79 protein-coding genes, 4 pseudogenes and 1 riboswitch (2 of these 84 only partly in view) are annotated in these 115,343 nt (G+C 71.4%); of the genes and pseudogenes, 33 read left to right on the forward strand and 50 right to left on the reverse strand.

Features of this window, described 5'->3' with window-relative positions; all coding sequences use genetic code 11:
* Nucleotides 1–89: the 5' portion of an alpha/beta fold hydrolase gene (locus WMF34_RS00900; RefSeq protein WP_012232809.1), read on the reverse strand. The gene continues 604 nt to the left of window position 1, outside the view; the window shows 89 of its 693 coding nt (coding positions 1–89); the start codon lies at nt 87–89; its stop codon lies beyond the left edge, outside the window.
* Between the two features lie 248 nt (nt 90–337).
* Here WMF34_RS00900 and WMF34_RS00905 point away from each other — a divergent pair, with 248 nt between their 5' ends.
* On the forward strand, nt 338–1,051 hold the full coding sequence (locus WMF34_RS00905; RefSeq protein WP_012232810.1) for an IclR family transcriptional regulator: 714 nt from the start codon (nt 338–340) through the stop codon (nt 1,049–1,051).
* Between the two features lie 5 nt (nt 1,052–1,056).
* Nucleotides 1,057–1,947 (forward strand): branched-chain-amino-acid transaminase, encoded by an 891-nt coding sequence (ilvE, locus tag WMF34_RS00910; protein ID WP_012232811.1) that lies wholly within the window; start codon nt 1,057–1,059, stop codon nt 1,945–1,947.
* A gap of 95 nt (nt 1,948–2,042) precedes the next feature.
* Here ilvE and WMF34_RS00915 read toward each other — a convergent pair whose 3' ends face one another.
* Entirely contained in the window at nt 2,043–2,954 is a 912-nt protein-coding gene (locus tag WMF34_RS00915) for a LysR family transcriptional regulator (protein ID WP_197539364.1), read from the reverse strand.
* A gap of 701 nt (nt 2,955–3,655) precedes the next feature.
* On the opposite strand from WMF34_RS00915, the gene WMF34_RS00920 reads away from it, so the two are divergent.
* The 3 genes from WMF34_RS00920 (at nt 3,656) to WMF34_RS00930 (ending at nt 9,217) form a co-directional block, all read left to right on the forward strand.
* Entirely contained in the window at nt 3,656–5,206 is a 1,551-nt protein-coding gene (locus WMF34_RS00920; RefSeq protein ID WP_437992109.1) for a hypothetical protein, read from the forward strand.
* A gap of 154 nt (nt 5,207–5,360) precedes the next feature.
* On the forward strand, nt 5,361–7,298 hold the full coding sequence (locus WMF34_RS00925) for an ABC transporter ATP-binding protein (RefSeq protein ID WP_437992110.1): 1,938 nt from the start codon (nt 5,361–5,363) through the stop codon (nt 7,296–7,298).
* The gene (locus WMF34_RS00930; protein ID WP_437992111.1) at nt 7,295–9,217 is read left to right on the forward strand and encodes an ABC transporter ATP-binding protein; all 1,923 of its coding nucleotides are present in this window, start codon (nt 7,295–7,297) and stop codon (nt 9,215–9,217) included. Before WMF34_RS00925 ends, WMF34_RS00930 begins: the two co-directional genes overlap by 4 nt.
* Here the strand turns inward: WMF34_RS00930 and WMF34_RS00935 are convergent.
* The 4 genes from WMF34_RS00935 to WMF34_RS00950 all read right to left on the reverse strand — a co-directional run bounded on the left by WMF34_RS00935 (nt 9,203) and on the right by WMF34_RS00950 (nt 15,551).
* Entirely contained in the window at nt 9,203–9,628 is a 426-nt protein-coding gene (locus WMF34_RS00935) for an organic hydroperoxide resistance protein (RefSeq protein WP_012232816.1), read from the reverse strand. The two genes, WMF34_RS00930 and WMF34_RS00935, sit on opposite strands and share 15 nt — an antisense overlap.
* Before the next feature lie 272 nt (nt 9,629–9,900).
* A complete protein-coding gene (locus WMF34_RS00940) occupies nt 9,901–11,160 on the reverse strand; it encodes a PAS domain S-box protein (RefSeq protein ID WP_437992112.1) in 1,260 nt (419 codons plus the stop codon).
* 232 nt (nt 11,161–11,392) lie between these two features.
* Nucleotides 11,393–12,148, reverse strand: a complete 756-nt coding sequence (locus WMF34_RS00945) for a glutathione S-transferase (RefSeq protein ID WP_012232818.1) — start codon at nt 12,146–12,148, stop codon at nt 11,393–11,395.
* Nucleotides 12,149–12,248: 100 nt separating this feature from the next.
* Nucleotides 12,249–15,551 (reverse strand): protein kinase domain-containing protein, encoded by a 3,303-nt coding sequence (locus WMF34_RS00950; RefSeq protein ID WP_437992113.1) that lies wholly within the window; start codon nt 15,549–15,551, stop codon nt 12,249–12,251.
* A 279-nt stretch (nt 15,552–15,830) separates the two neighbouring features.
* Here WMF34_RS00950 and WMF34_RS00955 point away from each other — a divergent pair, with 279 nt between their 5' ends.
* The gene (locus WMF34_RS00955) at nt 15,831–16,739 is read left to right on the forward strand and encodes an MBL fold metallo-hydrolase (protein WP_437992114.1); all 909 of its coding nucleotides are present in this window, start codon (nt 15,831–15,833) and stop codon (nt 16,737–16,739) included.
* Between the two features lie 60 nt (nt 16,740–16,799).
* Here WMF34_RS00955 and WMF34_RS00960 read toward each other — a convergent pair whose 3' ends face one another.
* Nucleotides 16,800–19,238 carry a PAS domain-containing protein gene (locus WMF34_RS00960; RefSeq protein ID WP_437992115.1) on the reverse strand — a complete coding sequence of 813 codons (2,439 nt, stop codon included), beginning with the start codon at nt 19,236–19,238 and terminating at the stop codon, nt 16,800–16,802.
* 680 nt (nt 19,239–19,918) lie between these two features.
* Between WMF34_RS00960 and WMF34_RS00965 the strand changes: the two genes are divergently transcribed.
* From WMF34_RS00965 to WMF34_RS00985, 5 genes and pseudogenes are all read left to right on the forward strand, one after another.
* The gene (locus tag WMF34_RS00965; RefSeq protein ID WP_044963635.1) at nt 19,919–20,839 is read left to right on the forward strand and encodes a transposase; all 921 of its coding nucleotides are present in this window, start codon (nt 19,919–19,921) and stop codon (nt 20,837–20,839) included.
* Between the two features lie 629 nt (nt 20,840–21,468).
* Nucleotides 21,469–21,534, forward strand: a pseudogene (locus tag WMF34_RS00970) (hypothetical protein); the annotation flags it as partial.
* Between the two features lie 9 nt (nt 21,535–21,543).
* Nucleotides 21,544–21,804 carry a hypothetical protein gene (locus WMF34_RS00975; RefSeq protein WP_231864642.1) on the forward strand — a complete coding sequence of 87 codons (261 nt, stop codon included), beginning with the start codon at nt 21,544–21,546 and terminating at the stop codon, nt 21,802–21,804.
* Nucleotides 21,801–22,400, forward strand: coding sequence for an RCC1 domain-containing protein (locus WMF34_RS00980; RefSeq protein WP_437992116.1), 600 nt, complete (start codon nt 21,801–21,803; stop codon nt 22,398–22,400). Before WMF34_RS00975 ends, WMF34_RS00980 begins: the two co-directional genes overlap by 4 nt.
* 271 nt (nt 22,401–22,671) lie before the next feature.
* The gene (locus tag WMF34_RS00985) at nt 22,672–23,037 is read left to right on the forward strand and encodes a hypothetical protein (protein WP_012232824.1); all 366 of its coding nucleotides are present in this window, start codon (nt 22,672–22,674) and stop codon (nt 23,035–23,037) included.
* 24 nt (nt 23,038–23,061) lie between these two features.
* Here the strand turns inward: WMF34_RS00985 and WMF34_RS00990 are convergent, their stop codons facing one another.
* Nucleotides 23,062–24,402: a sigma-70 family RNA polymerase sigma factor gene (locus tag WMF34_RS00990; protein WP_437992117.1), complete on the reverse strand. Its 1,341-nt coding sequence runs from the start codon at nt 24,400–24,402 to the stop codon at nt 23,062–23,064.
* A gap of 665 nt (nt 24,403–25,067) precedes the next feature.
* Between WMF34_RS00990 and WMF34_RS00995 the strand changes: the two genes are divergently transcribed.
* A complete protein-coding gene (locus tag WMF34_RS00995; RefSeq protein ID WP_437992118.1) occupies nt 25,068–25,427 on the forward strand; it encodes an arsenate reductase family protein in 360 nt (119 codons plus the stop codon).
* A gap of 145 nt (nt 25,428–25,572) precedes the next feature.
* Here the strand turns inward: WMF34_RS00995 and WMF34_RS01000 are convergent, their stop codons facing one another.
* Nucleotides 25,573–26,238, reverse strand: a complete 666-nt coding sequence (locus tag WMF34_RS01000) for a hypothetical protein (RefSeq protein WP_437992119.1) — start codon at nt 26,236–26,238, stop codon at nt 25,573–25,575.
* A 161-nt stretch (nt 26,239–26,399) separates the two neighbouring features.
* Between WMF34_RS01000 and WMF34_RS01005 the strand changes: the two genes are divergently transcribed.
* Nucleotides 26,400–26,825: a hypothetical protein gene (locus tag WMF34_RS01005; protein ID WP_012232828.1), complete on the forward strand. Its 426-nt coding sequence runs from the start codon at nt 26,400–26,402 to the stop codon at nt 26,823–26,825.
* 152 nt (nt 26,826–26,977) lie between these two features.
* On the opposite strand, the gene WMF34_RS01010 is transcribed toward WMF34_RS01005, so the two are convergent.
* The gene (locus tag WMF34_RS01010; protein ID WP_012232829.1) at nt 26,978–28,324 is read right to left on the reverse strand and encodes a DUF4142 domain-containing protein; all 1,347 of its coding nucleotides are present in this window, start codon (nt 28,322–28,324) and stop codon (nt 26,978–26,980) included.
* Between the two features lie 489 nt (nt 28,325–28,813).
* On the opposite strand from WMF34_RS01010, the gene WMF34_RS01015 reads away from it, so the two are divergent.
* On the forward strand, nt 28,814–31,171 hold the full coding sequence (locus WMF34_RS01015; protein ID WP_437992120.1) for a GAF domain-containing protein: 2,358 nt from the start codon (nt 28,814–28,816) through the stop codon (nt 31,169–31,171).
* Nucleotides 31,172–31,233: 62 nt separating this feature from the next.
* Here WMF34_RS01015 and WMF34_RS01020 read toward each other — a convergent pair whose 3' ends face one another.
* The 5 genes from WMF34_RS01020 to WMF34_RS01040 form a co-directional block, all read right to left on the reverse strand.
* Entirely contained in the window at nt 31,234–32,439 is a 1,206-nt protein-coding gene (locus WMF34_RS01020; RefSeq protein ID WP_437992121.1) for an ABC transporter permease, read from the reverse strand.
* 83 nt (nt 32,440–32,522) lie between these two features.
* Nucleotides 32,523–36,143: a PD-(D/E)XK nuclease family protein gene (locus WMF34_RS01025; RefSeq protein WP_437992122.1), complete on the reverse strand. Its 3,621-nt coding sequence runs from the start codon at nt 36,141–36,143 to the stop codon at nt 32,523–32,525.
* A 104-nt stretch (nt 36,144–36,247) separates the two neighbouring features.
* Nucleotides 36,248–37,078, reverse strand: coding sequence for a hypothetical protein (locus WMF34_RS01030; RefSeq protein ID WP_437992123.1), 831 nt, complete (start codon nt 37,076–37,078; stop codon nt 36,248–36,250).
* Nucleotides 37,079–37,406: 328 nt separating this feature from the next.
* Complete coding sequence (locus tag WMF34_RS01035; RefSeq protein WP_437992124.1) at nt 37,407–37,664, reverse strand: hypothetical protein; 258 nt, start codon at nt 37,662–37,664, stop codon at nt 37,407–37,409.
* A gap of 242 nt (nt 37,665–37,906) precedes the next feature.
* On the reverse strand, nt 37,907–39,355 hold the full coding sequence (locus WMF34_RS01040; RefSeq protein WP_437992125.1) for a cytochrome P450: 1,449 nt from the start codon (nt 39,353–39,355) through the stop codon (nt 37,907–37,909).
* A gap of 564 nt (nt 39,356–39,919) precedes the next feature.
* Here WMF34_RS01040 and WMF34_RS01045 point away from each other — a divergent pair.
* Nucleotides 39,920–40,873, forward strand: coding sequence for a S1 family peptidase (locus tag WMF34_RS01045; protein WP_437992126.1), 954 nt, complete (start codon nt 39,920–39,922; stop codon nt 40,871–40,873).
* A 55-nt stretch (nt 40,874–40,928) separates the two neighbouring features.
* On the opposite strand, the gene WMF34_RS01050 is transcribed toward WMF34_RS01045, so the two are convergent.
* The 7 genes from WMF34_RS01050 to WMF34_RS01080 form a co-directional block, all read right to left on the reverse strand.
* Nucleotides 40,929–43,766: a hypothetical protein gene (locus WMF34_RS01050; protein ID WP_437992127.1), complete on the reverse strand. Its 2,838-nt coding sequence runs from the start codon at nt 43,764–43,766 to the stop codon at nt 40,929–40,931.
* A 296-nt stretch (nt 43,767–44,062) separates the two neighbouring features.
* Entirely contained in the window at nt 44,063–44,689 is a 627-nt protein-coding gene (locus WMF34_RS01055) for an L-2-amino-thiazoline-4-carboxylic acid hydrolase (protein ID WP_012232838.1), read from the reverse strand.
* Between the two features lie 352 nt (nt 44,690–45,041).
* Nucleotides 45,042–46,271, reverse strand: coding sequence for a radical SAM protein (locus WMF34_RS01060; protein ID WP_437992128.1), 1,230 nt, complete (start codon nt 46,269–46,271; stop codon nt 45,042–45,044).
* A 143-nt stretch (nt 46,272–46,414) separates the two neighbouring features.
* Complete coding sequence (locus WMF34_RS01065) at nt 46,415–46,831, reverse strand: GAF domain-containing protein (protein WP_437992129.1); 417 nt, start codon at nt 46,829–46,831, stop codon at nt 46,415–46,417.
* Nucleotides 46,832–46,900: 69 nt separating this feature from the next.
* The gene (locus tag WMF34_RS01070; protein ID WP_437992130.1) at nt 46,901–50,356 is read right to left on the reverse strand and encodes an ATP-binding protein; all 3,456 of its coding nucleotides are present in this window, start codon (nt 50,354–50,356) and stop codon (nt 46,901–46,903) included.
* Nucleotides 50,357–50,465: 109 nt separating this feature from the next.
* Nucleotides 50,466–51,104, reverse strand: a complete 639-nt coding sequence (locus WMF34_RS01075; RefSeq protein WP_012232842.1) for a regulatory protein RecX — start codon at nt 51,102–51,104, stop codon at nt 50,466–50,468.
* A 91-nt stretch (nt 51,105–51,195) separates the two neighbouring features.
* Complete coding sequence (locus WMF34_RS01080) at nt 51,196–53,376, reverse strand: DUF362 domain-containing protein (protein ID WP_437992131.1); 2,181 nt, start codon at nt 53,374–53,376, stop codon at nt 51,196–51,198.
* Between the two features lie 155 nt (nt 53,377–53,531).
* Between WMF34_RS01080 and WMF34_RS01085 the strand changes: the two genes are divergently transcribed.
* Nucleotides 53,532–54,203 (forward strand): hypothetical protein, encoded by a 672-nt coding sequence (locus WMF34_RS01085; protein ID WP_437992132.1) that lies wholly within the window; start codon nt 53,532–53,534, stop codon nt 54,201–54,203.
* 31 nt (nt 54,204–54,234) lie between these two features.
* On the opposite strand, the gene WMF34_RS01090 is transcribed toward WMF34_RS01085, so the two are convergent.
* From WMF34_RS01090 to cobM, 6 genes are read right to left on the reverse strand one after another with little or no spacing between them, the layout of a single operon-like run.
* Nucleotides 54,235–55,797: a cobyric acid synthase gene (locus tag WMF34_RS01090; protein WP_437992133.1), complete on the reverse strand. Its 1,563-nt coding sequence runs from the start codon at nt 55,795–55,797 to the stop codon at nt 54,235–54,237.
* A complete protein-coding gene (cbiB, locus tag WMF34_RS01095; RefSeq protein WP_437992134.1) occupies nt 55,794–56,738 on the reverse strand; it encodes an adenosylcobinamide-phosphate synthase CbiB in 945 nt (314 codons plus the stop codon). Before cbiB ends, WMF34_RS01090 begins: the two co-directional genes overlap by 4 nt.
* Complete coding sequence (gene cobU / locus WMF34_RS01100) at nt 56,735–57,325, reverse strand: bifunctional adenosylcobinamide kinase/adenosylcobinamide-phosphate guanylyltransferase (protein ID WP_012232847.1); 591 nt, start codon at nt 57,323–57,325, stop codon at nt 56,735–56,737. Before cobU ends, cbiB begins: the two co-directional genes overlap by 4 nt.
* Nucleotides 57,322–58,821, reverse strand: coding sequence for a cobyrinate a,c-diamide synthase (locus WMF34_RS01105; RefSeq protein ID WP_437992135.1), 1,500 nt, complete (start codon nt 58,819–58,821; stop codon nt 57,322–57,324). The genes cobU and WMF34_RS01105 overlap by 4 nt, the downstream gene beginning before the upstream one ends.
* Nucleotides 58,821–59,372, reverse strand: a complete 552-nt coding sequence (gene cobO / locus WMF34_RS01110; RefSeq protein WP_437992136.1) for a cob(I)yrinic acid a,c-diamide adenosyltransferase — start codon at nt 59,370–59,372, stop codon at nt 58,821–58,823. The genes WMF34_RS01105 and cobO overlap by 1 nt, the downstream gene beginning before the upstream one ends.
* Nucleotides 59,369–60,163, reverse strand: a complete 795-nt coding sequence (gene cobM, locus WMF34_RS01115; protein ID WP_437992137.1) for a precorrin-4 C(11)-methyltransferase — start codon at nt 60,161–60,163, stop codon at nt 59,369–59,371. The genes cobO and cobM overlap by 4 nt, the downstream gene beginning before the upstream one ends.
* Before the next feature lie 556 nt (nt 60,164–60,719).
* Here cobM and WMF34_RS01120 point away from each other — a divergent pair.
* The 5 genes from WMF34_RS01120 (at nt 60,720) to WMF34_RS01140 (ending at nt 67,358) form a co-directional block, all read left to right on the forward strand.
* The gene (locus WMF34_RS01120) at nt 60,720–61,358 is read left to right on the forward strand and encodes an HNH endonuclease family protein (protein WP_437994719.1); all 639 of its coding nucleotides are present in this window, start codon (nt 60,720–60,722) and stop codon (nt 61,356–61,358) included.
* Between the two features lie 224 nt (nt 61,359–61,582).
* Complete coding sequence (locus WMF34_RS01125) at nt 61,583–61,849, forward strand: hypothetical protein (protein ID WP_044963642.1); 267 nt, start codon at nt 61,583–61,585, stop codon at nt 61,847–61,849.
* Entirely contained in the window at nt 61,837–62,238 is a 402-nt protein-coding gene (locus WMF34_RS01130; RefSeq protein WP_437992138.1) for a type II toxin-antitoxin system VapC family toxin, read from the forward strand. Before WMF34_RS01125 ends, WMF34_RS01130 begins: the two co-directional genes overlap by 13 nt.
* Nucleotides 62,239–62,563: 325 nt before the next feature.
* A complete protein-coding gene (locus WMF34_RS01135; RefSeq protein ID WP_437992139.1) occupies nt 62,564–64,414 on the forward strand; it encodes a hypothetical protein in 1,851 nt (616 codons plus the stop codon).
* Between the two features lie 34 nt (nt 64,415–64,448).
* Nucleotides 64,449–67,358 carry a protein kinase domain-containing protein gene (locus tag WMF34_RS01140; protein ID WP_437992140.1) on the forward strand — a complete coding sequence of 970 codons (2,910 nt, stop codon included), beginning with the start codon at nt 64,449–64,451 and terminating at the stop codon, nt 67,356–67,358.
* Here WMF34_RS01140 and WMF34_RS01145 read toward each other — a convergent pair.
* Nucleotides 67,355–67,546: pseudogene (locus WMF34_RS01145) on the reverse strand (hypothetical protein); the annotation flags it as partial. The gene WMF34_RS01140 and the pseudogene WMF34_RS01145 overlap by 4 nt on opposite strands.
* 394 nt (nt 67,547–67,940) lie before the next feature.
* On the opposite strand from WMF34_RS01145, the gene WMF34_RS01150 reads away from it, so the two are divergent.
* Nucleotides 67,941–69,065: a type I restriction enzyme HsdR N-terminal domain-containing protein gene (locus WMF34_RS01150; protein ID WP_012232856.1), complete on the forward strand. Its 1,125-nt coding sequence runs from the start codon at nt 67,941–67,943 to the stop codon at nt 69,063–69,065.
* 323 nt (nt 69,066–69,388) lie between these two features.
* On the opposite strand, the gene WMF34_RS01155 is transcribed toward WMF34_RS01150, so the two are convergent.
* Nucleotides 69,389–70,477, reverse strand: a complete 1,089-nt coding sequence (locus tag WMF34_RS01155; RefSeq protein ID WP_157906364.1) for a BPSS1187 family protein — start codon at nt 70,475–70,477, stop codon at nt 69,389–69,391.
* Between the two features lie 185 nt (nt 70,478–70,662).
* Nucleotides 70,663–70,941 (reverse strand): annotated as a pseudogene (locus WMF34_RS01160) (helix-turn-helix transcriptional regulator); the annotation flags it as partial.
* Between the two features lie 195 nt (nt 70,942–71,136).
* Between WMF34_RS01160 and WMF34_RS01165 the strand changes: the two are divergent.
* The 9 genes from WMF34_RS01165 (at nt 71,137) to WMF34_RS01205 (ending at nt 88,247) form a co-directional block, all read left to right on the forward strand.
* Entirely contained in the window at nt 71,137–72,894 is a 1,758-nt protein-coding gene (locus WMF34_RS01165) for a sigma 54-interacting transcriptional regulator (RefSeq protein ID WP_012232858.1), read from the forward strand.
* 51 nt (nt 72,895–72,945) lie between these two features.
* Nucleotides 72,946–77,106 carry a TOMM system kinase/cyclase fusion protein gene (locus WMF34_RS01170; protein WP_437992141.1) on the forward strand — a complete coding sequence of 1,387 codons (4,161 nt, stop codon included), beginning with the start codon at nt 72,946–72,948 and terminating at the stop codon, nt 77,104–77,106.
* Nucleotides 77,030–78,037, forward strand: a complete 1,008-nt coding sequence (locus tag WMF34_RS01175; RefSeq protein ID WP_437992142.1) for a hypothetical protein — start codon at nt 77,030–77,032, stop codon at nt 78,035–78,037. Before WMF34_RS01170 ends, WMF34_RS01175 begins: the two co-directional genes overlap by 77 nt.
* Nucleotides 78,038–78,055: 18 nt before the next feature.
* Nucleotides 78,056–79,351, forward strand: a complete 1,296-nt coding sequence (locus WMF34_RS01180; RefSeq protein ID WP_437992143.1) for an amidohydrolase family protein — start codon at nt 78,056–78,058, stop codon at nt 79,349–79,351.
* A 140-nt stretch (nt 79,352–79,491) separates the two neighbouring features.
* Nucleotides 79,492–81,717: a TOMM precursor leader peptide-binding protein gene (locus WMF34_RS01185; RefSeq protein ID WP_437992144.1), complete on the forward strand. Its 2,226-nt coding sequence runs from the start codon at nt 79,492–79,494 to the stop codon at nt 81,715–81,717.
* Nucleotides 81,718–82,206: 489 nt separating this feature from the next.
* Nucleotides 82,207–82,698: a hypothetical protein gene (locus WMF34_RS01190; protein ID WP_012232863.1), complete on the forward strand. Its 492-nt coding sequence runs from the start codon at nt 82,207–82,209 to the stop codon at nt 82,696–82,698.
* Between the two features lie 128 nt (nt 82,699–82,826).
* Nucleotides 82,827–83,015, forward strand: coding sequence for a type II toxin-antitoxin system VapC family toxin (locus tag WMF34_RS01195; protein ID WP_420877289.1), 189 nt, complete (start codon nt 82,827–82,829; stop codon nt 83,013–83,015).
* A 334-nt stretch (nt 83,016–83,349) separates the two neighbouring features.
* A complete protein-coding gene (locus WMF34_RS01200) occupies nt 83,350–85,560 on the forward strand; it encodes an AAA-like domain-containing protein (protein WP_012232864.1) in 2,211 nt (736 codons plus the stop codon).
* On the forward strand, nt 85,557–88,247 hold the full coding sequence (locus tag WMF34_RS01205; protein ID WP_437992145.1) for an AAA-like domain-containing protein: 2,691 nt from the start codon (nt 85,557–85,559) through the stop codon (nt 88,245–88,247). The genes WMF34_RS01200 and WMF34_RS01205 overlap by 4 nt, the downstream gene beginning before the upstream one ends.
* A 4-nt stretch (nt 88,248–88,251) precedes the next feature.
* On the opposite strand, the gene WMF34_RS01210 is transcribed toward WMF34_RS01205, so the two are convergent.
* Nucleotides 88,252–90,108 (reverse strand): hypothetical protein, encoded by a 1,857-nt coding sequence (locus WMF34_RS01210; protein WP_437992146.1) that lies wholly within the window; start codon nt 90,106–90,108, stop codon nt 88,252–88,254.
* Between the two features lie 101 nt (nt 90,109–90,209).
* On the opposite strand from WMF34_RS01210, the gene WMF34_RS01215 reads away from it, so the two are divergent.
* Nucleotides 90,210–91,064 (forward strand): hypothetical protein, encoded by an 855-nt coding sequence (locus WMF34_RS01215; protein ID WP_437992147.1) that lies wholly within the window; start codon nt 90,210–90,212, stop codon nt 91,062–91,064.
* A gap of 177 nt (nt 91,065–91,241) precedes the next feature.
* Here WMF34_RS01215 and WMF34_RS01220 read toward each other — a convergent pair whose 3' ends face one another.
* From WMF34_RS01220 to WMF34_RS01275, 12 genes and pseudogenes are all read right to left on the reverse strand, one after another.
* Nucleotides 91,242–91,667, reverse strand: coding sequence for a precorrin-3B C(17)-methyltransferase (locus tag WMF34_RS01220; protein ID WP_437992148.1), 426 nt, complete (start codon nt 91,665–91,667; stop codon nt 91,242–91,244).
* 39 nt (nt 91,668–91,706) lie between these two features.
* Nucleotides 91,707–92,513: pseudogene (cobJ, locus tag WMF34_RS01225) on the reverse strand (precorrin-3B C(17)-methyltransferase); the annotation flags it as partial.
* Entirely contained in the window at nt 92,506–93,645 is a 1,140-nt protein-coding gene (locus WMF34_RS01230; RefSeq protein WP_012232870.1) for a cobalt-precorrin 5A hydrolase, read from the reverse strand. The pseudogene cobJ and the gene WMF34_RS01230, both read right to left, overlap by 8 nt.
* Complete coding sequence (gene cobI, locus WMF34_RS01235) at nt 93,642–94,442, reverse strand: precorrin-2 C(20)-methyltransferase (RefSeq protein WP_437992149.1); 801 nt, start codon at nt 94,440–94,442, stop codon at nt 93,642–93,644. The genes WMF34_RS01230 and cobI overlap by 4 nt, the downstream gene beginning before the upstream one ends.
* A complete protein-coding gene (gene cbiE / locus WMF34_RS01240; RefSeq protein ID WP_437992150.1) occupies nt 94,439–95,767 on the reverse strand; it encodes a precorrin-6y C5,15-methyltransferase (decarboxylating) subunit CbiE in 1,329 nt (442 codons plus the stop codon). Before cbiE ends, cobI begins: the two co-directional genes overlap by 4 nt.
* Nucleotides 95,764–96,474 (reverse strand): precorrin-8X methylmutase, encoded by a 711-nt coding sequence (locus tag WMF34_RS01245; RefSeq protein ID WP_437992151.1) that lies wholly within the window; start codon nt 96,472–96,474, stop codon nt 95,764–95,766. The genes cbiE and WMF34_RS01245 overlap by 4 nt, the downstream gene beginning before the upstream one ends.
* An 8-nt stretch (nt 96,475–96,482) precedes the next feature.
* Entirely contained in the window at nt 96,483–97,628 is a 1,146-nt protein-coding gene (locus WMF34_RS01250) for a cobalt-precorrin-5B (C(1))-methyltransferase (RefSeq protein ID WP_437992152.1), read from the reverse strand.
* Nucleotides 97,629–97,762: 134 nt separating this feature from the next.
* Nucleotides 97,763–101,692 (reverse strand): phosphoribosylformylglycinamidine synthase, encoded by a 3,930-nt coding sequence (gene purL / locus WMF34_RS01255; protein WP_437992153.1) that lies wholly within the window; start codon nt 101,690–101,692, stop codon nt 97,763–97,765.
* A gap of 496 nt (nt 101,693–102,188) precedes the next feature.
* Nucleotides 102,189–105,161: a hypothetical protein gene (locus WMF34_RS01260; protein ID WP_437992154.1), complete on the reverse strand. Its 2,973-nt coding sequence runs from the start codon at nt 105,159–105,161 to the stop codon at nt 102,189–102,191.
* 642 nt (nt 105,162–105,803) lie between these two features.
* Nucleotides 105,804–106,541 carry an FAD-dependent oxidoreductase gene (locus WMF34_RS01265; RefSeq protein WP_437992155.1) on the reverse strand — a complete coding sequence of 246 codons (738 nt, stop codon included), beginning with the start codon at nt 106,539–106,541 and terminating at the stop codon, nt 105,804–105,806.
* A gap of 70 nt (nt 106,542–106,611) precedes the next feature.
* Complete coding sequence (locus WMF34_RS01270) at nt 106,612–106,986, reverse strand: DUF3209 family protein (protein ID WP_012232878.1); 375 nt, start codon at nt 106,984–106,986, stop codon at nt 106,612–106,614.
* Between the two features lie 264 nt (nt 106,987–107,250).
* On the reverse strand, nt 107,251–107,598 hold the full coding sequence (locus WMF34_RS01275; protein ID WP_437992156.1) for a hypothetical protein: 348 nt from the start codon (nt 107,596–107,598) through the stop codon (nt 107,251–107,253).
* 166 nt (nt 107,599–107,764) lie between these two features.
* Here WMF34_RS01275 and WMF34_RS01280 point away from each other — a divergent pair, with 166 nt between their 5' ends.
* Complete coding sequence (locus WMF34_RS01280; RefSeq protein WP_437992157.1) at nt 107,765–109,669, forward strand: CASTOR/POLLUX-related putative ion channel; 1,905 nt, start codon at nt 107,765–107,767, stop codon at nt 109,667–109,669.
* A gap of 220 nt (nt 109,670–109,889) precedes the next feature.
* On the opposite strand, the gene WMF34_RS01285 is transcribed toward WMF34_RS01280, so the two are convergent.
* The 6 genes from WMF34_RS01285 to WMF34_RS01310 all read right to left on the reverse strand — a co-directional run.
* Nucleotides 109,890–111,077, reverse strand: a complete 1,188-nt coding sequence (locus WMF34_RS01285; protein WP_012232880.1) for a CbiX/SirB N-terminal domain-containing protein — start codon at nt 111,075–111,077, stop codon at nt 109,890–109,892.
* Nucleotides 111,053–111,874: an energy-coupling factor ABC transporter ATP-binding protein gene (locus WMF34_RS01290; protein WP_437992158.1), complete on the reverse strand. Its 822-nt coding sequence runs from the start codon at nt 111,872–111,874 to the stop codon at nt 111,053–111,055. Before WMF34_RS01290 ends, WMF34_RS01285 begins: the two co-directional genes overlap by 25 nt.
* Nucleotides 111,871–112,620, reverse strand: a complete 750-nt coding sequence (locus WMF34_RS01295; RefSeq protein WP_012232882.1) for a CbiQ family ECF transporter T component — start codon at nt 112,618–112,620, stop codon at nt 111,871–111,873. Before WMF34_RS01295 ends, WMF34_RS01290 begins: the two co-directional genes overlap by 4 nt.
* Complete coding sequence (locus tag WMF34_RS01300; protein WP_437992159.1) at nt 112,610–112,951, reverse strand: hypothetical protein; 342 nt, start codon at nt 112,949–112,951, stop codon at nt 112,610–112,612. The genes WMF34_RS01295 and WMF34_RS01300 overlap by 11 nt, the downstream gene beginning before the upstream one ends.
* Nucleotides 112,948–113,661: an energy-coupling factor ABC transporter permease gene (locus tag WMF34_RS01305; RefSeq protein WP_012232884.1), complete on the reverse strand. Its 714-nt coding sequence runs from the start codon at nt 113,659–113,661 to the stop codon at nt 112,948–112,950. The genes WMF34_RS01300 and WMF34_RS01305 overlap by 4 nt, the downstream gene beginning before the upstream one ends.
* Before the next feature lie 98 nt (nt 113,662–113,759).
* Nucleotides 113,760–113,967, reverse strand: a riboswitch (cobalamin riboswitch).
* A 949-nt stretch (nt 113,968–114,916) separates the two neighbouring features.
* On the reverse strand, nt 114,917–115,343 hold the 3' portion of the coding sequence (locus WMF34_RS01310; RefSeq protein WP_437992160.1) for an enoyl-CoA hydratase/isomerase family protein. It continues 401 nt past the right edge of the window; 427 of the gene's 828 nt are visible here — the last part of the coding sequence; its start codon lies beyond the right edge, outside the window; the stop codon is at nt 114,917–114,919.

Consider the following 115,343-nt stretch of genomic DNA (forward strand, 5'->3'; position numbering starts at 1 on the left):
CTGGCGAGCAGCCGACACGCGACCTGGGACCAGCAGGACGGGCTGTGCCAGGCGCCGTGGACGAGTACGACCGATGAGATCTTGCGCATGTGCTCCTCTCCTCCGCAGCTCACGGCGGGACCGAAGGACGCTATCCGACCCCCTCGAGCGACACCAGCGCGCGTCGCCCGCAGCGCCGAGCCCGCTCTCCCCGCGCCTCCGCCGGCCCCGCGCGCCTCCGCCCGCCCTCCCGCGAGGATCCCGCGGCGCCGCGCCGCGCCCGGGGCGCGCCCTCGACCGCGGCCCTGGATGGAGGTATACCAATAATCGGAACGTCATTCCGAATAGTGGAACGAGCATGGAGCGATCCGGGACGGTCGACAAGGCGGTGCGCGCCCTCGAGGCGCTGGGCGAGGGCGGCGGCAGCGCTTCGCTCTCGGAGCTCGCGGAGCGGCTCCGCATGCCGAAGGCGACGCTGCACCGGCTGCTCGCGTCGCTCGCCGCGCACGCGCTGGTGGAGCAGGACGGGGAGGGGCGCTACCGGCTCGGCGTCGGCCTCATCCGGCTCGGGCTCGGGGCGCAGGGGCTCGACGCGGTCGCGCGCGTCGCGAGGCCCGAGCTGGAGCGGGCGGCGCGCGCCTTCGGCGAGACGTTCTTCCTCGTCGCCGCGCGCGCCGGCAGGCTCGTCGTGCTCGACAAGGCCGAGGGCACGGGCCTCCTGCGCGCGGCGCCCACCGTCGGGGCCGAGGTGCCGGTCGACGTCACCGCGAGCGGCCGGCTCTACCTCGCGCACGCGCCGGAGCTCGTGGGCGCCTCGGGCGCGGACCCGGCCATGCTCCGCGCCGCGCGGCGCGCCGCGAAGCGCGGCTACGACGTCAACGAGGGCGCGTGGATCGACGGGCTCACCGTCATCGCGGCCCCGGTGCTCGCGCGCGGCGGCCTGCACGGCTGCGTCGCCTGCGCCGCGGCCGCCCAGAGCCTGCGCGGCGATCGTCGTGACGCCGCGGTGAATCACACGCGCGACGCCGCCGAGCGGGTCGCGCGCGCCCTCCAGGGCGAGGGCAGGAGGTGAACGGCATGAAGACATGGATCGATGGGCGGATCGTCGACGCTGCGGACGCGACCGTGAACGTGACCGATCACGGGTTGCTCTACGGCGACGGCGTGTTCGAGGGCATGCGCGTCGCGGCGGGGCGCGTCTTCCGGATCGAGCGCCACCTCGCGCGGCTCGAGATCGGCGCGAGGGCGCTCGGCATCGCGCTCCCGCGCTCGCTCGACGGGCTCCGCGCCGTCGTCGAGGAGACGGCGCGCGCGCACGGCCAGCCCGAGGCCTACGTGCGCCTCGTGGTGACGCGCGGCGTGGGCCCGCTCGGCGTCGACCCGACGACCTGCGAGCGGCCGGGGCTGTTCTGCATCGTGGGGGCCATCCGCCTCTTCGACGACGAGCAGCGGCGGCGCGGCCTCGAGCTCATCACGTCGAGCCACAGGAGGCCCAACGCGGACGCGCTCGACATGCGGATCAAGAGCCTGAACTACCTCGGCTCCGCGCTCGCGAAGCTCGAGGCGAGGCAGCGCGGCGCCGACGACGCGCTGCTCCTGAACGCGCGGGGCCACGTGGCCGAGGCCACCGTGGCCAACGTGTTCGCGCTCCGCGGCGACGTGCTCGCGACGCCGCCGGCCACCGACGGGTGCCTCGAGGGCATCAACCGCGCGGCCGTCATGGAGCTCGCGCGCGGCATCGGGCTCACGGTCGTGGAGCGCTCGATCGGGCGGCTCGACCTCTTCGCCGCCGACGAGGCGTTCCTGACGGGCACCGGCGCCGGCGTGATCGCCGTCAGGAGCCTCGACGGGCGCACCATCGGCCGCGGCGAGCGCGGCCCCGTCACGGCCCGCCTGACCTCGCTCCACCGGCAGCTCGCCGAGACCGAGGGCGCCCCGTTCATCACCGCGCCCGGCGGCCCGGGTTGAGCGGAAGTCCGAGTTAACCGGTTCATTTCTGCGTTACTCGGCACGTCGGCTCGCCCGTGCTCCCGCGAGGCCTGGCCGCCGCGCGGGAGAGCGCGTCAGCTGTCGCGGGCGATCTCCGCGAAGACGCCGCGCAGCCAGGTGTGCGCCGGGTCCTTCGCGTGCCGCTCGTGCCACACCTGATCCACCGAGAACCCGCCGAGCTCCACGGGCGGCTTCATGACGTGCAGCTCCTCCATCTCCGCGAACACGCGCGCGATGCGCGCCGGCACGGTCAGCACGAGATCGGTCTGGGCCACGATGTGGGCTGCCACGAGAAAGTGCGGGATCTGCAGCGCCACGCGGCGCGAGAGCCCTCGTTCGGCGAGGACCTCGTCCACCCGGCCTCCGCCCTCGCCGCGCGGGCTGATGAGCGCGTGCGGCAAGCTCGTGTACGTCTTGAGCGTGAGCTTGCCCCGCACCGCGGGGTGGCTCCTCCGCACGACGCACATGTAGCGCTCCTCGATGAGCCTTTGCCGGTAAAACCCCGCGGGCAAGGCGGGGAGCAGGCCGATCGCGAGATCGACCTTGCCTGTCTCCATGGCGCTCCACATCTCGCTGTCGTAGGGGCGCGCGACGAGGTCGATGAAGGGCGCCTCGGAGACGAGCTTCTGCACGAGCCGCGGCAGCAGGATGAGCTCCACGTAATCGACCGTGGCGACGGTGAACGAGCGGCGCGCCGTCGCGGGCTCGAAGCGAGGGCTGCGCGCGACCGTCGCCTCGATCTTGGCGAGGGCCTCGCGGATGGGGCCGATGAGCTCCTGCGCGCGCGGCGTCGGGATCATCCCCCGCGGCGTGCGCACGAGGACGGGATCGTCGATCAACACGCGGAGGCGCCCGAGGGCGTGGCTCATCGCCGACTGGCTCAGCCCGACGCGCGCCGCCGCGCGCGTGACGCTCCCCTCCGCCAGCAGGGCGTCGAGGACGACGAGCAGGTTCAGGTCGATGGAAGCGAGATGCACGGGATGCATGGGGCCCATGCTACTAATGAGTTGGAAGGGCGCCATCGGCCGACCTAAAGGTTGGCCATTGAGCCGGCACGGTCACTGACCTCACCGAGAGCGGTGGGGGGAATGCCGCCGGCCTCCCCGCCCATGTCCCGCTTCGATCTCCCGAGCTCGCCCGCGGAGCCGGGCTCACGGCTCCTCCTCGCGCCCGCTCCGCCCGCCGTCATGGCGATACCCGGCGATGCCGCAGGCCGATCCGCCGGGGAATGTCGTCTCGTGGTCTTGTTTGTAAAGGTTCGTTAAGAAGTCAGATTTGTGCTGCGAACGTCTGTGAACGTTGCCATGTCTGGTCCGGTCCGCTAAGTAATCGCCGCCTGAGATCGCCTGTGGCGCGATCCCCGCAAGGGGTCGTATCGAGGCGGAGCGGCCCGAGCGCGCTTGTCGCATGGAGCGCGCGAGGACCGGGCCTCGAGCCTCCGGCGTGCCTCCAAAGCCGCGTGGATGGCCTGGATCGGCCATCTCGCCCCGGCTCTCGCCCGCCGCGCCGGCGCCGCGCCGGCGCCACGTCGGCCGCCGTCGTCGTAACGCCAGGTCGGTTTCACCTGTGTTTCCCCGGCGCTGCCGCCGGACGGCGCGCCGCATCCATGAACGCCGTGATTCGAGATCGGTGTCGAACAACCGTAACAGGAAGAGAGAGCGTCATGCCAAGTCCGAGATTGAGTTCCTTGATCCTCGCTCCCATCGTCTCTGTTTCTCTCCTCGCCTCGTGCGCCCCCGCCGCGCCGGAGGGCGAGGGCGAGGTAGAAACCCTCGGCGCGGCGTCGAGCGCGCTCACGGCTCAGCAGCGGCTCGCGGCGTGCGACCAGGATCCTCGCGTGATCGCCGGGCTCGTCACGCGGGAGATCTGCGCGGGCGCCGACATCTTCTTTCGCGAGACCTTCGAGGGCAACGGCCGCTCCTGCGGGACGTGCCATCCTGTCGGAAACAACTTCACGATTGACATCCCCTTCATCGACGCTCTGCTCGTGGATAACCCGCTCGATCCGCTGTTCGTCTTCGAGCAGGACCCGGGGCTGACCGATCTCGAGACGCCCGAGCTGAAGACGCTCGGCCTGATCCGCGAGAACATCGACGGCTTCGACGATCTCGACAACAAGTTCTCGATGCGCGCGGTCCCCCACACGCTCTCGCTGGCGACGAGCATCACGCCGGATCCGGTGGACGGGATAACGAGCCCGCCGGTCCATCGCACGGGCTGGTCGGGCGACGGCGCCCCGGGCACCGGCTCGCTGCGCGAGTTCCTCACCGGGGCGATCACGCAGCACTACCCGACGGATCTCGGCCGCGAGCCGGGGGTGGCCTTCCGGCTCCCGACGGAGCAGGAGCTCGATCTGACGCTCGCCTACCAGATGAGCCTGGGCCGGACGAACGAGCTCAACCTCGCGCAGGTGAACCTCGCCGATCCCGAGGCGAACGACGGGCGGCAGGCGTTCCTCGACCCGGCGCGGGGCCGCTGCAACGTGTGCCACTCCAACGCGGGCGCGAACCACCTGGACACGGGGCGCAACCGCAACCTGGACACGGGCACACGGAAGGCCCCCGCGACCGGCACCATCGGCGCGTTCGACGGCGGCTTCGGCGGCTCCGGGCTGGCCTCGCCCAACATCGATGTCCTGGACATCGGCTTTCTCAACGGGTTCGGCGACGGCACGTTCAGCACCCCGCCCCTCATCGAGGCCGTGGACACGCCGCCGTTCTTCCACACGAACGCCTTCGGGAACGACATCGAGGGCGCGGTGGCGTTCTATGTGTCGAACTTCTTCAGGGATTCGCCGGCCGGTCTGGAGCTCGAGGCGCGGTTCGGCAGCCCCGTCCAGTTCCCCGACACCGACATCATCAAGATCGGGCGGTTCCTTCGCGTGCTGAACGCCGCGTTCAACCTCGACCTCGCAAAGCAGCGCCTGAACGCCGCCCAGGTGCTCGTCCAGCAGTTCCACGACACGCGCGCCGACGTCCAGAGGCGCCTGATGGAGCTGGCCGAGGCCGAGATCGACGACGCGCTGCAGGTCCTCGCCGTCGGCGGCACGCCGCTGCACCCCGTCTCCACGGATCGCCTCCAGCTGGCGAAGACCGAGATCGCGGCGGGCCTCTCGGCGGCGACCTGGTCGCAGCGCCAGGGCCGGATCTCGAACGCGATCTCGCGCGTCCAGAACGCGCGTGATCAGTTCGGAGCGAACATCAACTTCCAGCTCGGCAAGGGCAACCTGATGTACTAGCGGAGCGCCAGGAGCCCTGTCAGGGCGCTGGCCCGGCGGTCCGAGCGACTGGCGGGCCCCGCCCCGGGGTTCGTGTCCCCGCCGCTGGCGAACGCCGCACAAATCGGTAGCTTACGGGCCCCGGCATGGCCGGTATGCCAGGTGCCCTGCGCTGATGTTGTCCGGTTCACGTCCTGATGTCGTTTCCCTCGCTTCGCCTGAAACAGGGCGCTCCCGCGAGGGGGGCTCGCTCCTGCTGCGGCTCCTCGGGCTGAGCTGGGCGTACCGGGGGCGCGTCCTTCGTGTCCTCGGCTACCAGATCGTCCTGCTCTCGCTGGGGCTCGCTGGGCTCGGCCTGACCGGGCTCGCCATCGACATCCTCCGCCATCGGCTCGATCCCTCGAACCGCCTGCCCGATCTGCCGGCCGACCTCGGACGGCTGGTCGACGCCGAGCGTGAGCCCATGCGCGCGGTCCTCTCGATCGGCGCCGCCATCCTCGCCATGGCGGCCGCGCGCGCGGTGATCAACTACGGTTACGCGCTCTCGGTGGGCTACCTCGTCCACATGGAGATCGTCCCGGATCTCCGGGCGCGGGTGTACGACAAGCTCCAGCGGCTGAGCTTCCGGTTCTTCGACGCCAACAAGAGCGGCTCGCTCATCAACCGCGTCACCGGCGACGTGCAGCTCGTGCGCTCCTTCGTGGACGGGGTGCTGCTCCCGAGCGTCATCATGGTCCTGTCGCTCGGCGTGTACGTCGCGTACATGCTGCGCGCGCACGTCCTGCTGACGCTCGCGTGCCTCGCCCCGACGCCGCTCCTCTGGATCGCGAGCACGCTCTTCGCCCGGTGGGCGCAGCCCGCCTACCTGCGCAACCGGGAGCTCGTGGACCGCATGGTCCTGAGCTTCACGGAGGGGCTGCAGGGCATCCAGGTCATCAAGGGGCTCGGGCGAGAGCGCGAGGCCCATCGCCGCTTCGACGAGCGCAGCCGCGAGGTGCGCGAGCAGCAGCAGGAGACGTTCCGGACCGTCAGCGTGCTCAGCCCGACCATCGATCTGCTCGGGCAGGTGAGCCTCGTCATCCTGCTCGGCATGGGCGGGCTGCTCGTCACGCGCGACCGGATGACGCTCGGCCAGCTCGTCGTGTTCGCCGGCATCCTGCAGCAATTCTCGGGGCAGATCGCGAGCATGGCGACGATCGTCAACACCGCGCAGCAGAGCTTCATCGGGGCGAAGCGCGTCTTCGAGGTGCTCGACACCCCCGTCGAGATCACGAGCCCCGAGGCGCCGGCGCGCCCCGCGCGGGTGGAGGGGCGCCTCGTGTTCGAGCGCGTCACGTTCGGGTACGATCCGGAGAGGCCCGTCCTCCACGACGTCCACCTCGACGTCGCGCCCGGGCAGTTCGTCGCCGTGATCGGCCCGACCGGCGCGGGCAAGAGCACGCTGCTCAGCCTGATCCCGCGCTTCTACGATCCGACGTCGGGGCGCGTCCTCCTCGACGGCATCGACCTCCGGCGCCACGACCTCGACCAGATCCGGCGGCGCATGGGGGTCGTCTTTCAGGACAACTTCCTCTTCAGCAACACCGTGGCGGCGAACATCGCGTTCGGCGCCCCGCACGCGACGCGCGAGCAGATCGAGCGCGCCGCGGTCATCGCCTGCGCCCACGAGTTCATCCGGGAGCTGCCCGAGGGCTATGACACCGAGCTCGGCGAGGCGGCGGCCAACCTCTCGGGCGGCCAGCGGCAGCGGCTCGCCATCGCGCGCGCCGTGCTGCTCGACCCGCCGCTGCTCCTGCTCGACGACCCGACCGCGGCGGTGGACGCGAGCACCGAGCGCGAGATCCTCGACGCGATCCTCAGCGCGACGCGGGGGCGGACGACGATCATGGCGACGCACAGGGCGCACCTGCTCCGCCGCGCGCACCAGGTGATCGTGCTCGACCGGGGCCGCATCGCCGAGCGGGGGACCCACGAGGAGCTGCTCCGGCGGCGCGGCCACTACGCGAGCGCCCTCGCGCTGCACGACGCCCACGCCGTCGGGGCGCGGGCGGACGACGACACCCCCTCGCGCCGCGCCGCCGCGGGCGCGCGCGCTGCCGAGGACCCGGCGTGAGCCGCGGGGTCGACGCGCCGAGCCGCCCCGCGACGGCGTCGAGGGCGGCCCGCTCCGCGGCCGAGGCGGCGCCGATCGACGCGCGCCTCGGCCTCGCGCGCGTGGCGCTCGAGGACGAGCCGGACCAGCACCACCGCACGCTCGATCTCGGGCTCGCACGGCGGGTGTTCGCCTTCACCCGCCCGTACGCGCGCAAGCGGAACGCGCTCTTCGCCCTCGTGGTGGTCAGGTCGATCCAGCTCCCGATCCTGACCTGGGCGGTCGGCGCCATCATCAGCGGCCCGGTGGCCCGGCGCGACGCGCGCGCCACGCTGCTCGCCGTCCTCGGCTTCGCCGCGCTCGTCCTCTTCACCGAGATCGTCTTCCACTACCGCGCGCGGCTCGCGCTCGAGCTCGGCGAGGCGGTGGTGTTCGACATGCGCGATCGGCTGGAGAGCCACCTCCTGCGCATGCCGATGCGCTTCTTCGTGAAGACGAAGGTGGGGCGCCTCATCGGCCGCATGACGTCCGACATCGACGCGATCCGGGTGGCGGTGCAGGACGTCGTGTTCGTGAGCACGGTGAACCTCGGCACCATGGCGGTCGCGATGGCGCTGATGGCCCACGCGCACTGGCAGCTCTTCCTCGTGGTGGTCGCGATGGTCCCCGTGTTCTGGGGGCTGATCGTCTATTTCCACAAGCGCCTCGGGGCCGCCCACCAGCGCGCGCAGGAGAGCTTCACCCGCGTGACCGCGACGCTCGCCGAGTCGGTCACGGGGGTGCGCGTGACGCAGGGCTTCGTGCGGCAGGACATCAACGGCGGGCTGTTCCGCGCGCTGATCTTCGACCACTCGCGCTACAACATGGATGCGGCGCGCCACTCGGCGACGTTCCTCCCGCTCCTCGAGTTCAACGGGCAGCTGTTCCTGGCCGTCCTCGTGGTCGTCGGCGGCTATCAGGCGCTCCACGGCGCGATCGAGCTGCGCGTGCTCGTGGAGTTCTTCTTCCTCGCGAACCTCCTGTTCAACCCGATCCCCGTCCTGGGCAATCAATACAACCAGGCCCTCACGGCGATGGCGGGCGCCGAACGGCTCTTCCGCGTGCTCGACACGGCGCCCGACTGGCCCGACGAGCGCGGCCTCCCGGCGCTGCCGCCCGCGCGCGGCCGGGTCGTGTTCGAGGGGGTCCACTTCGCCTACGATCCGGGCAAGCCGGTGCTCCACGGCGTCGATCTCGTCGCCGAGCCGGGGCAGATGATCGCGCTGGTCGGGCACACGGGCAGCGGCAAGACGTCGATCCTGAACCTGCTCGCGAAGCTCTACCTGCCGACGGCGGGGTCGATCACCGTCGACGGGCACGATCTCGCGGCGACCTCGTCCGCCTCGCTGCGCGCGCAGCTCGGGCTGGTGCTGCAGAGCAACTTCCTCTTCAGCGGGACGGTGCTCGACAACGTGCGCCTGGGCAACCCCGCCGCGACCGACGCGGAGATCCGCGACGCGGCGCGGGGCCTCGACGTGCTCGACATGCTCGACGCGCTGCCGGACGGCCTCGGCACCGAGGTCGGCGAGCGCGGGACGGCGCTGTCGCTCGGGCAGCGGCAGATCGTGTGCTTCCTGCGCGCCATGGTCGCCAATCCGCGCATCGTGCTGCTCGACGAGGCGACGAGCGCCGTGGACGCGCTCACCGAGGCCCGGCTGCAGGCGGCGCTCGGGAGGCTCTTGCGAGGGCGGACGAGCTTCGTCGTGGCTCACCGGCTGAGCACGATCCGGCACGCCGATCGCGTCGTCGTGCTCGACCACGGTCGGGTCGTCGAGCAGGGGACGCACGCGGAGCTGCTCGCGCGGGGGGGAGCGTTCGCGGCGCTCCACCGGGAGCTCATGAAGGAGGGGCCGGCCCCCGTGGAGGGAGCGCGCGGCGTCAGGAGGTCAGGCGACCTCTAGGCGGACGGGGACGTTGTTGCGGGTGGCGTTCGAGTAGGGGCAAACCTGGTGCGCCTTCTCGACCAGCTGCTCGGCTTGCGACCGCTCCAGGCCCGGCAGCGCGATCCGCAGGCCGATGTCGAGGCCAAACCCGCCCTCGGAGCGCGGGCCGATGCCGACGGTCGCCGTCACGGTGGCGTCGGCCGGGATCCGGGCCTTCTCCTGCGCGGCCACGAACTTGAGGGCGCCCAGGAAGCAGGCCGCGTAACCCGCCGCGAACAGCTGCTCCGGGTTGTTCCCCTCGCCGCCAGCGCCGCCGAGCTCCTTCGGTGTCGAGAGCTTGACCTTGAGAGCACCGTCGGCAGTGGCAGCGTGGCCATCGCGGCCGCCATTGGCCGTGGCTTGCGTCGTGTACTTCACGTCAACAGGCATTGGAGCGTTCCTTTCGTGGCGATGAGCCCGGTCACGGGCAGCGCGTCCCCGCCGGGCACGGCCCGACCGGACAGCGCCGTTCGGGGATGCTCCCATAGTGCCCGCGCTCCTCCCGGGCAACCGCGGGAGAAGACGCCACCCGGAAATCACGCCCGGCGTCGACCGCGCGGCGTCATCCGCCTGTCATCCGCTTGCAGTCATTGCAGTCAGCGAGGCGCTCCCCGCCACCTCACGTCAGCTCGAGCGCGCGTCGACGCCCGCGCCCGGGCGGCTCACCGCGCGCCCTCGGCGCCGCAGCGGGAGAGCGCGTAACGCAAGGCGCTCTGGAGCACGCCGAAGGTCTTGAACCCGCCATCCGCCGCGCCGAGCTCCGTCATCGTCCGCGCGATCTCGGGCGAGATCCCGGAGACGAGGCAGCTGCTGCCGAGGAGGTTCGCCGCGCGCACCACGGCGAGGAGGTGCGCCACGGTCGCGGCGTCCACCGCGCTCACGCCGGTCAGGTCGAGGATGGCGAAGCGCGCGCTCGTCCGCACGATCTCGGTGAGCAGCCGCTCCATGATGTCATTCGCCCGCCCGGTCTCCACGGTCCCGATGATCGGCAGCACGAGGACCCCCTCCCACGCCTGGATGATGGGCGTGGACATGGCGCGCATCGTCTCCTGCTGCTGCCGCATCAGCGCCTCGGCGCGCTCGCGCTCGGCGTTCTCCGCCGCGAGCAGGCGGTTCTTCTCCTCGAGCTCCTCCGCGTGGATCGCCCGGCGATGGAGCGCCTCCCTGAGCTCGGCCTCCAGCTGCTTGAAGGGCGTGATGTCCCTGATCGTGATCGCGACACCGTCGCTCAGCGGGATGACCTGATGCTGGAACCACACATCCTTGTGCACTGGACCCTCGCTCTGCTCCTCCTCGAGGAGCCGCTCGCCGGTCCGAGCGACGCGGGCGTACTTGTCCAGCTGCTGGCGCGCGGCGGGCGAGAGATCGCTGAGCCGCTTGCCGACGATCTCCTCGCGGGGCATCGATATCCCCGTGAGGGCCCTCTGGTTGGCGTCGGTGAGCACGAAATCCACGAGTGTCCCGGCCTCGTCGAACACGCTCCGGAGCACGAAGAAGGCGTCCAGGCTCCCTTCGACCGCCGCCCGGAACCGGGACTCGGCCTCGAGCAGCGACTCCTCCGCGCGCTTGCGATCCGTGATGTCACGAGCGACGAAATAGACGAGCTCCTCCTCCGGGTGAACCGACGAGTTCCACTCGATCCACCGGTAAGAGCCGTCGCGACACCGGTAGCGGTTCGTGAACGTCACGCTGCCGCTGCCGCCGAACACCTGCGCCGACTCGTCCAGCGTGCGCTCTCGATCGTCCGGGTGCACGAAGTCGATGAATGGAGTCGACAAGAGCTCTTCGCGCGAGAACCCGAGCGTGCGCTCCCAAGCCTGGCCAACCCGCTTGAAATGCCCGTCAAAACCGGCGGTGCCGATCAGATCCACGGACATCTCGAAGAAGCGGCCCAGCTCGTCCGTTTGCCACGCTTGTTTCATGGTATATTCCACCGCTATCAGATCCGGCGTCCACGATCGAGCCTCTGGCGCGACGCGAGGCCCAGCGCAGCGGCCGCGCCTGCCAGCGGTCGGGGGGCGCGCTGGACGACCGCGCTCCCGGTCAGTCTCACTCGACGCCTGAAGGAGAGAGCCTCTCGATGAAGCCCATTGCCATGCTGGTTTCCCTGGGCTTCACGGCGCTCGAGATACCGCGCTCGCCCGACGCGGCCGGTCAGCTCGTGCGGAAGGCGCGGTAGAGCTCGTCGCGCCACGCGATCAGGTCGTCGTAGCGATCGCGCAGGTCGGGGTCGGAGAAGCACCGGCGGCTGGCGGCGCCGAGCTTCAGCTGGGCGGGCGGCGCGACGTTCACGAGGACCTGGCTCATCGCGATATCGGCGAACGTGAAGCGTCCGAGGAGCGTCCGCGGCGCGTCTCCGGGCGGCGCCGCACGCGCGAGGGTCTCGCGGATCTCCTCCAGCACGGCGACCTGCGTTTGCCGGTGCGCCTCGCCGTCGGCCTTGTCGCCTTCGTACTTGCGGAGGGTGCGGGCGACCCCCAGCGCTCCTAGCCGCGAGGCGAGGGGCGCGAGCGCGCGGCGGATCGGCCTCGGCGCCATCTCGGCGAGCGCCTCGTCGTCGGCCAGCATGCGCCTCAGCGCGCGGGCGCGCCCGGCGGCGAGGCCGCGCTCCGATAGATCGATGAGCCGCGCGATGTCGGCCTCGTGCTCGACAGGGAACAGGGTCGGTCCCGCGCCGCGCCCGTCTGCCCAGCGCGCGATGTCGGCCGAGTCCCCGAGCACGCGCCCGTCGTCGGTGGTGAGCACAGGCACCGAGACACGGCCTGTGAGCCGGCGGAGCTTCACCCGGAGCGCCGGCTCACCGACGAGCGGCTGGTAGTGCCGGAAGGTGTAGGGGACGCGCCGGACGTCGAGGGCCCAGCGGGCCTTCTCGGTCCACGGCGAGAAAACGAGGCCAAGGAGCTCGGTCATGTCGCCGGCAGACTACCACACTGGGGCGCGCCTCCGGCCGAGCGCTCGCGGGCGGAGGGCGCGGCGCGCCGGTGGGCCCTCGGGCTCACCGCGGGCGATCTCACGGGCGGGCGTCGATCTCGTCGACCTTGTCGACCTCGTCGATTTCCACCCAGATCGACTCGGGATCGTCGAACCCCTTGAGCCGGAACGCGCCCGCTCGGCGGAAGTCCGCGCGCGACGGGTCGGGGAGCGCGGCGGCCGCGGAGCGCGAGAGCGTCACGCGGCCGGGGCGCGGCAGGCCGACCCCGGAGCTCGGCTCGTCCGCGCGATCCTCCTCGGTGACCGCCTCGATGCGGAAGAGCCGGTGGACCTCCGTGCCGATGACGTCGTGATCGCTCATGCGCACCCAGCCCCAGTGGACGACGAGGCGCAGCTGGGCGGGATCGTCGACGGCGCGGCGGAGCACGCGGGCCGCGTCGACGGCGCGGGCCACCGTGGGATAGACCGCGAGGTACCCATCGCCGGTCCCCTTCAGCAGGCGCGGGTTCGTCGCCCCTCGGAGGGAGCCGCGGAGCCGGTGAAGGTGGTCGACGAAGCCGGTGTCGCCGATGCTGCGGATCATGTGGGTCGACCGGACGATGTCGATGAGCAGCATCGCCACCTCCACCCGGTCGGTCGGCTCCGTCTCCTCCCGCCGCTCGTCGGGGAAGAGCTCGAGGAGCGTGAGGTGGAGATCGTCCCAGTGGATTCGCTCGAGGTGCGCGCTGAGGCGGGCGAAGGTGGGGGAGGCGGCGATCGCTCGCCGCGCGGCGTCAGGGCCCTCGCCGTCGGCGATCTCCGTCGCGAGGCGGTCGAGGAGGGAGAACACCGCCCCGCCGATCTCCTCGTCGGCGTCCGGGCGCCGGAAGAGCTCGCGCTGGACGTCGACCACGAGGTCCCAGTGGCGGGGCCAGGGCTCCCCGTGGCCGATGATCACGTGGCGGATCGCGTGGAACCGGCCGCCGCCGGGGAGCGGCTCGATCAATGCGCGGAGGGAGGGGTGGAGCAGGTAATACCGCGAGCGCGGCAGCTCGTGGCGCGAGCCGACGACGGCGTCGTGCGGCTGGCGAAAGCGCTGGACCTGGCGCTCGGTCCCCGGATCGGCGCCGAGCACCCCGAGGAGGCCGCACTCGAAGAGCTCGCGGAAAGGGTGGTAGACGTCGTCGGCGTCCCGGCCGTGGGCGTCGTAGAACGCGCGATCGACCTCATGAAACCTGCACCAGACCTCGACCACCTCGTCGTGGGTGAGGACGTCGCAGGGGAGGAGGCCGAGGAAGCGAGCCCGCTTGTCGCGGTGACAGAGCACCTCGAGGAAGACCCGCATCTCGTCGAAGATGTTGGCCACGAGGAGGCCGGCGCTGGTGCTCTGCACGATCTGCGTGAAGGTCCGCTCGTCGAGCGCCTTCCGGTTGCGCGAGATCTCGGAGGCGAGGATCACGAGGTCGCGCGGCCGCCCGAGGGTGTGGCGGTGGAGGAAGTCGAAGGTCGACTCGCCGCGGGCCGAGCGCGCCGCGCTCACCACGTCGAGGTGGATGAACTCGCGGAGCGGCAGCCGCTCGTAATAATACGTGAGCTTCTCGAGCAGCTCGAAGAGCTCGTGCTTGGCGTAGCGGAGCGTCGACGTCGCGCCGTAGAGGTTGGTCTTGATGTCGGACTCGTAGGCGGAGAACGCCTCCTCGCGGATGGTGGCGAAGATCTTGACGTGCCGGTTGGCGTTCATCAGATCCCACGCGGCCTCGATCATCCCCGCTTGCATGTGGATCCACGCGGCCCGCGGGAGCCGCCGGAGCGCCTGATCGAGCTTGTCGATGAAGATGAAGACGCCGCTGTGGAGCGAGCGGAGCCGCCGCTCGAGCGGGCGCTCCATCGCGTCGACGACCTGGTTGATCTGGCGAACGGTCAGCGAGAGCAGCTCCTTCAGCACCATCGTCGGCTCGACCGGCCGGCCCTCCAGGAGCCCGCGCAGGCTCCGGGGGAGCGGCGCCAGATCCGCGGGATCGCCGGCGCCGGCGGCGCCGGTGGCCGCCGACTGGTAGGAGACGATCGACATGCGGAAGCTGAAGCTCCAGAGCCGCTTGCACTCGTGGAGGCCCGACATGAGGTCGCTCCGGGTCTGATCGACGGTGGGCAGATCGCCCATCAGATCGAGGTACGGCCGCCCCTCCGGGATGAACTGCACGGCGGCGTGGCGGCGCTCGCGGCCGGTCGCCGCCAGGTAGATCTCGCTGAGGACCGAGCGCTTGTACGTGAGGAGGAGGGTCTTGCCGAGCCCCTTGCTCCCCGAGACAAAGTGCTTGTTGGCGCTGTCGAGGAACTCCCGGACCACGGCGTTCTTGAAGGTCAGGTCCTTGAGGGCGCCGATATCGATCTGGTTGGCGTCCGAGGCCCAGCTCTGGTTCGTGGGGGGCTCGGGCGGCGAGGGCCGGGGCAGGGGCAGGGGCGGCTCCGGCGGGCGCCCGGCGAGCGTCCGGAGGGCCTCGATGAGCTCGCGGGCGGAGGTGAACCGGCGGTCGAGGTCGCGGTGGGTCGCCCGGGCGAACCAGGCGTCAAAGCCGCTCGGGACGTCCGCCAGGCGCGACGGCGGGGCCGGGACATCGAAGCAGATCTTGTGGACGAGCTCGAAGAGCGACTCGCCGCGGAAGGGCCGTTGCCCGGTCATGCACTCGTAGGCGATGACGCCGATCGACCAGAGGTCCGCGCGGAGGTCGACCCCGCGGGCGTCGGCGATCTGCTCCGGGCTCATGTAGCTCACCGTGCCCAGGGTGGCGCCGGCGTCCGTCTGCGGCGCTCCCTGGGGGTCGAGCCCGAGGTCACCGAGCTTGACGATCCCGAAGTCGAGGACCTTGCAGAGCGGGCCATCGTCGTCCTCGACGAGGAAGACGTTGGCCGGCTTGATGTCGCGATGGATGATGTCCATGCGGTGGGCCTTGGCGATCGCGCTGCAGACATCGCCGAGGATCGCCTTCGTCTCTTCGTAGGAGAGCGGCCCGCGGGCGATCCGCTGGGCCAGGTCCTCGCCGCGAAGGAGCTCCATGGCGATGTAGGGCACCTGCGTGGCTGCATCGACGTTGAAGTCGAGGAGCTGCACGACGTTCTTGCTCCGCAGCCTCGCCGCTGTCTGCGCCTCGCGGAAGAAGCGGGCGCGCGCCCGCTCCGTGCCGACGATCGCCGGATCCATCAGCTTGAGCGCGACCGGCTCGCCGAGGCGAAGATCGGTTGCCCGGTAGACCCGGCCCATGCCTCCCTTCTTCAGGAGCTCGTCGATCCGGAAGTGCTGGCCGACGACATCCCCCGGGCCAACGCTCCTGGCCCCGGTCGAGTCGCTCCCGCGAGCGGATGGCTTGGTGGCCTGGTGCGGACGGCGGGCACTCTCATCCGACATGTCGCCCAGCGTACCAGCCTTGGCGCCTCAGGAGAACCTGCGCGCCCGCGCCGTCCGTTTTTCCGCCGTTTACGCCGCCTGGGGCCCGGAGATCGGCATACCCCGTGCAATCACAGCGCCTCATGCGCTCCGGTGAGCCCAGGCTCTGGTCTTGTGATCTCCGGCGAGCGGGGCGCGATGAGCAGTTCGAGCGCACACCGCGCCGTGGGCCCGCGTCGGCGCCAGCTCGTCGAGCGGTCGTCGCGGGAGCAGGGTAGCCGCGAAGGGGGAGGTGCGTCCGTGCGAATCCATCATCTCAACTGCATCTCGACCTGCCCGCTCGGCGGCGCGCTGATGGACGGGCGGACCCTGGGGCTCCGCGGGAGGCTGACGTGCCATTGCTTGCTCCTCGAGACGGAGAGCGGCCTGGTCCTCGTGGACACCGGGCTTGGGCTGCTGGACGTCTCGATGGCGAGGAAGCGGCTCAGCCGGTTCTTCCTCTTCCTCGTGCGACCGGAGTTTCGCGCCGAGATGACCGCGCGCCGGCAGATCGAGCGCCTCGGCCTTCGACCCGAGGAGGTCCGCCATATCGTGCTCACCCACCTCGATTTCGACCATGCCGGAGGCCTCGACGACTTTCCTGGAGCGCAGGTCCATCTGCTCGCCGACGAGCGTGACGCCGCGCTCGCGCGGCGGACGCTCCTCGACCGGATGCGCTACCGGCCGGCTCAGTGGTCGACGCAGCCGAGCTGGATTGCCTACCCCTCGGGCGGTGGCGACCGCTGGTTTGGCTTCGAGGGCGCGCGGCCGGTGGGTGGTTTGAAGGACGAGGTGCTCTTCGTCCCGCTCATCGGTCACACGCTGGGCCACGCTGGCGTGGCTATCCGGAGCGATGGCGGCTGGCTGCTCCTCGCCGGCGACGCCTACTTCTATCACCGAGAGATGGACCCGGTCCGGCCGGCGTGCACGCCGGGTCTGCGGCTCTATCAGTTCATGATGGAGAAGGACCGCGGCGCGCGGCTCGAGAACCAGCGGCGGCTGCGCGCGCTGCGCGAGGCGCGCGGCCACGAGGTAAGGCTCGTGTGCTCTCATGACGTCGTGGAGTTCGAGCGCATCACCGGACGAAGCCACGCTGTGCCGGCCGGAGCGGGGAGGGGCGTGCCGGAGCCGCCGCTGTGGACGCCCGCTCCGGTCGCGGGCGCGCGCTGACCGCGCACAGCAGGCCATCTCCTCTCGGTAGGCCGCCTCCGAGGGCTGGGCGGCTCGTGGCTACGTTGCATCCCGGCGCGGCGCCGCGCCCACCGGAAGCGTGAAATGGAACGTCGTGCGGCCCCCCTCGGGGCTCTCGACCCAGATCCTGCCGCCGTGGGCCTCGACCAGCCCCTTCGCGATGTACAGGCCGAGGCCGAGGCCGACCACGCGCTCCTCCTTCGCCTTTCCCCGGAAGAAGCGCTCGAACAGGAGCGGGAGGTCCTGGGCCGGGATCCCGCGGCCGCTGTTCCGGATGGAGATCTGCACCGCGTCGCCGCGCCGCTCCAGCGCCACCTGTATCGGCGCCTCTGGATCACCGTATTTGACGGCGTTGGAGATGAGGTTACTGAGCACCTGCTCGACGCGCCCGGCGTCCGCGTGCACGATCGGGATCTCACCTCGGCTCTCGACGTCGACGGCGCGCCCCTCGATCTCGCTCTCCATCCGCTCGACGACCGCCTCCACGAGCGCGCGCGGGTCGATGGGGGCGCGCTCGATCGCGAGGCGACGCGACTCGATCTGGGAGATGTCCGTGAGATCGGAGACCATCCGCCCGAGCCGCTTGGCGCTCGCCAGGATGTGGCCCGCCCTCGCCTTCACCGCGGTCGTGACCTGGGGCTTCCGTTCGAGCTGGGTCGCGTAGCCGATGATCGTCGTCACGGGCTGCTTCAGGTCGTGCGCGACGACCGACGTCCACTCTTCCTTGAGTCGCTCGAGCTCCTTGAGCCGGGTGATGTCGTCGAAGACGACGACCGCGCCGAGCAGCTTGCCGTTCCCGTCGACGATGGGGCCAGCGCTCGCGAGCACCGCCAGCATGCTGCCGTCGGCGCGCCGGAGCGACAGCTCCCTCGAGCTCGTGACCTCGCCTCGCAGCGCGCTCGCCGACGGCTGCTCCTCGTCCGTGAGGGGCTGCCCGTCGGGCAGGCACAGGCACCATGCGCCGGGCAGCCCGGGCGGCGAGTCTGTCCCGGCGAGCTCCTGGGCGCGGCGATTCCGGGCGATCTGCGCGCCGGCCCGGTCGAGGAGGAGGATGCCGACAGGCGAGCGCTCGATGACCGCGTGGAGCCAGCGCCGCTCCGCCGCGAGCTGTCCGAGGAGCTGCTCGCGCTCCTCGTCGGCGAGCTTCTCCGTGGTGACGTCGCGCGAGATGCCGATCCCGGCGATCGGGTTTCCGTGCTCGTCGTGCTGGATCGTGATGTGAGTCGAGACCCAGCGGGTCCGGCCGCTCCTGTCGATGATGCGGAAGGTGAGCCGGCCGCCGGCCGCGGCCATGTGCTCGACGAACGCATGATAGCGCCCGACGTCCTCGGGATGGATCAGGGTGACGAACAGCTCAGGGTTCTCGTACCAGGCCGCGGGCGGATAGCCGGTGTGCTCGAGGACGGCGGGGTTGATGTACTCGTAGCCCCCCTCCGGGCCGAGCCGTATATGGAAGATGACGTCGCTCGCGTGCTCCGCGATCATCCGCAGGCGCTCCTCGCTGAGCCGCAAGGCGCGATCGGCGCGCCGCTGCTCGGTGACGTCGAGGGCCGTGCCGATCATCCGCAGCGGAGAGCCGTCCTCGGCGCGGATCACGTCCGCCTCGGTGTGGAGGGAGCGCTCTTCGCCGTTCGGGCGGACGATCCGGTAATCGACGCAATAGGGCAGGGTGCCCTGGAGCGCCAGGTCGACGGAGCGTATCACACCCTCGCGGTCCTCCGGGTGGATGAAGGCGAGGAACCGCTCGTACGTGAGCGCGCCGGCGTCGCGGGACACGCCCAGCATCCGATAACACTCGTCGGACCAGAGCAGCTCGTTGCTCGGAATGTGCCAGTCCCAGTTGCCCAGCTTCGCCAACCTCTGCGCGCGGGCGAGGCTGTCCTCGCTCAACCGGAGCGCGGCCTCCGCCTGCCTGGCTTCCGCGATCGTCGCGTGAAGCTGCTCGCGCGAGCGCTCGAGCTCGTGGTTCTCGCGCTCGAGCTCCTCGATCCGTGCGCGCTGGGCGTGCAGCTCGGGGGCGGCGAGGGCCATCCCGAAGAGGCTCGACAGGGCGACCGCGATCTCGACCAGCTCGGCCTGCGGGAGGTCGGGCTGCGCCGTGGCGCAGAGCAGCACCGCGCGCAGGGTGCCGGCGAAGGCGATGGGGATCGCGAACGCGCGGGTGCAGCCGCAGTGTCGGCGCAGGTGGCCGGCGTCCAGGAGCGCGTCGGCGCTCTCGTCCTCGGGCGCGACCTGCGCGATGTTCAAGCGGGCGGCGGCGCCGGCGAGGCTCGGGGCGTCGAGCGGCAGGCGCCGGAGGGGGTCCAGCGAGCCCGCGCTGCCGCCCGCGCAGGCGACGAGCCCGAGCGTGTGCGGCACCTGCGCGACATCGTAGAGGCAGGCGATGTCGACGTGGAGGAGGCGCGCCGCCGCCGCCACGATCGCTTGCTGCGGACCGTCATCGCCGGCGCGCGAGAGGGCCATCGACGCGTCGGCCACGGCGCGGGCGAGCGTGTCGGCTGACGCCGGCGGATCGCCGCGGTGTCGCTCCCTGGACGGTCCACCCCGTTCGTCTCCGCGCCCTCTGTCGTCGCTGTTCAATCCGCCCCTCGCGCCTTCTACCCGGATCCTGGTGGGCGCGAAGCGAGACTATCACGAGCCTTCGCGCCGCAACCTGGTTCACGCGGTCGTCCAGGGCCCGGGCCGGTGCAGGCCGGCGGCGGCTGTACCGCGCCCGCGCTGGCTGAGGAGGACGCCGGGGAGGAGTTGAGCAGCGGCCAGCGCGCTGGGAGGCGGCTGCTGGGCAGCGTCGCTCCCTCGTGGCGAAGGCCAAGCACCCCCGCACATCTCGAAGTGCGTGGACGATTTGCATACTGACGGCAACCTCTCATCGTCGCTGTAGGGGTCGAGCGCCGCGCGCACCCAGGCGTGCTGGGCGGATCCGACCTGGGTTGGCATCGGATCCGACCCAGGTTGCCGGCGCGGTGGCCCCGCGGTGGCCCCGACCCAGGTTGCAGCCGCATCGCGGACTAACCGCAACCCAGGTCGGGCTAGGAGTAGTCGCAACGGCTCCAGCGCGGGTGGCGGCCCGCCAGGCGGCCGCCACCCGCGAAGCTTGGTCGAGCCGCGAAATGATTGATGGAAATCCCTGGCACGGCGCTTGTTTTAGTGCGCCTGTCATGAGCCAGCCCCGCGAGATCGTTGCCGGAGCCACCTACCTCATCACCCGTCGCGTCCTGCGCCGGCACCTGCTCTTCCGCCCGGATGCGGCAATCACCCGGCTCTTGGTCTACGTCCTCGCGGTGTCGACCCGCCGTTACGACATCGAGGTCCATGCGCTCTGCGCCATGTCAACGCATCTGCACCTGGTCGTGACCGACTCGAGGGGCGTCCTGCCGCGGTTCTTGCAATTCTTCCATCGCATCGTCGCGCTCGGCACGAAGGTGCTTCGCGGGTGGGAAGGCCCGGTATGGGACCACGAGGCCACGAGCGTGGTGCGGCTGCTGACGCGCGCAGCGGTGGTGGAGAAGATTGCTTATGTCATGGCCAATCCTGTCGCCGCTGGCCTGGTGCAGCATGCGCGCGAGTGGCCGGGCGCCAAGGTGGATGTGGACGAGCTCGGTCGCGGCGTGCTGCGCGCGGCACGGCCTTCGGTGTATCTCGACCCGGAAAATCCCCAGTGGCCCGAGGAAGCGACGGTCTCGCTCGCGCTGCCGCCGGCCATCGAGCAGGACAGCGCGGAGGGCTTTCGCCAGGACGTCTCTGCCGAGCTCGAGCGGCTCGAAGCGCGGGCCCGCGCGGAGGTGCAGCGGCGAGGGCTTCGCTTCTTGGGCGCCGAGGGAGCCGGCAAGGTGTCCCCTTACGAGCGCGTGACGAGCTTCGAGCCGCTGCGCGACGGCAATCCGACGTTTGCGGTGGGTCGCGAGCAGGGAGATGCGTGGCGAATCGCTGGTGCCGCTGTGCGTGCGTTTCGAGCGTCGTACCGTGCGGCACTGGAGCGATGGCGTGCCGGCGTACGCAGCGCTGTATTCCCCGCGGGGACGTGGTGGATGCGCACGTTTCACGGCGCCAGCGTGGCCGACGTCGTGCTCACGGTGTAGAGCCCTAGCGGCGCCGTGGCAGGGAGGCGGGCGGGACGGGCGAGGGCATCGGTGCCTTGTCGTGGGGCGCGTCCGTCTGGGACCGGCGGTGTGGACGGACGAATCTCGTGCGGCGGTATACCCGTGCTTTCGTGTGTCTGCAGGCGGTGCCGAACGCAGAGGAAGCGGAATCAGAGGCAGAGTGCTGTACGCGATGGTTGGCCGAGCGGAATGATTCCTCTCGAAAAGTGGACCCATGGGATAGTCATTCCGGGGTGGGTCGCCGCCGCCCCCCCGGCCGCAACGACCTGGCGGCATCGCAACGTAGGTCGGTCGTTTTGGTCGTTTTGTCGTTTTCGGGTGCGGCACAACCTGGGTAGGGTCGTTTCGTTTCGACGGTGGGTGGCCGCCTCGCTGCTCATCACGGCGCCCCTCGCCGGTGGCTGCTCGGAGGACTACCACTTCACCCCCGTGCGCGTGAAGGCGCTCGAACCCGCGGCCCGGATCGTCGCCGGTGCCTACTTACCTGCGCGATTCTCAGGAACGGTAATACCGCGTGCTGGGGCGACAACGACGCGGGCCAGCTTGGCGACGTTTTCATCGGCTCGCTGAGTACCTCCCCGAGGTGGGTCTCGCTCGCCGCGGACCCCGTGCGTCTCGCCGCTGGTCCGCGGCATACGTGCGCGCTGTTCGACGAGGGGAGGATCAGGTGCTGGGGGGGAGACGTGGGCGGCTCACTCGGCGTCGTGACGGCGGGCTGCGCCGACACTTCCGGGGGCGCGGACGTCGTGGCTGGTGGGCGTTGCCCGGTGCCACCGCGCGACGTGCCCGGCCTGGAGGGCGTGGTTGGGCTCGCGGCCGGCGGGCTCGCGGAGGCGGACGACCCATCGCTCGGGTTCACGTGCGCCGTGCGTGGCGCCGACACTGTGGTCTGCTGGGGTGACAACCGGAGCCATCAGCTCGGCTCCGATCCCGAGACCTCGTGAGGAGCGACCCCGCGCTCGTCCTCGACCTGGGTGGGTTCCCGCTGCGCGGCGTAACGCGCATCGCCGCCGGCGAAGCGCACGCGTGCGCCCTCGACGCGCAGGGCGACGTGTGGTGCTGGGGAGACGGTGCCGCCGGAGCTGCCCGCAAGGAGGGCGTGCGCGGCGCGACCGACGTTGCGGCGGGTGCGGCGGGCGGGCGCCACAGCTGCGCTGCCCTCGGCACTGGACAGGTGGCGTGCTGGGGTCGGAACCTCAACCGCCAGAGCGGCGGCGGGCCCATCATCGACAGCGCCGACGAGGTTGTCGGCGTCACCCTCGTCGAGGGCGTTGCCGGTGCGAAGGCCGTCGTCGCCGGCGGGCGCCACAGCTGCGCGCTGCTGGACGACGGCGGCGTTGTGTGCTGGGGCTCCAACCAGAGCGGCCAGCTTGGCTCCGAGGAGGCCAACCTGGTCTCCGCGCCGGTGCGGGCGGCGCTCGACGTGCGCGCGGTCGCCCTCGCCGCCGGGCGAGAGCACACCTGCGCGCTCGACGAGGAGGGCGGGGTGTTCTGCTGGGGCAGCGACGGCCAAGGCCAGATCGGGACCGGGCGACAGTGACGCGCGCCGCGTGGCTGTTCGCGGCCGTGGCAGGGATGGCCGGCGTCCTCGCCCCTGGCGCTGCTCTCGCCGATCCGGTGCGGCCCTTTCAGATGGATCTCGCCTTCGGCGCGCGCGGGCAGCGGCGTGCGGGTCGTCGAAGGCAGGCTGTTCCTCGGCTGGTGCGGGTCTACCGGCCCCGACAGCGCGTCGTGGCTCCCCTACTTCTCCGGGGCTCTCGGCGGGCGCAGGCTCGACCGACGTTGACGATCGCCGCGGCTTCGACGGCGAGGTGCGCGTAGCGCGCTACGCGCTCGGTCCCGAGCTCCGCGCCCGCTTTGCCGGCGAGAGCGGCACGATGAACCACTACGTCTATCTGGCCGTCGCGCCGGTCTACCTCTTCGCCGGGACGCTGAACGACAGGCTCCCCGAGGCCGGCGGCGCGTTCGGCGCGCGCGCGGCCCTCGGCCTCGGCCTGCCCGTGAAGTGGCGCATGATCTTCGGGAGCCGGGACGAGCGGCTGTGCGACGGCAAGGACGACTGCCTGCTCGTCGACGCCCTGCTCTTCCTCCTCGTCCCCAACCACGTCGAGCTCGCGTACGAGAACGCGGCCGGCTCGTCTCACCGGCTGGGTGGGGCGGTGGGCTACAGCTTCTGAAGCGCGCCGGCGCTTCCCGCGCCCTCACCCCTCGAGATAGGAGCCGAGCTCTCGCTGCCGCGAGCGCGTCCGGAGCTTCTCGAGCAGCTTCGCCTCGATCTGACGGATGCGCTCCCGCGTCAGCGAGAACGACTGCCCGATCTCCTCGAGCGTCTCGTCCTCGTTGCCGTCGAGGCCGAAGCGGCGCCGCAGGAGCTCGCGCTCGCGCGGCTGTAGCGAGTCGAGCAGCTCGCGCGTCTGCTCGATCAGCCGGCGTCGGGCAAGCATGTCCGCGGGCGTGGGCTCGTCGTTGGCCAGCAGATCGCCGTACCGGGTATCGCCCTCCTCGCCGACGGGGGCGTCGAGGCTGAGCGGCTCGAGCGCGAGCTCGCTGATCACCCGCACCTTCTCCACGGTGAGGCCGCTGCGCTCCGCGATCTCCTCGACGGAAGGCTCGCGCCCCCGCTCCTGCACCAGATCTCGTCGGGCGCGCACCACCTGGCTCCGGATCGCGGTGAGGTGGACCGGCATCCGAACGGGCTTTCCCTGGTTGAGGATCGTCCGCTTGATCGCCTGCTTGATCCACCACGCGGCGTAGGTGCCGAAGCGGTGGCCGCGGCGGTACTCGAACTTGTCGGCGGCGCGGATCAGGCCGAGGTTCCCCTCCTGCACGAGGTCGAGCAGCGGGACGCCGAAGCGCTGGTGCTCCCGCGCGATGGCGACCGCGAGCCGGAGGTTCGCCTGGACGAGCTCGGACTTCGCCTGCGCGACGGCGCGGCGCCCCCGGGCGATCGCCGCGATCGTGGCCTCGATCGCGGCGCGCTCCGCCTTGTCCGCCTCGGCCGCTGCTGCGCGAAGGCTCCGCTCGATGCGCTCCTCGAAGGTCGGATCGAGGCGCAGCTCGGCGAGGCCCGCGGCGAGGCCCGCGAGGGCGGTCTCCACGCCGTCCTCGGTGATCTGCCGGCCGAGGAGCGAGCGGGCGAGCGTGAGCAGCTCCGCGAGCCGCTTCGCGGAGGCGTCCGCCTCGGGATCACCCGCGTCGGTCTCGCACAGCAGATCCCGGAGGCTCAGCGCCCCGACCTGGACGTCCTCTGCCGTCGAGGCGAGCTCGCGCAGCGCGACGGGCGACCGGACCCACGCCTCGAAGCAGGCGAGCGCGCCCGCCTCGATACGACGGCCGATCGCGACCTCGCCCTCGCGCGTCAGCGGCTGGCTGCCGGCGAGCGCCCGGAAGTAGAGCTCGGTCGCGCCGAGCGTGGCTTGCGCGCCGGCGGCCTTCGCGCGCCGAGCTGGCGCGCGCTCGCCCGCGCGTCCGCCCGCGGAAGCGATGGAAACGGGATGACTCGATTCGGACTCGCTCGTCGAGAGCGAGGGACGGAACCTCATTCAATGCGCTCCAGTGTTGCCGCTGCGTCGTACCCGACCGCGAAGGGTGTGAGGGGGCACGATCATCAATGCGCCTCGATATCCTAACCGCTGAGGACGTAAATAGGAAAACGAATCGACCGCCGACGTGGCCCGTTTCCACGGCGTTTTTCGGTGTTGTTGCCCGGCTCGGCGCGGCGCGTTCTCGTTGTCCTCGGATGGCGGCGCGCGCGTGTGCGTTGCCGGACGAGTGTACGTCGCCGGACGAGCGGACGCGTCCCGCTCGATCGCGCTGCGGGGCGGAGAGAAGCGGGCGTTGGAGGGCGCGACGTGGGGGCGCCGGCGGAGGGGCCTCGAGAGGGGGCGCTCTCGAACCGACACGGGCGGCCTCGGAGGGGGCGGAGCGAGGTCGCGAGTTGCCGGGGCCGTCCGGCGGGGGAGCGGGGCCGGTCGAGACCGGAGCGGGCGGCCTCGGAGGGGGCGGAGCGAGGTCGCCCTCTGTCTGGTGGAGCGGCCGCGACGGGGCGGGATCGATCCGAGACGGCAGCGGACGGCAACCTGGGTCGGCGGACGGCAACCTGGGTCGGAAGAATCGGCGCGGCGCCGTCTGGGCAGCGGTTGCTATGCTCCATGCCCGCGCTGCCCTCCGGAGCGCGCAGTAGCCATTCCACCGAGGAGCGACGCGCATGATCCAGATCTTCGGCACGGCCAAGTGCAAGGCGACGCGGGCGGCGCAGCGGTTCTTCGCCGACCGGGGCATCAAGGTGCAGCTCGTCGAGCTGCGCGAGAAGGGTCTCTCCAAGGGGGAGCTCGCGAGCGTAGCGCGCGCGGTGGGCGGCGTGCGCGCGCTTTACGACGCGGAGAGCGCGCGGGTGAAGGGGCGTGGCCTCCAGCACCTCGGCCCGAGCGATGCGCGGATCGCGGAGCTCCTCGTCGACGATCCGCTCCTGCTCCGCACGCCCATCGTGCGCGACGGGACGCGCGCCTGCGTGGGCGCGGCCGAGGCGACCTGGAAGGCCTTCGCCGACGCCGCGAAGGGCGGGTAGCGGAAGGGCGGGCCAGGGGATCGGGGGAGGCCGGGCCCGCGCGCGGGTCGAGGCGGCCCCGAAGGGGGCGCGGTCATGCCGCGATCCGCATCACCGCCTCATCGCTGGCGCAAAAGCAAATATTGTACCAACGATGAGGCGGTAGTCAGCGCTCGGGGTGCCTCTCCTCGACGTGGTGCCGTCGACGCTCCACGCGATGCTTCTTCGCCGGCTTCGCCGGAGTCGCCGGCCTGACCGAGGCCCCCGCCTTCACGGTCGCCCCCGCCTTCACGGTCGCCCCCGCCCTCACCGAGGTTGCCGGCCTGACCGAGGTTGCCGGCCTGACCGAGGTTGCCGGCCTGACCGAGGCCCCCGCCCGGACCGAGGCCCCCGCCCGGACCGTCGCTGCCGGCCTGACCGTGGTTGTGCGGTGCACGTGGTGATGGTGATGGTGGCCGTGTCGCTCGAAGCCGACGCGGTAGCGGACCAGGGCGCGCGGCTCGTCCCGGTAGTAGACCCAGCCGTGGTGCGACGGGTAGTACCAGCGGCCGTCCACGTAGTAGACGTAGGTCCCGCGGTAGTACACGCGCGGGTAGGTCTCGACGTGGACCGGCGCCGCTGCGATGTGAACGACCGGCTCCTCGTACACCGCGAACTCCTGGTACGTGACGGTCGCATGGGCCGGCGCAGCGGCCCTGGTGTGGACTTCTGCCGCGCACCCGGTCGCGCCGAGGAGCGCGAGCGCAACGAGCGCGGCCAGCACGGCGAGCCTGCTGCCGCGCTGCTGAGCGCGCGCCGCAGCGCTGGGGGAGGAAACATCGAGGACTGGCACGTTCATCTCCATGGGGGTCACAGGAGCAACTGCGGTGCCACCCGCCGAAGGCGGAGCGCCGCCGCGTGGCACCGCAGGGCGCCGCTCGCTGGTATAGCGCTTGCTGCCGTGCCGCGCATCGGCGCGACAGCGCCAGACTTGGATAAAGGAAGACGATCCCCATGAAACTTTCGAAGGTGCTCACCGGTCTCGCTGGCTGCGTCCTCGCCACTGCCTCGCTCACGGGGTGCATCGTCGTCGGTCATGACGATGACCACGATCACCTCACGCGCGGCTCGCTCACCGTCGCCCTGACCATCGACGGCAGCGACGACCCGTGGGCGTGCTTCGATCACGACGTGAGCGGGGTCGCGGTCAGCGTCGAGGACGAGGATGGCTTCCTCGTCGTCGACGCGGTGGGGGACTGCGATGATCTCGGCCTCACCATCGACGGCCTCTCCGAGGGGTACTATGACGTCGATGTCTGGCTCGTGGATTTCGACGGAGACGCCATGAGCGACATCGTGCGCGTCGAGAGCGTCGACGTGCTCGACGGCGCCGACACGCTTGTGGAGGTCGACTTCCCGTGGAGGTGGATCGACTCATGACGCGCCCGGGCGCCTACTCGCCGCGATCGCGGTCACGAGACCATGGACGCCGTTATTGGATCGGGTAGGCGGGGTCGCGCTCGGGGAGCTCGGCGCTCGCGAAGGCCGCGAGCAGGCGCCGTCGCCGCCGCCCTGCGGGCCATGAAGCCCTGTTACTGGGACTTCTGCGATTCCCCTTGCCGCTGCGCGTAGGCCTGGGGGCCTTGCTGCTGGCTGCTTTGCTGCTGGCCGAGCTGGGCGCCCTGCCGCTGGCCGGGCTGCATCTGACTGCCCTGTCCGCGTTGCTGCTGGCCGAGCTGGGCGCCCTGCCGCTGGCCGGGCTGCATCTGGCTGACCTGTCCGCGTTGCTGCGGTCCGCGTTGCTGCTGGCCGACCTGGATGCCCTGCTGCTGGCCGGGCTGCATCTGACTACCCTGTCCGCGTTGCTGCTGGCCGACCTGGATGCCCTGCTGCTGGCCGGGCTGCATCTGACTACCCTGTCCGCGTTGCTGCTGGCCGACCTGGATGCCCTGCTGCTGGCCGACCTGGATACCCTGCTGCCGGCCGGTTTGCGCCCAGCCGAACTGGCCGCGTTGCTGCTGGCCGGGCTCGGTGCCTTCGTGCTGTCCGCGTTGCTGCTGGCCGCCTGCCTGCTGCTCGTGGAGCAGCAAGCAGAACAGCTGCTCGGCCTCCGTCAGGTGCTGCTCGATGTCCGCTCGCATCGCCTTCACGCGGGTTCGTATCCTGGCGTTCTCCGCGTTCGCGACGCCCGGCATGTCGAGGAGCTCGAGGGCGCGGCGATGGAAGGAGATCTGAGCCCAGATGAAGGCCGTGTCGAACTCGGCGCCTTCCTCCTCTTCCAGCGCTCCGCTCACCTCGGTCGAGCTCTCGTCGAGCTCCCGGCAGCGCGGGCACGACTCCATCTCGAACCTCGAGCCCGCGCCCAGCTGCTCGGACTGGGAGTGCTCCTCGACGATCTGCTCGGCGTAGCGCTTCACATCCGGGGACTCGGCCTTGTCCAAGGCGATCTGCGACAGATCCACCTCCTTCTGGTGGATGAACGAGATCAGCATCGTGAGCTCCGCGTCCGACGGCTGCTGCGTCGCGCTGCGCTCTCCGCGGCCTCCCTGCCTGTCGCCCTGACTGCCGATCTGTCCGCGGCCCCCTTGCCTGCCGCCTTGATGGCCGGCCTGCTCGCCGCACATCTGCCTGTCGCCCGCGCGCTGGCCGCCGGCCCGTTCGCCGCCCTGTCTGCCGCCTTGATGACCGGGCTGCTCGCGGCCTCCCTGCCTGCCGCCGGCCTGCGCTCCACCGCCCCTCCCGGCGCCTCGCGCGCCGTCTCGGCCCGTCTGTCCGTGGCTCCTGCCGTCGGGGCCCGTGCCGGTCCGCTCTTGCCCATCCTTTCCACCGCGATTCGCCTCGGCGTCATCGTCGCTGCCCATGCAGCCGCCGGCCCCCGCGAGGACAAAGCTCCCAGCGAACATGATCGCCATGAGGCGACCTGAACGATTGCCCATCATTGCTTGCTCCTTGGCCGACACCGGCGCGCTGTCGCGCTCACCTGCCGGTTATCGGCCCCGAACATCTGGGTTCGGGAAGCGAGGATGGTGAGCGAGGTGGAGCCCTAAGCCTGCATCGTCATTTCCCCGAGCGCCCCTGCGCCCCCCGCGCGCTCGCGCCGAGAGTCGCAGTCCCGCTCGGCGTCGACCCGGACCCAGCCGGTGCGCAGCGGCCGGCCCGGCGAGCAACCATGATCCCAGGGACCCGCTCGGGCGCTCGCCCGCGCGAGGGCGCACCGCCGGTGCCGTCCGCCCGCGCCTGCGCGGCGCCGGACAGACTGCCAGGCGGCCGGATCGCCGCCAGGCAGCCGGGCATGCGCGCCGCGCGCCGAGGAACCCGCTCGGCCGGGTCGCGCCGCCTTCCGCCGCGCCATCGATGCGCGTAAGCTCCGGCGACGTCCGACCGAGCGCCGCCTCGGCCTCTGCCGAGGCGCCGGTCGCCGTCATCCTATGAGAACCTCCGCGCACAACGGCCCGTCTCCCGGGCCCGCCGCCCGCGTCGACACGACGGACATCGAGGCCCTGAAGCGTGAGCTCGAGCGGCTCCGCGCCGTGGGGTCCCGGGATCGCGGGTGGCTCGACGCCGTGCTCGAGTACAGCCCGCACGGCGTCATCCTCTGCGACGCGTCCGGCAAGCTCGTCCTGCACAACCGGGCGGCGGAGCGCATCTGGGCCGGCAGCGCCTCGACCGAATCGATCAACGACTGGACGCTGTATCGCGCCTTCCACGACGACGGCCGTCCGTACGAGGCAAAGGACTGGGCCATGGCCCGCGCGATGTCCGAACGGCAGGTCATCGAGAGCGAGGAGACCCGGATTCAGCGCTTCGACGGGACGTATGGCATGGTCCTCGGGAGCGCCGCGCCCATCATCGGGCCTGACGGCGAGATCGAGGGCGGGATCTCGGTGTTCGCCGACATCTCGCGCCTCAAGCAGGTCGAGGCCGAGCGCGGCGAGCTCGCCGCGCAGCTCACGAGACAGGTCGAGGAGCTCGATCGCCGCGCCCGGCTCACCCAGGCGCTGCTCGCGGTCAGCACCGCGCTGAGCGGCGCCGTGACGGTCGAGCAGGTGTCCGCCGCCGTCGTGAGCGACATCCACCGGGTGCTCGGCGCCTCGACGACGATGATGTACACGGCGGACGAGGCGGCCGGCGTCGCGGCGCTCGTCGGCCACTCGGGGCTCGAGGAGCAGCGCGCGAGCCCCTATGCGAGGGTGCCCCTCGACGCCCGACTGCCGCTCTCGGACGCGCTCCGGGAGCGCCGCCCCATCTGGGTGGACACGAGGCAAAGCCTGCACGCCGCGTACCCCGAGCTCGCGGCCCTGCGGCCTGTCCGCGACGACGTGAAGGCGCTCGCCGTCCTGCCGATCGTCGCCCACGCGGCGCTGCTCGGCGGCCTCGCGTTCTCGTTCGCGAACGATCGGGCGTGGAGCCCCGAAGAGCGCGAGTTCCTGCTCAGCGTGGCGGCGCAGTGCGCGTCCGCGCTGGACAGGGCGCGCCTCCTCGAGCGGGAGCGCGAGGCCCGGGCGCGCGCGGAGATGCTCGCGGCGGAGCTCGAGAGGCAGCAGGCGACGCTCCGCCTCCTGAGCGAGGCGGGCGCCGCGCTCTCCGGCTCGCTCGACGTGGCGTCGCGGCTCACGCACCTGACCCACCTGGCGGTCCCCACCCTGGCCGACTGGTGCGCTGTCGACATGCTGAACGGCGATTCCATCGAGCGCGTGGCCGTCCACCACGGCGATCCCGCGAAGATCGAGCTCGCCGAGCGCCTCCGGGCGATGTCCCCGCCCCGGCCCGACGCCCCGGCGGGCGTGTCCGCGGTGATCCGCGCCGGTCGCTCCGAGTGGATGGCCGACATCCCCGACGCCGCCATCGAGTCCGCCGCGCTGAGCCCCGAGCACCTGCGCCTGATCCGGTCGCTCGGGCTGAGATCCTATGTCGTCGTCCCGCTCCGGGGGCGCGACCGGACCATCGGCGCGCTGACGCTGGTCCACGCGGAGTCGGGCCGCCGCTTCAGCCAGGCGGACGTCGCGCTCGCCGAGGAGCTCGCCAACCGCGTCGCCCTGCTGATCGACAACGCGAGGCGGTTCCAGGAGGCGCAATCGCTCATCCGGGCGCTGGAGCGGACCAACGCCGAGCTCGACCAGTTCGCGTACGTGACGAGCCATGACCTGAAGGCGCCCCTCCGGGGCATCGCGAGCCTCGCCCAGTGGATCGAGGAGGATCTCTCCGACAAGCTCACCGCGGACACGCGCCATCAGATGGATCTCCTGCGCGGGCGCGTGCGGCGCATGGAGGCCTTGATCGAGGGGATCCTGGCCTACTCCCGCGCCACGAGGTTCCGCGAGAAGCCGGAGAGCGTCGACCTCGACAGGCTGGCGAGGGAGGTGGTCGAGCTCATCGCCCCGAGGCCGCCCGCGCGGGTGACGCTCGACGTGCCGCCGGCGACCCTGCGGACCTACAGGGTGCCCTTGCAACAGGTGCTCATGAACCTCATCACGAACGGCCTCAAGCACGCAGGCCGCGAGGACGCGGCGGTCTCCGTGTCCGCACGGGAGCAGGGCGACAGGGTCGAGGTCTCCGTGTCCGACAACGGGCCTGGGATCGCGCCCGCGTTCCAGGAGAAGGTGTGGGGGATGTTCCAGACGCTGCAGGCGAGGGACAAGGTGGAGAGCACGGGGATCGGCCTCGCCATCGTGCGAAAGATCGTGGAGAGCCGCGGCGGGCGGGCGTGGGTCGAGTCGGACGGCAAGAGCGGCGCGACGTTCCGGTTCACGTGGCCCAGGAGGGAAGAGGCGGAGGGCGCCGGGTAGTCGTCGCGCCCGCCGAGCTGCCCGGGAGCGCGCTGCCAGCGACGGGCTCGGGGACGAGGTGCTCAGTTCGAGGGCTTCGGCATCTGGAACACCACGGCTTCCTCTTCGGCTTCCAGGTTGTTGACGTTCCAGTAGATGGACCCGCAGTCGACGGCGATCTCGAAGAAGTACGGCTGCCCGGTCGCGAGGGTGACTGTGTCCCCCATGCCGAGGTGCGCCCTCCGCACCTCGCCTTTCCCCTCGCTGTTCATGTAAACGGTCCAGTAGACGAACTCGTCGTCCACCGCGAGCGACTTGGCGATGGCCTGAGCGTCGACCGTGGTGGTGAAGGGCGGGGCGCTCGGCGCCGCGCTCGTCGCCTTGGACTGGACCGCGCCGGTGCCGTCGGTCACCCAGTGCACGACCCCGTTGGCGAGGACGAGCGCTGACGGGTAGCCGTTGGTCTCCGCGAAGACCTCGGCGGTCTCGCCGAGGGGATCCTTCGTCTTGCGCAGGATCTGGCGCGCGAAATACTCCGACCAGTAGACGTGCGTCGCGTCGACGGCGACGCCGATGACCTGCTCGCCGGAGGCGACCTGCTCGGCCAGCGCCTGGCTGCCGTCGGCCTTCGCCCGCCAGACGGCCGCGGGCGTCTGCGTCGCCCAGTAGACGCTGTCGCCGAACGAGGCGATGCGGCCGAAGCCCGTGACGACATGCTCGCCCTCCGGCGGGGGGACCTTCGCGATCTGGATCGGGCTCGAGCTCGGCGGATCGATGGAGATCCCCAGCACGTCGCCGTTGCCCCAGTTGGTCCACGAGAGCTGCCCGCCCGAGTAGGTGACCCAGGCGGTATCTCCGAAGCCGAGGGTGCCCGGGAGCGTGCGCGCGGCCCCGCCGTCCTTCGGGATGGCGACGATGGCCTGGTTGCTGGCCATGAGCACGAGATCCCGGGTGACCACCATGCCCTTCGCATTGGACCCGAGCTCCCCTGGTATCTGCGTCACGGGGCACTCCCCCACGGCGCAGCTCGACGGGGGGCACTGCGGCGTGCCCCCGGCGCTGCCGCCGTCGCCGCCGTCGCCGTCATCGCCGCCGGTGCCATCGCCGCCGTCTCCGCCGGTGCCCGACGTCGTCTGGGAAGAGCCTCCGTCCCCGGATCCCGTGGTCGTCGTCGAGGAAGCGGAGGAAGCCCCCTCCGTGCCAGGCTCGATGCCGAAAATGAGATTGCAACCGGTGCCCGTCGCCGCGAGCGCGAGCAGGGCGCAGGGCAAAGCGATCTTGCTGTGCATGATGGAGTGTATACATCCCCGGCCACGCCCCCGGCGATCGCGGGCCTCTGCCCGGGGGCGACGCTTCCGTGCGACACCCGCGCTCACGCGAGCCGTCGGAGCTGCTCCAGCCGCCGCCGCGGCTCGATGTCGCGCCGCTTGATCTTCCCGGTCCTGAGCTCCTCGTAGGGCCCGCACACAGGCCGGTAATCGCACTGCGCGCACGCCCCCTCCGCCGGCATCGGCAGGAGGGCCGCCTTGTCGATCGCGTCCCCGATGATCCCCGCCACCTGGGCGGCCGCGTCGCGCGCCCGCGCGTCCAGGTAGATCGGCACCTCCGTGAATCCGCCGGCGGAGGTGCAGTAATAGAGCCGCCCGGACTCGACCTGCGTGCCCGGGGGCATGAGCTTCTCCAGCGCGAGCGCGTAGAGGACCGGCTGGAGCGTGCCGCCGCCGCTCACGACCGCGTCGCGCGGCGCCCGCGCCTTGCCCGTCTTGTAGTCGGTCGCTCGCATCGCGCCCCACACGCTCCGCTCGACGAGGTCGATCGAGCCCCGGAGCCGGACGCCGCAGTCGAGCTCCACGGGCGCGTCCGAGCTCCCCGGATCGCGGGTGGCGAGGCGGCGCGGCAGCCCGAACGACAGCTCGAAATGGATCGGCTCCCAGTCGCGGTCCTCCGCGGCGCGCCGCAGCCACTCCCGGAGGTCGGCCCGCACCGACGCGATGCCGTCGTCCCAGACGCGCCGGATCGCCGGCGCGAGCTCGTCCGCGTAGCGCGCGGCGACGCGGTCGAGCGCCCGATCGAGCTCGGCCCGAGCCTCGTCGAGCGCTGGCAGGCCGAGCGGCAGCTTGCCCGCGTCGCGCAGGGCGACCAGCACCTCGTAGAGCACGTCGTGCACGAGCCGGCCGCGCTGGAGCGGGTCGAGCTCCTCGATCGCCTCGGGCGCCGGGCGCGGGGCGAGCTTGTGCACGGCGTAGAGGAAGAAGCGGTAAGGGCACGCGGCGAAGTGCTGGAGGGCGGTCGGCGAGAACGACCTGCGCCCGAACGCGTGCTTCGCGAGCGCCTCGCGCGCCTCCGCGATCGGCTTGAACAGCCCGTCGGCGCTCGTCCAGCCGGGGATCCAGCGCCGCGCGCGGAACCGGAGCGCCCGCGCGAGGTGGGGGTTGGCGTTGAGCAGGTAGCGCGCGGTGCCGACCGTCTGCGCCTCCGGCAGGCTGAAGAGCGTCTCGAGGAGCGCGAGGTCGTGCTCGGCCGCGTCGATGGCGTCCTCGGGCCGCGCGGGCGCGGGCCAGCCGATGCGCGCGGCGCCGCCCTGCTCGGCGCGGCGCTCGAGCTCGCCGAAGCCGGGCAGCCTGCCCTCGGCCGCGCGCAGGAGCTCGAGGCCGTAGAACGAAGGCACCCGAGGCCGGGACTGATCCATGTCCACGCGCGGGTACGACACGACGAGCCGCTGCCGGGCCGCGCCGACCGCGAGCCGGAGCGCGAGGCGCTCGCGCGCCACGCGGTCGTCGCTCGTGTCGAGGCCCGAGTCGCCCCCGGCGATCGTCCGGCGGAGGGCGTCGCGGAGGATCGGGTCCTCGGTGACCTTTTGCGGGAAGATCCGCTCGGCGAGCCCGGGGACGAAGACCACGTCGAACGAGCGCCCGCGGGCGCCCTCGATGGGCGAGACGAAGAGGCGCCCGTCGCGGCGGGCGGCCGGGGGCAGCACGAGATCGGTGAGGCGGCGCGAGAGGCAGAGGCGGATCTCGCCGAGGTCCACCGGGCCGACGTGCGCCATCGGCGCGAGCTCGGCGAGCACGGCGAGCACGCGCTCGGGCCGCCGGAGCGCGCGCGTCGCGAGGGCCGAGAGGCGGCGCTGCCACTCGCCGAAGGTCGCGCGCTCGCCGGGGCCAGGCAGCGCCGCGAGCAGCGGCAGCGCGAAGGCGCGGAGGGCCGAGAGGTCGGCGAGCGTCCGCGCGATGCGCGCGGCGTCGCGGTCCTCGGGGGCGCGGGAGAGCGAAAGCCGGAGCTCCCGCTCGAAGCCCGAGAGCCGCGCCTCCCACCGATCGAGCCCGCCGATCACCGCCGCGTCGACGAGGATGCGCTCCCAGCGCCGCGGGGCGCGCAGGGTGCCGTCATGCACGGGGGCGCCGGGGCCCTGGGCTGTCGGATCGGGGCTCTGGGCTGTCGGATCGGTGTTTTGAGCTATCGGATCGGGGTTTGGGGTTGTCCGATCGGGATCGGGGACTGTCGGATCGTGGCTCTGGGCTGTCCGATCGGGGTTTGGGGTTGTCCGATCGGGGTTTGGGGTTGTCCGATCGGGGTTTGGGGTTGTCCGATCGGGGTTCTGGGCGGCCGGACTGGAGCTCTTCCCTGGCGGATCGAACCCGAGATCTTCCCCCGCCATGTCGTCGTCCGGTGGCGCCTCGTCGAAGCCGCCGCGCAGGAGCTCGGGGAAGAGGTCGTCGTCCGGCGGCACCCAGCGGTCGGCTTCGGGCGGCGCCGGCGGCGGCTCGCCCGCGGGCGTCGCGTCGGGGACCTGCCCGAGCGAGAGGTACTCGGCGAAGCGCGACGCCGACAGGTGCTCGGCGGCGCACGCGAGCAACGCGAGCAGCGCGCGGCCCGCCGGGTCGGGTTGCACCGAGCCCTGCGCGAAGTGCGCAGGGATCCCGGCCCGGCGCAGCGCCTCGACGAGGTGCGCGCGGTACTGCTCGGGCGCGCGCAGGAGGATCGCCATCCGCTCGAACGGCACGCCGCGGGCGGCCTCGCGCAGCGCGATGCGCGCGAGCTCCACGCACTCCCGGCTCTCGCCGGGCGCGGAGAGGATCTCGACCTCGTCGCCGAGCCCGGGGGCCTCGTCGGTCAGCGGGTCGAACAGGTGCTCCTGCAGGCGCGCGAGCGAGGTGCTTGGCGCGACCGGCGGCGGCTCGTCGCCCGCGCCGTCGTCGGCGCCGTCGTCCACGCCATTGCCCGCGCCGGCGCCGTCATGCGCGGCGGAGACCGCGGTCAGCGAGACCCGCCGCGGCGGCGATCGGAGCGCCGCCTGCAGGTGGCGCAGCGACGCGGCGTCGCCGGCCGGCACGGTGGCGAGCGCGTCCGGCGAGCGCGCGGCGATGGCCTCGAGGAGCTCGCGCTCCAGCGCGAACCGCACGGGCAGGTCGAGCAGGAGCATCGGCAGCCCGAGCAGCGGGTGGCGCGAGCGGGGGTCGCCGTCGTCCGCGGCCCGGGCGCGCTCGGCCGCGAGGCGCAGGACGATCGCGCGATCGGCGAGTCCCGCGTCGTCCAGGGCGGCGTCGAACGCGTGGGCGATGCGGTCGAGCTCGGCCGGCGCGAGCGCGTCCGGCGCGACGCCGGAGAGCCGCGTCTCCTCGAGCGTCCGCGCGACGGCGCGCGGCAGCCCGGGTCGATCCGCGACGCGGGCGAAGCGGCCGAGCAGCCCGTCCTGCGCGAGCCCGTCGAGGGTGCGCGCGCAGAGGGCCTCGATGGCGAGCGCGCTGGCCGGGACGAGGCCGCGCTCGGCGAGCGCCGGCATCGCGAGCGCGGCGGCGAGGCGCCCCAGGGTGAGCCGGTGCCAGCCGAAGGTGGCGCGGCGGCCGCGGATCGACGCGCGGGCGAGCTCGCTCACGGCCTCGACCGAGGCGCCGACGAGGAGCACGCGCTCCGCGGGGCGCCGGCGGCGCAGCCAGCCCACGGCCCGATCGAGGCGGGCGGCGGCGCTGGGGGAGGTGATGACGGCGTGGGGCACGGGGTGGCTCGAAAGGCGGCAGAGGGCGATGGCGATTCGGTGGACGGCCCCGAAAGGGGTGAGGGGGACTAGCAGCTGGGCAGTCTGCCGCCGGCTGCCATCGCTCAGCTCAGGTCCGGGAGCACATCGGCGATCGATGCCGCGACGATGGCCCGTTCATGCCACCGTTCCAGGATCTCAGGATCCTTCTCGCCCAGGATGCGCTCACGCGCGGCGTCCGGCACGGCGATGCCGCGGACCCGGAGCGCGGTCAGCACGGCACGCGCCGCCTCCTCGGCGCGCCCCTGGGCGCGCCCCTCGTCACGACCTTCCTTCCGCTCCTCGGCGCGGAGCTTCTGCTCGTACTCCTTGAACCACGCCCGGATCTCTGCACTCACATCGTCCTCCTCGTCGGTCGTCGGCTCCTGGATTCCGTGCCGGAAGTGTACCAGCAGCGGCGTGGCGACGCTCTTCTCCCAGGTATCGTCTGGCAGTGCCGCCAGATCCGTCAGCGCCTCGCGCAAGCGGCGGCCCGAGCCGAGCAGCCGCAGCATCAGCGTTGTACGCGTCCGGGGCAGCTCCGCGAGCACCACCACGCGCATCACCAGGCCCGGTACGGCGTGGTAGACGCCGGCTTGCACCGGCTCGCACCGGTAGGCGTCGAGCACCGTTTCAGGACGCCCCGGGCTGACGACGACCAGCGCAGGGAAGGCGACCGCCGGTTGCGGTGGCGTGTCGCTGTCCTCGTCCGGCGCGACGGAGCGCGCTGCAGAGCGGGCGCGGCGCTCGAGCTCGTGGTGCCATGTGAGCTGCTTGCGCAGGCAGCGCCGGACATGACGCAGGCTCGGCGTGCCGTGGAACGGTTCGAACAGGCTCGGCTCCGCCGAGAGCTCCGCCGAGCAGTCCCATGGCAGCGCGTTCGGACTCCCGCGCGGGATCAGGCACGCTGTAGACATCGATCTTCTGTGTCGCCGCCAGCACCTCGACCTCGGTCTCGGCCGCCGAGGCAAGGCTCAGCCCGTCCCGCAGCAAGCTCTTGGTGAACTGGTCGGAGCGGTTGTGCACTGGCGCGGGACTCTAATCGAACATCGCGGCATGTCCAGCCTTGTTCGATGCGAAGGGGCCAATCGGAAAGCCGCAATTTGCGCTGCGAGAGCAGAGCTGTGCACGTAATGCAGCGTGCGAGAACAAGCGCTTACCGGAAGGCAGAGCAAGTCGTGTGGAAATCCTTGTCGGCCGCACGGGATTTCCGGTCGGCTGTGGGGAATGAGCACGACGCGCAGCTCACGGCCTTCCAGGCCAGTACCTGACGACCGTGTGACAGTCGCCGACCTGCCAGCCCTTGGCGGCATCCCAGCGGAGCTTGAACACCTCCCCGCTGGCGTCGAACTCGTCATCGTATTCGCCTGCGGTGACCTGCAAGAGCTCCGCGTCCGGGCCCGTGCGGCGGAACGCCACCACCTGGAGCCGCGCGCTGTCGCCGGGCGAGTAGCGGAGCGAGGCCTCCGAGAACGCCCCGAGCTCCGTTAACGGCACTCCCACCTTGGTGCAGCCTCTCTTCGTGAACGGCTGCAGCTCCCCTAGCTCCGGAAAGCCAGCGACGCGGACGGATGGCCTGAGAAACCATCCGAGCGCAAAGGAAACGACGGCGACGCCGAGGACCAGGAGGTAGCGCAGCGTTGCGGATTGGAAGGAGATAGGCACGTCGTGTCCTGATGGGCTCAAGGCGTCTCTCTCGGTGGGATCAACCCCAGCATCGCCCCGGAACGAGGCTCGATGGGGCGTCAGCGGCGGCGGGGGGTGAAGCGGACGAACAGCCCTTCCGGCTTCATCGTGAACCCGAGGAGCTCCTTCACGGGCCGCGTCGGGTCGACCAGCGATACATCGAAGTCGCGCGCGACCATGGCGCCCACCATGGCGCTCTCGACCATCGAGAGCGCGCGCCCGGGGCAGACCCGCGGGCCGCTGCCGAAGGCGAGGGCGGCGCGCGGGTCGTGCTTGCCGGCGCCCGCCGGCCGCGGGGTCAGCCAGCGCTCGGGCATGAACGAGGCCGCGTCGTGGAAGTGCTCCTCCTTCAGGGCGATCTGCCGCGTCAGCAGGATCATCCGCGTCCCCGCCGCGAGCCGCAGCGAGCCGACCACCGTGTCCGCGCACGCCTCCATGAACAGGATCGGCGCCGCGGACTTCAGACGCAGCGTCTCCTGCGCCACCGCCCCGAGATAGCGCAGCCGCTGCGCGTGCTCCGGGTTCTCGGGCAGATCCGCGTCGCCGAGCTCGGCGTCGACCTCGGCCCGCATCCGCGCTTGCACGTCAGGGCGCAGCGCCATGAAGTGGAGCATCCAGGCCATCGTGTCGGCCGTCGTGTCCTCCCCGGCGAGCAGCAGCGTGAGCACGTTGCCGAGCACCTCCTGCTCCGACAGCCGCGCCTTCGGGTCGTCGGCGTCGCGCGCCACGAGCAACGCCTCCAGCAGGGAGCGAGGCGCCGCGGCCCGCGCCGGATCCCTGTCGAGCTCCGCGCGCGTCGTCCGGAGGATGTCCAGCATCCGCGTGCGCACCTCCGAGAGCGCCTGATCGAGGGCCCGATCGGCGGGCAGCTTGACGTGCCGCCAGTACGGAAATGGCGCGAAGACGCGGCGGTTGAGCGACGCGAAGACCGTCTCGAGCTGGTCCGACAGGGGGTCGGTGCCGTGCTCGATGAGGTTCATGTCGAGGCCGAACGCCACCGCGGTGGTGACATCCACCGTGTAACGGGCGAGGTCTCGCCGCGCGTCGACCGGCGCCCCCCGCGCGGCCGACGCGCGCCATCGCTCCCGGAGCCGGCGGGTGATCGTGGAGAGCGTGCCGTGGCTCTCGCGCAGCTGCCCGGCGGTGAACGCGCTCATCACGAGCCGCCGCTGCCGCGTCCACTGGTCGCCCTCGGCCGAGAAGACGCCGCCGAAGCCCATCTCGTCGATGAGCTCCTGCAGCGGGCTCCAGCGGCGGAACTCCTTCGGCCGCTCGCGCAGGATGCGCTGGACGAGCTCGGCGCTGCCGACGACGACGACCGGCGTGCGGCCGAGCCAGAAGGTGTAGAGATCGCCATACTTGCGGTTCCAGCCCTCGAGCGTGAGGTGGAACTGGCTGGGCCGGATCTCGAGGAGGTTGCCGAGCAGCGGCAACCTCCGCGGTCCTGGCAGCGTCGATAGATCGCGCATGCCCGCTGAAGGGGCGACTTCTGCTCTGGCGGTCTCCATGGTCTCCTTTCGAGAGAGCGAGAGCGGCCAGCGCTGGCGCCGCCGCGGTCGAGGTGCAATGTAGCTCGTCCTGGCGTGCGCGTGGGCGCTCGCCGGCGCGCAGGCCGCCTTCGTCACGCGCCGGCATCGCGAGCGCGGCGGCGAGGCGCCCCAGGGCGAGCCGGCGCATGACGAAGGTGGCGCGCCGGCCGCGGATCGACGAGCGCGCGAGCTTGCCGACGGCCGCGAGCTTGCCGACGGCCGCTGCCCCGCCCCCGGTCCTCCGCTATCGTGGCATCGGAGAGCGCGCGAGGGCCGCGACCGCGGCGCCATGCCCTCTCCGGAGCGGAGCGAACGTCCGCGCCGTCCCTCCAGCGGTGATCGCCTCGACGAGATCCCCCCGCTCGCGCGCCATTCCAGGACTCCCCGCCGCGCCCCGCGGCCCACACGCGCGCTCGCCGAGCATGGCGCTGGCACTGCGCTTGTTATGCCCCCCGCGCGCCCGCGGGTCCGAGCGGCGCCGAACCGCGGGCGCCTCCGCAATCCGCCGCTCTGGACACCATTTCTGGACGGAAAGGTTGCAGTATGAAGAATGCCATCCCGATCGCGATCCTGTGCCTCGGCGGGCTCGGCTGCGCGGACGCACCTCCCGGGGGCGACGGCGAGCAGCCATTGCTCACGTCCCGGCAGCGCATCATTGGAGGCGCTGTGGACACGACGCACGCCTATGTCGTGGGCGTGGGCAATCGGAACCGGGCGTACTGCAGCGGGACCGTCATCTCGCGGCGCACCGTGATCACGGCGGGACATTGCCACGGCGCGCTCACGCGCGTCTTCTTCGGCCCGACCCTCGGGCGGCGGTCGGAGAGCGTGCGGATCGAGACGTCGAGGAGGCACCCCGCCTTCGATCCCGCAACCCTCCAGAACGACCTTACCCTCATCCGGCTGGAGAGCGACGCGCCCGTGCAGCCCGCGCCCCTCCTGCGCGAATCGATGGAGAATACCACCTGGTACGTCGGGCCGGACTACACCTTCGTCGGTTACGGTGTTTCCGATGGCGTCGCGGGGACGGGGTTCGGCATGCGCCGCGCCGTGACGTTCCCCATCGTGGCCGTCGGCCCCGCCCAGGTCGGCGGGACGCCGGGGACGATCGACGCGACCCAGTTCTATTACCAGGTCCCCGACATGAACACGTGCGCCGGCGACTCCGGAGGTCCGGCGTTCCTCGTGCGCGGGGGCGTCGAGCGCCACGCCGGCGTGACCTCGTTCGGCGACGACCCCTGCACGCTGGACGGGGTGCAGGCGCGCACCGATCTCGACCAGATAGCTCGCTTCATCCAGCCGACGATCGACGAGTTCGAGGCGGACAACCCGTGCCGCGCGGACGGCCTCTGTGAGGCGGCGTGTGACGTCGGGCCCGAGATCGTCGACCCCGATTGCGCCGATCTCCACTGCGCCCAAGATGGGGTGTGCGCCCTCGCCTGCGCGTTCCCGGCCGACCCGGACTGCGCGCTCCGCGCCGGCGTGCAGGTGAGATGACTGGACAGGTGAAGGCCAGCGGGCGCCGGGCGCGCGCCGCGCCGCGAGGCGGAGATCAGGGCGTGTCGGCCGGGTCCGCCGGGTCGCTGCCGGCGCTCCGCTCGTCGCCGTCGAGGAAGCCGTCCTCGTCGCGATCGAGGCCGAGGCGGTAGCCCGAGCCCGGCGGCGCGCACGTGTAGGTCAGGGGTCGCCCCGTCGCGAGGGCGATCTGGCGGAGCACCGCGTCCGGGATCGGCGGCAGCGCCATCCGGTCGGCGACGAACTGCCCTGCTCCGGTGTGGAGGAAGCCGATCTCCTGCAACGTCAGGTGGCTCTTCGCCACGAGATCACACTCGCCGGCGTCCGCCCTGGCGATCAGGAGATCGATGCGCGGATCGGCGGCGGCCTGGTTGCCGTACGCGAGCGTGACCTGCTGGCCGACGATCGGCGCGACGTTCGAGTCGAAGGCGAGCAGGAACGACTCGAGCTGCCGGCGGACCGCGTCGCCCGCCGGCGAGTCCGGCAGGCCGTTCGGGTTGTCCGGGAAGGTGCCGAACTGGTTGGTGAAGCCGGTGAACGGCGAGAAGCCCATCCCGCGGAGGAACCGGAACAGCGTGTCGAAGCTCCCGTCGTGCAGGAAGCCGAACCCCCGCACCTGGTCTCCCTTGTGGTCGTTGTCGCCGGGCAGGATGCCGAACAGCGGGGCGGCCATCCCGAACATCCCGACCTTCTGGTACATGTTGCGCAGGTGCGGCGTCTTGATGAGCTGCGGCTGGAAGTCGAACGTCATGTTGCCGTTCGCTCCGAAGAATCCCGGCTTGTCGACGCCGGGATTGCCCTCCGGGTCGAGGACGTGACAGCCATTGCAGATGGCGGTGCCGTCCAGGTTGCCGCTCATGAAGGTGTCGCGCCCGGCTTGCTGATCCGGCGTGAGCGCGTTGTCCAGGCGGCGGATCGGGTTGGGCGGATAGGTCACCTGCAGGATGAAGTCCGCGAACGCCTCCATGGAGGCGGCCGGGATCGGGCCGCTCCGGCCGAGCAGGTCGGTGAAGCCGGCCTGGAACTTCATGAACGCGGCGCGCTCGTCGAACGAGCCGCTGTCCGGCTGCGCGGTGGGCGCGTCGTTGCCGCCCGTGCGATCGCCGCGCCAGTGCATGGGGCCGTGGTTGGCCATGCCGCGCAGGCTCTGGGTCGTTGTCGGGCCCTTCATCGGGTGGAACTCCCGGGGCATCGGCTGCTGCGTGAAGAGGTTGAGCAGCGGGCCGACGAAGGGGCCCGGGTTGGTCGTGACCGGCTCGTCCGGATTGCCGAGATCCCACCCGAGGCTGTCGAAGTCTCCGAAGATATGGCAGCTCGCGCACGAGGAGTCGCCGTGCGCCGAGCTCGTGCGCGCGTCGTAGAGGAAGCGCCGCCCGAGCGCGACGCTCGGCGGCTCGGGGCTGTACATCGCGACGTGCGCTGTCTCGGTCCGGGTCGCCGTGTCGACGATCGAGATGGAGTTGTCGAAGCGGGTCAGCACGAACAGCTGGCCTCGCGCCTCGTCGAGCGCGAGCCCCGACGGGCCGCCGCCGCTCACCTCGATGTGGTCGGAAGCGTCGGGCACGAACGTGTCGCTCTCGAGCGCGGCCGTGCCGAGCACGCCGACCTTGCTCGACCCGAGCGCGGCCACGTAGAGCGTCGCGCCGTCGCTCGTGACCGCCATGTCGACCGGCTGGGCCAGGCTCGCCTCGCTCTCGGCGTTCGGCGTCGGGGCGCAGCAGACCGAGTAATCGATGTGTTTGTTGAGGTGCCGGGGCGCGACGCGCGGGGGAGCGTTGCCGGGGCGGAGCACCGTGATCCGGCTCTCGTGGAGGTGGCCCCGCAGGCTCTGCCCGGCGAAGACGCCAGGGCCCTCGAACCGCTGCTCGTTCCGCGCGTCGGTGTTGGAGACGTAGACCTTCCCGTTCACCGGGTTGACGACCATGTTGAAGAGGATCGTCCCGACGCCGGTGAAATGGCCCGAGGGCCCGGCGATCGGCCTCGGAGGGTTCGCCATGGCGTTGATGGCGAACACGTCCTTGTCGGGCAGCGAGAGCCGCACCGTGTCGTCCCAGGTGCGGCCGAGCTCGTCGACCCAGTGCGCGCCGTCGAACTTCACGATGAGGCTGACCTCGGGCGCCGGGGCGCCGAACGCGTTGGTCATCGGGCCCGGCGAGCCGCCGTTCGCCGCGCCGCCGTCGGGCACGAGCAGCTCGGTGACGACGGTGCTCCGGTTGCCCGAGTGGAAGCCGGCGGCGTAGACGCGCGCGCCGTCGGGCGTGGCGGCGAGCGCGCGCGGCGTGTCGGTGAAGAGCGTGAGGATCGCGAGCGGCTCGCCGCCGAGCGACGAGCCCAGGTGGTTCGCGTCGAACACCCAGACGTCGGCCCGGCCCACGCCGGGCGTGGTGAGCTCGGGATCGTTCGGGTTGTTCTGGCCGCGGTGCGCCGCCGTGATGAACGCGCGGCGCCGCCCGGGGCCCGCAAATACGATGTCTCTCGGCTCATCGCCCACGAGCAGCGTGCGCTCGACGCGGCCGCCGTATCCGCCAGGGGACAGCCCGACGACGCTGACGCTGTCGGACAGGTGGTTCACGACCCACACCTCGGTGTCGCTCCGCGCCGCCACGGCGACCGGATCCAGCCCGACCGGTATCGAGCTCCGGTGGACCAGCGCGCCGTGATGGACGCGGAAGACCTCGAGGCGGCCATCCGGCGTGTTGAGCGCGAAGAGCAGGTTTCCGCTGGGAGAGAGCGCGAGCGGGCGCACCTGCCCGCTCTCGAAGAGCGTATAAGACGACGCGGCCAGGGCGGGGGCGCTGGCCGCGAGGACGAGAGAGGACGTCGCGGCGGACAAAAGACCGCCGGCGACCCTTCGCAGGGCGAACGGTGACTTCATGGGACCTCCTCGAGAAAGCGACTTCAGGAGCGATCGGGGATCAGATGATCATTGAACAACTAACACGGACACGCTCTTTGGGGATCCAGGAAAGAGCGTTTATGTTTCAATGTTGAAATGCGCGCGGCGCACAGCGCACAGCGCACACCGCCCCACGATCATGACGCTTTCCCGCTTTTCAGGGGTGCAGCGCGTCATGAGGCAAGCATTGAATGGCGACGCGCGCAGCCCTCCGGCGCACCCGGGCGACGGGTGGTGAGCCCATGTGCGTTCTGCGCCGGCCGCGGAGCGCGACGCTACTTCTTTGCCGTCACGTACCGGAAGTCGCACCGCTCGGCGCCCGTGCCGAGGGTGCCCGTGCGGCGGAGCTCGATGCCGTGGAGCTCTTTCACCTTGAGGTCGTCGAGGCGGCAGATCATGGGGACGATCTCCGGCGCGCCGTGCCGCCGCGCGAACGCCACGATCGGGCACGCGTGCACGTCGAAGGCCAGGAGCGCGCCGGTGCCGCTGGCCTCGTCGAAGCGAATGCCCTCCGGCTCGTCCGCGCGCAGGGTGATCATGAGCAGGCTCCGCGCTGGTTTCAGCCGGAACACCACGTCCATCGCGGCGCCGAGGAGCGGGCTCCGGTTCAGCTGTGTGCGGTAGAAGGCCAGCAGCATGCCCTCGGCGAGGCGCAGGGCCGGCTCCCGATCCACGCCGAGGTCGTGCAGGAGCGCCTGGTAGATCGCGAGCACCGGCGGGCCGAGCTCGAAGAGCTTGCGATTCGTGCTGCTCCGGAACCGCGGCATCGTCGCCTCCAGCGCGAGATACCGCTCCTTGGCGTGCGTGTGGAGCTCCGCCGCACAGGCTTCGCCGAGCTCGCGCGTCGCGATGACTCGGCCTTCCGCAAGGATCTGCGCGAGACGTTCGGACGGCGACGACATGCCGGAAATTTACCATATGCGGCGCCGTGGCAAGCCTCCTTGTGGGAGCTCTGTGTCGGAGTGGCCGGCTGAAATGGGCTGCTGGCCGGCCAATCGACTGGCCGGCCAGCAGGCCAGTCCGATCCGCGGGCGGGGCCTATTCCAGCCAGCCTGTGCGGCCAGAGGGTCAGCGATGCTCCTGCAAGCGGGGGAGTTCGGTAGGGACGCAATATGGCTCTGCCGGGATGCGCGGAGCGCCGGACAGGGCGTCTGGTGAAATGAGGCAGAAACCTCTCAGCAACAGGCCCAGTCGGCTCCCGGGCGGCGATGCGCTCGCGGGCTCGGCAGGAGCCGGGCGTCCGCCTGTGCGGCGCTACGGCGCTGCCGGTCCCCACAGCCCGGGCACGCGCGTCCCGCAGGAAGGGCACGCGCCGCCGGAGAGGAGGACCTGCTGCGTCTCGTAGTTGAACCGCCGCACCACGACCTCGTGGCAGGCGGGGCAGCGTGTATGCGAGAGCTCGCGGACGCGGTCGGCCACGTTGCTGACGTAGACGTACTTCATCCCCCGCGCGTAGGCGACGCCCGCCACGTCCACGAGGAACGCCGGGTCCGTCGTCATGCGATCGCGCATCTTGTAACGCGGGTAGAAGGCGTTCAGGTGCCAGGGGATGTCGGGGTCGACCCCGGCGATCTCGGCGCCGAGGGCGCGGAGGCCGGCCGCCTTGTCGTTGAAGCCGGGGACGACGAGCGTCACGACCTCGACCCAGTAGCCGAGGCGCCGCGCCTCGCCGATCGCCGCGAGCACCGGCTCGACGCGGCCGCCGAGCGTCCGGTATTGATCCGCGCTCCACCCCTTCAGGTCGACGCGGAACACGTCGGTGACCGGGCGCATGTACGCGAGCGCCTCGGGCGTCGTGTTGCCATCCGAGATGAGCGCCGTGACGAGCCCCCGCCGCTGCGCCTCGGCGAAGACGGCGCGCGCCCACTCGGCGGTGATCATCGGCTCGTTGTAGGCGCTCGCGAGCACCCCGCAGCCCGCCGCGACGGCCACCTCGACGAGATCCGCGGCGCTGATGTCGATGGGCTCGCCGTCGCCCTCCGGCTCGCGGAGGGCCTGGGAGACCTTCCAGTTCTGGCAATAAGGACAGCGCAGGTCGCACCCGAACATCCCGAAGGTGAGGGACCTCGCGCCGGGGCGCACATGGAAGATCGTGTTCGTCTCGACCGAGCGCACGTAATGGCGCGCGACGTAGCCGAACGGGACGCGCAGCTCGCCGTCCTTCTCGAAGCGGATCCCGCACGCGCCCGCCCGCCCCGGCGCGAGCACGCAGCGGTGCGCGCACGCGGTGCACCGGAGATACCCCTCCTCGGGACCGGGCTCGTAGAGCGCGCCCGGCACGGTGCGGCGGGCGAGCTTCGCCGTGAGGGGCTCGCCCATGGCGCCGCCCTCGCCAGGCCCGGCTGCGGCGCGCTCGCCCGCGGGCTCGTTCGCGGCGCCGCGAACGAGGTCCTCCACGCGGACGTGCGGGCGGGCGCCCGGATCGAGCGCGTCGAGCGGAGCGTCAATCGCTGCTTTCGGGGCGCTGCGTCCGTTCGTCTCCATGGGAGAGCGGGCATCGCTAGCATCGCAGCCGCGAAAAACAAGGGCCTTGTGGTGCGGTGGCGTGGCGGCGCAGCTGTGGGCAGCGGCGCGGTAGAGCGGCGCTGCGGCGGGCAGCGAGGTGGCCCGGCGCGGGAGCGCTCTTGTCAGGCCGGCAGCGCGAAAGCGCCCTGCGCGAGCCGATCGAGCTCGTCCTGGCCGAGCTCGCGCTCGCCGGCGAACGCGATCCCCACGACGGCGCGCACGCTCGCGGAGGCGTCGCGCACGGGCAGCGCCACCGCCGCCTGCGCCGCGACCGCCCTGGCCCCGGGCCGCACGTCGCCGGACGTGTCCGTCTGCAGGTTGCACGTCTGCACGGGCTGGTCGCGCTCCCAGGCGAGCCCGGCCATGCCCTTGCCCCGCGGGACGCGGCGCGTGATCTCCTGCACCTTCTCGGGGATGTTCACGGCGGCGGCCAGCGCGAGCGCATCGCCCTCGACGAGGTGCACCGTGCCAGCGATACCCCCGTTGTCGGCGACGAAGCTCCGAAGCCACGGCTCCAACGACTCTCGGCGCGCATGCATGCTCGCACCTTCGACCGTCGCGGGGCCTGCGTCAACCCGGGGCAGCTCGCGGGACACGCCGGCGCTGCGTCAGGCCTCGTCCTTCACCCGCTTGGGCCAGCGCACGATGAAGGTCGCTCCTGCGCCTGGGCGCGACGAGACGGACACGCTCCCTCCGCGGCTCTGCACGATCTTCTTCACGACGGAGAGCCCTATCCCGGTGCCTTCCACCTTGTCGCGCGACTCGAGCGTATGAAAGAGATCCCAGATGCGCTCGTGGTACTCGGGCGCGATGCCGGGCCCGTTGTCGCTCACGGCGAACTCGACGTAGGCACCGGCGTCCTCACACGTCACCTCGACGCGCGCGTCGCTGCGGCGCGCGTGCTTCAGGGCGTTGCTGATGAGGTTCTGGAATACCTGCTGCATCGGGACGCGCTCCGCGGCGATCGTCGGCATCCCTGGCGCGATGTCGACCCGGGCGCCCTCGGGCGGCGAGAGCAGCTCGACGACCTCCGCGAGCAGATGGCCGGTGTCGACGCTGACCACGTCGCCGCGCAGGCGCCCTGCCCGCGAGTAATGGAGGATCCCGTCGATGAGCGCCTCGAGGCGGCGCACGCGCCCGCGCAGGAGGTGGATGTGCTCCTGCGTCTCACCGTCCAGCTTCCCGGCCAGCGACTCCTCGATCCACTCGGACAGGTTCGCGATCCCCCGGAGGGGCGCCTTGAGGTCGTGCGAGGCGACGTAAGCGAACTGGTCGAGCTCCTGGTTCGTCTTCGCGAGCGCCGCGATGAGCTCCTCTCGGTGCTGGCTCAGCTGCTCGATGCGGCGCCGCGCGAGCACCTGATCGGTGATCTCGAAGGCGACCACCATGACGCCCGAGACGGCGCCGGAGGGGTCGCGGATGGGCTGAGCGACGTAGTTGAAGACGGCCTCGTTCACCGCGCCGCCGCGCCGGACGGGGATGCTCAGCTCGGTCATGCGCAGCGGCTGGCCGGCCTCGATCGCGCGGTCCAGCATCGCGATCGCCTCGTGCTCGCCGAGCTCCGGGAACGCCTCGCGCACGCTCTTCCCGACGAGGTCCCGCCGGCCGACCATCTCGCAGTACGGCGGGTTCGCGACCTCGTAGCGGTGCTCGGGGCCGGCGAACACCGCGATGGGGACCGGCGCCTGCATGAAGAGGTCGTACAGCCGCTCGCGCTCGCGCTCGGCCGCTGCCCGCAGCCGGGCGAGCTGGAGGTGCGTGGCCACGCGGGCGACGAGCTCGCGCGCGGAGAACGGCTTGGGGAGGTAGTCGTCCGCGCCCGCCTCGAGCCCCTCGACGCGCGACTCCTCCCCGGCGCGCGCGGAGAGCATGACGACCGGGACACCCCTCGTGCGCTCGTCCGCGCGCAGCGCGCGGAGCAGGCCGAAGCCGTCGAGGTTCGGCATCATCACGTCGGTGAGCACGAGAGCCGGCGGGCTGCGGCGCGCCGACGCGAGCGCCTCGGCGCCGTCGGCGACGGCCTCCACCGTCCAGCGCTCGCGCAGCACCCGCCCGACGTACTCGCGCATATCGGCGTTGTCGTCCGCCAGCAGGACGCGCCCCGCCGGCCCGGCCTCGAGCGCGGCGCCGTCGGACGGCGTCCACGCCGCCGGGGCGAGGTGCTCGACGGCGTTATCGCCCTCTGCGCCGGGGGGCGAGTCGCCCTCCGCGCCGGGGGACGAGTCGCTCTCTGCGCGGGGCAGCCAGCGGAGCGCCTCCTGCACGAAAGGCGCCGCGCCCGTCGTCGTCGACGCCAGCGTGCGCGCGGCGTTCACGCGGTCCTTCGGCAGGTGCCCGGCCCCGCGAGGCAGGGAGACCGTGAACGACGTCCCCACGGAGAGCTCGCTCGTGACGTGGATGGTCCCGCCGTGGAGGCGGACGAGCTCGTGGACGAGCGCGAGCCCGATCCCGGACCCCTCGTGCGTGCGGGATCGCGCGCCCTGGACCCGATGGAACCGCTTGAACAGGTGCGAGAGCTCGCGTTCCGGGATGCCCGTCCCGGTGTCCCGCACGGTGAGGTCGGCGCGATCGCCGTGCGCGCGGAGCGAGATCGAGACCGTCCCCTCGAACGTGAACTTGAGCGCGTTCGAGAGGAGATTGAGGACGATCTTCTCCCACATGTCGTGATCGACGTAGATGGGCTCGGGCAGCGCCGGGCAATCGACCTCGAAGGCGATCCCCGCGCGTTCCATCGCCGAGCGGAAGGCGCTCGCGAGATCCGCGGTGAGCGCGGAGAGATCGGTCGGCTCGTACGACGCCTGGATCCGGCCCGCCTCGATGCGCGAGAAGTCGAGCAGCGCGTTGACCAGCTTGAGGAGCCGGACCGCGTTGCGGTGTGCGGTCTCGAGATCCGCGCCCGACAGGCTCCGCTCCGCCGACGCGAGGGCGTCCTCGAGCGGCCCGAGCATCAGCGTGAGGGGCGTGCGGAACTCGTGGCTCACGTTGCTGAAGAACGTTGTCTTCGCGCGATCGAGCTCGGCGAGGGCCTCCGCCCGCCGCTTCTCCTCCTCGTACGCCTGCGCGTTCGCGATGCTGGCGGAGATCTGGCCGGCGACGAGGTGGAGGAAGCCGCGGTAATCGTCGTCGAAGAGGCGGAACGGATTCAGCCCGACGATCAGGACCCCGGCGCGCCCCGTCTCGCCCGAAGGGGAGATCGCGAGCGCGGCCGCCCGCGTCGGCGGCCTTTGCCATGCGCCGGTCGGGAGATCGCGGAGGTGAGTCGGTATCTCGACGACGCGGCAGGACTCGTGCTCTCGCAGCACCGCGGCGAGCGGCCACGGCGACGCGTCCGTGAGCGCGATCGTCTCGGGGGCCGCGGCGTGCCCCCGCTCGAACCCCGTGCTGCCCGCGAGCTGCACGCGCCGCCGGTCCGGGTCGACGACGTAGAGGAGCGCGAACGGGAGATCCTTCGCGTTGGTCGCGAGCGAGCTCGCGACCAACGCGCACACGTCTTCCCACGAGCGCCCGTGCGCGGTCCGCGCCGTGAGGTCGCGGAGGAGCGAGAGCTGCCGCTCTCCGATGATTCGCCGCGTGTCCTCGGTATTGGCGCAGAGGATCCCGCCCGTGCCGCCCTGATCGTTCGGCACAGGGCTGTAAGAGAACGTGTAGTACGTCTCCTCCTGGTAGCCGTTCCGCTCCATGATGAGGAGGAGCGCCTCGTCGTAGGTGCCCTCGTCGCGGCGCATCGCGGACGCGGCGCGCGGCCCGACCTGGCCCCAGATCTCGCGCCACACGACGGACGCGGGCTGCCCGAGCGCCTCGGGGTGCTTGCCGCCGACGATCGACTTGTAGGCGTCGTTGTACAGATTGATGAGCGAGTCGCCCCACCAGACGAACATCGGCTGGCGCGACGTCAGGACGATGCGCACGCACGTCTTGAGGCTCTGCGGCCACGACGAGACCGGCCCGAGCGGCGTCTTCGACCAGTCGATCGCGCGCATGCGCGCGCCCATCTCGCCTCCGCCGGCGAGGACCGCGCGAGCGTCCGCGCGATCCGGCGGCGGGCCATCCAGCTCGAGCGACATGGGCCCTTTGTAGCGTGCTGTGGGTGGCGGGAGAAGGGCAGAAAAATAATGTGTTTGGGTTGCCCGGGTGATCCGCCGCACCCCGGAGGGGCCGGTGGGCCGGCGCCGCTCACGGCGGCGCGTCGAGCACCGCGCGCAGCGCCCGGCGCGCCACGTCGGGCGAATAGCCCTGGCGCGCGAGGAAAGCATAGAGCTTCTGCCGTTGCTCCGCCGGAGCGAGCCCCGAGAGCGAGCGGAGCTTCTTGCGCGCCGCCCGCTCGGCCACGGCGGACTCGTCCGTTCCCTCCTCGGCCATGACCTGCCGTATGGCCGCGTCCGCCACGTCGCGCGAGACGCCTTTGCGAGCGAGGTCCTGCTCGATCCTGCGGCGCGACCGGGGCTTGCCGACGATGCCGGAGCGCGCCTTGGCCTCCGCGAAGCGCGCGTCGTCGAGCAGCCCGCTCGAGGTGAGGCGCTCGATCGCGGTCGTCACGTGCTCCCTGGGCTCGCCCTTCTCGATCAGGCGCTTCTCCAGCTCCCTGGCCGATCGCGCCCGGAACGACAGGAGCCGCAGCGCCCGCTCGTAGGTCTTCTGCTCGCCCGCGGCGGTCTTCCGGGGCGGCTCCGCCGCGGCCCCGGGGCTGTCCTGGCCGGGGGTCAGGCCGGCGGCGGCCTGCTCGGGCACCGTGGCGAAGGGGACCCCGTCCACCAGGATGACGACGTGGCCGGGCTTGTCGGGCGAGGGGACGATTCCCGTGATGAGCGGCATGCGCGAGGGACGATGGCGCACCTGGCGCGGGCCGCAAGCGCCCGCTCACCCCGCCTGCTTCCCGCCGCGGCGGGGCGCCTGCGGGCTCACCTCACGGATCGAGCACGAGCACGCCGAACGCCTCCGGGACATGGAAGTTCGGCTTGCTCGTGCGGGGCGGGCTCCACGCGAGGTAGTGCCGTGGGTCCTTGCCCTCCATCCGGTACAGGTTCATGGGCAGCCGCGCGTTCGGGGCGAGCGCGCCGACGATCCCCGGCGCGGCCAGCAGCGCCTCGATGACGGCCGTGCGCGCCCGCGCGTCCTGGCTCGTCGCGATCGTCGCGCCGCTCGACCACGCGGTGTCTTCCAGGCGCGCGTCGCGGTCGATCGCGATATCGAAGAAATGGCCGAACGGCCCGATCTCCACCTCGAAATACCGCCTCGGCGAGCTCGGGGCCGGCGTCAGGAAGAGCTCGATGCAATCCTCTTTATAAAGTCCCTTTCGCTCCGTGCCGACGGGCTTCGAGTGATCCGTGTTGAGCCCCGCGTTCGAGAGCTCGAAGAGCGCGTGGAGCCCTTGCTTCGACCAGAGGAAGCGCGCCCGCGTGGGGAACCCGGTGGGCTTGCCGGCATAGTCGGTGTCCCACAACACGGCCTTCGCGCGGCTCCAGGCCGCGTCGTCGGCCTTCCCGTCGAGCACGACCTGCTCTCCCGGCGGAAGCGGCGACGCGTGCGCCTCCGGCTTCGCGGGGCCTCCGCTCGGCTCGGCGCCCTGCTTCCCGTCGGGCGCCTTCTGCGAGGCCGGCGGCGCGGGATCGAGCGCCTTCGCGGGCCCGCCGGGCAAGGGCGCCTGTCCGGGCTCCCAGTCGAGCCGGAAGGGCGCCATCGCCTTGTAATGCACGGGCCTCGGGCTCTTCAGGAGATCTGCCCCGTCTCCCGTGATCGCCGTCGCCTTGAGATCCAGCCCGAACCGCTTCGCCGCGGCGTCGATGAGCGGCGAGGTCCGGTGGCCGCCGAGCTCGCGCGCGAGCGCGGGGCTGTTCCACACGCCGAGGAGCTCCGCCGCCACGCGGTCGACCCGCACCGGGTTCGTGCCGCCGACCGCCACCATCTCCGACGTGGGGTGGAGGACCTGGAAGCCGTCTCCGCCCATCGCCGGCGCGCCGTCGCCGAGCACCGCGTCCGGCGCGGATATCTCGAGCACGTCGACCATCCGCTCGGCGAAGACGCGGAGCGAGGATAAGTAAAGAGCTCTATCCTCCTGGCCAGCGGCCTTCGTGTCCAGGTACGCCTTGAGCTCCCTGTGCATCCTCCACTTCTGCTTGTAGGCAGGCGCGCTGTCCGACAGCATGACCGTGCCCTGCATGCCCTTGATACCGACGGAGATGACCGAGTACCGGTGCATCTTGAGCCGGGGGAGCGACAGGAAGAGCCCGTGGTCGAGGTGCTCGGCCAGCACCTTCGGCATCAGCAGCGTCGGGACGTGGGTCGCCTGGATGCCGCGGATGGCGAGGGGCTTTCCGGGCCTGTCGCCGGCGACATCGTAGACCCCGTCGTCGTCCATCGCGACGAGCGCGGCGCCCTCCTCGGCGGCCATCGCCTCATAGCCGGTGCGCTGCGCGATGTCCTTCCAGAACTTGTGCGAGTGGCCGCAGCCCTCGGCGATCGTGATCTTGGTGTGCCCGCGCGCCTTGAGGCACTGGACGACGCCTCGAACGAACTCCGGCTGGGTGATCCGGCCGGTCACGCCGTCGTCGCCCTTCGACTTTGCAGGGTCCTTCACGCTGTCGAACCCGCAGATGTTGGGCTTGAGGAGCACGGGAGTCGCCGCGGGGCGCCTCGGCACCACGGCCTCGCAGATGCGCTTGCCGAGCTCCAGGGGACCCTGGCCGCGGAGCACGGTGACGGGCGAGTCGTCGGCCTTGATGCGCTCGACGTGCCGCTTCCTGAGGGCGGCGCCGTCGATGCTGTCGGACGCGATCACCGAGGGCCCGGACTCGTACCGCTGCGACGCGCCCGCGACCACGTCGCTCGACGCGCTCGGGATCGCGGTCGGCACGGCGGGGTGCGCGGAGGCGGCCGCGAACGAGGAGGCGGTCTGCGCCGGCGCGGGCGCCGGCGAGGACGCCGCCGCGTCGGGCGGCGGCTGCGCGGCGGCGGGGCCGCCGTCGCCGGGACCGCCGCCCGGCTGGCGTTGCCGGTCCCCGCAGCCCGAAAGGACGGCGACCAGCGCCGCGATCGCGAGGGAAGAGCGCCGCGCCCGGCGGCCGTGGATCGCCCGTGTCGTGTTCATGCTCGCGGAGCACGATGGGGCGAAACGACGGCGGCGAGAAGCAAGAATCTTGATACAGCTCATGTATTCCAGTGCAGGCGCGGAATGAACGGATGTGTGGCCCTTCTGGCGTGGAATTTACTTCCAATAAAGAAGTCTCGCGAATGGGGGATGGGATGAAATCTGTTTCTGGCGTGTTCTCGGCCGTGATCGTGACGACCCTGCTGGCGCTGTCCGCGTGCGGCGGCAGCGTCGACGACGAGGGAAATAGCAAGGAAGAAGGCCCCTCCTGCGGGCTGGTCGCGGCGTGCGGCGGCGATCCGACAGGAAGCTGGACGATGGATGAGGCGTGCCTGGATCCCTCGATGTTCGAGGACCTCAACAAGGGGTGTGACGGGGAGATCGACATCAGCGGCATGGTGGTGAGCGGACGCGCCGAATTCCGGGCCGATAACACCTATGTCACGACCATCACGCATCAGGGGCCGATCAAGGCGGTGTACCCTGCGGCGTGCCTCGCGGCCGAGGACATCCCGATCACGTGCGCGCAGCTCAGCGTGAAAATGCAGCGGGCCGCGGCTGGGAAGGAGTCGCCCCTCACCTCGGCGGAGTGCGCTCATGCGGGCGCCGACTGCGCGTGTACGTTTGTCTTCGGGCGGATCACGACGCCGTCGACGGGCACCTGGTCGGTCTCCGGATCCATCTTGACCCTCGAGCCCGAGGGCGCGGAGCCCGAGGAGAACCCGTTCTGCGCGCAGGGATCCTCGTTCACCAGAGGCTTCCCGGTATCGGCGGGAGCGGACGCCTCGGGGCCCATCCAGCACTACATGCGGTTCACGAAGGAGTGAGCCGCGGGGAGCCCGGTCGTCGGGGCGCCGCTCAGCGCCGGTCGAGCCCCACGATGCGGTCGAGCAGCGCCCGGTCGAGGCTCGCCTCCACCGCATTCGCGAGCCGGTCGTACTCCTCGTGCCGGCTCGGTATCGCCGGCTCGCCCGCGGCCCTGGGGAGCCCCCTCCGCTCGCGCAGCGCCGCGAGGAGCGACCGCCGGAGCCCGTCGTTGTCGAGGATCCCGTGGATCATCGTGCCCACCACGGCGCCGTCCGCCGACACGGCCCCGTCGAGCGCCGACTCGGCCTTGCCGCCCCTCGACCCGATCGCGAACGCCGCGGCCGCGCCGCCCACCCGCTCCACGCGGCCCATGTGGATCTCGTAGCCGGTCAGCTCTCCCGCCCCCTCGCCCTCGGCCTCTCCCGCGTTCACCGCGCCCGCCGGGCCGAGGAACGAGCCGCCCGCCAGCCGCGCCCGCACCTGCGCCACCGTCTTGGTCCGCTCGAACCGCGTCCATACATCGAGCAGCCCGAGGCCCCGCGCCGCCGGCTCGGCCGACTCGACGCCTTCCGGATCCTCGATCGCCCCGCCGAGCATCTGGCAGCCGCCGCAGATCCCGAGCGTCCAGCCGCCCTGCCGGGCGCGCGCCGCGACCGCCTCGGCGAGGCCGCTCGCGCGCAGCCACGCGAGATCGGCCATCGTGCTCTTCGTCCCGGGGAGCAGCACGAGATCTGCATTGCCGATCTCGTCCGGCCGCTCGATGAACCGCACCACCACGCCGGGCTCGTGCTCCAGCGGCTCCACGTCGTCGTAATTCGATATCCGCGGCAGCCGGACCACCGCGATGTCGAGCTGCCCCGGGCCCGCCGGCGCCCGGCGCCGCCGGCCCTCCAGCGACACCGAGTCCTCGTCCGCGATGCGCAGCTGCTTCAGATAAGGCACCACGCCGAGCACCGGGACGCCCGTCCGCGCCGTCAGCATGTCGAGCCCCGGCTCCAGCAGCTTGAGGTCGCCGCGGAACTTGTTGATCACGAACGCGGCCACGCGCGCGCGCTCGTCGGGCTCGAGCAGCGCCATCGTCCCGACCAGCGCCGCGAACACGCCGCCTCGGTCGATGTCGCCGGCGAGCAGCACCGGCGCGTCGGCGGCGCGCGCCACGTGCATGTTCACGATGTCGCGGTCCTTCAGGTTGATCTCCGCGGGGCTGCCCGCCCCCTCGATCACCACGACGTCGTGCGCCTCGCGCAGCCGCCCGAGCGAGCGGGCGATGATGTCCTTCAGCTCTCCCCGGTACGCGAAGTAGTCGCGCGCGTGCAGGCTGCCGATCGGCTTGCCGAGCACGATCACCTGGGAGCGGGAGTCGCCCTCGGGCTTGAGCAGCACCGGGTTCATGTCGACCGTCGGCGCGACGCGCGCCGCCTCGGCCTGCACCGCCTGCGCCCTTCCGATCTCGCCGCCGTCCAGGGTCGCGAACGAGTTCAGCGCCATGTTCTGCGACTTGAACGGCGCGACCCGGAGGCCCCGCCGCTGGAAGATGCGGCAGAGCGCCGCGCAGAGGAGGCTCTTGCCGACCGAGGACGCCGTGCCTTGCACCATCACCGTGAGCGCCGTCATCGGAAGAGCTCCTGTCCAAGCCCAAAGGAAGCCGCCGCCAGGAGGGCCGCCGCGAGCCCGGCGAAGAGCAGCGCCGCGAGCACCACGATCCGGCAGGCCTCGTCGATGAGCCCCCGCCGGAGCGGCTCCACGGGGTCGCCGAGGCGGTAGTGGCCGCGCTTCTCGAGCTCGACCCGGAGCAGCCCGGCCATCGCCGCCATGGGCCGGCCGGCGTTCGGGCTCTCGGTGAGGCCGCCGTCGCGCAGGAGCACGGCGAGGCCGCGGCGCGCGTCGGCGCCGCGGAGCCACCCGGCGGCGAGCAGGAGGAGCGCGGTGAGCCGCGCCGGCACGAAGTTCAGCGCGTCGTCGAGCCGCGCCGAGGCCTTGCCGAGGTACTCGTAGCGGCCGTGGTAGCCGACCATCGCGTCGAGCGTGTTCACCGCGCGGTAGAAGAGCGCGCCCGGGAGCCCGAAGAGGGCGAAATAGAAGAGCGGCGCGACGAAGCTGTCCGATGCGTTCTCCGCGACCGACTCGACCGACGCGGCGACCAGCGCGGGCTCGTCGAGCTCCGACGGGTCGCGGCTGCAGAGGCTCCGCAGCGCGCCGCGGGCCCCGGTGACGTCGCCCGCTTCGAGGGCGTCGCGCACGCCATAGGCCGCGTCGCGGAGCGCGCGGAGCGCGAAGGTGGGCTTCAGCAAGAGACCTGACAAAGCGAGCGCGAGGACGGGGTGCGGGGCGAGCAGCGCCGCGACGCCGGCGCCGAGCGCGGCGAAGAAGCAGGGGACGGCGAGGGCCATGAGCGCGCCGAAGAGGAGCTCCGCGGCGCGGCCGCCCGCTGGCGCGGCGCGCTTCAGCGCCTGGATGGCGGAGCCCATCCACACGACGGGGTGGACGGCGGCGGGGGGCTCGCCGCAGGCGAGGTCGAACGCGACAGCGACGAGCAGCGCGGCGGCGGCCGTCATCGCGCGTCCTCGCCGCCGCCGACGAGCGCGACCGGGCCGGGGCGCAGGCGGAGGATCGCGCCCATCACGGCCACGTAGAGCTCGCTGGCCGAGCGGCCGAGCCGCTGGTGCGCGCGCCCCGCGAGGTCGCGGAACGCCCGGCCGAGCCGGCTCTCCGGGACCACGCCCATGCCGACCTCGTTCGAGACGAGGACGACGTGCGGCGCCGCCGACTCGACCGCCGCGGCGAGCGCCTCGATGCGCTCCTCGATGGGCCCGAGCGCGCGGCCCTCGGTCTCGTCGCGGAGCAGCAGGTTCGAGAGCCAGAGCGTGAGGCAGTCGACGACGACGACGTCGACGCCGGAGAGCGAGGCGATGCGCTCGGGGAGCGCGATCGGCTCCTCCACGGTGAGGAACGCGCCGCCCCGCTCGAGGACGTGCGCGTCGATGCGCGCCCGCATCTCGTCGTCGAACGGCTCGGCGGTTGCGATGAAGGCGCGGCGCTCGCCGAGCGAGCGCGCGAGGGAGAGCGCGAACGCGCTCTTGCCGGAGCGCACGCCGCCGCCGATGAGCGCGACCCGGCGCGGCGCCGTGCCCGGGCCGCTCATCGCGCGCGCTCCTTCCGGTGCGCGGCGGCGCTCGCGACGAGCCCCTCGGGGACGAGCGGGTTCGAGGCCCAGTGCGCGTGCACGTACGAGGCGAGGACGCTCCCCGCCCGGTACCCCTCGCGCGCGACCTGGCCGCCGCGCCGGCGCCGAACGGAGTAGGCGTGCTCGATCGGCAAGGGCGCGTGCTCGGCAGGCGGCGGCGCCTGCGCGGGCGGAGGCTCGGCCGGCGCCGCGGACGGCTCGGCCGGCGCCGGCGCAGCGCGCTGCGACGGGCGGAGCTCGGAGTAGCGGAACTGGTGCCCGCGGAAGCGGAGCCCCGCGCCGCCCAGGATCGTGCGCGCCTGCGTCTCGACCTCCACGTACCCGAGCGCCTGCAGCTTCTCGCACATCGCGGCCTCCGCGGGCACGAGCCCGACCATGGGGTGCGCGCGCCCGTCCAGCGTGCGGATCGCCTCGGTCAGGTACATGAGCCCGCCGCACTCGGCGTAGATCGGGCCCCCACGGCCGGCGAACGCGCGGATCTCGTCGCGGAGCGCGGCGTTCGCGGCCAGGCGCTCTGCGTGCACCTCGGGGTAGCCGCCCCCGAGGTAGAGCGCGTCGACGTCGGGCAAGCGCGCGTCGCGGATCGGCGAGAAGCGCACGATCTCGGCCCCGGCGGCCTCGAGGCGGCGCAGGTTGTCCGCGTAGTAGAAGTGGAAGGCCTCGTCGAACGCCACGCCGATGCGGGCCCGGCCGCGCTGCGCGCTGGCGGCAGCTGCGCCGGGCGTCGCGGCCGCGCCGGCCGCCGGCAAGGGCGGCGCCGCGCGCGCGATCTCGAGCAGCGCGTCGAGCCCGATCCACGCCTCGGCCTGCGCGCCCCAGTGGTCGAGGCGCTCCTCGGGGAGCGCGGCCTCGTCGGCCGTGCGCAGGCCGAGGTGGCGCTCGGGGAAGCGCTGCGCCTCGTCCCGCGGCAGGCCGCCGAGGACCGGCAGCGACCGGTTCACCTGCGCCTGCGCCTGTCGAAGGATGTCGAGGTGGCCGCGGCTGCCGACCTGGTTGCACACGACAGCGGCGACGCGCAGCGCCGGATCGAAGCCCGCGAAGCCCTGGACGAGCGCCGCGACGCTGCGGGCCATCCCGGACGCGTCGATCACGAGCGCGACCGGCGCCTCGAGCCATTTCGCGATCTCGGCGGTCGAGCCCTCCTCCCCGGTCGGGCTCGCCCCGTCGAACAGCCCCATCACCCCCTCGATCAGCGCGACGTCGGCGCCGGCGGTCTCCGCCGCGAACGTCGACAGGACCGCTTCCCGGCCCATCATCCAGCCGTCGAGGTTGTGCGATGTCCCGGCCACCGCGCGGGCGTGGTAGGTCGGATCCAGGTAGTCGGGGCCGCACTTGAACAGCGCGACCTGGAGGCCGCGGGCGCGGAGCGCGCGCGCGATCGCCACCGTGGCGGTCGTCTTGCCGACGCCGCTCGCCGTGCCGGCGACGACGAGCCGGGGGATGGCCCGGGACATCAGAAATCGACTCCCATCTGGGCCTTTTGCCCCTGCTCGAACGGGTGCTTCACCGATCTCATCTCCGTCACCAGATCGGCGAGCGCGAGGAGCGCGTCGGGCGCGTTCCTGCCGGTGATCACGACGTGCACGTGCGCGGGCCTCGCGCGCAGCGCCGCGAGCAGCTCGTCCTCGGCGATGAAGCCGTAATGGAGCGCATACGTGATCTCGTCGAGCACCACGATGTCCTGCTCGCCGCCCCCGATGAGCGCCGCGGCCTCCTGGAAGGCCGCGCGCGCCGCGGCCTTGTCGCGCGAGAGATCGTCGCTCTCCCAGGTGAAGCCGCGCCCCATGACGAGGAACGTCAGGTTGGGGAGCGTCTCGGCGAACAGCCGCTCTCCGGTCTTCCACTTGCCCTTGATGAACTGCACGACCGCGACGCGCATGCCCCGGCCGAGCGCGCGGAACACCATGCCGAGCGCGGCCGTCGTCTTGCCCTTGCCGTGGCCCGTATAGACGATGACGAGCCCTCGTCGACCTGCCGCCGCTCCGGCGCTCTCCTCCGCGCTCACGAGTCCTCCTCGGTCGTGCCAGGGACGAGGAGCTTCTTCTCGGCCTTGCGGAAGCGGTGGCTGAAATCCGGATCATAGAGCCGCGAGTCGGCGAAATCGGTGGAGGTGAGCACCCGGCCGACCAGGATCATCGACTGGCTCTTGATGCCCTCGGCCCGCACCTTGTCCCGGATGTCGGCGAGCGTGCCTCTCACGATCTTCTGATCGGGGCAGCTCGCCTTGTGCACCACCGCGACCGGGCAATCCGCGCCGTAGGCCGGGATGAGCGCCGCGGTCACGTCCTTGAGCAGGGTGATGCTCAGGAACAGGCAGAGCGTCGCCTGGTGGCGGGCGAGCTCCTCGAGCCGCTCGGCGGGCGGCACCGGCGTGCGCCCCTCGGCGCGCGTCAGGATGACGGTCTGCGAGAGCTCGGGCAGCGTGAGCTCGCGCCCGAGCGCCGCGGCCGCCGCGGTGAAGGACGAGACGCCGGGGATGATCTCGTACGGGATCCCGAGCGCATCCATCCGGCGCATCTGCTCGGCCGTCGACCCGAAGAGGACGGGATCGCCCGTGTGGACGCGCGCCACGTCGTGCCCTGCGTCCCTGGCCTCGACGAAGACCTCCACGATCTGGTCGAGGGTCATGCCGGAGGAGTCGATGACCCGGGCGTCCGGCCGCGCGGACGCCACGATCTCCCGGGGGACGAGCGAGCCCGTGTACATGACGACCGGGCAGCGAGCGACGAGCTCGGCGCCGCGCACCGTGATGAGCCCGGGATCGCCCGGGCCCGCGCCGATGATGTAGACGCGCATGGGAGTTCTTTCCTTGCTTCGTGCGCCGGCGATCCCGGAGGGGACCGCGGGCGCGCGAAGCTAGAGCGATCGCGAGGCGGGCGCTAGGGGGTGGGGCAGAGCCGCCGAGGCGGAGCCTCGAGGAAACTGACCGGAGCGTGGTCGCTGCTTGCCAACTCCGCAAAGATGGCGCTCTGGAGCGTGCAGGACGGCTCCGCGGGCTGCCGAAAGCTCGTGGTGACGCTGGCCGGGCGAAGGTTCACGGTGGCCGACGGGGCAACCGCAGAGGCTTTGCGTACGCAGACGAGGCCGGATCGGCGGGTGAAGGACCTTCGGTAAGGCGGACGCGATGCTTGACGCCATGGCGTTGGTGGGCGACGCTCGACCGCCGGTCGTCCGAGCCCTTTGCGGCCTTAAGGAACGCTAGGGGCGAGTTCCGGGGGGAGCTCACAGCGTACCCCTACGCCTCGTCAGTTTTTGCTATCCATTGTTGCTGGTCCTTCTTGACGCAAATCTGAATGAGACCCAATGGAAGTCGATTTTGGCGATTCTGGAATCTTACCTTCTGCGAAGGGCTGTGCTGGGGTGGACCACCAAGTCTTATAATCGCATTTTTCTTAATCTTGCCAGGGTTTTGCGGACGGCGGGGACATCGTCAGAGATCCTCCGCGTAACTCTCTCTGGTCTCTCTGGCGAGAGCTCGGCGTGGCCCACTGATGCTCAATTTTCAGAGGCGTGGTTGAGCGGGAACGCCTACGAGCTCACCAGTCCTAAGGTTGTTCATATCCTGCGACGCGTCGGCGAAGAGCACCTGACGAATCTCAGTGAGCGAATTACGATTGATAGTCCACTCACCGTCGAGCACATCATGCCCCAAAATTGGCTCGAAAAGTGGACGCTCCCGAGCGGTGAGAAGGGTTTGTCAGGCACGGAGCTATGGGAGGCGAAGCCCGACGATTCGAAGGCTGTTGCAACCAAGCGTCGCAACGATCTCGTTCAGACTTTCGGGAATCTGACGCTCGTCACCCAGGCGCTGAATTCAACCGTGTCGAATTCAGCGTGGATAACGAAGAGGCCTGCACTCATGAGTGCATCATTGCTGCCGATCAATCAGCAGCTTCATGAGCATGTTACCTGGGACGAGGAGGCGATTCAGAAGCGTGGAAAGGACCTCCTCAATAAGGCGCTCAAGCTTTGGCTCGGACCAAGCTTGTAAACTGCGCCGTGCCGCCCAACAAACGGCGGGTGTTAATGCTGCGCCGAGCCTCGCTCCACTCGACGCCCCGGGGCGCCACGCGCCGCGTCCGCCCCTTCCGCCGCCGCGCTTCAGCGGGGTCTCGGCCCATCACCGGGTCCCGTTCATGCGTGGGCGCTGCCATCGAAGCGAGGGCCAGCGCCTGGCGGGTTGTCAGATGGACCGGACCGGGTACCATGAGCCGCATGGCGTCCTACATTTCCGCGGCTGAGGCCACGCAGACGTTTCCGGATGTACTCGAGCGCGTCCGTTCGCATGGGGACGTATTTGTCGTCGAGTGCGAAGGTGAACCGATCTGCCGGATCGAACCCATCGTTCCCGCGCGGCGCACGGTCCGAGACCTCGTTCGACTGCTGCAAACCGCGCCGCGCCCGGACGATGGTTACCTCGACGCCGTCGAGGAGGTCGCACAGAACCAGCCGATGATGCCGGAGACCCCGTGGGAGCGCTGATCGACTCCAGCGTGCTCATCGCGGCCGAACGTGGGAAGCTGGACTTTGAGCGCGTGCTTCGTGACCACGGGGACGAACCGGTGGCCATCGCGGCGATCACCGCATCGGAGCTCTTGCACGGGGTTCACCGAGCGGTGGAAGCTTCGCAACGCGCCCGGCGAGAGGCGTTCGTCGAGCGGCTGCTCGCCGACTTGTCTTTGATTTCGTTCGATCTCGTGGCTGCACGCGTGCACGCTCGCCTTTCTGCTGAACTCGCGGCGAAGGGCTCGCCTGTCGGTGCGCACGACCTCTTGATTGCGGCGACAGCGCTCGCAGTCGGGTATGATGTGGCAACCCGAGACGCTCGCAGCTTCCCACGAATACCGGGGCTGAGGGTACTCCACTGGTGAGCGCCCTGCACCCGCCAATGGATCCAGTGCCCTCGTCGCTTACGAGAGATCAGTACTTGGGTGCGCTCCGTGCGCCGGCGATCCCGGACGGGACCGCGGGCGCGCGAAAAAACTAGAGCGGTCCCGAAGCGGACGCCAGCGTTCATGGTGGAGCCCGTGCGGCCGGCGCGGAGGCCCGAGAGACACATCGCAGGCCCGAGGACACGAACCTGCGGTGTGTGCCGCAGGCTCCCGTCTTCTCCCTCGGACGTGCTGGTCCGGGGCCTTGCTCAGGGCATGCGCCTGTGATGCGATGGGAGGTCGCACCCCTCTTCAAGGAAACGCCATGGACCAGCAGAACGGAAGTTCTCAGCCCTCGATGCCAATCCTGTGCGCGGCAGCCCTCTTCGAGCCGACGCTCCCGGCCGCGTGGGGACCCACGCTCGATCTGCTCGCCGACATCGAGGAGCTGCAAGATGCGACGAAGGGCAGCCGCGAGGAGCGGGAGGCGAGGGGGCGCGATCTTCGCGAGCGGCTGATGCGCGGCATCGACGCCCTGAGCGAGCCGACCCCGGACGAGTTCCACGCGGCGAGCGCGTCGTTCCGGGCCTGGTTCACCGAGGCGGTGCTGCTCTGGCTCCGGTTCGCCGGCAGCAGCTCCGCGCCGCTCATCGATACGGTCGCGTCGCGCCCGCTCCTCGATTTCCCGCTCGATCTGCCGGAGGGCAGCGAGGGGATCCCGATCGTCCGGCGGGCGCTGCGAGAGGCGCTCGGGTGGGACGAGGCGGAGCTCGCGCAGGTCGAGGCCGCGATGGATCATATGACCTCCAACCTCGCGGTGAAGCACAGGATCACGAAGGCGATCGCATCGCAGCTCGCCGCGAAGGGGGGCGCGTCGCCCGCCGCGTGCGCCGAGCTCATGAGCGCGATCTACGGCCCGTTGCCGTGGCGTCCCGGCGACGTGGATCTGCTCATGACGTCGACCGCGATCTTCCTGTGCCTCCGCGCGTCGGCGCCGGCGACCGGCTCGCCCGGCGCGGCGGGCTCCGGCGAGGCGCCGCGGCTCGAGGTGCCCGGCTGGGACGAGCGCCCGGAGGAGGAGCGGCGCGCCATCTCCGCCTTCATCGCCCGATGCGACGACACGAACACCGCGGCGACGGCGCGGTTTCCCGCGTTCGGCTACTTCGACCGCGCGGCCATCGATCCGGCGCTCGCGCGCTCCCTCGCGGACGCGGCCTCGGTCCCGACGGAGGTCGTCACACAGACCCTCGCCACCATGGTGATGGTCCTCCGGACGCCGGAGGTCGAAGACTACGTGGTTCATGACGCCTGGGGCCATGCGTGGCAGGAGGCGCTGGCCGAGTTCGAGTGGGAGTACGCGGTGCTGCCGCGGCTCGAGGAGCCCCTCGCGCTCGACACCGTCTTTCCCGGCGCGGTCGGCCCCGGCATCGCCTCGGCCTTCGTCGAGCGCGGGGGCCGCACCGAGCTCGACGAGGCGGCGCTGCGCCGCTTCGCCGAGGCCGACGTCAGGGCGCGAATCCAGGTGGCCGCGAGCAACGGCATCGCCGAGATGCTCGCCGATTTCATGGAGAGCAAGTACGCCTGGCACAGGCCTTCCCTGAAGCTGCCGGACGCGTCGCTCCTCCCCATCACGGGGCTCAAGCTCGATCTGACCGTGGGCGACGTTCGCCGCCAGGTCGCCCGCTGGTCGGCGCCGTACCGCGCGCTGGCCGAGGACGCGGGGGCGCGCGCCCGCCTCGTCGACGCGCTCTCGCCGCGCGTTCCGGCCGCGGGGCTCAAGGAGGCGGTGGATCAGGCGGGCGCGCTGCTGTGGCGCGAGCTCGCGACGGCGTTCGACGACACGCTGCGGCCGGTGGCTGCCAAGGGCGGAGGGATCCGCGCGAGCGCGTGCCGCCGGATGGTGCTGCAGCTCGCGCAGGTCGCCGCGGTGCTCGAGCGGACGCTCGCCGCGTCGTGCGCTGACGGGCCACGGAGCGGGTCGCGGAGAGGGCCGCGGACGGAGCCCGCCTGGCGCGACCCGGCGCTGTGCGTGGACCTGCTCCTGGTGACGATCGCCCGGTTCTACGAGCACGAGCGGCAGAGGAACTTCTGGCACCTCGACCAGGTCCTCTCGACCGGGTTCGTCGAGGCCTGCGGCCGGCTCCGGGCCGCCATGGCGAACGCCGAGTCGCCCTGAGTCTGCCCTCCGGAGATGGCGTATACTCCCGCCGATGTCCGGCGCCCAGCGCGACGTATTCCGGCTCTGCGGGACCACGATCGACGGCAAATACCGTGTCCTCTCCGCCGTCGGCGCCGGCGGGTTCGGCGTCGTCTATCGCGGCGTGCACGAGGGGTTCGACGCGCCCGTCGCGATCAAGTGCCTCAGGCTGCCCGACGAGCTCTCGCCCGAGGCGCAGCTGGATTTCGTTCGACGGCTGCGCGACGAGGGGCGGCTCCTGCTCCAGCTCTCGCGCCTCTCGCCCGGCATCGTGCAGGCGCTCGACATCGGCGCCTTCACGGCCCAGGACGGCGCTCGCGTGCCCTATCTCGTGCTCGAGTGGCTGGACGGCGAGACGCTCGCCAGCCACCTCGAGCGCCTGCGCGCCGGAGGCGGCGGCGCCCTGTCCCGCCGCGAGGCGATACGCCTGCTCGACCCCGCGGTGCGCGCCCTCGCGGTGGCGCACGAGCAGAACATCGCGCACCGCGACGTCAAGCCGGAGAACCTCTTCCTCGCCGAGGCGGGGGGCGTGAGGACGCTCAAGGTCCTCGATTTCGGCATCGCCAAGATCATCGGCGATCAGCGCTCGCGGACCGCGGCGCTCGCGAGCACCGCGGAGGGGCCGTCGGTGTTCACGCCCCGCTACGGCGCTCCGGAGCAGTTCGACAAACAGCGGGGCGCGACGGGGCCATGGACCGATGTCTTCGCGCTCGCGCTCGTCTTCGTGGAGCTCGTGACGGGGGCTCGGGCGCTGGAGGGGGAGGGGATCGTCGAGCTCTATTCGGTGGTCGTCGATCCCGCGCTGCGCCCCACGCTGCGGGCGCGCGGCGTCTCGGCGCCGGACGCCGTCGAGCGCGTGCTCTCGCGGGCGCTCAGCGTCTCTCCGCGCGACCGGTACCCCGACGCCGGCGCGTTCTGGCGCGCGCTGATCGCCGCGGAGGGGCTCGAGGACGAGCTGCCGAGCCTCCCGCCGCGCTCGCCGCCCGCCGCGCGAGAGGCCGAGACGCGGGTCGAGAGCGGGAACGCGCGGGGCGGCCCTGCGCCAGGCGCCGAGCACGCGGGCACGCCCGCGGGGATCGGCTTCGAGCCGACCGTGCCGCACCGGACCGACCCGGCGTCGCTGCGCCCCGAGGGCGCGCCGCCCGCGCTGGCCGGTGCGGAGCCCGCGCCGCGGCCGGACCACGGGGCCGCGTCGGGCGAGGCCGTCGTGGTGCGGACCGCACGCGACGAGCGCGCGCGGCCGGGCCGGCGCGGGCTCATCGCGCTCGCGCTGGCGGCCTCGGCGGTCGCAGGCGCCGCGGTCGCGGTGCTCCGGCGTCCCCCGGAGCCGCCGCCCCGGCCGAGCAGCGCTGCAGTCGCCGCCCCGGAGCCGCCGCGCCCGGCCTCGAGCAACCCGGAGGCCGCGGCGCTCTACCAGGAGGCGCTGCAGGCCTACCGCGACGGCGCGCCGGACGTGGCCGCGCGCACGATGGAGCGCGCCGTGGCGCTGGATCGTGGCCTCGGCGCCGGCCACCTGCGCGTGGCGATCTGGACGTTTCGACAGAGGCCGGCCGTGGCGCGCGAGCACTTCCAGCTCGCGCTCCGGCACCGGGCCGCCCTCGGCGAGCGCGACATGGCGCTGCTCGACGCGGCCGAGCCATACGTGCGCCAGCCCTCCGATGCCGTCGCCTGGGAGCGGCGGCTCGAGGCCGCGGCCTCGAGGTTTCCGGCCGATCCGGAGCTCCTCGTGTACCTGGGCGCGGCGAGGTTCGCGCAGCTCCGGTTCGACGCCGCCATCGAGGCGTACGATCGGGCGCTCGCCCTGGACCGGGGCCACGTGCTCGCGTGGGGGTCGAAGGGAGAGTCGCTCGGGATGAAGGGGGATGTCGCGGCGGAGCTCGCCGCCTACCAGGCGTGCGCCGAGACGGCTCCCGGCGCGACGCTCTGCCTCGCGAACCGGGTTCGCCTCCTCCATCGCCAGGGCGATTGCCGGCAAGTCGAGGAGCACGCGCGCCGGTGGCTCTCGATCGATCCGAAGGCGGCGCCGGCGCACCGGCACCTGGCGCTGGCGCTCCATGCGCGGGGCGCGCCGCGCGAGAGCGTGCTCGTGGCGCTGGAGCAGGGGTGGGCGGCGGTCCCCGAAAGCGAGCGGAGGGCGAAGGAGCTGCTCGATCGGATCTCGCTCGCGGTCCTGGACGGCGATTTCGAGCTGGCGGTGGAGCACGCCCGCGCGTGGCAGCGCGAGGTCGCCGGCAGGAACGATCAGGACGCGCACGCGAGCCCGGCCCTCAGGCTGGCGGAGCTCTACCGTGAGATGGGCCTACCGCGGGAGGCCGGGCGTGTGGCGGACGATTTCCTCCGCCGGATGAGCGCCTGGTCCGAGCCGGCGACCACGGCCGACTGGACCATCGCGTTCTTGCCGTACAGCCGCCGGGCAGCGTCGATGACGCAGGAGGCGTACGACGCGGCGCGCTCGGCGTGGGTGGAGCGGGTCCAGTCGAAGTGGCGCGCCGCGGCGCAGGAGATCAAGCCGGAGCACCGCTGGCTGCTCTGGACCGAGGCGTACGCGGCCGGCGTCGAGACCGCGGCCGACGCGGCGGCGGCGTTCGAGACGATGCCGCTCGACCAGCCGCTCCCGTCGGAGAGCGGCCGGTGGCTCCTGCTCGATCTGCGGATCGGCAAGGTGTACGCGCTCGCGGGGAAGGGGCAGGAGGCGATCGGGCCGCTGACGCGCGTGGCGCGGTCGTGCGCGGCCCTGGCCGACCCGTTCTCGACCACGGAGGCGCGGCTCTATCTCGGCATGGCCCTGGAGGCGACAGGCGATCTGCGCGGCGCCGCCGCGGCGTACGAGGCGGTCCTCGAGCGCTGGGGCAAGGCGCGCCCGCGATCCATCTCCGCGGAGCAGGCGCGGGCGCGGCTCGGCGCGCTGCGGGCGCGGCGCTAGGCGGTGAGCGCGTTCCCTCCTACTACAGTCGTACTCATGGCGGTCGAGCGCCACGGCGCCGGTAGTGACAGCTGCGCGCCAGCGCCTGATGATGCCATCGCCACCAGGATCAGCGCAGAACCGCGCCAGCCCGTGAAGCTGCGGACTTCATAATGGTCGAGGCCGACTTCGCCCTTCGCACTCTCGAAGCACTCTTTTCCCCGGTAATTGGCACGAGCACGAAGGCCTCCGGTGCGCGCCCGGAGCTTCTGTCGCGGCGCGCGTCGTGAAACTACCGATTCTTCCCCGAGCTGTTCGCGCAGGTGGCGGAGCTGTCCGATGTGCTGGACGCCCCCGCCGCGAAGGCGTGGCTGGCCGACCAGCGCGCCCAGGGTGAGCGCGGCCGCTCCTGTATCACGATGACGCACTTCGTCGCCATCGCGCGGCGCTTGCCGGTCTCGCGCCCCCTCGCCAAGACCCGCCCCACAATCCTGAAGAGCCTCGGCTGTCTCCGCGAGCCTTCAGATCGGCGAAATCAGGCGTGGCGCACTCGACACCCGGCGCCGCGTTCCTGTAGCCTCGTCAGGGCGAAAGGGGAAGACGATGAGGGAGGCGCTCGGATCCTATGTCAACCGTGTTCGGGAGCTGGCGGAGCACGTCAAGGGCAACGAGCAGGCAACGAAGCAAAGCCTGATCGGACCGCTGTTCACTCTTCTTGGCTACGATCTGACGGATCCTCGTCAGTGTATTCCCGAGTATCGCGTCGACTTTGGCAAGGAACGCTCGGTCAAGCCGATTGACTGGGCGTTTCTGCAAAGTAGCCGCCCCATCTTCTTCGTGGAGGCCAAGGAAGCGGGACGGAAGCTGGCCGGCTTCGACGAGCAACTGGCGGACTATTTCGCGAAAGCGCCGGAGGCGAAGCTCGGTATTCTGACGAACGGTATCCAATGGCGCTTCTTCACCGACATGGTGAACGAGAACGTGATGGACAAGGAGCCGTTCGTGCAGTGGGACGTCCTGATCGACGAGCAGCCGCCCCTCGACTTTCTCACGGTGCTGCAGAGGTCCGAGTACAACTCTGGCCTCCTCCGGACGTTCGCACAGCGGACCCGACAGCAGAACCTCCTTGTGCAGGAGCTGGCCAGGCTCCTTGAACCGGCGCCGGAGTTCACCAAGCTCGCCGTCGCCCGGATCGAGACGAGGAATCTGACCACGGCGGTGGTCGAGAGCTGGAAGCCGATCGTCGCCAATGCCATCAATGAATGGGCCAAGCAGCGCGCGCTAGCGTCGGTCCTGGAGACCCAGTCGCGCATCAGCGCTCTCCCCGAGGAGCCGCAGGTCAACAGGGTCGAAACGACGCAGGAAGAGCTCAACGCCTTCGCGACGGTTCAGCGGCTGCTCGGGACCGAACGTCCGATCGCATACGAGGATTCCGTCTCCTATTTCAAGATACACCTCCACGAGAGGCGGACGGCGGTGTTCTGCAGGCTGCTGGCTGGTCGCAAGAAGCCGTGCGTCTGGGTACCTCTGCCGAGTGAGAGGGTGCTCCCTATGGCTGCCTCGCTTCCAGTCACCGTCCCCCAGCTGGGCTGGTCGTGCATAACGATGGATTCGATCGATGAGCTCGACAAGCTGGGCGATATTCTGCGCGCCTCTCATGACCACGTGAAATCGGCGCTCAGAGGCAAGGCCGCTGAGCCCATCGATGGTGGCGGGACGGCCGTCTAGCTGGAGCGACAAATGGGTTGAAACCCCAGAAAAGAGCAGGAATTTGAACCGCCAAGGACGCCAAGATTGTGTTTTTTTTGTTCTTGGCGTCCTTGGCGGCTAATTCTCGCTCGACTCAACGTGATCGGTGTCCTAGGCGCCCTCGGCATCATGGCAGTTCGCTTCCCCCTCCGACTTCCCGCAATAAACGCGATGCGCCTGTGGCGCACCACAAGACATGGAGTGCGCGTGCTCGGCGCTCTCTTCCGCGGCAAGGTCCTCGTACGCCTCCAGAAGGCCTATGACCGGAGCGAGCTCCGACTCGACGGCGCCGCTGCCCGACATCACGGCAGCGGCAAGCCGAACATCGCCTCGCAGACGGCGACGTGCGCGCCGCAATTACCGGAGGCTCCGTGGTCGCCGTCCTTGAGCGCGAGCCGGTGCGATCCGCCGTACGGCGGCGCCGCGCCCGGGACGTCGACCTCGACGAGCTCGCCGGGGAGTCCGATGAGGTCGAATGCTTTGAGGTGATCCGGGTGCTGCTCATCGCGCTCGCCGGTCAATCCGAACATGCGATCCACGGGCGTCGCCGACGGCTCCGACAGCCAGCTGGCGCTCACCGGGGTCGTGTCGCGCGGCCCGGCCAGCGACACCACCCGGTCGAGCCGGACGACCTTGCCGATGCGGGCGGCCGAGCTCGCGCCGTGCGAGTGGCCGCTGAAGATGATGACCGACCAGCGCGGGCTCCCGTCGTCTTCGAGGAAGTAGCCCCAGTCGCCTCGCGGGTGGACCTCTTTCAGGTGCGCGAGCGCCTTCGCCAGCCGCGCTTCGATGCTGTCGGCCCTTGTCACCTCGATGAGCGCGGTGTGGTCCTGACCGTCGAACGCCTCGAGCCGCGCGTCGCCGAACGTGTCCGGATCATTTTGAACGATGTTGTAGTCGTTCTTGTAGGCGACCGCGAACGCGTGAAAGCCGCGCGCGGCGACGAAGCGGGTGAGGTCGAGCGGGCCAGGAGGCTGGTTGCTCCCCGACAGCGTGACGACGAGCTTGCCCGCGAACCGCGCGACCCGAGTGTCGAGGAGGGCCACCTGCTCCAGGTCGCGGTCGGAGACCTCTGGATCGAGCTCGCTGGGCTTGAACCGGATCTCGCTGAGCTCGGGTGAGCTCGTGTCCACGTGCAGCTCGCGCGGCGCGCCGCCCGCGCCGCCCGCGCCGCCCGCGCCGTTCGCGCCGCCCGCGCCGCCCGCGCCGTTCGCGCCGCCCGCAGAGCCACCGACCCCGGAGGTCGCGGCGGCGCCGCCGGTCCCGGTAGTCGCGGTGCCCGTGGCTGCTCCGCCGCCAGCGCCCGGGGGGCCGCCGTCGCTCGACGAGCCGCCGCACGCCACGCACCCGAGCGTCCACCAGGCGCAACCGATCCACGCCGTAATCCGCATGCTCGAAACGTTACCAGATCACCTCCGGCGCACCGCGGTGGACGAGCCGGCTGGCGACGGCGGTCTCGCAGGGCGCCGCCGTCGCGTTCGCCGAGCCGGTGAGATACGCGTTCTCCCACGAGGAACCCCGGGCGCTTCACCGGCCTCGCGCGTGGCGCGAGCGCCGATCCGCGGCGAAGGCTCCGTGACGGGGCCTCTCCGCGCCAGCGCCGCCACGCGCGCGTGAAGGAGGCCGGCTCGGCGAACCCCACACGGGCGGCGATCTCGCCGAGCGTCAGCACCCCTTCGTCCAGCAGCTGCTCCGCGCGATCGCGGCGTACCTCGTCCAGCACCTCCACGAACGAGGTGCGGCTCAGCGAGAGTTTGCGCTGCAGCGAGCGCACGCTGAGCCCCAGCGCCGAGGCCACCTCGCTGAGGGGCGGCGTGTCGGGCAGGCGCCGCAGCGCAAGGGCGCGCACGGCCACGAGCAGCGCGTCGCTGGTGCGCTTTCGGACCCGCGGCGGCTCCCGTGGTCCCTCCGGCAGGGCGCCGGCGCTGCCACGGCCTCCGAGTCAGGAGGAGGCGCGCGTCCCGCCCTGACGCACTGCGTCCGCGGGAGACGCGAGCCTGTTCGTTCCACCTGGACCCGTCCCGGTTCTCCTGCTTTCCTGCTGCCCACCGTGACCGCATCCCGTGACGAGAGCTTCATCTCCCTCGTCCCCCGCCTCGTGTCGGCCACGTACTTTGACGAAGCTGCCACGGCGGTCCTCCAGGCCGTGTTCACCTGCGTCGAAGAGGCGCTCGCCGACAGCCCGTTCGCAGGCCGCGCTCGGATCCTGCGTGGCGTCGTCCACCTCCGCCCCGAGGACAGCTACCAGCGCCTCTTCGGCGTCGACCGCCTGAGCGGCGCGCGCATCGAAGGCACCGGCTATCTCACCTCCGGCAGCGTCTGGAGCTGGATCGAGAAGCACCGCTGTTCGGTCTCGATCGACGTCCAGCGCGCTGCGCTCCGCTCCTGGATGCCGGACGGGGCCATGGCGCACCGCCACCCGCCAGAGGCCGCCGGCATGCCCGGCGACGCGACACGCGAGCGGATGCTCGGTCGCGACGCGACCCACGTCCATGTCGTCCCGCTGCGCGCGCCGGGCGGCAGCGTCGACGGCATGATCACGATCGAGGTGAGCTGCAGGGGGGCCGTCGGGCTCGATCTCCCCTGGGCGGAGTGCCACGAGGAGCTGGCGATCCTCGCCAGCATCGCCGGGGCCTTCATCGCCGCCCGCGCGCTGCCGCTTCGCTCGGACGAGCCGGCGAGCCCGGACGAGTTCCTGCCGGTCGTCGGTCAGAGCACCGCGCACCTCGTCGAGCTGCTCCGCGCCTTCGCCCCGCGGGACGACACCATCCTGATCACCGGCCCGACCGGCGCCGGGAAATCCAGGCTCGCGCGCTGGTGCCACGAGCACTCGCAGCGCCGGGGCCAGCCCTTCGAATCGCTGGACCTCCTCGGCGTGCCCGAGGACCTGCAGATGGCCGAGCTGTTCGGCTGGAAGCGGGGCGCCTTCACCGGAGCCGTCAAGGACAACCCGGGCGCGGTCGCCCGCGCCGCGAAGGGCACGCTCTTCCTCGACGAGATCGACAAGCTCTCGCTCAAGGCCCAGGCGGGCCTCCTGCGCTTCATCGAGGAGCGCGCTTACCGGATGCTGGGCGATGACGGGGCGGGGGAGCGCCGCGCCGACGCGCGCCTCCTCGTCGGCACCAACGCCGATCTGCGCGCCGCCGTGCGCGCCGGCCGCTTCCGCGAGGACCTGTACTACCGCATCAACGTCCTGCCGGTGCGGCTGCTCCCGCTCGCCGAGCGGCTCGACGAGCTCCCGCGCTGGGCCGACTACATGCTGAACCGGCGCCATCAGGAGGCCGACGGCACGGGCACGGCGCGCTTCGAGCCCGAAGCCATGAAGCTCCTCGTGTCCGCGCCCTGGCCGGGCAACCTGCGGCAGCTCGACAACATCGTCCGGCGTGCTTATGCGCTCCATCTCGCGGGGCAGAGCGGCCTCGGCGGCGATCTCGTGATCCAGCGGCGCCACGTCGAGCGCGCGCTCACCTTCGACAGCGACGCCGAGCCGAGCGCGCTGACCAAGCTGCTCTGGCGGGCGGCGCTCAGCTTCGTGAACGAGGCCGAGCGACGCCGCGGCGGAAGCGCCCCGCTCCCGCTCGAGCTGACCGACGCATTTCGAGGCATGGTCCTCGGCGCGGCGGTGCAGCGGACGGGCAACCGGGACGACGCCTTCACGCTGCTCGGCCAGGAGATGCTGCTCAAGAACCGCAACCATCATCGGACGCTGCGGCGCGAGCTCTCGCGGGTGCGCGAGGTGCTGGACCTGCTTGGAGGTGAGGTCGAGCCGGATCTCCTGGCGGTGCTCGACGCCGACAAGGAGCCCTGAGGGAGCGGTGCCGGCGCTCTCCGAGCGCCTCCAGCGACCACGAGATCGAGCATGCAATGCTATGTCGCAAACAGTGCCGCGCTCGCACCAGGCGCCACGTTCGACGGGCGTTACGAGATCCTGGCCAAGCTCGGCGAGGGCGGCTTCGGCGTGGTGCACAAGGCCCGCCAGCTCACCACCGGGCAGCCGATCGCCCTGAAGATCCTGCGCCTCGCCGAGCAGGGAGGCGTCGCGCGCGTCACGCAGACCGACAGGCGGGTCACGCGCTTCCTGCGCGAGACGCGGCTCTGCGCCCAGCTTCACCACCCCAACCTCGTCCAGCTCGTCGACGCGGGGCAGGTGGAAGAGGGGATCCTCTACGCCGCGTTCGCCTTCGCGCCTGGCGACAACCTCGCCGCCCTGCTCGAGCGAGAGGGCGCGCTCGCGCCGTCCGAGGCGCGGCACCTGATGCTCCAGGTGCTCGACGCCCTCGCGTGCGCCCACGCGGTGGGCGTGGTCCACCGCGACCTCAAGCCCAGCAACATCATGGTGATCCCCACGGGCGCCCGCCGCAACGCGCTGGTGCTCGACTTCGGGATCGGCGCCACGCTCGACGACGAGCGATCCACGCGCCTGACCGGCAGCCACGACGCGCTGGGCACGCCCGGCTACGGGGCGCCGGAGCAGTGGCGCGGCGCCGAGGCTTCGCCGCGCGCGGATCTGTTCTCGTGGGGCCTCGTGTTCCTCGAGTGCCTGACGGGCAAGCCGGCGTACGGCGGCACGGAGGCCGAGATCTTCTACCGGCTGCTCGGCCCCGATCCCGTCCCGATCCCCGCCGCGCTCGAGCGCCACCCCCTGGGCGATCTGCTCGCCCGCGCTCTCCGCAAGGACGAAGGCGCGCGCGATGTCACCGCCCGTGGGCTCTTCGAGGCGCTCGAGGCATGCAACCTGCGCGGGCTCTCGCGCGAGGCGATGCTCGGCGCCGGCGGCCCCTCGGCCGGCGCCGACACGCGGTCGCTCGCCTCGGCCGCGACGGTCGCCACGTCGCTCGACCGACGGAGGGCGCCCGCGCTCGACGGCGAGCGCCGGCAGCTGACGGCGCTCTGCTGTCACCTGAGGGCGCGCGCGGCCGCCGGGCAGGCCGCCGACGCCGAGGCGCTGGACGATCCCCTGCGCTCGGCGCTCACCCTCTGCGCGGACGTCGGGCGCCGGTACGGGGGGTACGTGGCCGCGGCGCTCGGCGACGATCTGCTGGTCTACTTCGGCTACCCCAGCGCGGCGGAGGACGACGCCAAGCGCGCTGCCCGCGCGGCGCTGGCGATGGCCGGCGCCGCGCAACCCGAGGACGCCGAGGACCCACGCAGCGCGGCGCCGGGCGTGCGGATCGACGTGAGCGTCGGCCTCCACACCGGCCTGGTCGTCGACGGGAATCTGGGGGATCTCGACGGCGCGTGCCTCGTCACCGGCGCCACCCCGCGGCTCGCCGCGCGGCTCGCCGCGCTGGCGCCGCCGGGAGCCGTGGCGGTCAGCGCCGCGTCGCAAGCGCTGCTGCGCGCCTCCTTCGACCTCGAGAGCGAAGGGGCCTGCTCCATCGAGGGAATCGCGGCGCCGGTGGAGACCTACCGCCTCGGGCAGGAGCACGGCGCTGCGGCGAGGTGGCCGACCCCCGACGGCTCGAAGGCGCCGCTCTCCGGTCGAGATGCGGAGATCGGGCTCCTCCTGGAGCGGTGGCGCCGCGCGTGCGAGGGGGCGGGCCAGTCGAGCCTCATCACCGGCGAGGCCGGCATCGGCAAGAGCCGCCTGGCGCGCGCGCTGCGCGATCGGGTAGCGCACGAGGACCACACCTTCCTCGAGGCGCGGTGCTCGCCCGCCACGCAAAACAGCCCCCTACGCCCGGTGATCGAGCTCCTCGAGCGCACGCTCGGGCTCGACCAGGAGCCCGACGCGGGCAGCACGATCGCGCGGCTCGAGGGGGAGCTCGCCGGCCACGGCCTCGCGCTGGCCGAGTCCATGCCGCTCTTCGTGCCGCTCTTCTCCCTGCCCCTCGGCGCCCCGTACGCCCCGCTCGACGTCTCGGCGCAGCGGCAGAAGGCGCTGACGCTCAAGGCGGTCGCGTCGCTGCTCCTCGCGATGGCCGACAAGCGGCCCGTCCTTCTGCTGGCCGAAGATTTGCATTGGGCCGACCCCACCACGATGGAGTTCCTCGCGGAGCTGGTTCGCGAGGTGCCCGCGGTCCCCATGTGCGTCCTGATGACGGCTCGCTCCGAGTTCTCACCGTCGTTCTCGACGGCCGACGTGCTGCTGCTCCCGCTGAGCCGCCTGGAGCGTCGGCAGATGGAGGAGATGCTCGCCGGGCTGGTGGGCAACAAGGCGCTGCCTCCCGCCGTGGTCGAGCAGGTGGCTGGCCGCGCGGACGGGGTCCCGCTCTTCGCGGAGGAGCTGCTCCGGATGATGGTCGACTCGGGGCTCCTCGTGGAGCGGGAGGATCGCTACGAGCTCACGGGGTCGCTTTCGAGGGCAGCGATCCCGGGGACCTTGCGGGCGCTGCTCACGGCGCGCCTGGATCGGCTGGAGCGCGCCAAGGAGACGGCCCAGCTCGCGGCCGCGCTGGGGCGGGAGTTCAGCGTCGAGGTGCTCTCGGCAGCGAGCCCGCTCGGCCCGGCGGCGGTGAAGGACGACCTGGAGCGGCTGATGAGCGCGGGGCTCCTGCTGCGCAAGCGGCGGCAGAAGGATGCAGTCGGGGTGTTCAAGCACGCGCTGGTGCGGGATGCGGCCTATGAGTCGCTCTCCACGGGCGCGCGGCGGAGGGTCCACGCGCGGATCGCTGCGACGCTGGAGGAGCGGTTTCCGGAGATGGTCCGGACGCGGCCGGATCTGCTCGCGTACCACCACGCGGCGGCGGAGCAGAAGGGGCAGGCCGTCGGTTACGCGCAGCGCGCCGCGGAGCAGGCGCTGCAGCGCTCGGCCTACGCCGAGGCCATCGTGCACGCCTCCAATGCTGTGGCGTGGGCCGAAGCGCTGTCGGGCGCCGAGGGGGTCGAGGCCGAGCTCCGCGCGAACGGCGTCCTGACCCAGGCCCTGATGGCGAACCATGGTTGGGCCGATCCACGGGTCAAGGCGACCGTCGATCGCTCGGCCAGCCTGCTGCAGCTGCTCACACAGGACAGCGAGCACCGTGTGCCGACGTTGAGCTTCCTGTTCGTCTACCATCACGTGGCCAGCAACCGCCGAACGGCGCGCGCGTTGATAGAAGAGCTGGTCGCCATCGCCGAGCGCTCCGGCGACCGGGGGCTCCGCGCCGCTGTCGAGGCGCTCTACGCGCTCGCCCTCTTCGTGGATGGCGACCACGCAGCCGCGCGGCGCGTGGCCGAGCGCGCGGTCGAGCTCTACGATCCCGACCTTCATCGGGACCACGGGGTGCGGTTCGGGCTGGACTCGCTGGTCCTGGCGAAGGCGTACGTGGCGCAGCTCTGCTGGTACTCCGGCGACACCGCCTCTGCCTTCGCGCACATCACGAGCGCCCTCGAATGGGCGCGCGAGGTCGGCCACGTGCCCTCGATCGCCCTTTGTCTGCTGTATGGGTGCATGATCTACCAGCTCGCTGGCGACCGGCGCGCGGTCGCCTCCATGGCCGGAGAGATCCTCACCCTGAGCGGTAAACATGGGCTGCCTGCCTACGAGGGCTATGCGAAGACCCTCCACGACTGGGCGACCGGCGACGACCAGCGCGCCCGGGCGATCATGGAAGGCCTCTCCAGCCTCGGGTGCAAGCTCGGCCTCTCGTACTACGGCTCTCTGATGGCCGACCGCCAGACCGAGCGCGGCGATCTCGACGCGGCCATCGCGTGCATCGACCATTGCCTCTCTTTGTGCCGCGAGAACGACGAGCACTACTACGAGCCCGAGCTCCACCTCCGCCGGGCCATGTACGAGGCGCACAAGGATCCTGCGGCCGAAGGCGTGCGGCTCTCGCTGGAGCAAGCCGCCCGGCTCGCGCGGCGCTACGACATGCCGAGGATTGAAGCGCTGGCGACGCTGGAGCTGCTCCGGCGCTTCGGCGGCGCCTCGCCATACCGAGCCCGCCTCGACGAGCTGCTCGCGCTTCACCCCTGCCTGCGAGACATCGCGGAGCGCGTCACGAAAAAGGAAGAATTCGATGAAAGACATGAGCCAGCTGATGCGGTTTCGCACCGCGTATTTGCGCGCGATCGCGGGAGCGTGGAGCGATCCTGAACTTCTTGAACAGCTGACCACCAGCCCTTACGCGAGCGAGGCTGGCACCGGCAACACCATCACTGTCCTGAGGGAGTATGGCTTTGACTGGGAGCGCTCACCGTGGAACAACGTATGCCAGATCCAGATCGTGAGCGGCACCAGGCTCGAGTGGACTGGCGACGAGTGGATCTGGCCCAGGCCCGCGCCGTCTTCACCCCGCAATACCCCGCCGACCGCCCTGCCCCCGATAGACAGCCTGACGTTGTGGCTGCCGCTCAGCGCGCCGTCTTCCACCGGGAGCACGACGTCTGGCGACCATCCGATCCAGGCTCGCGCGCTCACAGAGTTTTACATGCAGCACGCGAATCTGTTCAGCGACGACTGGGGGAATTGGTGCATCAAACCGGCGGATGAGGCCGTCGCGCCGCTCCAGGTCGACCCGGGCGACGCGACCAGTTTTTACGGGGAGGTCTGCATCAGCTCGCCGACGATCTCCGGCAAGCTCATGCCTGACGACGCGGATTTCACGGCGTTCAAGGTCGCGCTGCTCGGGGCGATGGCCAAGGCATGGACCAACCCGTCCTTCAAAGAAATGCTCCAGACCAACGCCACGCAAGCCCTGCAGACCATCCGAAGGTACAGAATGCCCTGGAAGATGGGGCTCTATATCCAGGAAGATAAGGGCGCCAAATGGGACGGCGCTTCCAACTGGAAGGCCCCCGCCGGTGGCAGGGGCAATGGTGTAGGAAATAGCGATACAACAAGCGACGAGGGGCTCGGCGCAGGAAGCAAAAATCCCAAAAACATGAATGGCCCCTGGGAGTCTAGCCGGCGTCACATGCTCACGCTCTGTCTGCCCCAGCCGCCGGACAATTCGAGCGACGAGCCCCTCGCCCTCGCCGCGTACAACGCCGCCGGGGCACAATACCCGTTCAGCTGCTGTTCCTAGCGGGCGGAACCAGGACCGATGATGGAGCCCCTGGAGCTGAGCCAGGTGCTGACGTTCAAGCCCACCTTGCGGGTCGAGCGCATGGATCCCGGCGTGGTCTTCCTGACCGGTGAGCGGGAGCGCTTCGTCCTCGTTCGTGTAGCCGCCGAGGAGCCGAGGATGCGAGATGGATTTCGGATCATCGATGTGGACCGTCACGTCCTCGAGCCCGTCGCCATGTGGCCGGAGTACCTGCCGGCGCGGATGCGAGAGTATGCGCCTCGGTTCGAGCCCTTCGGCCCCCCCGAGACGGTGGCCGAGCGGCTGAATCGCCTGGGCGAGCACGCGCTCTTGCCAACGCCCCAGATCCTCTGTGTGGCTGGCGAGCCCGTCATGCGTGTCCCCGAGGCGGCGTACATCGAGGTCGGGCTCATCGCCGAGGGGCGTCGCGAGCTTCTTGCCGCCGCAACGACGCCTCGGGGGCACCTCGACGAGATGGACACGACCGGCGTCGACGTCGCCGTCATGCTCCCCACGTTCGCGACCTACCTGGTCAACGACGACTCCATCGACGCGGAGCGCTCGCGCGCTTACGCCAGCGCCTACAATCGATGGCTGGGCGGTTTCTGCTCGAGCGCGCCTGCCAGGCTCCTGGGCCCTGCGCTCATCTCACGCCACGATCCGGAGGCCCTGGTGGGCGATCTCGAGCAAGCGGTCCATGGCGGCGCGCGCTCGGTGGTCCTCCGGCCCAACCCGGTACAGGGCCGCACGCTGAGCGCTCCTGCCTATGCGCGATTCTGGGCCGCGTGCGAGCACCACGCGGTCACCATCCTCCTCCACGAGGGCACACACGCGCGTCTCCCCACGGCAGGCGCTGATCGCTTCCAGACCCAGTTTGGCCGGCATGCCTGCTCTCATCCGATGGAGGCGATGATGGCGCTGCTCTCGCTGATCGAGGGCGGCGTGCTCGAGGCCCACCCGACGCTGCGGGTGGGCCTGCTCGAGGCGGGGTGCGGCTTCCTGCCTTACTGGCTCTGGCGGCTCGACCACGTCGAGTACGCGCAGATGCGCGGCGAGGTGCGTGGCCGGGTGCGCCGGCCGCCCTCCGAGTACTTCCAGCGGCAGTGCTGGATCGCGCTCGAGCCCGGCGAGGCGATGCTCGACCGGGTGGTGAAGGAGATCGGCGCGACGCGGATGGTGTTCGGGACCGATTTCCCCCATCTCGACCACGGGCCCGGGATGGTCGACGAGGTGATGGCGCTGCGGGGCGCGCTCGGGGATGAGGCGCTGCGGGCGATCCTCTGGGAGAGCCCCTGCGGCCTCATGGGGATGTAGGGGCACGGCCGCGTGCGGCTCCACTCCGCCCGGATCCTGATGGGTCCAGGGAGGCGAGGCGAGCCCCGGCCATCCGGCGGTCGCTCTCCGCGAGCGCGCCATTTGCACCTGCTCCTTTTCGGGTGAAACCAGGAACGACGATGGATCCTCTGGAATTGAGCCAGGTGCTGGCGTTCAAGCCCACCCTGCGCGTCGAGCGCATGGATGCGGGCGTGGTCTTCCTGATCGGCGAGCGCGAGCGCTTCGTCGTCTCCGGCGCCTGCGCCGCCGAGGTGGCCGCGCTCGTCGACGGCCGGCGCACGGTGGACGAGATCCTGCGCGCCGCGCGCGATCGGTTCTCCGAGCCCGAGACCCTGTATGCCCTGAGCCGGCTCGCGGCGCGCGGCTACCTGGTCCCCGCAACACCGGAGCTTCCCTCCGAGCACGCGGCGTTCTGGCGCGGGGTGGGTCTCGACGGGAAGGCGGCCGCCGAGGCCTTGAGCCGGACCCCGGTGTCGGTCCTGGCCGTTGGCGAAGCCGCTCCCGCTGCATGGATGACCGAGGCGCTCGAACAGGCAGGCGTGCGGATCGACGGCGAGGCGGCGGTGCAGGTGGTCGTGGCCGACGACTATTTGCAGCCCGAGCTGGCCTCGATCAACCGCCGTGCGCTGCGTGAAGGGACGCGCTGGTTCCTGATCAAGCCTGCCGGCGTCCAGCCGCTCATCGGGCCCGTCTTCGAGCCCGGCGCCGGCCCCTGCTGGGAATGCCTGGCGTTCCGGATGCGCCAGAACCGCCCGGTCGAGGAGCTCGTGCGCCGGCTCCGGGGGCACGAGGGCCACGTCCCTCCCCCCAGGGCGGCCACCGAGGCGAGCGTACGGACCGCTTGCGGGCTCGGCGCCTCGGGCATCGCCCGCGCGCTTGCCAGGGAGGATACCAGCTCTCCCCAGGCGCTCGGTGCCCGGGTGCTCGCCCTCGACCTGGCCACGTTCCAGATCACCGCGCACGCGGTCGTCCGGAGGCCGCAGTGCCCGGCGTGCGGCGATCCGGCGCGGATGGCGGCCGTCGGCGAGCGCCCGATCGAATTGCAGCCGGTGGAGAAGGCGCATTACGAGGACGGTGGATATCGCCGGCAGACCCCGCGGCGGACCTACGAGCGCTATCAGCACCTCGTCAGCCCGATCACCGGAGCCGTGACGTACCTCGTGCCGATGCCGGGGCGGGACACCGAGCTCCGCGCCGTGTACGCGTCCGGCTACCTGGCCTGCCCCCGGGAGGGCGTCCCGCGCACCAACGTCTTCGACAAGAGCTGCGCCGGCAAGGGGCGCAGCGCGGACCAGGCCAGGGTGAGCGCGCTCTGCGAGGCGCTCGAGCGAACCAGCGGCGTCTACCAGGGGGACGAGGCGCGCGTCCGCGGCAGCAAGGACGAGCTCGGCGCGGCGGCGCTCTCGCCCGGCGATCTGCTGAACTTCAGCGAGTCGCAGTACCGCGAGCGCGCTCACCTCAACGCGCGGGCAGCGGATCGTCGCCAGTGGATACCCGAGCCGCTCGACGCCGGCACCAGGATCGACTGGACCCCGGCCTGGTCGCTGAGCAAGCGCGAGCGGCGCTACGTCCCGCTGGCCTACTGCTACGCCGAGGCCCCGGCCGAGAGCGGCACCGCGTTCAGCGGCCCCTGCGGCAACGGCGTGGCGGCCGGCACCTGCCTCGAGGAGGCCGTGCTCCAGGCCCTGCTCGAGCTCGTGGAGCGCGATGCCGCCGCGGTGTGGTGGTACAACCGGCTCGCGCGCCCGGCCATCGCGCTCGACAGCTTCGAGGACCCGTATTTCGAAGCCCTCCGGGCGGACTATGCCCGCTTCGGCTGGGCCGTCTGGGTGCTCGATCTGACGCACGACCTCGGTATCCCCGCCTGCGTCGCGCTCGCCCACGAGGCCCGGGAGGATCGATTCACCATCGGGTTCGGCTGCCACCTCGACCCGCGCCTCGCCGTGCAGCGATCGCTCACCGAGCTGAACCAGCTCTTCGATCCCGGGGGCGCGCGCCGGGCGCCGTGGGACCTCGAGCGGCTGCCGGACCGCGCGCATCTCTTCCCCCACCCGGATCTCCCGCGGATCGCGGCAGGGACCTTGTCCCGCATCTGCGGCCCCGATCTGCGCGCGGACATCCAGGAATGCATGAGGCGCCTCGACAAGGCGGGCCTCGAGCTCATCGCCGTGGACAAGACCCGCCCCGACATCGGCTTGCCCGTGGCCCAGGTGATCGTCCCAGGGCTACGCCATTTCTGGCCCCGGTTCGGCCCGGGGAGGCTCTATCAGGTGCCCTGCGCGCTGGGTTGGCTCGCTCGCCCGCTCGCCGAGGGCGAGCTGAACCCGGTCCCTCTGTTCGTCTAGCCACGATAGCCGCCGAGGTGAGTACGACCTCGAGCGGGCCCTGAAGCGCACCATCCACTGGGCCACCTCGAGGGCTCGTGGCGCTGTCACGATTGCGCCATCGCGCCGCCGGGGAGCAGCCCTCGTCGGCAGGACGCGCGTCAGCTCGGGACGCGCGGTGTCCTGCCGCGACGCAACGTACGGCACCTGATCGAGCGCGTCGGCCTATGCCGCCCAGATCGCCCAGCGGCACACGCTTTGCAAATCGCAAATACAACACGGCGAGTGGGAGCCACATGGCAACGACGCGTGTCGTGGGTGTGGCTGCGCTGCATGGGGCGCGCCGCGCACGACGCGTGGCGCAGCTCGGCCGCCGGCCGGGTCTTCCGGACGCCGCGATAAGAAATTCAAAAGACTTTGCGTGGATGATTCCCGCACAAGGTGCCCTTCACTCGAGGGGCGACACACAAACCAGCCGCAACAAACGGCAACGAAACGAAGAGGTACATCATGCGTGAGATTACGTCCCGGGCCGCGACGTTCGGTCCCAACGTTTACCAGGTCAATTTCGGAGATCTCCTCACCATCAGCGGCTCGTACACGAATCAGCTCCCGATGGGCGCGTCCACGAACACGTATGCGTTCACGCTGACGGCGAAGAACACCACGAGCGAGTTCAACATCACCTCCGCCACCATCACCTTTGCGCCGAGCGTCGACAAGGATCTCAGCGATGCTGGGTGGGCGCTCGGCCTCTCGAGCTCGGACTACGTCCCGAGCCTGAGCTCGAACAAGCTCCCGCTCAGCGTCGTCAGCAGCCCGCTGAGCCCGGGTAACTCGACGACGCTGTACGTCGTCTATTATGGCATCATCGCCGCAGGCAAGTACACGAACAACATTCAAGGGAACTGGACGATCACGCCTTCTCTCTCGCTCACGCTCGTTCCGATCGACGGGGCCACCGCACCCAATCCGTCGGACCTCGGCGGCCAGGTCAAGTAGCTCGCCCCTGGCGCTCTCGTGCTTCAAGGGGATCCGCGCCCGGCGTCGGCGGCCCGCGAGGTTCGCCGGCCCGGGCGAGGAGCCGAGATCAGAGGCAGCGCAGGACGCTGTCGCGCACGAGCTGCCCGATCGGCTCGGGGTCCCGCCCAGCCAAGGAAGCGGCGCACGTCTGGAGGGCGACTTCCTATCCGCTGCACCACCGCGATCCGTTCGATCGAATGCTGGTGGCGCAAGCCCAGCTGGAGGACGCGACGCTCATCACTTCGGATGAACTGTTGCGTGTGTACCAGGTGCCCATCCTGTGGGCGTGCGAGTGATCGAGCAGGCATTGCGCCGCGTCCGATCGCCCTCGCACTGCCTTGGAAATAGCGAGCTAAGTGCTTGAATTCCCCTGCCTGGCGGTGCACCGCAGGCGCATCGCGTCTACTGCGGGAAGTCGCCCCGGAGCGGCAGAAAAACCGCCAAGCCGCCAAGTCCGCCAAGGGAGAGGGGGAAGGGCGCCGTCCGGGCATCCCCCCGATTCCCCGGCTTTCTTGGCGCCCTTGGCGGCTTGGCGGTTCGCTTCCCCGGCCGACTTCCCGCGGTAGAGTTAGGGCGCGCCCGCCTTGACGCCGCGTCGGTTCCTCCCGATCCTGGGCGAGAGGCCACGGTATGACCCTACAGCACGACGCGCTCCCGAGGTCCGTCGGGCGGATCCGCGCGACGCTCGATCGAGGGGGCTCGGTCTACGGCACGGGTTTCCTTGTGACGCCGACGCGCGTCCTCACATGTGCCCATTGCCTGCGAGGGCCAGCGGAGGAGAAGGCTGCGCAGGGGAGCATCTCCTTCACGCAGGCGCGAGACGCGTCGGAGGTCCCGTTCCAGGTCGTCTTCGAGCGCTTCGATCCGGACGTCGGCCTCGACATCGCGGTTCTCGAGCTTGCGCGCCAGGTCGAAGGGACGGCTTGCCTCCCGCTCTCGGGGGAGGATCTCGCCGAGCGCCCCGACTGGCGGAGCTTCGGCCACCCGCTCTCCATCGAGCGGGCGCCGCTCTGGCTGGGTGGCACGGTCGACGGGTCGATCGCCCGGCGCGCCGCGGGCACCGACGGCTGGCTGCTCTCGCTCCACGTCAACGGGGACCCTGCGCCGCTCGAGGGGTTGTCCGGCGCGCCCGTCCTCACCGAGCGAGGGGTCGTCGGCTTGGTCAGTCACCAGCTCTACAGGCGCGTCGTGCCGGACGGCGGCGGCAAGCCCTCGGTGAGCCCGGCGTTCGCGAAGGCGTTCGCGGTGCCGACCCGGCTCCTCCAGTCGATCCCCTCGTTCCTCCGCTCGATCGCGGGCTCGTCGCGCGTGTTCCTCGCCTATCGGCGCAAAGAGCCGGAGGCCACGTTCGTCGCGGAGCTCCAGCGCGCGCTCCAGGGCGCGGGGCACGAGGCATTCGTCGATCTCGACATCAAGGTCGGAGAGGACTGGGCCCAGCGCATCCAGACCACGCTGGAGCGAGCCGACGTGTTCGTCCCCGTCCTCACGCCCGAGTCGCTGGAGAGCCAGATGCTCCTGCAAGAGGTGCGCATCGCGTACGCCCGATGGCGGCAGACCGGACGACCGCTCCTGCTCCCTGTGCGTGACCCGGCGCTGGAAGCGCTGCCCTTCGAGTTCGACACCTACCTCGGGCGGCTCCAGTACGCGCCATGGCGCGGCGAGCAGGACACGCCCAGCGCTGTCCGCGCCATCATGGCGGCGATCGGCCACCAGGCCGTCGAGCCCAGCGCCCCCCAGGCACCGGCCGCGCCTCCGTCGCTCCCGAAAGCCGACTTCCAGCGCATCCGGATGAGCGCGGGGGCCCTCCCGCCTGGCGATCTCTTCTATCTGGAGCGGCCCGTGGACGCCGACGCGTACGATCGCATGGGCTCGGAGACATTCGTGCTCACGATGTTGAGCCCGTCCGGCTTCGGTAAAACGAGCCTCGCCCTGCGCCTGCGTCAGCGCTGCGAGGACGAGGGGCGCCCGGTGCTGCTGATCAATTTTCGCTCGTTCGGACGGCTGCCGAAGGACGACGGAGAGAACCGCGGGTACGTGACGTTCCTGAACGACCTCGCGCGCGTCTTCTGCAAAGGGCTGAAGCTCCCGCTCCCGACGCAGCCGCTCGAGAGCCCGATGGATTTCGAGGAGGTCCTGATGATGGCCCTCGAGGACATGCCTCGGCTGGTCCTCATCCTGGACGGGGTGGACCGCGTGATCGAGCGCCCCTACGCCGAGGAGTTCTTCTCGTCGATCCGCTCCTGGATCGACGCCGTCCACCTGAGCTGCAGCTTCGTGCTGTGCATCGCGACCGAGCCGTCCGACCTCATGACGGACATCGCGCGGTCGCCGTTCAACATCGACAAGGGGCCGATCGAGCTCGATACGTTCGCGCCCGGTGACATCGCGATCGTCGCGGAGCGGGCGGGCTTCCGATTGGGGGCGGCCCAGGTCGATCTGCTCCATCAAGCCACGGGCGGGCACCCCGCCCTCACCCGCCAGGCCCTGGCCTACGTGCTGGCCCCCGGGAAAGGCAAGCCCTCGGCGCCGCCGACGTCGGCCGAGATCCGCGACCGCGTCGCCTTTCTTCACGAGCAGTGCGGCTCCTTGACTGGCCCCTTCTCCATGAGCCTCAAGGCCCTGCTGAGTCGAATCGGGAGCATCCCGCCGCAGCTCCCGGACCAGCCGAAGCTCGTCTCCGTGATGCGCAAGATCGTCCACAACAGGACGCTCTCCCCGGCGGAAGCGAGGGCCGCCGCCGCGCTGGTGACGCTCGGGCTCGTGCGCGCCGAGGGCCGTCCAGCGCCGCGCTTCGTCGCGTTGAACCTCGCCTACGCGCAGTTCTTCGGCGCCCTCACGTGAGCCCGCCGGACGACACCCGTCAGCTGCAACCCATCAAGGTCGGGGGCACGGTCCCCGACCTCGCGATCTACATCACGCGACCCGAGGACGAGGAGGTCCATGACCTCCTCGCGGCCGGCACGTATTGCAACATCCTCACGTCGCGCCAGATGGGGAAATCGAGCCTCGTCCACCGGGTCATGCAGCGCCTCCAGGCGGCGGGCATCCGGGTTGTGTCGGTCGACCTGAGCGCGCTCGGCGGAAACCAGCTGAAGGACGGGACAGCGTGGTACCGAGCTCTGCTCCTCAAGATGGCGCTGAGCATGGGCGCGAGCCGACCCTTCAAGGCGTGGTGGTCCGAGCGGCCGGCGGAGGAGGCCATGGGCGCTCGATTCCAGGCGTTCGTCGAGGCGTTCTTCCTGGCGGATCCGACATCGATCGTCGTTGTCTTCGATGAGGTCGACGTCACGCAAGGCCTCGGTTTCACGGACGACCTCTTCCTCACCATTCGCTCCCTCCACAACGAGCGCGCCTCGCGGCCGGAGCTCGACCGGCTGACCTTCTGCCTGGTCGGGGTCCTCACCGCGGACGAGCTCATCAAGCGCTCGACCAGCACGCCGTACAACGTGGGCAGCACCATCCGCCTGACCGATTTCTCGCGCGAGCGCTGCGACCTGACGCCGCTCGATGCCTACCTCGCCGGCCACGAGCTCCCGGGCGCGGCGGTCGTCGACGAGATCCTCGCCTGGACGTCGGGACAGCCGTTCCTCACGATCGCGCTGTGCGAGAAGGCCGCGCGGGCGCGCAGCGCCGACGTCGAGGCCTTCGCGCTCGCGGAGATCAACGACCCGACCACGTTCAAGGTCCACTTCAACCGGATCGAGCAGATCGTCCGGGAGCGCATCGCAGGATCTTCGCACGCGCGCTCGCGCTACCTCACCATGCTCAAGCGCAAGAGCGTGCCCGGTGTGCCCGAGCGCGACGAGGAGGCCCTGCTCCTCGCCGGCTTGGTCCACCGGAACGCCGATGGCAGCCTCCGCCTGCGCAATCGCATCTACGGGCTGCGGTTCGACGAGCGCTGGGTCCGGGAGATCCTGCCCGCGCCGCCCGTGCCGCGGTGGGTCTGGGGCCTGCTCGCCGCGATCGTCGTCGCGGGCGCCGGGACGGGTGGGGTCCTGTGGAAGCGCAACAGGGATCGAACGGAGCAGGAGGCGAGCGAGCGCCAGGACAAGGCGCGGCGGGGCGCCGAGGAGATCCAGAAGGCCACGGACGACGACAAGGCCTCGGCGATCTGGAGCAGCCTCCAGGCCGACGGGCTCGCCGGCGACGGCTCGCCCGCGCGCGAGGCGGCGCGCGCCTACTGGGAGCGACGCGGGAGAGAGCTCGACGAGCTCGCCGAGCAGCTCGGCGCCGCGGCGTGCTCCGAGGAGGCGGGTGTTGTCCGAGCGTTCGCCGCCGCGCGTCGTGGGGAGGAGATACTTGCGCCCTCCGTGCCGGACGTCGCCGCCACGCTCTGGCTCCCGGCGCAGCTCAACGAGGGCACCGAGGAGGAGCGCTGCAAGGAGCGGCGCGCGGAGGCCTGCGATCGGCTGGAGCTCTCGGATGGCATGCTGACGGCCTCGTGCTCGGGGAAGCTCGTCGTTTTTCGCCCGGACCGCGCCCCGCTGTCCATCACCGGATCCGGAACCGGGCGTGCGCGGCTCAGGCCCGACGGGAGCTGGTCGATCGGCGCCGTGGACGACGCGCTGCTGATCAACCGAGGGGAAGGCGCGGTGGCCAACCGAGGGGAAGGCGCGGTGACCAACCGAGGGGAAGGCGAGGTGACCAACCGAGGGGAAGGCGCGGTGACGCTGCCGGTGTGCCCCGCGAAGGGAGCGCGGGACGCGCGCCGGTCGACACACGTCATCTCTTTGGAGATCAAGCCTTCCGGCGACGGCGCGATGATCGCTTACGTCTGCTCCGACGGGACCTACGGGCGGCAGTCGATCGCCCGCCTCGACGCCTGGTTCGAGGGGCTGACCAAAGGAAACAAGTCGCCTCCAGCGGAGGGAGGTTATGGCGCCCGCGCGGCGGCGTGGCTCGGCGACGAGCTGCTCATCGCCACGGCCGGCCGCGAGGGCCGCGTGAAGGTGAACGGTGGCCCGGGGCTCCGCCTCCCGTTCGTTCATGCGCTCGCGAGCTTCGCGGGGAATCCGCGCCTCGTCGCGTTCGGCACGGGGAGCTTCGTCGAACGAGAAACCGTGACCGTACCCATTCTCGGTGTGCTGGCGCGCTCGGCCGATCACCTGGCCATCCAGCAGCAGTGGCCCCTGACCCTCTGCAACGCGCCGTCGTGCTTCGTTCGGGCGGTGGCGGGCGTCGACGAGGATCATGTCGCGGGTCTGCTGGTCGACGCGGTCGGTGGCCCGAGCCCATCTCGGACCTGGCTGGTGCTCGTGCGGGAGGGCCAGCCCGACGTGACGCTCCTCGACGAGAGCCCGGTCGACGTGGCGGTGGGAGCCTGGCAGACGCAGGTCGTGGCCGCGGTCCCGCTCGTCGGGAGGATGAGGCTGCACGCGTGGGAGCGCTCGACCGATCGATCGTGGGAGGCGGCCCAGCGCCGCATCGGCCTGACGATCCGTTACGGGGAGAGCGCGCGCATCGAGCGGTTCGACGAGGTGGGGCCCCAGCGCGTCCGGCGCTTCGAGGACCTGTTTCCGGGGCCATGAGCCCTCATCGCTCCCGAGTCTCCCAGCTGACCCCGAGCCCGACGAATGGGCGCACGGCGCCGCCCTGGGTCACGCGCTCGTCGTCGCGGATGGACGTGAACTGCGGGAAGCGCGCGAGCCCGCCGCGGGCGCGGAGCTGAAGAAAGAACTCGTCGTCCGTCGTCGGAATGGAAACGTTCACGTCGAGGTGGCCGCCGGCGCTGGACGCAGAGGCCGTGTAATACCCGGTCACGAAGCCGGCGAGATCCAGGCGCACGCTCGGCGCAGCTTTGACCGAGGCCCCGAGCTCCAGGCCGGCACCCGCGAGGCCGAAGTAGCCGCGAGGCCGGCCCGACTCGCTCTGCGCCGGCAGGACGGCGATGTCGAGCGGACGCAAAGCGAACTTTATCCCGAACAATTCCGTCGGAAATACCACGCCCCCCAGCTCGGCCCACTGCACGAGCCCCGGCCGCCCCTGGACGGTCAGGGCCGTCGTTCCGCCGACGCTGAGCTCTAGCGTCGTCTCGAACTCGTAGGGATCCGCGACGCTATCGAGGTAGAGGAATGCGCTTCCCGGGCGCGAGCCCTGCCGGCGGCGCACGCACGCGAGCCACGAGAGGTCGGCGGTGCTCTGTTGGCACTGCGCGTCGAGCTTGACGAGCGCATCTGCGTCCGACGAGGGCATTGCCGCGCAAGAGGCGATGTCGCCCTTCCGGCAGCCGGCCCTGAGGAGCTCCAGGACCTTCGTGTCCGACGGGGGCACGTGGTCCTTGTGGACGCGCAGGTAGGCTTCGCTTGCACAATACCCGCCGCCGTAGCTGAGCTCGCGATCGAGGCACTTTTCCGTCATCGATTTGCGAACCGATTTGCGATTCGCGTCGCCTTCCTTTTCTCCGGAGCGTAGGTCGAGCCACACCTCCCACCGGGCCAGCTCCTCGGCGCTCTGCGTGGACTTCTCCGCCTTGCCGGCCCTCCCGTGTTGGCGCCCGACGTGCTGCTCCGGCACGCGCCGGGTAGAACCGCGGTCTGCGAAGACCCAGATGTCGTCGACATCCCTCGGCCGCACAGGCGCCTCGACGGACTTCGATCCGACGGGGGCCTCACCGCTCCACAGCACCCGCGTTTCACGATTCACCAGCTGGATGAACAGGCCATCGAGCGGGTGCTTCTTCTCCCCGTTGCGAATCGTGACTCGCGTCGCCGGTTCGAGGCAGATGAAGGCATCCGGGTCGGGGCCGCCCGGCGCCCCCACCGTCACGGTGATCTCCTTCTTTTTGAACTCGTCCGCCGACACGACAAACCTGTGATCGCCCTGCGGGAGCGGCATGGGATCAGGCGGAAAGGGGGCTCTCGACGGCTCGACCTTCGCGTCGGAAGCCTCCGGGACGATGAGGATCCACTCGGGTGGATTGGGGTAAGCGCACACCGGATCCCACCTGAGCTTGACCCGCACGAACGGGGCCAGCGTGACGGGAGGCGGTCTGGTGAGCCCCGACGGGGCGACCTTCACCGAGACGGGCATCGGCCCGAACCCCGCCGCCTTCAGGCAGAATTTCTGCGTGCCCGGCCGCAACCCGCTCTTTGGAGTCAGCGTCAAAGGCGTCCGGCCGAGGGATCGTCCCTCGGCCGACTGGCACCCTTCCAGCGCCGCCGGGATGCGGAACACCTCCGCCTCGCTCGGCGAGCTCGTGAGCTCCAGCGTCGGAGGAGGAGGCGGCGGCTTGATCGGCTCGGGGAGGCACTTCAACGTCCCGGGATCGCGGCCCCACGGGCATGGCCCTGCGGCAGCCTGACCGTAGGCCTCGCGCCCGAGAGAGGCGAAGCCCAGCACGAGCCCGACGCGTCCGAACAGGCGAACCAGGCGGCCGGCGCACGCGGTCACGACGCGAGGGTACCCGCGGTCGCCGCTCGCGGGCAAGCGGCGCGGCGCGCGGGCCTTGTCCGGGCGGGTCGAGTCGGCTCTATTGACGGTTGGAGGTATCGATGCGCGAGGTCACCGCGGTGCTGCCGGCCGAATCCGTGGCGAGCTGGGAAGAAGCGCTCCGGGCGGCGGCCCGTGGTGACGGCGAGGCGCCCGTCGGGCCGGAGCCCGAGGCGTTCTTCGACCCGTTCCGTCCCGCCGCGGCGGTGCGTTCGGATCCGGAGGACGCGATCGGGCTCGTCCGGAGGGGGGTGCGCGTCGCGCCATTCGCAGAGACGACGCCGCTCCTGCCGCTCTATGCGGCGCTCGGTCGAGAGCTCCCTCCGCCCCTCCGCGTGGCGAGCGAGGAGCAACGTTATGAGTTCCTCCTCGTGGCGCTCACGTTCAGCCTGCGCCTCGAGGACGACGAATCGCCGGATCATGCCGAGTTCGTGGTGAAGATCCGTGACGGTGTCGACGGCCCGCGCGCGTCGCGGGCCGTCGAGGTCTTCCCGCAGCGCGTGCACGCCACGTATTTCCAGGCCTCGGCCCAGCTCTCCGTCGCGCTGGAGGCGTCCATGAAGTTCTCCGTCGAGACAGAAGCCGTGCCCCGCGCGGGCGTCGACGCGGCGGCGGAGGCGAAGGTGCTGGCCGGCCCTTTCAAGATCGACATCGGTCAGACAGAGCTGGACGTGTCGGGCGAGGGTGATCGCGACATCGGGTGGGTGTATCGCGTCCGACGCGCGCTCGAGGGCAAGAACGATTTCAGGAGCTTCCTGGTGCTCAAGGTCGCGCGCGAGACGGAGAAGGTCCGGCTGCTCGCGAACATCGGGGTCCGCACCTACCGGCGCACGTGGAAGACGCTATGGTTGCGGGAGAAGCTCCCGATTCTCTATGCGAGCGCGGCGCTCGACCTCGAGCTGCCAGACCGCGATTGAACGAGGTCAGCAGCCTGCTTCAACATCAGACGAACCAGAGCACGCCTGCGAGCAGGCAAAATCGCATTTCAATTGCATGAATTGAGGCGAGTCGGTGTGGAATCCGTTGTGCGGGTCGCCTCGAGCACCCCGACATCCAGGCGAGCTGGCGGAGCGTCCTCCCCGTGCCCGATCGGACTACAGGCAGCGCAGCACGTTGTCGCGCACGAGCTGCCAGATCGGCTCGGGGATCCCGCCCAGCCAGCGCGCGTCCCGCTCGACCGGCGTCTCGGCGTCGTCGAGCGGGTCGTCGTGGCTGTAGACGAGCCGCCACAGCCGCTCGCTCACCGAGCCGTTGCGATCGATGACGAAGCGGTGGACGAGCTTCTTCGCGAGCTCCTCGCCCTCGACGTCGAGCAGCAGCACCGGCGGCGCCACCTCGATCTCGCCCGCGTCGGGCAGCGGCTTGAGCCGGACATAGGACCCCTTCACGAGATCGACCTCGTCCGGCGGCTCGAACCCCGCCGCGCGGAAGTCGCACGGCGCCTTGGTGTTGCCGATGAGGTAATACGCCCCCTGGGTCTCGGCGAGGATCGCGCCGCCCAGCCTCCCTACGCGTGCCATCTAGACCTCCTCCGCGGTGCCGCTCTCGTCCGAGAGCACGAGCGAGCGCCCCGGCGTCTGGCCGGGGAGCGCGGCTCCATCCCATGTGTACTTGTTGGTATACCCGCGCGGGGTGACCATGTACCCCTCGAACATGAAGGTGTTGGTCGACCCGACGAGCACCGTCGTCAGCATCCCGATCTCGTAGTCGAGGAAATGGTCGAGATCGGTGAGCACCGCGCTCTCCAGCTTGCGGTAGGCGCTCTTCACCAGCGCGACCGGCGTCGTGCCCGCGCGGTGCTGGCGGATGATCTCCTGCGCCCGCACGATCTGGCGCGTGCGCCGCCCGCTCGCCGGATTGTAAAGGCCGATGACGAAGTCCGCCGCGGCCGCGGCCTCGAGCCGCCGCTCGATCACGGGCCACGGGGTCAGGAGGTCGGAGAGCGAGATGGCGCAGAAGTCGTGGCCGAGCGGGGCGCCGACGAGCGACGCGCACGCGTTGAGCGCCGTCATCCCGGGCACGAGGCGGAGCTCCGGCGACTCGCCGCGCTTCCAGCCGATCTCCTCCAGCACCTGGAAGACGAGCCCGGCCATGCCGTAAACGCCCGCGTCGCCCGACGAGATGATCGCGACCCGCGCGCCGTCCCGCGCCCGCTCCACCGCGGCGCGCGCCCGGCCGATCTCCTCGGTCATGCCGGTCTTGATGACCTCCTTGCCCTCGATCAGGTGCTTCACCAGCCGGATGTACGTCGTGTACCCGACGATGAGGTCCGAGGCCGCGATCGCCTCGAGGGCGGCGCGGGACGCGTGCTCCTCGGCGCCTGGGCCGATCCCGACGATCGACAGGACTCCTTTGCCGTCACCCATGGCTCTCCTCCACGCTGCGCTTCGCGAACGGGACGCGCGCCACCGCGAGCGTCATGGACCGCCCCACGCCCTCCTCGGTGTACGCCCGCTTCGGCACGAGCAGCCTCGCGGCCCCCGCCGCCCGCAGCGCGGCCGGCTCGGCGACGCCCCGGGCGCCGACGTGCTTCTTCACCGTCTCCGACGGGTTCTCGATGCCCTCGGTCGCGTCGAGCTCCTCGGGCGTGAACGTGACGAGCGGCCACCCCCGCCGCGCCGACAGCGCGAGCAGCGCCTCCTCGTCGGCCTTCTTGTCGATCGTCGCCAGCGCCTTCACCGACTTCGCCGACAGCCCGTGCTCCTCGAGCAGCCGGTCGACGCCGCGCTCCACCATGGCGAGCGGCGCGCCGCGATCGCAGCCGACGCCGAGGACCAGGCTCTTCGGCCGGTAGACGACGGCGCGCTCGACGATCTCGGGGTGCGAGCGGGAGAGATCGCGGTCGCTCGCGACGAGCAGGATCTCCCACGCGCCGGGGTCCACGCCGTCGAGCGACGTCGCGTAACGCACGCCCGGCGGCAGCGGCGCCGCCTCGGGCCAGAACGATGGCTCGCCGGTCTCCTGGACGAACAGCACCGGCGCGGCGTTCACGACGGCGGCGCAGCCGCGCGTCACGTTGCGGTCGGGATCGTCAAGGGTCCACCCGAGGTCCCGGCCGAGGATGTCGACCGTCAGCGTCCCGAGCGCGTCGGACGCCGTGGTCACCACCGGCTGCGCGCCGAGCAGCCCGGCCACCTTCTCGGTGAACGCGTTGCCCCGCCCGACGTGCCCGGAGAGCACGCAGATCGAGAAGCGCGCCGTGTCGTCGACGCACACGACCGCAGGATCGACCTTCTTGTTCTTGAGCAGGGGCGCGATCATGCGCACGACCGCGCCGACGCTGATCACGAAGACGTGGCAGTCGTAGGCCGTGAACGCCTCGGTCAGGAGCGGCCCCATCGGCAGCGGGAGCGGCTTCGCACCCGCCGGCGCCCCGTCGAACAGCTTCTGCGACACGTAGAGATCCGCGCCCGGCAGCCCCTCGATGAGCTTGCGCGCGATGGAGATCCCGTGCCGCGTGATGGCGTAGATGGCGTAGGGCTTGCGCTCGGCGGTCATGGAGCCTCCGGTTCGGTAACAGCCTTGTCGAAGCCGCCCGGCGGCGAGGCCGGGGCCTCCCCGACGAGCAGCCCGCTCCGCTCCCCGCGCGTGACGACGACCATGGCGAAGCAGTCGCCCCGCTCGCCCTGAGCGGTGCGGAGGTCCCGGACGATCCGCTGCTCGGGCATCGTCGCCTTGGACACGAACACGGCCCGATCGAGGAGGCCAGCGCGCGTGAGCGCCTCGGTCACCTTCGGCATCTCCGAGCCGATCTTCATGAGCACCACGGTGTCGAAGCGCCGGAGGACGTCGGTCAGGTCGTCGACGCCGTACGTGGCGGGCAGGATGGCGATGCGCTCCTGCCCGTCGGCGAGCGCGAGCCCGCTCACGGCAGGGACCGCCGTGACCGAGGTGACGCCGGGGACGACCTCGACCTCGAGCCCGGGGAAGCGGCGGAGCGCCTCGCGGCGCACATAGACGAAGGTGCTGAAGAGCGACGGATCCCCCTCGGTGGCGAACGCCACGGTGAGGCCGCGCGAGAGCCGGTCGCCGATCGTCTCGACGGCCGCGTCCACGTAGGGGCGGACGCGATCCGGGTCCTTGCTCATGGGGAAGGTGAGGAGCAGCCGCTCCTTGTCCCGCTGCTTGCCGACGACGGGCTCGAGGATCCGGTAGGCCATCGAGGCGCCGAAGTCCGAGCTGCGGGGGAGCGCGAGCACGTCCGCCTCCTGCAGGACGCGCACGGCGCGCAGCGTGAGCAGATCCGGCGCGCCAGGGCCGACGCCGACGCCGTAGAGCTTGCCGAGGCCGCTCATGACGCCTCCGAGGTGGACCGCGGCGTACCGGAGGGCGCGGGCCGGGCCGGCTCCGCGCCCTCCGCCGCTTCCACGGCTTCCCGCGCCTTCGCCGGCTTCGTCGCGGCGAAGATGTGGATCGGGTTCAGCGCCTCGTAACGCACGTAGCGCGCGAGCGGGACGCCGCGCGAGACCGAGAGCAGCGTGACCTCGGGGTCGAGCCCACGCGCCCGCAGCGCGCGGTACGTCTCGGCGACGTTCTCCATCGTGATGGCGTTGACCACGAGCCGGCCGCCCGGCCGCAGCCGATCGAGCGCCACCGTGACGATCTCCTCCATGCTCCCCTTGCTCCCTCCGACGAACACAGCGTCCGGGTCCTCGAGCGCCGCGAGCGCCTCGGGCGCGCGGCCCGCGACGACGCGCACGTTGTCGACCCCGTGCGCGCAGACGTTGTCGCGGCAGATCTCCACGCCCTCCGGGTCGACCTCGATCGCGTAGACCCGCCCCAGGGGGCAGAGCATCGCCGCCTCGATCGAGACCGACCCCGAGCCGGCGCCGACGTCCCAGACGACCGCGTCGGGGCGGATCGCCATCGAGGCGATCGAGAGCATGCGCACCTCGCGCTTCGTGATCAGGCCGTTCTTCGGCATGCGCTTCGCGAACGCGTCCTCGTGCAGGTAGGGGACGGCCGGCGGCGGGCGCCACGCGAGGTCGCTCCGCAGGAGCAGGAGCACGTTCAGCGGGCCGATGTCCTCGCAGGCGGCGAGCGCGGCGAGGTCGAACGCGCGCACGCGCTCGCCGGCGCCCGCGAGGCTCTCGCAGACCCACGCCTTCCAGCCGGCGTCGCCGTGCTCGAGGAGCCGCGCCGCGAGGCGGGCCGGGCTGTTCTCCCCGTCGGTCAGCACCGCGACCTTCGAGAGCCGGCGGAGGCGCGTCGCGAACCCCTCGGGGGAGCGCCCGTGGACCGAGACGAACGCGGCGTCGTCCCAGGCGATCCCGGTGCGCGCGAACGCCCACTGGACCGAGCTCAGGCTCGGGATGATCTCGACGTGCTCGCCGCCGAGCTTCCGGACGACGAGCGCGCCGACGCCGAAGAACAGCGGGTCGCCCGAGGCGAGGATGCACACGTTCTGCTCGGCGGACAGGGCGTCCACGCGGTCGAGCGCCGCGGACAGGCCGCCCTTGAGGGCGATCTTCTCGCCGCGGAACTGCGGGAAGAACTCGAGGTGCCGCTCGCCCCCGACGAGCACCTCGGCGCGGGCGACCGCGGACGCGGCGCGGCTCGACAGGCTGGCGCACCCGTCGTCGCCGATGCCGACGACGGTGACGGCGCGGCGCGCGCTCATCGCGCCACCTTGGCCGGCTCGGCCGAGCCCGCCGGTCCCGCCGAGTCCGCCGACAGGAGCAGCAGCGCGTGGACGATCGCGACGGCGATAGGGCTGCCGCCCTTGCGGCCGCGCGCCACGATCGAGGGGAGCCCGGACTCGAGGAGGGCCTCCTTGGACTCCGCCGCCGACACGAAGCCGACCGGCACGCCGATCACGAGCGCCGGCCGCGCCCCCTCCTCCCGGGCGAGGCGCACGACCTCGAGCAGGGCCGTCGGCGCGTTGCCGATGGCGACGATCGCGCCGTCGAGGAGCCCGAGCCGGTGCGCCTTGCGCATCGACTCGATCGCGCGGGTCGAGCCGGCCGCGGAGGCGGCCTGGATGACGTCGTCGTCCGAGATGAAGCAGTGGATCGCGCAGCCGTAGGACGCGAGCCGCTGCTCGTTCAGGCCGACGCCGATCATCTTCACGTCGACGAGGACCGGCGCGCCGCCCCGGAGCGCCGCGATGCCCCGCGCGATCGCCTCGGGGTGGAGCCGCATGAGCGACGAGAACTCGAAGTCCGCCGTCGCGTGGATCACGCGGCGGACGACCTGCCACTCGGCCTCCGGGAAGCCGTGCGCGCCGGCCTCCTCGTCGATGATCGCGAAGCTCTTGTCCTCGATGCGCCGCCCGAGCGCGGTCATCTGCCGCATGTCGTTCACCGCGCGCGCTCCGTCATCGATCATGGCACCGCTCATGGCTCCTCCGCCTTCTCCGCCCTGTCCGCACCGATGGCACCGGCGTCGCCGGCCGGATATCGGCCGAGCAGCGCCCCGTTGAAATCGACGAGGCAGGCGTGCACCTCGAGGGCGCCGCCCGCGTGACGCGAGGTGTGCTCGACGACGCGCCGGCAGATCCCCCCGGGCACGCCGGTGAGCCCCTCGCGCTGGCACAGCTCGAGCACGTGCCGCGCGGTGTTCGCCTGCCGGATCTCGGCGGCGATCTCCGGCCGCGCGCCGAGCTCCTCGGCGATCTGTGCGAGCAGCTCCATGCTCACCTCCGACCCGGCGGCGTGCGTCATCATCTTGCCGTCGGCCATCTTCGAGAGCTTGCCGATCATGCCGACGATGATCGCCCGGGCGATCCGCCGCCGCGCGGCGTGGCGGACCCCGGTGCCGATGAAGTCGCCCACCTGGATGAACGCCTCCTCCGGGAGCTCCGGGTAGAGCTTCATCGCGTACGCCTCGGATTTGCCGCCGGTCGTCAGCGCGAGCGCCGCGATGCCGCGCTCCGCGGCGACGTCGATCGCCTGGACGACGCTCGCGCGGAAGGCGGCGGTCGAGTACGGCTTCACGATCCCGCTCGTCCCGAGGATGGAGATGCCGCCGATGAGCCCGAGCCGCGCGTTGATGGTCTGCTTCGCCATCTCCTCGCCCTGGGGGACGCTGAGGGTCACCGTGGCCCCGGCGAAGCCCGAGCCCTCGAGCTCCTCGAGGACCATCTCGGTGATGTTCCGGCGCGGCACGGGGGTCACGGCCGGCGCGCCGACGGGCAGCCCGAGCCCCGGCTTGGTCACCACGGCGATCCCCGCGCCGCCGCGGATCTCGACGCCCGGCTCGCGGCGGAGCTCGACCTCGGCGACGAGCTCGGCGCCGTGCGTGCAGTCGGGATCGTCGCCGGCGTCCTTGATGACGCTGCACGTGGCGCGCGGCCCGTCGCGATCGCAGCGCCTCAGCGGGAAGGTGACCTTCTGCCCGTTCGGCAGGGTGGTCTCGATGGCGTCGACCGCCGCGCCGCGCGCGAGCACGCGCGCCGCCGCCTTGGCCGCGGCGGCCGCGCACGCGCCCGTCGTGAACCCCTCGCGCTGCCCCTTCGGGTCTCTCGGCCGGAGCTCTGCCATCGCAGGTGCCGGAACGACTACAACGATTTTCGCGCGGCGTTGTGGGAGAAGCTTTCGAGGCGCGCGCCGCCCTCGGGCGGCGTGACGATTTCCCGCCCTCCTGGTCGGTCGGGGCGAAACTCCAGGAGAGACCCTCAGCCCACGAACGCCCGCGCGCTCTCGAAGAGGCGCAGCCAGGGGCCGCGTTCCGACCACTCGGGGGGAGCCCAGCTGTGCTGCACGGCGCGGAAGACGCGCTCGGGGTGCGGCATGAGGATCGTCACACGGCCGTCGTCGGTGGTGAGGCCGGTGATGCCGTCGGGCGAGCCGTTGGGGTTGGCGGGGTAGCGCGTGGCGACCTCACCGCGGCCGTCCACCCAGCGGGCCGCCACACGCGCCGCGCGGCGATCGGCGTCGCTGGCGAAGTGGGCATAGCCCTCGCCGTGGGCCACGGCCACGGGCAGGCGCGCGCCCACCAAGCCGCGCAGCAGCACCGAGGGGCTCTCCAGGATTTCGACCTGGGCGAGACGGGCCTCGAACTGTTCGGAACGGTTCTTGACGAAGCGCGGCCAGCGCTGGGCACCGGGGATGATGTCCTTGAGGCCGGCCATCATCTGGCAGCCGTTGCAGATGCCGAGGGCGAAGGTGTTCGGTCGCGTGAAGAAGGCCGACAGCGCCTCGCGCGTCTCGCTGTGAAAGAGCGCCGAGCGGGCCCAACCCATGCCGGCGCCGAGCACGTCGCCGTAGGAAAAACCGCCGCAGGCGGCCAGGCCGCGGAAGCTCTCGAGCGACACGGCGCCGCTCATCAGATCGCTCATGTGCACGTCGTGGGCGGCGAAGCCGGCGCGGTGGAAGGCGGCGGCCATCTCGATCTGACCGTTGACGCCCTGCTCGCGCAAAATGGCCACCTTGGGCCGTTCGCTGGCGGCTTCGATCAGCGGGCGAGCCAGCGAGCGTTCGACGTCGAAGGGCAGATGCGGCGAGATGCCCGGATCCCCGGCGTCGAGCAGCGCGTCGAACTCCTCGCGGGCCTTCTCGGGATTGTCGCGCAGCGCTCGCATGCGGTAGCTGGTCTCGGACCAGGCGCGGCGCAAGTCCACGCGCGGCTCGTCGAGCACGGCCTGGCCGCCCGCGGTCACCACCAGTCGATCGTCGCTGCGGAGCTTGCCGACGACGTGCGCCGCTCCCTCGAGACCGGCGCGGGCGAAGGCCGAGATGACCTCGGGCGCGTCCTGGGCACGCACCTGCAGGAGCGCGCCCAGCTCTTCCGAGAACAAGGCTGCAGCCTGAGCGGCCGGAAGCGAGATGTTCGCCGCCAGCGCATCGAGCGACAGCTCCGCGCCGACGCGGCCGGCGAAGCTCATCTCGGCCCAGGTGACGAACAGGCCGCCGTCCGAGCGATCGTGGTAGGCGAGCACCAGCCCCCGCTGCCGCAGGCTCTGCACGGTCTCGAAGAAGGCGCGCAGATCGGCCGGCGAGTCGACGTCCGGCACGCTGTCGCCCACTTGCTCGCTGACGGTGGCGAACGCCGAGAGGCCCAGGCGATTCTTGCCGCGTCCCAGGTCGACGGCCACGAGCACGGTGTCCCCGACGTCGGTGCGGAGCTGGGGCGTGAGCGCGCCGCGCACGTCCGGCACACGGGCGAAGGCCGAGACGATGAGCGAGATGGGAGAGACGACGCTCTTCTGGCCGCCGTCCCAGACCGTGCGCATCGACATGCTGTCCTTGCCGACGGGGATGGCGAGACCGAGCGCCGGGCACAGCTCGAGGCCCACCGCCTTCACGGCTTCGTAGAGCCTGGCGTCCTCACCGGGGGCGCCGGCCGCCGCCATCCAGTTCGCCGACAATTTCACGCGCTCGAGGCTCTCGATCGGAGCCGATGCCAGGTTGGTCAGCGCCTCGCCCACGGCCATGCGCGCCGAGGCCGCAGCGTCGAGCACGGCGAGCGGGGCGCGCTCGCCCATGGCCATGGCCTCGCCGCCGTAACCCGTGTAGTCGGCCAGCGTCACCGCTGCATCGGCCACGGCCACCTGCCAGGGCCCGACCATCTGATCGCGGTGCACGAGGCCGGTGATGGTGCGGTCGCCGATGGTGATGAGGAAGGACTTGTCGGCTACCGTGGGCAGCCGCAGCAGGCGATAGACCGCCTCGCGCAGCGGCAGCTTGGCGGCGTCGAGCGCCTGTCTGGGCGAGGGCAGGCGGCGGACGTCGCGCGTCATCTTGGGCGGCTTGCCGAGCAAGACCGACAGCGGCATGTCGATCGGCCGGTCGTCGAGCTCGGCGTCGTCGAGCACCAGATCGTTCTGCGCCGTCGAGTGACCGACCACGGCGTAGGGGCAGCGCTCGCGCCGGCAGATCTCCTCGAAGATCGTAAGGCGCGAGCCGTCCAGAGCCAGCACGTAGCGCTCCTGCGCCTCGTTGCACCAGATCTCGAGCGGCGACATGCCGGGCTCGACCGAGGGCACTCGGCGCAGGTCGAAGCGCCCTCCCACGCCCGCGTCGTGCACCAGCTCGGGCAAGGCGTTCGACAAGCCGCCCGCGCCCACGTCGTGGATGCTGAGGATGGGCGAACCGGCGCCCAGGGCGTTGCAGCGATCGATGACCTCCTGGCAGCGCCGCTGCATCTCCGGGTTGTCCCGCTGCACCGAGGCGAAATCCAGATCGGCGGACGACGAGCCCGAGGCCATCGACGACGCCGCGCCGCCGCCCAGGCCGATCAACATGGCCGGCCCGCCGAGCACGACGATGGGCGCCCCGGCCGGGAAGGTCTTCTTCAGCGCCAGCTCGGGCCGTACATTGCCGAGCCCGCCCGCCAGCATGATGGGCTTGTGATAGCCGCGCACGCTGGAGGCCGAGCTGCCGTCGCCCGGCACCTTCTGCTCGAAGGTTCGGAAGTAGCCGGCCAGGGCAGGACGCCCGAACTCGTTGTTGAAGGCGGCGCCGCCGAGCGGCCCGTCGATCATGATGTCGAGCGCCGAGACGATGCGATCGGGCTTGCCGATCGACTCGGCTTCCCACGGCTGCTCGAAGCCGGGAATGCGCAGGTTCGACACCGAAAAGCCGGTGAGCCCGGCCTTGGGCTTCGCGCCTCGCCCCGTGGCGCCCTCGTCACGGATCTCGCCGCCGCTGCCCGTCGAAGCGCCGGGATGCGGCGAAATCGCCGTGGGATGGTTGTGGGTCTCCACCTTCATCAGCACGTGCGCCGGCTCACGCCGCGTCTCGTACAGCGCACCGGCCCCCGGCTGTGGAAAGAAGCGCTCGGCGTCGAGCCCCTCCATGACCGCCGCGTTGTCGCTGTACGCCGACAGGACATGGTGCGGCGTCACCGCGAAGGTATTCTGGATCATCTTGAACAGCGAGAGCCCCTGCGCCTCGCCGTCGATCACCCAGTCGGCCTTGAAGATCTTGTGCCGGCAGTGCTCGCTGTTGGCCTGCGCGAACATCATCAGCTCGACGTCGCTCGGATCCCGCCTCAGCTCCGTGAACGCGGCCAGCAGGTAGTCGATCTCGTCCTCGGCCAGGGCCAAGCCGAGCTCCTTGTTGGCGCGCGTCAGCGAAAGCCGCCCCTCGCGCGACAGCGGCACGCGAGCGAGGGGCCGCGGCTTTTCCTCGCGAAAGAGCGCCTGCCCGGCCGCCAGATCGAAGGCCACCGATTCGGTCATCCGATCGTGCAGCGCCCCCGCCGCGCGCGTCAGCTCGTCGCCGGTCAGCGGCCGCGACGCCCGCACGTAGTAGGCGATGCCCCGCTCGATCCGCTGCACCGCCGCGAGCCCCGCCACCCAGGCGATGTCGGTCGCCTTCGAGCTCCAGGGCGAGAGGGTGCCGAAGCGCGGCACCACCAGCACGAGCTGACCTTCGTCCTCGCCCGTCCCGCCCCCGCCGTGCGCCAGCGCGTCGTCGTCCAAGAGACGCGACAGCACGTGCTCGCCGCGTTCGTCGAGCGAGGCCCGCGAGTGCACGAAGTAGATCCAGCGGCTCCCCAGCCCGACCACCTCGGGCACCCGCTGCTTCAGCTCGGTCAGGCGCTTGTCGGTACGAAACGGAGAGAGAGCGCGCGCGCCGCGGACGTGTCGGAAGGCAGCCATGGCGGGCATTTGGCCCATGGGGGCAGCCGATTCAACCGAAACGGGCAGCCACGGGGTTGGGGCCCGGTGTCCCCGCCACCCGCGCCGGTGCGGGTGGTCTTCCCCGGGCTCGCACCGTCGACAGCGCCCGAGGCCGCACGGAGGGCCACAGGGCCACGCCCCTTCCGGGGTCCGGGCGGGCGCGGGGGGGTACCCCTCGCAGGCTGGAACCCCTGGCCGGCCTCGATCCGCGACGCTGGTCCCAGGATCGAGCCGCCCGGGAGCGGCTTCGGGCGCCGTTGTCCCTTCCCGCGCGCCGCGCCGAACCGGAGCCGCTCCGGGGGGCACCTCGCCGCGCGGTCTTTCGACGAACGTGTCCGCAGCCAACCCGACTCATCCGGCCCCGCTGCTCCCGGGGGGCGATACAGGGCCTTGAGGCGGCGCTTGGCTCGCACCAGATCTTGCACCGCGATCTGCGGTGTGTGGGGGCCATCCTTACCTCCCCCGCTCGGGTTCGTCACTCGCAGATCAGCGCGCTCGGGCTCGCCTCGATGGGGTCGCACGCGAGCGTGGGGATGTCCCCCCGCAGGCGCGCGATGACCTCGGCCATCAGGTACCGGGTCGCGAAGCACGACCCGACGTCGCCCTCGCTGCACAGGTTGGCGGTGCGCTTGCCGTCGGAGGTCGGCATGCACAGCACGTTCTTGTTGTTCATGGCGACCATGGTAGGCACGAAGTAGCCGTCCTCCTTGACCGAGGAGAGCTGGCAATTCGTGCCGCGTGTCTGCTCGGCGTCGGCGATCGTTCGCTCGATGGCGGCCATCTCCGCGTGGACGTCGATGAGGTTGCTCCGGCGCTCGTCCGCGGGTAGGCCCGTCAGCCGCGCTGCAAACGTGAGCGCCTCGATGGCCAGCGCCGCATCGTGGGGGCGGCAGGGGCGGTAGCTGCCTGGGGAGGGATTGCCGTCGCCTTGGAAGTAGCCTTGTTGGATTCCCCAGCCGATGAAGGAGGCCGGCCAATCCGTGACGCGCAGCGCGCCGCTCTGGGCCTCGGTGCAGAGCTCCCACTTCGGGCATGTCCCGGCTTCGGCGCACCCGGACACCTCGGCGCGCCTCGCGTCGTTCAGCAGGGCCTTCGCGCCAACCGCCAGCGACTCGGCACGCGACAGCCGGCACCTCCCGCACATGACGTATTTCCCGGGGTGGGACGACGTATCCGAGGGACAGAGCCGCTCGTGGGTGGCGGCGTCGATCGTCTCAGGGCAGCGCTCGAAGTAACCCTCGAGCACGCCGGCACAATGCAGCTTGTCCGACGCGTCGGCGCCCTCGGCAGCGCCGAGCACCTGGTCGGAGCTGTTGGTGTCGGGGAATCCGGCGCAGGAGCTGGCGCCCGCGCTGCCCGTACCTGCCGGTTGGCAGGCATCGTTTTCGGGGACCTGGTCGTAGGAGGCGATGCTGAAGTCCTTGATCTCGGTCGGGCTCAACGTACGGTCGCTGACCCTGCGCTTCCAGGGGAGTTGACCGCGCGGCTGGTTGAACTCATCCCCGACGTTCGCCTCGACGACTCGGTAAAGCAGCGGTCCTTTCGTCGAGCTATGCAGGATCTCGGTGACCAGCACGGCGTGGCTCGAGCCCTTGTAGCCTCCGGTGCCTGCCCGATGCTGCTCGGGCTGCAGAGCAGCGAGATGGGCGTCTTCGTAGCGGTACGTGCGAATTTCAGCGCCCACGGACCGAGCGGCCTCGATCGCGGTTCGTTCTTGCCATTCGCGGCACTGCGCCCGGAAGGCGAGCGCCTGGAGCAGCTTTGCGTCGCTCGCCGTCAAGCGTGCTGGATCGACGCCGCCTCGATTCGGATCGAACGCCCCCTCCTCGACGCGCCGCACGATGTGCTCGGCCAGCGCGTCGGCATCGCTCGAATTTGTGTATGTAGCCGCGACCGCGGTGCGGGCCCTGGCGACCGCCACGTCGCGCCCTTCAGGGGATGCGTTTACGGCGGCCTGCGATGCGCTCAACAGCGAGCTGCCATCGCCGTCATCGAGGTCAGTCTCCCAGCGCCCGGCCCCGAAAGCAGCACGCGTCGTGGAGATGGGCGAGTCCTTCTGGATCTGAGCCGTCGCAGACGAGGCGATCGCCCGGCGGACGTCGGTGTTCCCCTTGTCGACGCAGAGGTCGCCGACCTCGTCGGCGGGCACGCCGTCGCCCCTGCACGCGTCGATCTGGCTGGGAGGCGCTTCATCGCACGTGCAGAAGGTGCGTGGGCCCATGGTGTCCCCTGTGCAGGTTGCGAGGAATGCGTCACGGACGACGTCGTTACCGACCATGAGGTCGAAGCACCATCGATGGCCGCCCGCCCTCAGGTCCTTGGGAACGTCGATGCAGGTCTGGTAGTTGTAGAGCGAGAAGCGGTTCGTCTCGGTCGACACGACCGGTCCGTCGAACGTCGTCGGCGTCGCCTCGATGTTGTTGCGGTAAATCGCGCCGCCTCGCCGGCCACCGGTCGGCATGGTGATCGTCGCCGGGCCGCACAGCTCCTGATGGGGGGTGGCGAGGATGGAGTCACCGGCCACGATCGGAGGGGCGCCCTCGTCGCGAACTCGACCGATTGTCACGGTCTGCCCGGCATCACATGCTGCGCGTTGGTCTAGGAGCACGGCATATCCGTCGCCGAGGTCGATCCGGGTCCCCTCTGGCAGGTCGGCGAGCCTGGCCACGATCGGCTGGTTGACGAGGCGCCCCGGGAGGCGCGCCCCCTCGGGCAGCACGAGATGGTGGGTGCGCACGCGTGCGTGGACCGCCACGTGGTGTCGGCACGGAAGCCCCTGGGCGTGCTTCCCATCGTCGTGGTCGCCATGATGGTCGCGGTCGCCATCGTGGTCGCGGTCGCCATCGTGGTCGCGGTCGCCATCGTGGTCGTGGTGGCCATCGCCGTCGTGGTCGCGGTCGCCATCGTGGTGGCCATCGTGATCGTGGTCGTGGTGGCCATCGTGGTCGTGGTCGTGGTGGCCATCGCCATGGTGATGGCCATCGTGGTCGTGGTGGCCATTCTCGTCGTCACGATCCGAGCCCGGGTGCCAGCTTCGGCAGCCTTCCGAGTTGTCATCATCGTCACGTTCCGAAGCCGCGTGTCTGCACACGATCGCGTCCGGATCCAGATCGATCTGGACCGCCAGGCCGGTCTCGGCCGACGGGATCACCAGAGCACCGGTGGTGATTTCCAGCCGCTCCCAGGACGGGTGGCCCGTGGCGGAGCCCGATCGCCAGACGCCACCTCGTGCTGACAGGAAGAGTACAATGGCTCTATAGGTGCCGGCCGGCACGTTCTCGAACACGTGGTGCTGAGGCCTGGTCAGATCGATGGACACCTCACCAGCGTCGATCATTGTATCCGGCGTCGTCCCTTCCCCTTTCAGAAGAACGCGGCGGTATGGGATCGTGGCTTCGTCGGAATCTAGTTTCTCTGCACTTCTTGCGCCGTCGATGTGGAGGATCAACCTCCCTGTCGCATGTGCTCCGCCGACATCGGGTGGACGAGGGCCGTTGGGATTGCACCCTGCTAGATCCACGCAGAAGGTGAGCGCAAGGCAGAGCATAGACGCTCCGATTGTGCGCATTGATCGAGGAGCTGGCGAGCTGATCGCTGAAGGCTTGACGTGCGGGCTCGATCCGATGAACGACGATGGAGGAATATCGTTGGACCTCATGCTGCTGGGCTCCTGGCTTGCGAAGCAGGTTGGTCTTGAGGCGGATGAATCCGAGAGGGCTTCGCCGAACGCCGCTCTACGAATGCTGTGAGCATCGTGTAAGGCGACCGCGTGGGGAGAATATCGCGCTCTCTGAACGAGGGGCGAACAAATGCAGCGGAGCGTTGAGCGCACTTTGGAGCGCACCGATATCGCACTTTGAATCTCTCTGTCGGAGATGCATGAAGGATGCGACGCGGACGGATCCCACGACCTCGGCCCTTTACTGCCGCCCAGCGCTGAGCTGACGTGCCGGCGGGCGTCCCCCCACGCGGCGCTGCATGCCGGCGGGCGTCCCCCCACGCGGCAGCGCACGCCGCCGGCGGTTCCGCCATCGAGGGCTATCCCTCCGACCCCTCGGCCGGAGCTCCGCCCTCGCAAGATCCCGAACGATTACAAAGATTTCTTCGCAGGGTTGTTGAAGAAGCTCTCCAGGAGCACGCTCCCCTCCGGCGCGCCGAGCGAGACCAGGTGGTCGCGGAGCGGGTAGAGGATCGCGCCGTCGCCCGCGCAGAGCACGGCGTCGTGGGGCCCTGCCGCGAGCTCTCGCTCCACGAGGGCGCACGCGCGCGCCGGTCGCTCGGGGTGGCCGATCGGGGGGAGGTCGCGGGCGACCGCGAGGCGGACGGCGGCGGGGAGGCGCTCGCGGACGAACGGCTCGGAGGCGAAGGTCTCGCCCGGTTCGACGAGCCAGAGCAGGTCGAGCTGCGCCGCGCCGGCGGCGGCCGCGCTCCGGGCGATCCCGAGGGCGGCGGTGATGCCCGTGTCGGTGGCGATCACGAGCGCGCGGCCGGAGAAGCCCGGCGCGAGCCGCAGCTTGCCCCACGGGCCGCTCCACTCGAGCTCGGCGCCGACGGCGATGTCGTTGAGCACGTTCGAGCCCGGCCCGGCCCCGACGCGCTTCACCGCGATCTCGACGGCGCGCTGCTCGGCGTCGCTGGAGAGCATCGAGTAGGCGCGCTTCGCGAGCCTGCCGCTGGGCAGGGTGACGCCGGTGTTGATGATCACGTACTGCCCGCCGGCGAAGCCGATCTCCGCGCCGTCCACGCGCTCGAGCCGGAGCAGCCGGGCGGCGTCGCCGAGCGGCGTTGCGTGGGCGATCCTGATCTTCGGGTTGCCTTGTGTTGCCATGACGTCGCTCCTGTCTCCGCGCGGTCGCAATCACGCGCCCCATGGTCGCTCCGGTGAGCGGCCGGGCGCTTCACTCGGCCGGGTAGATCTCGTGCACGAAGTCGTGCATCTCCTCGAGCTCCCGGTAGAGCCGGCCGAGCCCGTCGACCTGGGCGCGCAGGTCGAGCTCGACCTGCTTCGTGAGGATGAGGAGCGAGCGCAGGTAAGGCAGCTTCGGGTCGCCGGCGGGGGTCTTCGCGACCTTCTCCTGGAGCTCCACGAGCGACCCCTCGAAGAGGCGCGAGAGGTTCTTCAGGTCCCCGGCGCGCAGCATCGCCGAGACCGGACCGGGCTCGGCCGCCGCGGCGCCGAGCTCGGCGAGCTCGTGCGTGCGCTCGGCGGGATCATCGATGCCCAGGATGTTCATGAGCCCAAGGCGGAGCGCGGCGATCTCGTGACAGGCCATGGGGGCTCCCTACCAGCTAGAGAAGAGGGCGGAAAGAGTCTTTCGTGTCTCGCACGGTCGGCGGAGTAGCGTAGCGCCGCGTCTCGCCGCCCTTCACAGCGAGCGATATCGCCCAGCAATTCGAGCACGTTTGCTTGTCCGAGCGCCGGCTCCAGTCGCAGCACGTACACCTCGCCACGAGCGAGGAGAGCCGTCGCCTGAGCTTCATCATTCCCCGCGCTGCGGCGTAAAGTCAGTGCGCCATGACAATCTTCAAGAGCAGCATCAAGGTGACCCTTGGATGCTCGTGGCATGGAAATAAGCTGTGTGGCGTTCCTGCGCCAGTTTCCCATTCATGACCAATTCAAAGAGCCCACTGAGCGCACGCCGGCTCTCTTCGACGCGGAGGTCGCTTCGGAGTAGGAGGATTCTTGCCTGGAGCGAGCCGTTGCTGTTTGCCTTGGCGAGTTCGAGAGCGGCCTCATCGTCCGAGGCTGCGCTGACGATATCGCCACGCTGTGCTCGTAGCTCGCCGCGATTCGTCAGGACTAGTGCCTTCAGGCGGTGTCGTTTGGCCTGGTGCAGAGCGAGAGCGGCATCGTAGTCCGCAATGGCAGCGTCGAGATCGAGCATCGGAGTCGGGCCCCGGCTCCGCCGCCGCCAGGTTGAGCTCGGCGAACTCGTGCGCGCGCCCGCCTGCGGCGCAGCGAGATTCGGGGAGCGCTGTTCGACGGGCGCTCGGTCCGTGCTAGGTGGGCCCCCCGCCGCGCCCCCGGAGCGCGCGGCGCCCGTGCGCCCCATGCAGAAGATCACCCTCGTCGATCGTCTCCACTACCGCTTCGATCTCACCATGGCGAAGGGCGCGCCCGCGCTCATCGCCTGGCTGTTCGCGCTCTCGACCGCCATGGTCGTCGTCTTCGCGGCGGTCGTCGTCCTCCTTGGGCTCGCCCCGGCCGCGGAGGACGGCGCCCCGGTGTCGTTCCCCTCGGCCCTCTGGATCACGCTGATGCGCGCGCTCGACGCCGGCACCGTCGCGGGCGACACCGGCAGCCGCGGTTACCTCGCCGCGATGTTCGCCGTCACGCTCGGCGGCATCTTCATGGTCAGCATCCTCATCGGCATCATCACGAGCGGGATCGAGGCCCGCGTCGGCGAGCTCCGCAAGGGCCGCTCGCTCGTGTGCGAGGAGGGGCACACCGTCATCCTCGGCTGGTCGCCGCAGATCTTCTCGATGATCCAGGAGCTCGCGATCGCGAACGAGAGCCGCCCCCGCGCCGCGATCGCCGTGCTCGCCGAGAAGGACAAGGTCGAGATGGAGGACGAGATCCGTGCGCGCGTCGGGTCGACCGGCAAGACGCGCGTCGTCTGCCGCACCGGAAACCCGAGCGATCCCGCGGATATCGCCATCGTGAACCCGGACGCCGCGCGGTCGATCATCATCCTTTCCCCCGAGGAGGGGAACCCGGACTCGCGGGTGATCAAGTCGATCCTGGCGCTCACCAACAAGGCGGGGCGCAAGCAGGGCCGCTACCCGATCGTCACGCAGATCCGCGACCAGCGGAACCTCGACGCCGCGCGGCTCGTGGCGCGCGACGAGGCGGCGCTCATCCCCACCGAGGACGTGCTCACGCGCATCACCGTGCAGACCTGCCGCAGCGAGGGCCTCAGCGCGGTCTACAGCGAGCTGCTCGATTTCAAGGGCCACGAGATCTACACCCGCGAGGAGCCCGCGCTCGCCGGCAGGTCGTTCGGCGAGGCCCTGTTCGCGTACGACGACTGCGCGGTCATCGGGCTGCGGCTCCGCGGCGGTGAGGTGCGGCTCAACCCGCCGATGGACGCGCGGATCGAGCGTGGCGACGCCGTCCTCCTCATCGCCGAGGACGACAGCGCGATCGGCGCGCCCTTGAAGCGCGCGCCGTCCGTCGACGAGCGAGCGATCCGCGACGGCAAGCCCGCCGCGCCGAGGCCCGAGCGCACGCTCCTGCTCGGCTGGAACCGCCGTGCGGTGGCGTTCATCCGCGAGCTCGATCACTACGTCGCGGAGGGCTCCTCGGTCACCGTCGTGGCCGACGCCCCCGACGCCGCCCAGCAGCTCGAGGCCGAGCGCGGCGAGCTCGAGCACCTCACCGTCACGTTCGAGCCGGGCGACACGACCGACCGGCGCACGCTCGATCGCGTCGTCGGCGCCTTCGATCACGTCGTGACGCTGAGCTACTCCGACGCGCTCGATCCGCAGGAGGCCGATGCGCGCACCCTGGTCACGCTGCTCCACCTGCGCGACATCGAGGCGAAGCGCGGCCAGAGCTTCAGCATCGTGAGCGAGATGCTCGACGTCAGGAACCGCGAGCTCGCCGAGGTCGCGCAGGCGGACGATTTCATCGTGAGCGACAAGCTGATCAGCCTGATGCTCGCGCAGATCTCCGAGAACCGGGATCTCGCCGCGGTCTTCCAGGATCTGTTCGATCCGGAGGGGTCCGAGCTCTACCTGAAGCCCGCGGGCGACTACGTGCGCCTCGGTCGCCCGGTGAGCTTCGCCACGATCGTCGAGGCGGCGCGGCGCCGCGGCGAGGTCGCGGTCGGCGTCCGCCTCGCGGCGCAGGCCGACGACGCGGCGCAGGCCTACGGCGTGAAGGTGAACCCGAGGAAGCGCGCGAAGCTGACGCTCGCGCGGGGCGATCGGATCATCGTCCTGGCCGAGCAGTAGCGAGGCGGGCTCAGAGCGCGTCGGTGCGCTCGAGAAGCACGCCAGAAGCGGCGATGGAGATCGCGGCGAGCGGGATCGCGATCGCCAGCGCGGCCGGGCCGAAGAGCGGCTCCGCCGCCTGCTGGCGGTAGGCGAAGGAGGGCCGAGGGGGCGCGCGGGCCGCGGCAGAGGCTCCGCGCGTCGGCGATTCATGCTCGAGGGCGGCGCCCGGCGCCGCGCCTCACTGCATGATGTCGTCGACGAGCCGGGCCACCAGCCGGTCGCCGAGCAGGTGCTCCTCGACGAGGTCCTTCGCGTCCTCGTCGCGGACGCCGCGGTACCAGACCCCGTCGGGGTAGACGGCGACCGTCGGCCCCTCGCCGCAGCGCCCCATGCACGACGTCCTCGTCACGCGGATCTGCTGCTGCTGGCCGGCCTGCTTCACGAGGCGGCGCACCGACTCGAGCAGCGCCAGGCTGCCGCGGTCGACGCAGTCGGCGTTGCCGCAGACGAGCACGTGCTTGCGCAGCGAGCGGTGCGCGTGCGGGTGGTTCGACGCCTGCGTGTGCGTGAGCGTGTGGCGCACGCTGTAGAGCATCGCCTTGAGCCCGCCGACCTCCCGGGCGAGCCCCGGCAGCGCGGTGCGGTACATGCACGTGTCGCAGGGGAGCGGCGCCTCGCCGGCGAACGCCTGGCGCGCGCGCTCGTCGATCAGGCCCTCGAGCGCGCTCGACCGGCCGAGGTGCGGCGCGAGCGACGCCCGGATCCACGGGTACGTCGACGAGAAGCGGTCGACCTGCTCGGCGAGCTTCGTCATGAGCCGCCCGGCGAAGAGGAAGTAGGGGACCACCACGACGCGCTCCGGCCGGTGCCGCGCGACCCGCTCCAGCGTCTCCTCGACCGAGGGGCGGGTGACGCCGATGAAGGTCGGCTCGACGAGCTGGAGCCCGCGGCCCTCGCCGATGAGGCGCGCCGTCTTGCAGAAATCGCCGTTCGCGTCGGGGTCGCTCGACCCGCGCCCCACGACGACGAGCGCCGACCGGGCCCGCGCCGCCGGGTCGTCCGGCAGCGCCGTCGCGGCGCGCTCGAACGCGATCTCCGCGAGCGCCGGGTGCACGCCGAGCGGCCGCGCCGCCGAGAACCGCACGCCCGGGTGCGCGGCCCGCGCCCGCTCGAGCGCGATCGGGATGTCGTTCTTCACGTGCCCCGCCGCGAACAGGAAGAGCGGCACGACCGCCACGCGGGACACCCGCGCCGCGAGCGCCGCGAGCGCGTCGGCGAGGTGAGGCGTCGCGAGCTCGATGTAGCCGTGCTGCACGGCGATCCCGGGCCGCGCCGCGGCGTAATCCGCCACGATCGCCTCGAACTCGGCGTTCGACGCGGCGTCGCGGCTGCCGTGGCCGATCAGCAGGAGACCGTCGTCATGCACGCGAGCGCCTCCTCCAGGGTGAGCGGGAGGCCCGCGCCGCCCCGCGGCGGCACGGGGCTCATCCGGGTCCAGAGCTCGGCGACCCACGGCCGCCGCACCCGCGCCCGCGCGAGGAGCTCCCCCCGCGCGAACACCTCCCGCGGCGACCCGTCCGCGAGGACCTGACCGTCGCCCAGCAGGACCGCGCGCGAGGCGAAGAGCGGCACGAGGTCCACCGCGTGGGTCGCGGTGACCAGCGTGGTCCCCTGCTGCTCGGAGAGCGCGCGCAGCGTCTGGCACAGGGCGAGCTCGCCTTCCGGGTCGAGCCCCGCGGTCGGCTCGTCGAGCAGCAGCACCCGCGGCCGCATCGCCAGCATCCCGGCGATGCACGCGCGCTTGCGCTCGCCGAAGCTCAGCGCCTCGATGGCCCGGTCGGCGAGGTGGGCGATCTGCACGGCGGCGAGCGCCGCCTCGGCGCGGCGGCGCGCCTCGGGCGCGGGCAGGCCGAGGTTTCGCGGGCCGAACAGGACGTCATCGAGGAGCGTCGCGCCGAGCAGCTGGTCGTCCGGGTCCTGGAGCACGAGCGCGGCGCCCGCGGCGACGGCGTCCGAGGGCGAGCCCACGCGGCGGCCCGCGATCTCGACGCCGCCGCCGGGCGCCGGGAGGAGCCCGACGAGCGTCCGGAGCAGCGCGGTCTTGCCGGCGCCGTTGCCGCCGAGCACCGCGACGGACTCGCCCTCGGCGACGTCGAGGCGCACGTCGCGCAGCACGGGCTCGCCGCGCCGGTAGCCGAGCCGGGGGGCGCGCAGCGCGATCATCCGGCCTCTCCCGCGGCGACGCTGAGCCCGAGGGCCGCGAGGGCGGCGGCGGCGAACGCGACGTTCGCGGCGGGCGCGCTCGTCCTTCGGTCGGCGACGGGGAGCTTCCCCTGGTAGCCGCGGAGCTGCATCGCGAGCGCGGCGCTCTCGGAGCGCTCCAGCGTCCGGAGCGCCACGACGCCCGCGACGGCGCCGGCCGAGCGCGCGGCGGCGCCGGGGCGGGTGAACCCGCCGCGGAGCGCGGCGGCGCTCCACGCGCTGTCGGCCGCGCGCTGGAGCACGCCGGCGAAGCGCCGCGTCAGCGCGAGCAGCTCGACGAGGGCCGCGGGGACGCCGAGCCCGGCGAGCGCCGCCTCGATCTCGGCGGGCGCGGCGGCGCCGGCGAGCCACCGGAGCACCGCGGCCGCCGCGAGGACGCGCGCGCCGAGGGTCACGGCGCGGCGTGCTCCCTCGGCCGTGATCGCGTCGACCGGGAACGTTGCGCCGGGGAGGAGCGGCGCCCCCGGCGTGAGCGCGAGCGCGAGCGCCGCCGCGACCGCTCCGATCCACGCGGCGGGCGCGGCGGCGCGGAGGACGGCGCGCGCCGGCGTGCCCTGGAGGCGGAGGGCCGCGCACGCGAGGAGGAGCAGCGCGGCCGGCGTGACGGGCGAGCGCGCGCCCGCGGCGACGCAGCACGCCGCCACGGCGGCCCCGAGGCGGAGCCGGGCGTCCACGTCGCGGAGCCGCGCGGGCGGGTCAGTCCGCACGGAGGCCTTCGCCGCCGGCCTTGCCCGCGGGCGCGCCCGCGCGCTCGACGAAGAGCACGCGCGAGAAATAGCCGAGGGCGAAGCCGGCGAGGAGCCCGGCCCAGAGGAACGCGAAGAGCAGGAGGTCGCCCTCGAGGCCCGCGAACAGCGGCCCCGTGTCGTGGCGCCCCGCGTCCTCGGCGACGCGGCGCACCACGGCCTCGTCGACGCCGTCCCAGGACGCGTTGCCGCAGGCGGCGAGCCAGAATGAACCGGCGAGATGGAGCGCTGCCGCGCACGCGCGCCGCGCGAGCGGCGCTGGCAGCGGGCGCTGCCCGAGCCGCCGCGTCACGACGCCCCCGGGGCGAGCCGGACGACCTGGAGCCGGTCCAGGATGTCGGGCCGCCGGGCGCGCAGGAAGGCGAGCGCCCCCGCGGTCATGACGCCTTCGAGCAGGCCGAGCGGGAGCTGGGTGGGGACGAAGGCGAGGGCGACGCCCGTGAACATGGACGTCACCGATCCCTCGCCCGAGAGCCCCAGCGCGAGCGCGAGCGCCGTGGTGGCGTAGGTTGCCCAGTCCGACGTCACGCCCGCGAGGAAGCCCGCGACCCAGAGGTTCGCGCCGCTGCGCCGCGCCAGGTGGAAGGCGAAATATCCGGTGAAGGCGCCCGCGATACCCATCGACGCGACGTCGGCGCCGAGCGTTGTGAGGCCGCCGTGCGCGAGGAAGAGGGCCTGGATAAGGAGCGCCACCACGGTGACGAGCACGGTCATCCAGGGGCCGATGAGCACCGCCGCGAGCCCTGTGCCGCACGGGTGGGAGCAGGTCCCGGCGGTCGGCACCGGGACGGGCATGCACGAGATCGCGAAGACGGCGGCCGCGATGAGGCCGACGAACGGTTTGTAGAAGGCGTCCTGCTCGGTGCGGCGCCGGAGCAGGTGGAGGGCGATCGCGACGAAGGGCAGGGCGAGCGCGTTCCAGAAGGCGCACCAGCCGAGCGGCAGGACGCCTTCCGCGAGGTGCATCGCGGCCGCGGGCCGGGGCGCGAGGAGCGTCCCCAGGAACACGGCGGCGATCGACACAACGCGGCCGTGAAGACCGATTTCGGCGCTCCGGGTGAAGTCCGCACCCGAACGCCACGAAGACGTGCGCAAGCTGCACCTCGTGGGAGGCTCGGGTAGGTCTCCCGGCTCATGGGTTCAGGGAGCTGATCGAGCTCCCAGCGCTGCGTCCACCTTCCCAGGCCTCTTCCAATGAGGCCCAGTGGTCTTCGGAGGCAGCTCCCCACTCACGGTGGCGGGACCGCGCCGGTTTTGCACCGGCTTCCCTGTTATGCCCCGGAGGGCACCCGAGGAATGGATTGTCAGGCCGGTGCTCGGTAATCCCGTTTCGTTCCCGGCGTCAAGGACGTCGCGCCCCGATCGCGGACGGGGTGCTCGCGGCCCGCCGCGAGCGCCCTCGTCCGCGGCGTCGGTACGGCCGGTGCGGCGGTGATGCCTGCGCTGGTGGGCACCCTGCCCTCGGGGACGCTGCCGAGGCGCACGAGGCCATCGCTGCCGAGGCGCGCCGCGCGCCCGTCGGCGCCCCCCATCGAGCGGCCGTGGGCGCCGACGAGCGCTCGAGGCCCTGTCGTGCGGCGGCCCGAGGCCGAGAAATTGACCCAGACGCATCACGCGAAGCGTCGTCGAGCACACGTCTTGAATTATGTCCCCCTTAAATAAAGACTGTTTACTTTGTCGCCGCGCGGGCGCAGCCCCCGTCTCGGTCTGGGCCCGCACGAGGGGCTCTCGTGCGCTTGAAACCCGGCGCCGGCGCATTCCTTCCGCAGTGTGCTTTGTTCGTCCTGGCTCTTTACTCGGGAGCAGGTGTCCGGTGTACGGCCTGCTGCCTCGTGGCCTCTCTTATTGAAGAGATGAGGATTTCGTGTTCGCTCGTCTCGGAATGCGAGGCGAACGCCGCGCAGGGCGCTGTCTCTGGTGGATGGGTATGCCCGGCTCGAACGTGAATTCCCGCAAATCGTGTGTGTGGGGCGCGCGTCCGCCTGGCCGCCTTCGCGCCTGGAGCGTTCTGCTCGCTCGGCGTGCACGCGTTGCACTTTGTTATCGACAACGCGCCTGCGGATGCCACAATCTGACTACCGCATGCGCACCGGCGCGGACCCCCCAGCCCGGAGCGCATGCGGTCTTTCTTCTGCACCGTGGCGGACGTTCAAGACTCCGGCGCGGTTTCCCTGCCGCGGTCATTCTGGGCCCCCCTCCAGCGTGATGCGCGGTATTTTTTTTGCCGTCGAGCGCGCGGTTCGCGCCTCCCGAGCCTTCATTTGCCCGTGAACGTGGCCTGCGATTTCGCCAGGAACGCTTTCATTCCGAGCTGTTGATCTTCGCTGCCGAAGAGCGCGGCGAATGCCTGGGCTTCCAGCTCGTTGGCGGCGGCGAGGTCGAGGCTCTCGCCGCGCAGGAGGACGCGCTTGGCGGCGGCGACGGCGAGCGGGCCGCGCGAGGCGATCTTGAGGGCGGTCTCGCGGGCGCGGGCGAGCAGCTCGGTCGCTGGGAAGACGGCGTTGACGAGCCCGATCGAGAACGCCTGCTGGGCGGTGATCATGTCTCCTGAATAGACGAGCTCGCGCGCGCGTCCTGGCCCGACCCGTCGCAGGAGCCGCTGGGTCCCGCCGAACCCCGGGATGACGCCCAGGTTCACCTCGGGCTGGCCGAGCTTGGCGTTTTCGGCCGCGTAGATGAAGTCG

Origin of the sequence: Sorangium sp. So ce145 (assembly GCF_051525985.1) — a bacterium.
Taxonomy (GTDB): Bacteria; Myxococcota_A; Polyangia; order Polyangiales; family Polyangiaceae; genus Sorangium; species Sorangium cellulosum_B.

Excerpts from the sequence above, each read along its gene's own strand:
- WMF34_RS01085 (WP_437992132.1), top strand. The coding sequence starts at position 53,532 with ATGAAATCTGTTTCTGGCGTGTTCTCGGCCGTGATCGTGACGACCCTG.
- WMF34_RS00940 (WP_437992112.1), bottom strand. The coding sequence starts at position 11,160 with ATGAAACAAGCGTGGCAAACGGACGAGCTGGGCCGCTTCTTCGAGATG.
- WMF34_RS00995 (WP_437992118.1), top strand. The coding sequence starts at position 25,068 with ATGATCCAGATCTTCGGCACGGCCAAGTGCAAGGCGACGCGGGCGGCG.
- WMF34_RS01065 (WP_437992129.1), bottom strand. The coding sequence starts at position 46,831 with ATGCATGCGCGCCGAGAGTCGTTGGAGCCGTGGCTTCGGAGCTTCGTC.
- WMF34_RS01055 (WP_012232838.1), bottom strand. The coding sequence starts at position 44,689 with ATGTCGTCGCCGTCCGAACGTCTCGCGCAGATCCTTGCGGAAGGCCGA.
- WMF34_RS01230 (WP_012232870.1), bottom strand. The coding sequence starts at position 93,645 with ATGACCGCCGAGCGCAAGCCCTACGCCATCTACGCCATCACGCGGCAC.
- ilvE (WP_012232811.1), top strand. The coding sequence starts at position 1,057 with ATGAAGACATGGATCGATGGGCGGATCGTCGACGCTGCGGACGCGACC.
- WMF34_RS01070 (WP_437992130.1), bottom strand. The coding sequence starts at position 50,356 with ATGTCGCTCGAGCTGGATGGCCCGCCGCCGGATCGCGCGGACGCTCGC.
- WMF34_RS01200 (WP_012232864.1), top strand. The coding sequence starts at position 83,350 with ATGACCCTACAGCACGACGCGCTCCCGAGGTCCGTCGGGCGGATCCGC.
- WMF34_RS01045 (WP_437992126.1), top strand. The coding sequence starts at position 39,920 with ATGAAGAATGCCATCCCGATCGCGATCCTGTGCCTCGGCGGGCTCGGC.
- WMF34_RS01250 (WP_437992152.1), bottom strand. The coding sequence starts at position 97,628 with ATGGCAGAGCTCCGGCCGAGAGACCCGAAGGGGCAGCGCGAGGGGTTC.
- WMF34_RS01280 (WP_437992157.1), top strand. The coding sequence starts at position 107,765 with ATGCAGAAGATCACCCTCGTCGATCGTCTCCACTACCGCTTCGATCTC.
- WMF34_RS01105 (WP_437992135.1), bottom strand. The coding sequence starts at position 58,821 with ATGTCCCGGGCCATCCCCCGGCTCGTCGTCGCCGGCACGGCGAGCGGC.
- WMF34_RS01180 (WP_437992143.1), top strand. The coding sequence starts at position 78,056 with ATGATGGAGCCCCTGGAGCTGAGCCAGGTGCTGACGTTCAAGCCCACC.
- WMF34_RS00905 (WP_012232810.1), top strand. The coding sequence starts at position 338 with ATGGAGCGATCCGGGACGGTCGACAAGGCGGTGCGCGCCCTCGAGGCG.
- WMF34_RS01215 (WP_437992147.1), top strand. The coding sequence starts at position 90,210 with ATGCGCGAGGTCACCGCGGTGCTGCCGGCCGAATCCGTGGCGAGCTGG.
- WMF34_RS01090 (WP_437992133.1), bottom strand. The coding sequence starts at position 55,797 with ATGACGGCGCTCACGGTGATGGTGCAAGGCACGGCGTCCTCGGTCGGC.
- WMF34_RS01270 (WP_012232878.1), bottom strand. The coding sequence starts at position 106,986 with ATGGCCTGTCACGAGATCGCCGCGCTCCGCCTTGGGCTCATGAACATC.
- WMF34_RS01020 (WP_437992121.1), bottom strand. The coding sequence starts at position 32,439 with ATGCACAGCAAGATCGCTTTGCCCTGCGCCCTGCTCGCGCTCGCGGCG.
- WMF34_RS01185 (WP_437992144.1), top strand. The coding sequence starts at position 79,492 with ATGGATCCTCTGGAATTGAGCCAGGTGCTGGCGTTCAAGCCCACCCTG.
- WMF34_RS01265 (WP_437992155.1), bottom strand. The coding sequence starts at position 106,541 with ATGGCAACACAAGGCAACCCGAAGATCAGGATCGCCCACGCAACGCCG.
- WMF34_RS01190 (WP_012232863.1), top strand. The coding sequence starts at position 82,207 with ATGCGTGAGATTACGTCCCGGGCCGCGACGTTCGGTCCCAACGTTTAC.
- WMF34_RS01290 (WP_437992158.1), bottom strand. The coding sequence starts at position 111,874 with ATGATCGCGCTGCGCGCCCCCCGGCTCGGCTACCGGCGCGGCGAGCCC.
- WMF34_RS00950 (WP_437992113.1), bottom strand. The coding sequence starts at position 15,551 with ATGTCGGATGAGAGTGCCCGCCGTCCGCACCAGGCCACCAAGCCATCC.
- purL (WP_437992153.1), bottom strand. The coding sequence starts at position 101,692 with ATGGCTGCCTTCCGACACGTCCGCGGCGCGCGCGCTCTCTCTCCGTTT.
- WMF34_RS00915 (WP_197539364.1), bottom strand. The coding sequence starts at position 2,954 with ATGCATCCCGTGCATCTCGCTTCCATCGACCTGAACCTGCTCGTCGTC.
- WMF34_RS01135 (WP_437992139.1), top strand. The coding sequence starts at position 62,564 with ATGGACCAGCAGAACGGAAGTTCTCAGCCCTCGATGCCAATCCTGTGC.
- cbiE (WP_437992150.1), bottom strand. The coding sequence starts at position 95,767 with ATGAGCGCGCGCCGCGCCGTCACCGTCGTCGGCATCGGCGACGACGGG.
- cbiB (WP_437992134.1), bottom strand. The coding sequence starts at position 56,738 with ATGACGGCCGCCGCCGCGCTGCTCGTCGCTGTCGCGTTCGACCTCGCC.
- WMF34_RS01030 (WP_437992123.1), bottom strand. The coding sequence starts at position 37,078 with ATGTCTACAGCGTGCCTGATCCCGCGCGGGAGTCCGAACGCGCTGCCA.
- cobU (WP_012232847.1), bottom strand. The coding sequence starts at position 57,325 with ATGAGCGGCCCGGGCACGGCGCCGCGCCGGGTCGCGCTCATCGGCGGC.
- WMF34_RS00935 (WP_012232816.1), bottom strand. The coding sequence starts at position 9,628 with ATGCCTGTTGACGTGAAGTACACGACGCAAGCCACGGCCAATGGCGGC.
- WMF34_RS00965 (WP_044963635.1), top strand. The coding sequence starts at position 19,919 with ATGAGCCAGCCCCGCGAGATCGTTGCCGGAGCCACCTACCTCATCACC.
- WMF34_RS01150 (WP_012232856.1), top strand. The coding sequence starts at position 67,941 with ATGAGGGAGGCGCTCGGATCCTATGTCAACCGTGTTCGGGAGCTGGCG.
- cobM (WP_437992137.1), bottom strand. The coding sequence starts at position 60,163 with ATGCGCGTCTACATCATCGGCGCGGGCCCGGGCGATCCCGGGCTCATC.
- WMF34_RS01060 (WP_437992128.1), bottom strand. The coding sequence starts at position 46,271 with ATGGAGACGAACGGACGCAGCGCCCCGAAAGCAGCGATTGACGCTCCG.
- WMF34_RS01170 (WP_437992141.1), top strand. The coding sequence starts at position 72,946 with ATGCAATGCTATGTCGCAAACAGTGCCGCGCTCGCACCAGGCGCCACG.
- WMF34_RS01275 (WP_437992156.1), bottom strand. The coding sequence starts at position 107,598 with ATGCTCGATCTCGACGCTGCCATTGCGGACTACGATGCCGCTCTCGCT.
- WMF34_RS00990 (WP_437992117.1), bottom strand. The coding sequence starts at position 24,402 with ATGAGGTTCCGTCCCTCGCTCTCGACGAGCGAGTCCGAATCGAGTCAT.
- WMF34_RS01005 (WP_012232828.1), top strand. The coding sequence starts at position 26,400 with ATGAAACTTTCGAAGGTGCTCACCGGTCTCGCTGGCTGCGTCCTCGCC.
- WMF34_RS01050 (WP_437992127.1), bottom strand. The coding sequence starts at position 43,766 with ATGAAGTCACCGTTCGCCCTGCGAAGGGTCGCCGGCGGTCTTTTGTCC.
- WMF34_RS01125 (WP_044963642.1), top strand. The coding sequence starts at position 61,583 with ATGGCGTCCTACATTTCCGCGGCTGAGGCCACGCAGACGTTTCCGGAT.
- WMF34_RS01015 (WP_437992120.1), top strand. The coding sequence starts at position 28,814 with ATGAGAACCTCCGCGCACAACGGCCCGTCTCCCGGGCCCGCCGCCCGC.
- WMF34_RS01155 (WP_157906364.1), bottom strand. The coding sequence starts at position 70,477 with ATGCGGATTACGGCGTGGATCGGTTGCGCCTGGTGGACGCTCGGGTGC.
- WMF34_RS01040 (WP_437992125.1), bottom strand. The coding sequence starts at position 39,355 with ATGGAGACCGCCAGAGCAGAAGTCGCCCCTTCAGCGGGCATGCGCGAT.
- WMF34_RS00945 (WP_012232818.1), bottom strand. The coding sequence starts at position 12,148 with ATGACCGAGCTCCTTGGCCTCGTTTTCTCGCCGTGGACCGAGAAGGCC.
- WMF34_RS01080 (WP_437992131.1), bottom strand. The coding sequence starts at position 53,376 with ATGAACACGACACGGGCGATCCACGGCCGCCGGGCGCGGCGCTCTTCC.
- WMF34_RS01140 (WP_437992140.1), top strand. The coding sequence starts at position 64,449 with ATGTCCGGCGCCCAGCGCGACGTATTCCGGCTCTGCGGGACCACGATC.
- WMF34_RS01175 (WP_437992142.1), top strand. The coding sequence starts at position 77,030 with ATGAAAGACATGAGCCAGCTGATGCGGTTTCGCACCGCGTATTTGCGC.
- WMF34_RS01245 (WP_437992151.1), bottom strand. The coding sequence starts at position 96,474 with ATGATCGATGACGGAGCGCGCGCGGTGAACGACATGCGGCAGATGACC.
- WMF34_RS00925 (WP_437992110.1), top strand. The coding sequence starts at position 5,361 with ATGTTGTCCGGTTCACGTCCTGATGTCGTTTCCCTCGCTTCGCCTGAA.
- WMF34_RS01075 (WP_012232842.1), bottom strand. The coding sequence starts at position 51,104 with ATGCCGCTCATCACGGGAATCGTCCCCTCGCCCGACAAGCCCGGCCAC.
- WMF34_RS01220 (WP_437992148.1), bottom strand. The coding sequence starts at position 91,667 with ATGGCACGCGTAGGGAGGCTGGGCGGCGCGATCCTCGCCGAGACCCAG.
- cobI (WP_437992149.1), bottom strand. The coding sequence starts at position 94,442 with ATGAGCGGCCTCGGCAAGCTCTACGGCGTCGGCGTCGGCCCTGGCGCG.
- WMF34_RS01010 (WP_012232829.1), bottom strand. The coding sequence starts at position 28,324 with ATGATGGGCAATCGTTCAGGTCGCCTCATGGCGATCATGTTCGCTGGG.